Origin of the sequence: Sphingomonas desiccabilis (genome assembly GCF_004135605.1) — a bacterium.
Lineage (GTDB): Bacteria > Pseudomonadota > Alphaproteobacteria > Sphingomonadales > Sphingomonadaceae > Sphingomonas > Sphingomonas desiccabilis.
On the sequence record NZ_SDPT01000002.1, the window covers coordinates 902,004 to 1,012,926 of the forward strand.

The 110,923-nt window shown below is 68.2% G+C and carries 115 protein-coding genes and 2 tRNA genes (2 of these 117 only partly in view); 66 read left to right on the forward strand and 51 right to left on the reverse strand.

Features of this window, described 5'->3' with window-relative positions; all coding sequences use genetic code 11:
- Positions 1-852, reverse strand: the 5' portion of a protein-coding gene (locus EO081_RS12425; RefSeq protein ID WP_240697652.1) for a tetratricopeptide repeat protein. It extends 711 nt beyond the left edge of the window; only the first 852 of its 1,563 coding nucleotides appear in the window; the start codon lies at positions 850-852; its stop codon lies beyond the left edge, outside the window.
- 136 nt (positions 853-988) lie between these two features.
- On the opposite strand from EO081_RS12425, the gene nadA reads away from it, so the two are divergent.
- On the forward strand, positions 989-1,999 hold the full coding sequence (nadA, locus tag EO081_RS12430) for a quinolinate synthase NadA (protein WP_129342201.1): 1,011 nt from the start codon (positions 989-991) through the stop codon (positions 1,997-1,999).
- 38 nt (positions 2,000-2,037) lie between these two features.
- Entirely contained in the window at positions 2,038-2,871 is an 834-nt protein-coding gene (locus EO081_RS12435; RefSeq protein WP_129342202.1) for a TIGR00266 family protein, read from the forward strand.
- 121 nt (positions 2,872-2,992) lie between these two features.
- Here the strand turns inward: EO081_RS12435 and EO081_RS12440 are convergent, their stop codons facing one another.
- Positions 2,993-4,300, reverse strand: a complete 1,308-nt coding sequence (locus tag EO081_RS12440) for a surface lipoprotein assembly modifier (RefSeq protein ID WP_129342203.1) — start codon at positions 4,298-4,300, stop codon at positions 2,993-2,995.
- Positions 4,297-5,994: a transferrin-binding protein-like solute binding protein gene (locus tag EO081_RS12445; protein WP_129342204.1), complete on the reverse strand. Its 1,698-nt coding sequence runs from the start codon at positions 5,992-5,994 to the stop codon at positions 4,297-4,299. Before EO081_RS12445 ends, EO081_RS12440 begins: the two co-directional genes overlap by 4 nt.
- Positions 5,995-6,332: 338 nt before the next feature.
- On the opposite strand from EO081_RS12445, the gene EO081_RS12450 reads away from it, so the two are divergent.
- The 4 genes from EO081_RS12450 to EO081_RS12465 all read left to right on the forward strand — a co-directional run bounded on the left by EO081_RS12450 (position 6,333) and on the right by EO081_RS12465 (position 9,345).
- Positions 6,333-8,033, forward strand: a complete 1,701-nt coding sequence (locus EO081_RS12450; RefSeq protein WP_129342205.1) for a DEAD/DEAH box helicase — start codon at positions 6,333-6,335, stop codon at positions 8,031-8,033.
- A 92-nt stretch (positions 8,034-8,125) separates the two neighbouring features.
- Complete coding sequence (locus EO081_RS12455) at positions 8,126-8,455, forward strand: hypothetical protein (protein ID WP_129342206.1); 330 nt, start codon at positions 8,126-8,128, stop codon at positions 8,453-8,455.
- Positions 8,456-8,521: 66 nt separating this feature from the next.
- Positions 8,522-8,956, forward strand: a complete 435-nt coding sequence (locus tag EO081_RS12460; protein ID WP_129342207.1) for a lysozyme inhibitor LprI family protein — start codon at positions 8,522-8,524, stop codon at positions 8,954-8,956.
- Complete coding sequence (locus EO081_RS12465) at positions 8,953-9,345, forward strand: barstar family protein (RefSeq protein ID WP_129342208.1); 393 nt, start codon at positions 8,953-8,955, stop codon at positions 9,343-9,345. The genes EO081_RS12460 and EO081_RS12465 overlap by 4 nt, the downstream gene beginning before the upstream one ends.
- 10 nt (positions 9,346-9,355) lie before the next feature.
- On the opposite strand, the gene EO081_RS12470 is transcribed toward EO081_RS12465, so the two are convergent.
- Together EO081_RS12470 and EO081_RS12475 are read right to left on the reverse strand one after the other, a co-directional pair.
- Positions 9,356-9,754, reverse strand: coding sequence for a GFA family protein (locus EO081_RS12470; protein ID WP_129342209.1), 399 nt, complete (start codon positions 9,752-9,754; stop codon positions 9,356-9,358).
- A 163-nt stretch (positions 9,755-9,917) separates the two neighbouring features.
- Positions 9,918-10,262: a hypothetical protein gene (locus EO081_RS12475; protein ID WP_129342210.1), complete on the reverse strand. Its 345-nt coding sequence runs from the start codon at positions 10,260-10,262 to the stop codon at positions 9,918-9,920.
- 304 nt (positions 10,263-10,566) lie between these two features.
- On the opposite strand from EO081_RS12475, the gene EO081_RS12480 reads away from it, so the two are divergent.
- Positions 10,567-10,881, forward strand: coding sequence for a YdeI/OmpD-associated family protein (locus EO081_RS12480; RefSeq protein WP_129342211.1), 315 nt, complete (start codon positions 10,567-10,569; stop codon positions 10,879-10,881).
- Positions 10,882-11,010: 129 nt separating this feature from the next.
- Here the strand turns inward: EO081_RS12480 and EO081_RS12485 are convergent, their stop codons facing one another.
- Positions 11,011-11,643, reverse strand: a complete 633-nt coding sequence (locus EO081_RS12485; protein WP_129342212.1) for a L,D-transpeptidase family protein — start codon at positions 11,641-11,643, stop codon at positions 11,011-11,013.
- Between the two features lie 290 nt (positions 11,644-11,933).
- Here EO081_RS12485 and EO081_RS12490 point away from each other — a divergent pair, with 290 nt between their 5' ends.
- The 4 genes from EO081_RS12490 (at position 11,934) to EO081_RS12505 (ending at position 15,179) form a co-directional block, all read left to right on the forward strand.
- Complete coding sequence (locus EO081_RS12490; RefSeq protein ID WP_129342213.1) at positions 11,934-12,596, forward strand: murein L,D-transpeptidase catalytic domain family protein; 663 nt, start codon at positions 11,934-11,936, stop codon at positions 12,594-12,596.
- Positions 12,597-13,124: 528 nt separating this feature from the next.
- Positions 13,125-13,970 (forward strand): carboxylating nicotinate-nucleotide diphosphorylase, encoded by an 846-nt coding sequence (gene nadC, locus EO081_RS12495; RefSeq protein ID WP_129342214.1) that lies wholly within the window; start codon positions 13,125-13,127, stop codon positions 13,968-13,970.
- Between the two features lie 61 nt (positions 13,971-14,031).
- Positions 14,032-14,466: a hypothetical protein gene (locus EO081_RS12500; RefSeq protein WP_129342215.1), complete on the forward strand. Its 435-nt coding sequence runs from the start codon at positions 14,032-14,034 to the stop codon at positions 14,464-14,466.
- Positions 14,463-15,179 (forward strand): ribonuclease T2 family protein, encoded by a 717-nt coding sequence (locus tag EO081_RS12505; RefSeq protein WP_129342216.1) that lies wholly within the window; start codon positions 14,463-14,465, stop codon positions 15,177-15,179. Before EO081_RS12500 ends, EO081_RS12505 begins: the two co-directional genes overlap by 4 nt.
- Before the next feature lie 42 nt (positions 15,180-15,221).
- Here the strand turns inward: EO081_RS12505 and EO081_RS12510 are convergent, their stop codons facing one another.
- The 6 genes from EO081_RS12510 to EO081_RS12535 form a co-directional block, all read right to left on the reverse strand.
- Positions 15,222-15,656: a DUF4112 domain-containing protein gene (locus EO081_RS12510; protein WP_129342217.1), complete on the reverse strand. Its 435-nt coding sequence runs from the start codon at positions 15,654-15,656 to the stop codon at positions 15,222-15,224.
- Between the two features lie 5 nt (positions 15,657-15,661).
- Positions 15,662-17,140, reverse strand: coding sequence for an ABC transporter substrate-binding protein (locus EO081_RS12515; RefSeq protein ID WP_129342218.1), 1,479 nt, complete (start codon positions 17,138-17,140; stop codon positions 15,662-15,664).
- A 43-nt stretch (positions 17,141-17,183) separates the two neighbouring features.
- Positions 17,184-17,269, reverse strand: a tRNA-Leu gene (locus EO081_RS12520).
- 71 nt (positions 17,270-17,340) lie between these two features.
- Positions 17,341-17,619, reverse strand: a complete 279-nt coding sequence (gene ihfB, locus EO081_RS12525) for an integration host factor subunit beta (protein ID WP_129342219.1) — start codon at positions 17,617-17,619, stop codon at positions 17,341-17,343.
- A gap of 144 nt (positions 17,620-17,763) precedes the next feature.
- Entirely contained in the window at positions 17,764-19,473 is a 1,710-nt protein-coding gene (gene rpsA / locus EO081_RS12530; RefSeq protein WP_129342220.1) for a 30S ribosomal protein S1, read from the reverse strand.
- A gap of 250 nt (positions 19,474-19,723) precedes the next feature.
- Positions 19,724-20,347 (reverse strand): (d)CMP kinase, encoded by a 624-nt coding sequence (locus tag EO081_RS12535; RefSeq protein ID WP_129342221.1) that lies wholly within the window; start codon positions 20,345-20,347, stop codon positions 19,724-19,726.
- A 208-nt stretch (positions 20,348-20,555) separates the two neighbouring features.
- Here EO081_RS12535 and EO081_RS12540 point away from each other — a divergent pair, with 208 nt between their 5' ends.
- From EO081_RS12540 to EO081_RS12560, 6 genes are all read left to right on the forward strand, one after another.
- Entirely contained in the window at positions 20,556-20,876 is a 321-nt protein-coding gene (locus EO081_RS12540) for an FYDLN acid domain-containing protein (protein ID WP_129342222.1), read from the forward strand.
- A 152-nt stretch (positions 20,877-21,028) separates the two neighbouring features.
- Positions 21,029-21,104, forward strand: a tRNA-Ala gene (locus EO081_RS12545).
- A gap of 366 nt (positions 21,105-21,470) precedes the next feature.
- On the forward strand, positions 21,471-21,689 hold the full coding sequence (locus tag EO081_RS17075; RefSeq protein WP_240697653.1) for a hypothetical protein: 219 nt from the start codon (positions 21,471-21,473) through the stop codon (positions 21,687-21,689).
- The gene (locus EO081_RS12550) at positions 21,686-22,360 is read left to right on the forward strand and encodes a DUF1932 domain-containing protein (protein WP_240697654.1); all 675 of its coding nucleotides are present in this window, start codon (positions 21,686-21,688) and stop codon (positions 22,358-22,360) included. Before EO081_RS17075 ends, EO081_RS12550 begins: the two co-directional genes overlap by 4 nt.
- Entirely contained in the window at positions 22,357-23,379 is a 1,023-nt protein-coding gene (locus tag EO081_RS12555; RefSeq protein ID WP_129342223.1) for an amidohydrolase family protein, read from the forward strand. Before EO081_RS12550 ends, EO081_RS12555 begins: the two co-directional genes overlap by 4 nt.
- Positions 23,379-24,266, forward strand: a complete 888-nt coding sequence (locus EO081_RS12560) for an amidohydrolase family protein (protein WP_129342224.1) — start codon at positions 23,379-23,381, stop codon at positions 24,264-24,266. Before EO081_RS12555 ends, EO081_RS12560 begins: the two co-directional genes overlap by 1 nt.
- Before the next feature lie 18 nt (positions 24,267-24,284).
- On the opposite strand, the gene EO081_RS12565 is transcribed toward EO081_RS12560, so the two are convergent.
- The 6 genes from EO081_RS12565 to EO081_RS12590 form a co-directional block, all read right to left on the reverse strand.
- The gene (locus EO081_RS12565) at positions 24,285-25,643 is read right to left on the reverse strand and encodes an MmgE/PrpD family protein (protein ID WP_129342225.1); all 1,359 of its coding nucleotides are present in this window, start codon (positions 25,641-25,643) and stop codon (positions 24,285-24,287) included.
- Positions 25,640-27,145 carry a tannase/feruloyl esterase family alpha/beta hydrolase gene (locus tag EO081_RS12570; protein ID WP_240697655.1) on the reverse strand — a complete coding sequence of 502 codons (1,506 nt, stop codon included), beginning with the start codon at positions 27,143-27,145 and terminating at the stop codon, positions 25,640-25,642. The genes EO081_RS12565 and EO081_RS12570 overlap by 4 nt, the downstream gene beginning before the upstream one ends.
- The gene (locus EO081_RS12575; protein ID WP_129342226.1) at positions 27,145-29,823 is read right to left on the reverse strand and encodes a TonB-dependent receptor plug domain-containing protein; all 2,679 of its coding nucleotides are present in this window, start codon (positions 29,821-29,823) and stop codon (positions 27,145-27,147) included. The genes EO081_RS12570 and EO081_RS12575 overlap by 1 nt, the downstream gene beginning before the upstream one ends.
- 73 nt (positions 29,824-29,896) lie before the next feature.
- Complete coding sequence (locus tag EO081_RS12580) at positions 29,897-30,925, reverse strand: hypothetical protein (protein WP_129342227.1); 1,029 nt, start codon at positions 30,923-30,925, stop codon at positions 29,897-29,899.
- The gene (locus tag EO081_RS12585; RefSeq protein ID WP_129342228.1) at positions 30,922-32,043 is read right to left on the reverse strand and encodes a CapA family protein; all 1,122 of its coding nucleotides are present in this window, start codon (positions 32,041-32,043) and stop codon (positions 30,922-30,924) included. The genes EO081_RS12580 and EO081_RS12585 overlap by 4 nt, the downstream gene beginning before the upstream one ends.
- Positions 32,040-33,218 (reverse strand): cytochrome P450, encoded by a 1,179-nt coding sequence (locus tag EO081_RS12590; RefSeq protein ID WP_129342229.1) that lies wholly within the window; start codon positions 33,216-33,218, stop codon positions 32,040-32,042. The genes EO081_RS12585 and EO081_RS12590 overlap by 4 nt, the downstream gene beginning before the upstream one ends.
- A gap of 77 nt (positions 33,219-33,295) precedes the next feature.
- On the opposite strand from EO081_RS12590, the gene EO081_RS12595 reads away from it, so the two are divergent.
- Complete coding sequence (locus EO081_RS12595) at positions 33,296-34,291, forward strand: LacI family DNA-binding transcriptional regulator (RefSeq protein ID WP_129342230.1); 996 nt, start codon at positions 33,296-33,298, stop codon at positions 34,289-34,291.
- A 63-nt stretch (positions 34,292-34,354) separates the two neighbouring features.
- Positions 34,355-35,320: an alpha/beta hydrolase gene (locus tag EO081_RS12600; RefSeq protein ID WP_240697656.1), complete on the forward strand. Its 966-nt coding sequence runs from the start codon at positions 34,355-34,357 to the stop codon at positions 35,318-35,320.
- A gap of 37 nt (positions 35,321-35,357) precedes the next feature.
- On the opposite strand, the gene EO081_RS12605 is transcribed toward EO081_RS12600, so the two are convergent.
- Positions 35,358-36,608, reverse strand: a complete 1,251-nt coding sequence (locus EO081_RS12605) for an alpha/beta hydrolase family protein (RefSeq protein WP_129342231.1) — start codon at positions 36,606-36,608, stop codon at positions 35,358-35,360.
- A 179-nt stretch (positions 36,609-36,787) separates the two neighbouring features.
- Between EO081_RS12605 and EO081_RS12610 the strand changes: the two genes are divergently transcribed.
- The 8 genes from EO081_RS12610 to EO081_RS12645 all read left to right on the forward strand — a co-directional run bounded on the left by EO081_RS12610 (position 36,788) and on the right by EO081_RS12645 (position 45,998).
- Positions 36,788-37,243, forward strand: a complete 456-nt coding sequence (locus EO081_RS12610; protein ID WP_240697657.1) for a MarR family winged helix-turn-helix transcriptional regulator — start codon at positions 36,788-36,790, stop codon at positions 37,241-37,243.
- An 84-nt stretch (positions 37,244-37,327) separates the two neighbouring features.
- Entirely contained in the window at positions 37,328-38,758 is a 1,431-nt protein-coding gene (locus tag EO081_RS12615; protein ID WP_240697658.1) for an aldehyde dehydrogenase, read from the forward strand.
- A gap of 66 nt (positions 38,759-38,824) precedes the next feature.
- On the forward strand, positions 38,825-39,661 hold the full coding sequence (locus EO081_RS12620) for a p-hydroxycinnamoyl CoA hydratase/lyase (protein WP_129342232.1): 837 nt from the start codon (positions 38,825-38,827) through the stop codon (positions 39,659-39,661).
- A 12-nt stretch (positions 39,662-39,673) separates the two neighbouring features.
- Entirely contained in the window at positions 39,674-41,821 is a 2,148-nt protein-coding gene (locus tag EO081_RS12625) for an acetate--CoA ligase family protein (RefSeq protein ID WP_129342233.1), read from the forward strand.
- 41 nt (positions 41,822-41,862) lie between these two features.
- Complete coding sequence (locus EO081_RS12630; RefSeq protein WP_129342234.1) at positions 41,863-43,176, forward strand: MFS transporter; 1,314 nt, start codon at positions 41,863-41,865, stop codon at positions 43,174-43,176.
- 38 nt (positions 43,177-43,214) lie between these two features.
- Positions 43,215-43,661: a MarR family winged helix-turn-helix transcriptional regulator gene (locus EO081_RS12635; protein ID WP_129342235.1), complete on the forward strand. Its 447-nt coding sequence runs from the start codon at positions 43,215-43,217 to the stop codon at positions 43,659-43,661.
- 70 nt (positions 43,662-43,731) lie between these two features.
- On the forward strand, positions 43,732-44,772 hold the full coding sequence (locus EO081_RS12640) for an aromatic ring-hydroxylating dioxygenase subunit alpha (RefSeq protein ID WP_129342236.1): 1,041 nt from the start codon (positions 43,732-43,734) through the stop codon (positions 44,770-44,772).
- Positions 44,769-45,998 carry an NAD(P)/FAD-dependent oxidoreductase gene (locus tag EO081_RS12645; protein WP_129342237.1) on the forward strand — a complete coding sequence of 410 codons (1,230 nt, stop codon included), beginning with the start codon at positions 44,769-44,771 and terminating at the stop codon, positions 45,996-45,998. The genes EO081_RS12640 and EO081_RS12645 overlap by 4 nt, the downstream gene beginning before the upstream one ends.
- 18 nt (positions 45,999-46,016) lie before the next feature.
- Here EO081_RS12645 and EO081_RS12650 read toward each other — a convergent pair whose 3' ends face one another.
- From EO081_RS12650 to EO081_RS12675, 6 genes are all read right to left on the reverse strand, one after another.
- Positions 46,017-47,021 carry an aldo/keto reductase gene (locus EO081_RS12650; RefSeq protein WP_129342238.1) on the reverse strand — a complete coding sequence of 335 codons (1,005 nt, stop codon included), beginning with the start codon at positions 47,019-47,021 and terminating at the stop codon, positions 46,017-46,019.
- A 13-nt stretch (positions 47,022-47,034) separates the two neighbouring features.
- Positions 47,035-48,204: a 4-hydroxybenzoate 3-monooxygenase gene (gene pobA / locus EO081_RS12655; protein WP_129342239.1), complete on the reverse strand. Its 1,170-nt coding sequence runs from the start codon at positions 48,202-48,204 to the stop codon at positions 47,035-47,037.
- Positions 48,201-49,148, reverse strand: coding sequence for a Gfo/Idh/MocA family oxidoreductase (locus tag EO081_RS12660; protein WP_129342240.1), 948 nt, complete (start codon positions 49,146-49,148; stop codon positions 48,201-48,203). Before EO081_RS12660 ends, pobA begins: the two co-directional genes overlap by 4 nt.
- 3 nt (positions 49,149-49,151) lie before the next feature.
- Entirely contained in the window at positions 49,152-49,997 is an 846-nt protein-coding gene (locus EO081_RS12665; protein WP_129342241.1) for a class III extradiol dioxygenase subunit beta, read from the reverse strand.
- Positions 49,998-49,999: 2 nt separating this feature from the next.
- Complete coding sequence (gene ligA / locus EO081_RS12670; RefSeq protein ID WP_129342242.1) at positions 50,000-50,452, reverse strand: protocatechuate 4,5-dioxygenase subunit alpha; 453 nt, start codon at positions 50,450-50,452, stop codon at positions 50,000-50,002.
- A 155-nt stretch (positions 50,453-50,607) separates the two neighbouring features.
- Positions 50,608-51,828, reverse strand: coding sequence for a LysR family transcriptional regulator (locus EO081_RS12675; RefSeq protein WP_129342243.1), 1,221 nt, complete (start codon positions 51,826-51,828; stop codon positions 50,608-50,610).
- A gap of 103 nt (positions 51,829-51,931) precedes the next feature.
- Here EO081_RS12675 and ligK point away from each other — a divergent pair, with 103 nt between their 5' ends.
- Both ligK and EO081_RS12685 read left to right on the forward strand, forming a co-directional pair.
- Positions 51,932-52,606, forward strand: a complete 675-nt coding sequence (ligK, locus tag EO081_RS12680; RefSeq protein ID WP_129342244.1) for a 4-carboxy-4-hydroxy-2-oxoadipate aldolase/oxaloacetate decarboxylase — start codon at positions 51,932-51,934, stop codon at positions 52,604-52,606.
- Positions 52,599-53,654 carry a 4-oxalomesaconate tautomerase gene (locus EO081_RS12685; RefSeq protein WP_129342245.1) on the forward strand — a complete coding sequence of 352 codons (1,056 nt, stop codon included), beginning with the start codon at positions 52,599-52,601 and terminating at the stop codon, positions 53,652-53,654. The genes ligK and EO081_RS12685 overlap by 8 nt, the downstream gene beginning before the upstream one ends.
- A 21-nt stretch (positions 53,655-53,675) precedes the next feature.
- Here EO081_RS12685 and EO081_RS12690 read toward each other — a convergent pair whose 3' ends face one another.
- Genes EO081_RS12690 through EO081_RS12725 form a run of 8 tightly spaced genes read right to left on the reverse strand, consistent with a single transcriptional unit; the run spans position 53,676 to position 63,699 of the window.
- Complete coding sequence (locus tag EO081_RS12690) at positions 53,676-54,794, reverse strand: CapA family protein (RefSeq protein WP_129342246.1); 1,119 nt, start codon at positions 54,792-54,794, stop codon at positions 53,676-53,678.
- The gene (locus tag EO081_RS12695; RefSeq protein ID WP_129342247.1) at positions 54,791-55,975 is read right to left on the reverse strand and encodes a CaiB/BaiF CoA transferase family protein; all 1,185 of its coding nucleotides are present in this window, start codon (positions 55,973-55,975) and stop codon (positions 54,791-54,793) included. The genes EO081_RS12690 and EO081_RS12695 overlap by 4 nt, the downstream gene beginning before the upstream one ends.
- Complete coding sequence (locus EO081_RS12700) at positions 55,972-57,165, reverse strand: CaiB/BaiF CoA transferase family protein (RefSeq protein WP_129342248.1); 1,194 nt, start codon at positions 57,163-57,165, stop codon at positions 55,972-55,974. Before EO081_RS12700 ends, EO081_RS12695 begins: the two co-directional genes overlap by 4 nt.
- A complete protein-coding gene (locus EO081_RS12705; RefSeq protein WP_206364378.1) occupies positions 57,162-59,549 on the reverse strand; it encodes a 2-hydroxyacyl-CoA dehydratase family protein in 2,388 nt (795 codons plus the stop codon). The genes EO081_RS12700 and EO081_RS12705 overlap by 4 nt, the downstream gene beginning before the upstream one ends.
- A complete protein-coding gene (locus EO081_RS12710) occupies positions 59,549-60,802 on the reverse strand; it encodes a CaiB/BaiF CoA transferase family protein (protein WP_129342249.1) in 1,254 nt (417 codons plus the stop codon). Before EO081_RS12710 ends, EO081_RS12705 begins: the two co-directional genes overlap by 1 nt.
- Positions 60,795-61,868, reverse strand: a complete 1,074-nt coding sequence (gene dctP, locus EO081_RS12715; RefSeq protein WP_129342250.1) for a TRAP transporter substrate-binding protein DctP — start codon at positions 61,866-61,868, stop codon at positions 60,795-60,797. Before dctP ends, EO081_RS12710 begins: the two co-directional genes overlap by 8 nt.
- Positions 61,865-63,169 carry a TRAP transporter large permease gene (locus EO081_RS12720; protein ID WP_129342251.1) on the reverse strand — a complete coding sequence of 435 codons (1,305 nt, stop codon included), beginning with the start codon at positions 63,167-63,169 and terminating at the stop codon, positions 61,865-61,867. Before EO081_RS12720 ends, dctP begins: the two co-directional genes overlap by 4 nt.
- Positions 63,166-63,699, reverse strand: coding sequence for a TRAP transporter small permease (locus EO081_RS12725; protein ID WP_129342252.1), 534 nt, complete (start codon positions 63,697-63,699; stop codon positions 63,166-63,168). Before EO081_RS12725 ends, EO081_RS12720 begins: the two co-directional genes overlap by 4 nt.
- Positions 63,700-63,833: 134 nt before the next feature.
- Between EO081_RS12725 and EO081_RS12730 the strand changes: the two genes are divergently transcribed.
- On the forward strand, positions 63,834-64,316 hold the full coding sequence (locus EO081_RS12730; protein WP_129342253.1) for a MarR family winged helix-turn-helix transcriptional regulator: 483 nt from the start codon (positions 63,834-63,836) through the stop codon (positions 64,314-64,316).
- Positions 64,317-64,368: 52 nt separating this feature from the next.
- Here EO081_RS12730 and EO081_RS12735 read toward each other — a convergent pair whose 3' ends face one another.
- Together EO081_RS12735 and EO081_RS12740 are read right to left on the reverse strand one after the other, a co-directional pair.
- Positions 64,369-67,125, reverse strand: a complete 2,757-nt coding sequence (locus EO081_RS12735) for a TonB-dependent receptor domain-containing protein (RefSeq protein ID WP_129342254.1) — start codon at positions 67,123-67,125, stop codon at positions 64,369-64,371.
- Positions 67,126-67,152: 27 nt separating this feature from the next.
- Positions 67,153-68,871, reverse strand: coding sequence for a CocE/NonD family hydrolase (locus EO081_RS12740; protein WP_165284616.1), 1,719 nt, complete (start codon positions 68,869-68,871; stop codon positions 67,153-67,155).
- 344 nt (positions 68,872-69,215) lie between these two features.
- On the opposite strand from EO081_RS12740, the gene EO081_RS12745 reads away from it, so the two are divergent.
- Positions 69,216-69,854 (forward strand): SGNH/GDSL hydrolase family protein, encoded by a 639-nt coding sequence (locus tag EO081_RS12745; RefSeq protein WP_206364379.1) that lies wholly within the window; start codon positions 69,216-69,218, stop codon positions 69,852-69,854.
- A gap of 106 nt (positions 69,855-69,960) precedes the next feature.
- Complete coding sequence (locus tag EO081_RS12750) at positions 69,961-70,374, forward strand: DUF4267 domain-containing protein (protein ID WP_165284617.1); 414 nt, start codon at positions 69,961-69,963, stop codon at positions 70,372-70,374.
- Positions 70,375-70,427: 53 nt separating this feature from the next.
- Here EO081_RS12750 and EO081_RS12755 read toward each other — a convergent pair whose 3' ends face one another.
- Positions 70,428-70,622 carry a hypothetical protein gene (locus EO081_RS12755; protein WP_129342257.1) on the reverse strand — a complete coding sequence of 65 codons (195 nt, stop codon included), beginning with the start codon at positions 70,620-70,622 and terminating at the stop codon, positions 70,428-70,430.
- 238 nt (positions 70,623-70,860) lie between these two features.
- Between EO081_RS12755 and EO081_RS12760 the strand changes: the two genes are divergently transcribed.
- The 20 genes from EO081_RS12760 to EO081_RS12850 all read left to right on the forward strand — a co-directional run bounded on the left by EO081_RS12760 (position 70,861) and on the right by EO081_RS12850 (position 88,558).
- Positions 70,861-71,775 (forward strand): SDR family oxidoreductase, encoded by a 915-nt coding sequence (locus tag EO081_RS12760; RefSeq protein WP_183947910.1) that lies wholly within the window; start codon positions 70,861-70,863, stop codon positions 71,773-71,775.
- 61 nt (positions 71,776-71,836) lie between these two features.
- Positions 71,837-72,712 (forward strand): alpha/beta fold hydrolase, encoded by an 876-nt coding sequence (locus tag EO081_RS12765; protein WP_129342259.1) that lies wholly within the window; start codon positions 71,837-71,839, stop codon positions 72,710-72,712.
- A gap of 89 nt (positions 72,713-72,801) precedes the next feature.
- Positions 72,802-73,587 (forward strand): SDR family oxidoreductase, encoded by a 786-nt coding sequence (locus tag EO081_RS12770; RefSeq protein WP_129342260.1) that lies wholly within the window; start codon positions 72,802-72,804, stop codon positions 73,585-73,587.
- A gap of 8 nt (positions 73,588-73,595) precedes the next feature.
- A complete protein-coding gene (locus EO081_RS12775; protein ID WP_206364380.1) occupies positions 73,596-73,925 on the forward strand; it encodes a hypothetical protein in 330 nt (109 codons plus the stop codon).
- Between the two features lie 11 nt (positions 73,926-73,936).
- Positions 73,937-74,713 (forward strand): DUF72 domain-containing protein, encoded by a 777-nt coding sequence (locus EO081_RS12780; RefSeq protein ID WP_129342262.1) that lies wholly within the window; start codon positions 73,937-73,939, stop codon positions 74,711-74,713.
- 70 nt (positions 74,714-74,783) lie between these two features.
- Positions 74,784-75,641 (forward strand): type 1 glutamine amidotransferase, encoded by an 858-nt coding sequence (locus EO081_RS12785; RefSeq protein WP_129342263.1) that lies wholly within the window; start codon positions 74,784-74,786, stop codon positions 75,639-75,641.
- Positions 75,642-75,732: 91 nt separating this feature from the next.
- Positions 75,733-76,398 (forward strand): HAD family hydrolase, encoded by a 666-nt coding sequence (locus EO081_RS12790; RefSeq protein ID WP_165284619.1) that lies wholly within the window; start codon positions 75,733-75,735, stop codon positions 76,396-76,398.
- Positions 76,373-77,281, forward strand: coding sequence for a formate/nitrite transporter family protein (locus tag EO081_RS12795; RefSeq protein ID WP_240697659.1), 909 nt, complete (start codon positions 76,373-76,375; stop codon positions 77,279-77,281). Before EO081_RS12790 ends, EO081_RS12795 begins: the two co-directional genes overlap by 26 nt.
- A 50-nt stretch (positions 77,282-77,331) precedes the next feature.
- The gene (locus tag EO081_RS16880; protein ID WP_165284620.1) at positions 77,332-77,565 is read left to right on the forward strand and encodes a hypothetical protein; all 234 of its coding nucleotides are present in this window, start codon (positions 77,332-77,334) and stop codon (positions 77,563-77,565) included.
- Positions 77,562-78,023 carry a DUF2243 domain-containing protein gene (locus EO081_RS12800; protein ID WP_129342265.1) on the forward strand — a complete coding sequence of 154 codons (462 nt, stop codon included), beginning with the start codon at positions 77,562-77,564 and terminating at the stop codon, positions 78,021-78,023. Before EO081_RS16880 ends, EO081_RS12800 begins: the two co-directional genes overlap by 4 nt.
- Positions 78,024-78,243: 220 nt before the next feature.
- Positions 78,244-78,492, forward strand: a complete 249-nt coding sequence (locus tag EO081_RS12805) for a glutaredoxin domain-containing protein (protein ID WP_129342266.1) — start codon at positions 78,244-78,246, stop codon at positions 78,490-78,492.
- A 37-nt stretch (positions 78,493-78,529) separates the two neighbouring features.
- Positions 78,530-79,549 carry a patatin-like phospholipase family protein gene (locus EO081_RS12810; protein WP_165284622.1) on the forward strand — a complete coding sequence of 340 codons (1,020 nt, stop codon included), beginning with the start codon at positions 78,530-78,532 and terminating at the stop codon, positions 79,547-79,549.
- Between the two features lie 112 nt (positions 79,550-79,661).
- Positions 79,662-81,884 (forward strand): hypothetical protein, encoded by a 2,223-nt coding sequence (locus EO081_RS12815; protein ID WP_129342268.1) that lies wholly within the window; start codon positions 79,662-79,664, stop codon positions 81,882-81,884.
- A gap of 2 nt (positions 81,885-81,886) precedes the next feature.
- Entirely contained in the window at positions 81,887-82,627 is a 741-nt protein-coding gene (locus tag EO081_RS12820) for an SDR family oxidoreductase (RefSeq protein WP_129342269.1), read from the forward strand.
- A 39-nt stretch (positions 82,628-82,666) separates the two neighbouring features.
- Positions 82,667-83,719 carry a zinc-dependent alcohol dehydrogenase gene (locus tag EO081_RS12825; protein ID WP_129342270.1) on the forward strand — a complete coding sequence of 351 codons (1,053 nt, stop codon included), beginning with the start codon at positions 82,667-82,669 and terminating at the stop codon, positions 83,717-83,719.
- Positions 83,716-84,459, forward strand: coding sequence for an SDR family oxidoreductase (locus EO081_RS12830; RefSeq protein WP_129342271.1), 744 nt, complete (start codon positions 83,716-83,718; stop codon positions 84,457-84,459). The genes EO081_RS12825 and EO081_RS12830 overlap by 4 nt, the downstream gene beginning before the upstream one ends.
- Before the next feature lie 75 nt (positions 84,460-84,534).
- Entirely contained in the window at positions 84,535-85,326 is a 792-nt protein-coding gene (locus EO081_RS12835; protein WP_129342272.1) for a hypothetical protein, read from the forward strand.
- Positions 85,327-85,447: 121 nt separating this feature from the next.
- Positions 85,448-86,221 carry a MipA/OmpV family protein gene (locus EO081_RS12840; protein ID WP_165284623.1) on the forward strand — a complete coding sequence of 258 codons (774 nt, stop codon included), beginning with the start codon at positions 85,448-85,450 and terminating at the stop codon, positions 86,219-86,221.
- Between the two features lie 252 nt (positions 86,222-86,473).
- Positions 86,474-87,535 (forward strand): DUF47 family protein, encoded by a 1,062-nt coding sequence (locus EO081_RS12845; protein WP_240697660.1) that lies wholly within the window; start codon positions 86,474-86,476, stop codon positions 87,533-87,535.
- Positions 87,536-87,544: 9 nt separating this feature from the next.
- Positions 87,545-88,558 carry an inorganic phosphate transporter gene (locus EO081_RS12850; protein ID WP_129342275.1) on the forward strand — a complete coding sequence of 338 codons (1,014 nt, stop codon included), beginning with the start codon at positions 87,545-87,547 and terminating at the stop codon, positions 88,556-88,558.
- Positions 88,559-88,571: 13 nt separating this feature from the next.
- Here the strand turns inward: EO081_RS12850 and EO081_RS17080 are convergent, their stop codons facing one another.
- Positions 88,572-88,829, reverse strand: a complete 258-nt coding sequence (locus tag EO081_RS17080) for a hypothetical protein (RefSeq protein WP_240697661.1) — start codon at positions 88,827-88,829, stop codon at positions 88,572-88,574.
- A gap of 315 nt (positions 88,830-89,144) precedes the next feature.
- Complete coding sequence (locus tag EO081_RS17085) at positions 89,145-89,375, reverse strand: hypothetical protein (protein WP_221215040.1); 231 nt, start codon at positions 89,373-89,375, stop codon at positions 89,145-89,147.
- A gap of 129 nt (positions 89,376-89,504) precedes the next feature.
- On the opposite strand from EO081_RS17085, the gene EO081_RS12860 reads away from it, so the two are divergent.
- Complete coding sequence (locus tag EO081_RS12860; protein WP_129342277.1) at positions 89,505-89,906, forward strand: MerC domain-containing protein; 402 nt, start codon at positions 89,505-89,507, stop codon at positions 89,904-89,906.
- Position 89,907: 1 nt separating this feature from the next.
- Here the strand turns inward: EO081_RS12860 and EO081_RS12865 are convergent, their stop codons facing one another.
- The 6 genes from EO081_RS12865 to EO081_RS12890 all read right to left on the reverse strand — a co-directional run bounded on the left by EO081_RS12865 (position 89,908) and on the right by EO081_RS12890 (position 95,183).
- On the reverse strand, positions 89,908-90,804 hold the full coding sequence (locus tag EO081_RS12865) for a bestrophin family protein (protein ID WP_129342278.1): 897 nt from the start codon (positions 90,802-90,804) through the stop codon (positions 89,908-89,910).
- 65 nt (positions 90,805-90,869) lie between these two features.
- Positions 90,870-91,856 carry a Gfo/Idh/MocA family protein gene (locus tag EO081_RS12870; protein WP_129342279.1) on the reverse strand — a complete coding sequence of 329 codons (987 nt, stop codon included), beginning with the start codon at positions 91,854-91,856 and terminating at the stop codon, positions 90,870-90,872.
- Positions 91,853-92,830 carry an MDR/zinc-dependent alcohol dehydrogenase-like family protein gene (locus EO081_RS12875; protein WP_240697662.1) on the reverse strand — a complete coding sequence of 326 codons (978 nt, stop codon included), beginning with the start codon at positions 92,828-92,830 and terminating at the stop codon, positions 91,853-91,855. The genes EO081_RS12870 and EO081_RS12875 overlap by 4 nt, the downstream gene beginning before the upstream one ends.
- A 24-nt stretch (positions 92,831-92,854) precedes the next feature.
- A complete protein-coding gene (locus EO081_RS12880; RefSeq protein ID WP_129342280.1) occupies positions 92,855-93,796 on the reverse strand; it encodes a glycosyl hydrolase in 942 nt (313 codons plus the stop codon).
- Positions 93,793-94,599, reverse strand: coding sequence for a TIGR04290 family methyltransferase (locus tag EO081_RS12885; RefSeq protein WP_129342281.1), 807 nt, complete (start codon positions 94,597-94,599; stop codon positions 93,793-93,795). The genes EO081_RS12880 and EO081_RS12885 overlap by 4 nt, the downstream gene beginning before the upstream one ends.
- Positions 94,596-95,183, reverse strand: coding sequence for a histidine phosphatase family protein (locus tag EO081_RS12890; protein ID WP_240697663.1), 588 nt, complete (start codon positions 95,181-95,183; stop codon positions 94,596-94,598). Before EO081_RS12890 ends, EO081_RS12885 begins: the two co-directional genes overlap by 4 nt.
- Before the next feature lie 228 nt (positions 95,184-95,411).
- Between EO081_RS12890 and EO081_RS12895 the strand changes: the two genes are divergently transcribed.
- The 8 genes from EO081_RS12895 (at position 95,412) to EO081_RS16885 (ending at position 103,349) form a co-directional block, all read left to right on the forward strand.
- Positions 95,412-96,524 (forward strand): NAD-dependent epimerase/dehydratase family protein, encoded by a 1,113-nt coding sequence (locus EO081_RS12895; protein WP_129342283.1) that lies wholly within the window; start codon positions 95,412-95,414, stop codon positions 96,522-96,524.
- A complete protein-coding gene (locus EO081_RS12900) occupies positions 96,521-97,621 on the forward strand; it encodes an SDR family NAD(P)-dependent oxidoreductase (RefSeq protein WP_129342284.1) in 1,101 nt (366 codons plus the stop codon). The genes EO081_RS12895 and EO081_RS12900 overlap by 4 nt, the downstream gene beginning before the upstream one ends.
- Entirely contained in the window at positions 97,621-98,724 is a 1,104-nt protein-coding gene (locus EO081_RS12905; RefSeq protein WP_129342285.1) for a glycosyltransferase family 4 protein, read from the forward strand. The genes EO081_RS12900 and EO081_RS12905 overlap by 1 nt, the downstream gene beginning before the upstream one ends.
- On the forward strand, positions 98,721-99,833 hold the full coding sequence (locus EO081_RS12910) for a CgeB family protein (RefSeq protein ID WP_129342286.1): 1,113 nt from the start codon (positions 98,721-98,723) through the stop codon (positions 99,831-99,833). Before EO081_RS12905 ends, EO081_RS12910 begins: the two co-directional genes overlap by 4 nt.
- Entirely contained in the window at positions 99,830-100,918 is a 1,089-nt protein-coding gene (locus EO081_RS12915) for a CgeB family protein (protein ID WP_129342287.1), read from the forward strand. Before EO081_RS12910 ends, EO081_RS12915 begins: the two co-directional genes overlap by 4 nt.
- Positions 100,915-102,000, forward strand: coding sequence for a CgeB family protein (locus EO081_RS12920; RefSeq protein WP_129342288.1), 1,086 nt, complete (start codon positions 100,915-100,917; stop codon positions 101,998-102,000). Before EO081_RS12915 ends, EO081_RS12920 begins: the two co-directional genes overlap by 4 nt.
- Positions 102,000-103,052 carry a UDP-glucuronic acid decarboxylase family protein gene (locus EO081_RS12925; protein ID WP_165284625.1) on the forward strand — a complete coding sequence of 351 codons (1,053 nt, stop codon included), beginning with the start codon at positions 102,000-102,002 and terminating at the stop codon, positions 103,050-103,052. The genes EO081_RS12920 and EO081_RS12925 overlap by 1 nt, the downstream gene beginning before the upstream one ends.
- Positions 103,053-103,172: 120 nt before the next feature.
- Entirely contained in the window at positions 103,173-103,349 is a 177-nt protein-coding gene (locus EO081_RS16885; RefSeq protein WP_165284626.1) for a hypothetical protein, read from the forward strand.
- Between the two features lie 26 nt (positions 103,350-103,375).
- Here EO081_RS16885 and EO081_RS12930 read toward each other — a convergent pair whose 3' ends face one another.
- Positions 103,376-104,665 (reverse strand): MFS transporter, encoded by a 1,290-nt coding sequence (locus EO081_RS12930; RefSeq protein ID WP_129342289.1) that lies wholly within the window; start codon positions 104,663-104,665, stop codon positions 103,376-103,378.
- 131 nt (positions 104,666-104,796) lie between these two features.
- On the opposite strand from EO081_RS12930, the gene pgsA reads away from it, so the two are divergent.
- The 3 genes from pgsA to EO081_RS12945 are packed head-to-tail and all read left to right on the forward strand — an operon-like array spanning position 104,797 to position 106,054.
- Positions 104,797-105,363, forward strand: a complete 567-nt coding sequence (pgsA, locus tag EO081_RS12935; protein WP_129342290.1) for a CDP-diacylglycerol--glycerol-3-phosphate 3-phosphatidyltransferase — start codon at positions 104,797-104,799, stop codon at positions 105,361-105,363.
- Positions 105,363-105,620 carry a molybdopterin converting factor subunit 1 gene (gene moaD, locus EO081_RS12940; protein WP_129342291.1) on the forward strand — a complete coding sequence of 86 codons (258 nt, stop codon included), beginning with the start codon at positions 105,363-105,365 and terminating at the stop codon, positions 105,618-105,620. The genes pgsA and moaD overlap by 1 nt, the downstream gene beginning before the upstream one ends.
- The gene (locus EO081_RS12945; protein ID WP_129342292.1) at positions 105,617-106,054 is read left to right on the forward strand and encodes a molybdenum cofactor biosynthesis protein MoaE; all 438 of its coding nucleotides are present in this window, start codon (positions 105,617-105,619) and stop codon (positions 106,052-106,054) included. The genes moaD and EO081_RS12945 overlap by 4 nt, the downstream gene beginning before the upstream one ends.
- Before the next feature lie 36 nt (positions 106,055-106,090).
- Here EO081_RS12945 and EO081_RS12950 read toward each other — a convergent pair whose 3' ends face one another.
- Both EO081_RS12950 and EO081_RS12955 read right to left on the reverse strand, forming a co-directional pair.
- A complete protein-coding gene (locus EO081_RS12950; protein ID WP_129342293.1) occupies positions 106,091-106,744 on the reverse strand; it encodes a fasciclin domain-containing protein in 654 nt (217 codons plus the stop codon).
- Between the two features lie 109 nt (positions 106,745-106,853).
- Positions 106,854-107,756 (reverse strand): hydrogen peroxide-inducible genes activator, encoded by a 903-nt coding sequence (locus EO081_RS12955; RefSeq protein ID WP_129342294.1) that lies wholly within the window; start codon positions 107,754-107,756, stop codon positions 106,854-106,856.
- Between the two features lie 154 nt (positions 107,757-107,910).
- Between EO081_RS12955 and epsC the strand changes: the two genes are divergently transcribed.
- Together epsC and EO081_RS12965 are read left to right on the forward strand one after the other, a co-directional pair.
- Complete coding sequence (gene epsC / locus EO081_RS12960; protein WP_129342295.1) at positions 107,911-108,591, forward strand: serine O-acetyltransferase EpsC; 681 nt, start codon at positions 107,911-107,913, stop codon at positions 108,589-108,591.
- A complete protein-coding gene (locus EO081_RS12965) occupies positions 108,591-108,935 on the forward strand; it encodes a DUF2794 domain-containing protein (RefSeq protein ID WP_129342296.1) in 345 nt (114 codons plus the stop codon). Before epsC ends, EO081_RS12965 begins: the two co-directional genes overlap by 1 nt.
- A 107-nt stretch (positions 108,936-109,042) precedes the next feature.
- Here the strand turns inward: EO081_RS12965 and EO081_RS12970 are convergent, their stop codons facing one another.
- The 4 genes from EO081_RS12970 to pstB form a co-directional block, all read right to left on the reverse strand.
- Positions 109,043-109,396 carry a hypothetical protein gene (locus tag EO081_RS12970; RefSeq protein WP_129342297.1) on the reverse strand — a complete coding sequence of 118 codons (354 nt, stop codon included), beginning with the start codon at positions 109,394-109,396 and terminating at the stop codon, positions 109,043-109,045.
- Positions 109,397-109,467: 71 nt separating this feature from the next.
- A complete protein-coding gene (phoB, locus tag EO081_RS12975) occupies positions 109,468-110,160 on the reverse strand; it encodes a phosphate regulon transcriptional regulator PhoB (RefSeq protein WP_129342298.1) in 693 nt (230 codons plus the stop codon).
- An 11-nt stretch (positions 110,161-110,171) separates the two neighbouring features.
- Entirely contained in the window at positions 110,172-110,870 is a 699-nt protein-coding gene (gene phoU, locus EO081_RS12980) for a phosphate signaling complex protein PhoU (protein WP_129342299.1), read from the reverse strand.
- A 10-nt stretch (positions 110,871-110,880) separates the two neighbouring features.
- Positions 110,881-110,923 carry the final stretch of a phosphate ABC transporter ATP-binding protein PstB gene (pstB, locus tag EO081_RS12985; protein WP_221215062.1) on the reverse strand. It continues 704 nt past the right edge of the window, so the window shows 43 of its 747 coding nt (coding positions 705-747); its start codon lies beyond the right edge, outside the window — the gene reads right to left on this strand; the stop codon is at positions 110,881-110,883.

Genomic DNA, 110,923 nt, shown 5'->3' on the forward strand with positions numbered 1-110,923 from the left:
CAGCTTGTCCAGCCCGAACCGCAGCGCGGGGAAGGTCCGCCCCTTCAGCCGCGCGTTCAGCTCCTTGTCCAGCTGCTTCAGATCGCCGAATGCCTCGCGCGCAGCCTCGACGCTCGGCTTCCCCTGGTTCACCGCCGTCAGGTATTTGGAGAACTGCGCTTGCCGTTCGGGCGGCGCCGCGACGGTGAGATAGTGGGTGAGCAGCCAGCCGCGCGCGTACAGCCCTTCCATCTGATCCCGGCGGATCGTGCTCATGTTCACGGACAGAAGCGCCGAGGCGGGAAGCGGATCGCCGTACAGCAGCGAATAGGCGCGGTGCTGCGCGGGCTTGCCGATCCAAGCCGTCTCCTTGTCGAACGACACCGTCGACAGGAACTCCGCATAGCCCTCGGAGAACCAGGCCGGATAGGCGGCGGCGAAATTGCCGAGCAGCAGGTGATGGGCATATTCATGGAACAGCACGATCCGCGCCTGCTCGCGATCCGATCCGTCGCCACCCAGCCCGCGCTGGGGGGTGAAGGCGACCGAGCCGCTCGCCCGCCCGTCGTAGAAGCCGGCGACGTTGGCGCTGTTCGAACCGTACAGGCGCCGCACCGCACTGTCGTTCGGCACGACATAGAGCGTCACCTTGTTCGACTCGTCCTCCGGGCGTGCCGCCACGTTCTGGAAATAGCGGAAGACGCTGTCGAACAGCTCCAGCTCCTCGGCCCGCTCCTTCGCCGAGTTCGCGTTCCCCTCGGCAAAGACGATGAAGTGCTTCGACGTCGCCTGGTACCACTCGGCCCTGGCCGGGACCGCCGTCGTCAGCGCCAGCCCCAGGATCATCGACGCAAGCCGTATCGACCGACGCATCTCGTCCTCTCCCCCTTGTCCCTCACGCGCAGCCTATCGGGCGCGGTCGCGCGTGTCAGCCATCTTGCCGCACCGGACGCGAATGGCCATGTGGGCGCTTTGTGGCCCGTTCCATGGGCACGCGGGGGAAGTTGGAATGGACGCACGCAACGGCATCGGCGGCACTCTGGCCGGCGTCGACCTGCTGGGAGAGATCGACCGGCTGCGCAAGGAGCGCAACGCCGTCATCCTCGCGCATTATTACCAGAAGCCGGAGATCCAGGATCTCGCCGATTTCGTCGGCGACAGCCTCGACCTGTCGCGCAAGGCCGCGGCCACCGATGCCGAGGTCATCGCCTTTTGCGGCGTGCGCTTCATGGCCGAGACCGCCAAGATCCTCAGCCCCGAGAAGATCGTCGTGCTCCCCGACATGGCCGCCGGCTGCAGCCTGGAGGACAGCTGCCCGCCCGAGCAGTTCGCCGCCTTCCGCGCGCAGCACCCGGATCACATCGCGCTGACCTACATCAACTGCTCGACGGAGGTGAAGGCGCTCAGCGACATCATCGTCACCTCGTCCTCGGCGGAAAAGATTCTCAGCCAGATCCCGCCCAGCCAGAAGATCCTCTTCGGCCCGGATCGAAACCTGGGCGGCTATCTCGCGCGCAAGACCGGCCGCGACCTGCTGCTGTGGCCGGGCGTGTGCATCGTGCACGAGGCGTTCTCGGAAACCGAACTGCTGAAGCTCAAGGCCGAGCATCCCGGCGCGCCCGTCGCGGCGCACCCGGAATGCCCCGCCGTCATCCTCGACCACGCCGATTACGTCGGCTCCACCCGCGGCATCCTCGAATATGCGCAGACGGTGCCCGGCGACACGCTGATCGTCGCGACCGAGCCGCACATCATCCACCAGATGGAAAAGGCGATGCCGGAGAAGCGCTTCATCGGCGCGCCCGGGGCCGACGGCAACTGCAACTGCAACATCTGCCCCTACATGGCGCTCAACACGATCGAGAAGCTCTACCTGGCGCTGCGCGACCTGGAGCCGCGCATCGAGATCGAGGAGAGCCTGCGCCTCAAGGCCAAGGTCTCGCTCGATCGCATGCTGGGCATGGCCAGCGGCACCGTCGGCATGGGCGACCTCGGCCCGGTGCGCGTCACCGGAGACTGACGGTCCACGCCCGAACCCCCCCCCGAGAGGACGTTCCCATGCAGCATCCGAGCCCCTGGCAGCACCACCGGCGCGCCGGCATCGCCGACGACATCGATTTCGAGATCAAGGGGCAGGAGCTCCAGTTCCTGGAGATCGAGCTCGATCCCGGCGAGAGCGCGGTGGCGGAGGCCGGGGCGCTGGTGTGGAAGGATGCGGCCGTGTCGATGGCCACGGTGTTCGGCGACGGCAGCGGCCAGGATGCGGGCTTCATGGGCAAGCTGCTCGGCGCGGGCCGCCGGCTGGTGACGGGCGAGAGCCTGTTCACCACCGTCTTCACCCACCAGGGCCGTGGCAAGGCGCGGGTCGCCTTTGCCTCGCCCACGCCCGGCGCGATCCTGCCGCTGCGGCTGGGGGACCTTGGCGGGCGGCTGATCTGCCAGAAGGACAGCTTCCTCGCCGCGGCAAAGGGCGTGTCGATCGGCATCCACTTCCAGAAGCGTGTGCTCACCGGCCTGTTCGGCGGCGAGGGCTTCATCATGCAGAAGCTGGAAGGCGACGGCTGGGTCTTCGTCCAGATGGGCGGCACCGTGGTCGAACGCACGCTGGCGCCGGGCGAGGAACTCCACGTCGACACCGGCTGCTTGGCGGCGATGACCGACACGGTGGACTTCGACCTGGTCACGGCGGGCGGCGTGAAGAGCGTGCTGTTCGGCGGCGAGGGCCTGTTCTTCGCCCGGTTGCGCGGCCCCGGCAAGGTCTGGATCCAGTCGCTGCCCTTCTCGCGCCTGGCCGGCCGGATGCTGGCGGCCGCCGGCAGCCGCGGCGGCCAGAACCGCGGCGAAGGCTCGATCCTGGGCGGCCTCGGCGACTTCGTCGGCGGCAACAACTAGGGGCGGGGGCGCAGAGCCAGCGCCCGCACGCGCAGCGGTGTCGTGGAACCACCCCCTGGCCCGGGGGTGGCGCGGCGAGCTGCAGGCCGGACGAGCGAGCCGACGACGACGGTTGAGTTCCTCAGAACGCGCGGGTCAGGCCGACCTCACTGCTCGCACGTGTGTACTCGTACAGCTGCAGGCTGGAGTCATTACGCTCGTAGCTCACTCGCACATACGGGGAGAAGGCGCCGATCTTCACGTGCCGGAAGGTCGCTCCCCCGCGCACCGTCAGCAACCATTCCCGTCGCCGATCGCCGAACAGGAAAAGCGCGGCGTCGCCCTCGGTGCGACGCACGCCGCCTGCGACGAACAAGGTTGTGCGCCCAAATTCACGCCACCCGAGTGCCGAAACCCCGCCGGCCGTGGTGGCATATCCCTCGTCGCGCGCAGTCTGCCGCGTGAAGGAGACGCTGATGCTGCCGCCCGCCTTTGCAGAGAGCGCCCGCTCGACGGAAACGTTCAGATCGCCGATGAAGCCGTCCTGCAGGTCGTTGGTTCGATAGGTCGCCTTGCTTGCGCTGCCACTGACGATCAGCTGCGAACGACGTCCAAGCACATGCAGCCAGTCGAGCGACAGCGTGTCGGTGTGAGCGTAAAGCGCATTGCCGTACCAGCGCCAGGTCCGGCCGACCGACGGGCTGAGGCGATCCTCCCGGCGCTGCCATTGGAGGCCGATCAACGCAGTGCCGGAAACGTCGTCGAAACGCGAAGCACGGTACAGGTTCGCGAGAGCCGATACGCGGGGTGTGAGCGCAAGACCTTCCGACAGCTCGACACGTGCGTACCCCTGGCCGGCAACATGCAGACCCAGTCCCGACTGGGCTCGCGCATCCTCCGACAGCGTCAGCGGTGCGATGATGGTATCCAGCGTGCGCACCTGAGTCGCGCGATTGACATTGGAATCCGGGGCCAGCGCCACTTCCAGCGAGCCGCCGAACTGCTTGCGGGAACGCAGGATCTGATCGAACTGGCCGACCGACGCGGCGACCGACTCCGGCAAGCCGGTTGCCTGTGCCTGCCGCAGTTCCCGGCGAGCGGCGCGCTCGTCGCCAAGCGCCGCAAGCATGCGCGCAAGCTCCAGCCGCGCGCGTGCCGCGGTGGGTTGCTCGTCGAGCAAGCTTCGGAAGGCAAGCGCTGCCTCGCGATACCGGCGCAGGTCTGCCAGCATCATGCCTTTGCGGAACCGCGCTTCCGCACGCACGTCGCTGTTCGGATCTCGCGTCAGGGCATCGTAGAAGGCAGCCGCGTCGTCGATCCGGCCTGCCGCGCGTGCGCGACCGGCAAGCTCGAACATCTGGATCGGCGACACGTCTTCCAGTCGCGTCGATGCGGTTCCCTCCTGCGCCGCCGCTGGCGCGAGAAGCGCCAGCGCCAGGCTGGCGATCATTGTCGCTTGGCTACCGTCGCGCCTGTGATGGCGGCATAGCCGGCTGCGCTATTCTCCGGGCTCTGCAGCGAGAAGGGTGCGGCAATCTCTTCGCCATCAGGACCATAGAATTGCGGGCGGATCTGGCCGACGACCTGACCGTCTCGTGTGATGTCGGCGGCTGCCGAGTAGCCGAGCGTTCCCGCGAAGTCGAAGCTTCCGAAATCCACCTTGCCGGCGCCCGCTGGAGTCCCCGCCATTGCCAGCGCACCCGAGTAGCTCTGCTTCCCGAAGTCCACGTTGAAACGCGACGAACCCTTCACGTCGAAGCGCCCCGTGGCCGTGGTTGCGGTGCCGTACAGAACACCGGCATAACGGCCCGTTCCCGTCTTCCCCGACAGGAGCTTCGCGGGAGTCGTGAGCCCGTATGCGAAATAGTCATCGACAGGCTGCGTGCCCGTGCCGAACCTCACGTTCGTCGACCAATGACCGAAACTCGCGTAGGTCAGCGCCAGCTCACTGTTTCCCGCTCCAGGCTTGTAGAGTTGAAGCGTTGCTTCCTGGCTGTCGTAGGAATTGCTGAAGGTCTTGCGATAGATGGTGAAGTTCGGGTCGTTGCTGACCACCTTGTCGGCGACAGTGAACTGGCCTCCGTACAGATCCGACGACGGCGGCACATAGGTGAAGGTCTCGGCATTCTGCCAGTTGAGCTGGCCGACCATATTGTAGGTGAACTGCGTATAGAAGAGTTGAGACTGGGTCATGTTGGTCAGCGTCAGGTTTGCCGGCGTGGCACTGGCGTCACGTTGTCCCGTGAACGATCCGGCCACGGTGTAGCCATCCGCGCCATTGGCGTTGAAGCTGGCACCCAGTTCCTGTGCCGTCGGTCCGTAGAAGCGGCCGTCCAGCGTGCCGCCGACGCTGCCATATTGTCCCTCGTACAGGGCGTTGCCGGAAAACTGGTTGCCGGAGGTCAGGTGACCGGCTGCGATCAGGTCGATGCCGCCGCCCACGATCCCGCTGCCGCTGACGAGACTGGTTTCGGTGTTGCTGGTCTCTGCCGAAAAGACGCCTGCTCCGAAATCGACGCTGAACATTCCCTGCCCCTGAAAGGCAAGCGGCTCCTGCCCGGGTTTGGAAACAAGGCCGAACGTGTCGATGCGAAACGCGGCAGTGCCGCTGCGTGGCATCGCTGCGGCCCCGGTGGGCAGGCCATAGGTGAAGCTGGTGTACTGGGTGTCCTGGCGCGCATCGGTCACCACGTTGCGCTGCCAGAAGCCCAATCCGACATATTGCGTGGCCTCGTTGCCGGTGAACGGTACCTTCACCAGCGTGAGATAGTCTCGGTTTGTTCCATCGGTCTTCTGATACAGCGTCTCAGTTCCGGAAGCGGAAGATCCAGCCGAGATGTCCGCCGGCGTGAACGTCTGGCTGCGACCGTCCACCGAGACGGTATAGCCTTGGCTCCCGGCATCGTAGCGGATCGTCAGCGTGCTGCCGCTGCTGCTTGCTGAGATCGCGGTTTTTGTCGTGAGATCCAGGGTGGTCGACGCCGTCGAGGCATCGTTCACGAACGATTGACTGTACTTCAGGTCTGCCAGGGAAGTGTTGATCGGCTTTTGGGGCGGTTCCGGCGATGTATTGCCCGGGCTTTGCGGACCGCCGCTGCTCCCCCCGCATCCCGCCAGCGGAATCATCGCGGTAAACGCGATCAACGTTGCAAAGCTCCGCATAGTCCCCCCGTTGCCCGGCGCCCCCGCGCCGGCTGTAATGGTCTTACGGACTAACGTGCAGGTCCTCGCAGTCAACGTGCAAATAAAAGGACTTCGACAATTTGCGGTCTTTGAGGCTGCGCCGGATTTATCTTCGCCGTGGGGCGGTTCGCGCGCGGGCAGGGCACTAGGCAAATCGCCGATCGAGTATTTGCCTGCCAGGAAGCGTCGCGCAGGCGCCACCGCGCGGGCCCATGCCTTTGCACGGGCCGCTCCCGCACCGGGACGGGCAGGAACCGTAAGCCCTTGTGCCGCAGCACGGAAAGGGCCATTTGCGCCCCATGCCCTTTGGTAAAGTTCCCGAACCGCTCGCCGCGGCGCTTGTTGCGCGTGGCTATGAAGCGCCCACGGCCGTCCAGGCCGCCGTCGTCCAGCCCGAAGCCGAAGGGCGCGACCTCATCGTCTCCGCCCAGACCGGCTCCGGCAAGACCGTCGCCTTTGGCCTCGCCATGGCCCCGCAGCTGCTGGGGGAGGAGGGCGCGATCGGCCCCGCCGGCGCCCCGCTCGCCATCGCCATCGCCCCCACCCGCGAGCTCGCCCTGCAGGTCGCGCGCGAGCTCGGCTGGCTCTATGGCCAGACCGGTGCGCGCATCGCCACCTGCGTCGGCGGCATGGACCCCTCGCGTGAGCGCCGCAATCTCAGCCACGGCGCCCATATCGTCGTCGGCACGCCGGGCCGCCTGCGCGACCATCTCGAACGCGGCGCGCTCGACCTGTCGGCGATCCGCGTCGCGGTGCTCGACGAGGCCGACGAGATGCTCGACATGGGCTTCCGCGAGGACCTCGAGCAGATCCTCGACGCGACTGCCGACGGCCGCCGCACGCTGCTGTTCTCCGCGACCATGCCGCGCCCGATCGTGGCGCTTGCCAAGCGCTACCAGCGCGACGCGCTGCGCATCGAGACGCTGTCGGCCGATCGCGGCCATGGCGACATCGCCTATCAGTGCGTGACGGTGGCCCCGCCCGACATCGAGAATGCGGTCGTCAACCTGCTGCGCTTCCACGAGCCGGACACCGCCTTCCTGTTCTGCGCCACGCGCGAAGCGGTGCGCCATCTCCACGCGAGTCTCGTCGAGCGCGGCTTCGATGCCGTGGCGCTCTCGGGCGAGCACAGCCAGAACGAGCGCAACCACGCGCTCCAGGCGCTGCGCGATCGCCGCGCCCGCGTCTGCGTCGCGACCGACGTCGCCGCCCGCGGCATCGATCTGCCCTCGCTCAGCCTCGTCATCCACGTCGAGCTGCCGCGCGATGCCGAGGCGCTTCAGCACCGTTCGGGCCGCACCGGTCGCGCGGGCAAGAAGGGCATCGCCGCGCTGGTGGTGCCGTACCAGCGCCGCCGTCGCGTCGAGATGATGCTGCGCGGAGCCAAGATCAACGCCGAGTGGGTCGAGGTGCCGACGCCAGAGGCGATCCGCGAGGCCGATCGCGAGCGCCTGCTCACCAAGCTCTCGGAAGAGGTGGAGCTGGACGAGGAGGATCGCGCACTCGGCGCCCGGCTGCTGGAGGGCCGCGAGCCCGCCGACATCGCCGCGCTGCTGGTCCGCGCCTATCGCGCCAAGCTGCCCGCGCCCGAGGAACTGGTCGGCGGCGGCGCCGCCGAGCGCCGCCCGCGCGAAGACGGTCCGCGCGCCGGGTTCGAGGACAGCGTCTGGTTCCGCATGAACATCGGCCGCCGCCAGAACGCCGATCCGCGCTGGCTCCTGCCGCTGCTCTGCCGCCGCGGCCACATCACCAAGGGGGAAGTCGGCGCGATCCGCATCGCCGTGGACGAGACCGCGTTCCAGATCCCGCGCGCCGTCGCCAGCCGCTTCGTGGCCGCGATCAAGCGCACCGCGGGGGAGGGCGATGACGACTTCCGCGTGCTGCCGATGGACGGTCCGCCGCCCCCGGGCAGCACCGGCGGTCCGCGCCCCCCGCGCGGTGGCCCCAACCAGCCGCGCCACCACGCCCGCCCGTTCCGCCCACGCGGCCCGCGCGGCTGAACCGAAAAGGGGGCCCCGGCCCCCTTTTTTTGTGGCCGCCGCGCCTCGACGGGCGTGTTGCGGGAGTGCCGGAGAGGCGGCATCGTCCGCCCATGCAGCCGGCACTCCCTTCCACGATCATCGCAGCCCTCGCGCTCGCCCTGGCCGGATACGCGACGGGCAGGGCGGCGCCCGCGCCGTTCGACGTCGTCGTTCGAGGGCCAGCCGCCGGCTGCACCATCGAAGTGGGCGGGCGCACGGTCACCCCTCAGGAACTGCTCGGCACCGCCGGTCCCGAAGCGAAGCCCGGACGCAGCGCCCGCATCCTGCTGAACACGAACGACGTCCCGTATCGCTGCATCGGCGGCGCGATCTACAGCTTGCAATCCGCCGGCTTCGAGGAGGTGATCGTCCTCGATCCGCAACGCCGCCCGCTGATGTAGCGCAACGCTGATCCCGTCTTCTGGTCGGCACGGTATCGCTGCAACCGGCAATTCCAAGGACTCCCTATGCCCCTGTTCGCGCTCGCCCTGTTCCTCCAGTCGGCGGAGCCCGTATCCTGCCCCGGCGTCGACACGCCGTCGGTCGACGCCTGCGCCTCCGCTGACCTCGCCGCGGCCGATGCCGAATTGAACCGCTATTACCAGGCGGCGATGCGCCGGCTGCGGAGCGAAGGGGAGGAGCAGACCGCCAAGGAACTGGTCGAGGCCCAGCGCGCCTGGATCCGGTATCGCGACGCCGAGTGCGGCAGCGTGTACCAGAACTGGAGCGGCGGCACGATCCGCACCCTGATGGGCATCACCTGCCGCACCCGCCTCACGAAGCTGCGCACGCATGTGATCTGGAGCCACTGGCTCACCTACATGGACAGCACCCCGCCGATCCTCCCGCGCCCGGACCTGACGTCGGTGCTCCCGGACAAGGCGCGAGAGGCACGCCCGTGACGAAGACCCTTACGCTCGAAGGCGCCCGCATCCGCGACATCGCCTCCTTTTACGCAGAGGTGAACCGCGTCTTCATGGCCGGGGAGAACTGGACGCTGGGCGAAAGCCTCGACGCGTTCGAGGACATGCTGCACGGCGGCTATGGCGCGATCGCGGGCCGCGAACCCGTGCGGCTCGTCTGGAAGGACCTGGAGGCGAGCCGATCGGCGCTCGGCGCAGAGGCCACCGCCGCACAGCTGCGCGCAAAGCTCCAGCGGCCCGACCTTTTCGACGTGGCCCGGATCGGCCGGCAGCTCGACGCCGTCGAACGCGGCGAGGGGCCGACCTACTTCGACACCATCCTCCACATCCTCGCGGGCCATCCCAACATCGAACTGGTCGCCGCCTAGCCGCACCGCGCTAGGCGAAGTGCTCCATCCCGTCCGCGCACACGGTGACCCAGGCGTGCTTGCGGTCTTCCCACACCGAATAATGCGGGGCCGGAAAGCCGGGATCGCCAAAGGCGCCCACCGCAACGGCCGTCAGCCCCGGCATGCCCTCGCTCGCATAGACCAACGTCGCACCACAGGTGGGGCAGAAGCGAAATTTCGCCCCCGCGCCGCTGTCGCCCTGCTGGCTCCAGGTCCGGAACTCCCCGGAGAGTGCCACCTGCGCGTCCGGCCACCGCGCCTGCACGGCAAAGGCGCTGCCGCTGCGCTTCTGGCACTCCAGGCAATGGCATACCGACACCCGCACCGGCTCGCCCGTGCAGGTCGCCCGCAATTGTCCGCACCGGCAGCTTGCCACTCGAACCCGCATCCCGGCCTCCCGGGAACAGGGGCGTCTCTGCGCTTCCACAGGATCGGCCGCCGTTCTCGCCGGGCAGGCTACGCCGCTCGCGCTTCGCCTGCCAGCGTCACGATCGGCAGCCAAATGCGCGAAGCGCGCGTCGTTGCGCGAATGCAATCCAATTGGCCCGCACTCAGGCGTTCTTCATCGCGCGCGGATCCCGGCAGAGGATCGTCGTCCCCTTCATTTCCACTTCGGCGCGCTCACCGGGCAAGGCCTCGATTTCGGCCTTCCCCTTCCCGGTGGATACGGTGAGGATCATCGGGCCTTCGATCCGACAGAGAAAGTTCTTCTTCTGCTGTTCGCAGGCCTTCTGCAGGCGCGCATAGTCCTCCACCGTGGCGCTCTCCCCAGCCGGCTGCATGCCGAAGGAGATCAGGGTACTGCCGCCGAACAGCACCGTCTTCAGCCCCGCCAGCGTGTTGACGCGCCATTCGCCCGTGGTCTGCCCCTGCCGCCCCTTCTCGATGGGGACCATGCCGAGTTGCGGCGCAAGCCGCTCACAAAAGCTGGCCTCCTGTGCCGCAGCAGGCACCCCGGAGAGGATGAAGACGGCCGCAGCGATGTGGTGAAGCTTCAAAGTCCTTGCCCCCCGGAAGGATGGATGGAGAAGCAAGCGCTAGGCAGGGAGCGTGACACTTCTGTGTAAGCACCGCCCGTCGCCTTCGGGGCAGTCCTGCGCCAGGCAGCCGGAGCATCAGGGTTCCGATTGCGCCCGCGGCAAAAAACTGCCGATATCTGCCTGGCCGGCACCATACCGGCCCCGGACGTCTGGAGATCCCATGGCTGACTCGTTTCCGCACGGCACGGTCCACGACGTGCCCGAGGATCTTCAGGCCGCCGTGCAAGCAAGCGCCGACCTGTCGTCGCGCTGGCAGGAACTGACGCCCCTTGGCCGCAACGAGTTCATCTGCTGGGTCATCGACGCAAAGCAGGCAGCGACGCGCCAACGCCGCCTTCAGCGGATGTGCGAAGAGGTGCTGGCCGGCAAGAGACGGCCTTGTTGCTGGGCAGGGTGCACCCACCGGACCGACAAGGCGCCAGGGCGGTGGCAGCAGGCGGTCCTGATCGATGGACGCCGCAAACGGGGCGGCTGACCGGGCCATGCGCAAACCCGCTGCGCTGGCGAGAGCCGCCCGGCCGCGACCCGACGCCTTCCGCGCGCAGACCCGGCCGCTCCTTCAACGGCAGGGGTCAAGCGCCGGATGCGTCCGCCAGCGCCCGGCTCAGGGAGCCGTCGCGGTACGGATGCCGCGGCCCGGCACCACGTCCTGCGATGCCGTCAGCGTGCCAGCCATGGAGGATTCGAAGTTCTCGGCCGGCAGCGGCGGCGCGGAAAGCGGGTCGTAGGGATCGTTGTTGATCGACACCAGCGCACCCATCTCGGTCGCGGCGAACAGCTTCTTGGCAAAGGCCGCCGGCAGCCGGACGCAGCCGTGCGAGGCCGGACGGCCCGGGATGGCGCCCGCGTGCAGCGCGATGCCGTCCCAGGTCAGGCGCTGCATGAACGGCATGGGTGCGTCGTTATACAGGTTGGATTTGTGCATCACCTTCTTCTGAAGGATCTCGAACTCGCCCGTGGGCGTTTCATGACCGGGCTTGCCGGTAGAGACCGTCGACACGCCGATCAGCGTGCTCCCGCGGAAGACATAGGCCCGCTGCAACGGAATGCTCACGCTTACCGTCACCGGTTCCGAAGTATCGCCACCGTCCTTCCAAACAAACTGGCCCGGCTTCAGCGCCTGGCTGGACGCAATGTCAAATTGCGCGATCGCTTCCTGCGCAAGAGCGGGTGCAGCCGGCAGGCAAAGCGCGAGCGCCCCGGCCGCCAGCCAGGCGCGACAATTGCGGATGTTCATTACGCACCTCAACGTCATCATCACGCGGATGGGGAAGAAGTGCGGCCCATCCGCTTCACATCTTCATAAACGTAGGTAAGCCCTTTTTGTGCCATTGACAGGCCAGAAAGAATCTGCCGCGCCGCCCCCGGAACCTTCCTGACGGCACGGGCCGCGCGGTCCTGCGATGAGCCGCGGCAGGGTTGCGGCAGAACGTGTCGCCGACCAGGAACTGTTTGGATTTCTTGGCTAAAAGGGTGCCGGGCAGCGCGAAGCGGTGTCCAGAGCGGGCTTCAGGGTAGGACATCTACGTGCAAAACATCGTCGAAACGGCGCCCTCGCGTCGCGCATTCCTCACCTCGGGTCTCACCGTTGCGGGCGCCGTGGTCGCGTCCGGCGCCTTCGCCTCGCCGGTCCGAGCGGCCGTGCCGGCGGCCCCGGTCGCGCCGCTCACCTCGCCCCGGGCGGTGCGTCCGGCGCTGTTCCGCCGCGCGGTCGCCGCGCTCCAGGCGCATGGCAGCCGCGTCGTCAACCGCGATCGCATCGCCATCGCCGATTTCGCCGCCTCCTCGTCGGTGCCGCGCTTCCATCTCGTCGACCTGGTGAGCGGCCAGACCACGACGCTGCTGGTCGCCCATGGCAGCGGTTCGGATCCCGCGCACAGCGGCTATCTGCAGCGCTTCTCCAACCTCAACGGCTCCAATGCCTCGTGCGAGGGCGCCTTCCTCGCCTCCGACTATTATGTCGGCAAGCATGGCAAGTCGCAGCGGCTGGTCGGGCTCGATCCCACCAACGACAATGCGCTCGACCGCGCGATCGTGATCCACGGCGCCTGGTATTCCAACGCCTCGATGCTGCGCACCCATGGCAAGCTCGGCCGCAGCCAGGGCTGCTTCGCCGTCGGCGAAAGCGAGCTGGCGCAGGTGTTCGGCCACCTCGGCAACGGCCGCATGCTCTACGCCGCCAAGGTCTGACGGCACGCCCGGGCCCAGCGCCCGGGCTGTCCTACACGCGCAAGAGTCGGCAAAGTCCCTCCCGCACCAGGGGGGACTGCCATGGCCAATCAACCGAACCCCGTCTTGGCCCGCTTGGCCGCCACCGCAGCGCCACACGGACGAGGGCTACCCGCCCAAGTATCCACCGTGTTCCCGCTCAGGCGGGAACCTACGGCCAGCAGCGCAACGGCGGGTATCGGCCGGAACCCTGGGCTCCTGCCTTGGCAGGAGCACCGGCTGCATCGCAGCGGCCGTTGCGACCCGGCCCAACACGCCGCGGCCAAGACCGGAACCCGTTGCCGCACGTACCACCCGGACGCACCGCGCTTCCGCTCCGCAACCGCCGTTCTTGGCCTAACCTTAGCCTAACCTTCCGCAGTGCAGCAGGCGGTGCGGCAGCCCCCGCCCACCAGCGTGGCCGCCGTTCTTGCACGAACTTTCCGCCTTGCGGCGGCTCTCCCGGGCACGCTACCGCGCGCCCTTCCTCACGTCCGGCGGAGAACGCGCATGCACTGGTCGCTCGAAGGTTTCGATCTGGATCGCTTCGTCCGCGAGACGCTGGCCGAGGATCTAGGCGAGGGGGGTGACATCACCTCCGCCGCCGTGATCCCCGCCGACGCACGCTTTGCCGGCGTTATGGACAGCCGCGACGCGATCACCGTCGCCGGCCTCCCGATCGCGCACGCCTTCTTCCGCGCGCTCGACCCGCAGGTGGAGATGGAGGCGCTGGTGCAGGACGGCGATCGCGTGGCCGCCGGCTCGCACCTGCTGCGCCTGCGCGGCAACGCCCGCGCGCTGCTGACCGCAGAGCGCTCGGCGCTCAACACCGTCCAGCATCTCTCCGGCATCGCCACGCTCACCGCCACCTATGTCGACGCGATCCGGGGGACCGGCGCCACGCTGCTCGATACGCGCAAGACGCTGCCGGGCCTGCGTCGGGTGGAGAAATACGCCACCCGCATGGGCGGCGCGAGCAACCACCGCATGGGGCTGTGGGATTCGGCGATGATCAAGGACAACCATGTCGCGGTGGCGGGTGGCGTCGAGGCCGCGGCGCGCCGCGCGGCCGAGGCCGGCATCGCCTCGATCATCGTGGAGGTCGACCGGCTCGACCAGATCGCCCCCGCGCTCGCCGGCGGCGCCACCCACCTGCTCCTCGACAACATGGACCCGCCGACGCTGCGCGCGGCGGTGGCGGAGGTCGGCGGCCGCGTGCCCACCGAGGCCTCGGGCGGCGTCCGGCTCGACACCATCGCCGCGATCGCTGCGACCGGCGTCACCTATGTCTCGGTCGGCCGGCTCACCCAGTCGGCGCCCGCCGCCGACATCGGGCTCGACTTCACCGCCCTCTAAATCGCTTGCTCCAAGGGGCGGGTCGGCTAGGCTCGGCACGGTTTACAGGGGGAGAAACACCATGCGTCCCAAGTCCATTCAGCGGTTCGACATCTTCTATCTGGGTGCGCTGGCGCTCGGCCTCATCAGCACGGCCATCGGCTGGAACGCCACCATGGAGCGCATGCAGGCGGACGCCACGACAGCCGCCATCGCCACGCCCGTCATGTTGGGCAGCGTGATCATCGGCTTCGGCATCTCGCTGCTGCTGTGGTTCTTCACCTCGCGCATGCGCAGCACCGTCGCCAAGTGGATCGTGGTGATCTTCTTCGTGATCGGCGTGCTCTCGCTGGTGTTCACCGTCCTGAACGGCGCCTATCCGGGCGGCGTCAGCGGCATCCTCAGCCTCGTCTCGACCGCGCTTCAGGCCGCCGCCGTCGTCATGCTGTTCAAGCCGGACGCAGTCGCCTGGTTCAAGGGGCAGCCGACCGGCCCTGCGGAAACGCCGTTCGAATGATCCGTCTCTGGCACAAGGCGGCGATGCTCCTCGCCGCCGCGCTTCCCGGCACCGCCCTGGCACAAAGCACCCAGTGCAGCGTGCCGGCGGCCCTGCCGCGGCCGCACGCCGACCTGCCCACGCCCAGGCAGCCGCGCCGGGTGATCCCGATCGGCAGCTATACGCTCGCGCTCACCTGGTCGCCGCAATATTGCCGCGGCAAGGGGGCGAGGGACGACCGCTTCCAGTGCGGCCAGGGCAACCGCTTCGGCTTCACCCTGCACGGCCTCTGGCCGGACGGGGAGGGCAAGACGTGGCCGCAATATTGCAAGCCGGTGGCGCTGCTGCCCCAGGCGGTGGTGCGCAAGCATCTGTGCGCGACGCCGTCGGTGCAGCTGCTCCAGCATGAATATGCCAAGCATGGCAGCTGCATGGGGGTGACGCCGGCCGCCTATTTCGCGCGCTCAAACGCGCTCTACGGGCGGCTTCGCTTCCCGGACATGGACGCGCTGTCGCGCCGGCCCAGCCTCACCGCGGGCCAGCTCGCGCAGGCGATCGCCCGCGCGAACCCCGGCATCACCGCCAACATGATGCGGATCACCGCGACGCGGGACGGCTGGCTGGACGAGGTCTGGCTGTGTCTCGACAAGCGGCTGCGCTACCGCGCCTGCCCGGCGCACCAGGGCGGCCTCACCGCCAACGCCCCGCTCCGGATCTGGCGCGGGCACCGCTAGGGAGGGAGGGGCCGGTCGCCACGGCGGCGGCCGGCTCGCCCGTCAGACGTTGTCGACGACCGCCGTGCCGGGGTGGTGCTTGTCCAGGTGCCGCTTGATGATCCGGAGGTTGCGGGTGTTGGACCGGAAGAACAGGTCCGGCACCGCGCCCACCACCGGGATCAGGCCCAGCGCCCAGTCGACGCCCACGTTGCCGGCCATGCGCGCCATCTGGACCTTGGACATGCCCAGGTTTCGGGCTTCCCAGACCATGTAGCTGCCCATCGCCGCGCCGATGAAGCTGCCGCCCACCGGCAGCAGGTTGAAGAACAGGTCCAGGCCGACCGGCACGTTGATGCCGGGGATCACGAAGCTGCGCTCCAGCAGCCGCTCCAGCGCCACCAGCCGCTTGCGGACGGCAGCGGCGTCACGACCCAAGGGCACGACTTCGGCCAGGCGATCGAACGCTTCGGGCGGGATGCGGGAGGTGCGGCTCATGGCTGTTAGCTGGGGTCGCCGCGCAGGTGATTCAACGGGTGCCACGCGCGCGGGTTGGGCGTCCAGGCGCGCAGCCGCGGCGACACCAGCGACCAGCGCAGCGGCAGGGCGAGCGGCACGAAGCTCGCGTCCGCCGCCAGCGCCGCATCGCCGTCCGCCAGCAGCCGCCCGCGCGTCTCCGCATCGGGCGCATCGGCGGCGGCATCGATGATCGACCGGATCATCGGGTCGCAGGCGACACACGCATTGTCGAGGTACCAGCGCCCCGAATCGAGCGGTGCGACCTTGTCGACCAGGCGCAAGTCGGCGTCGGCGGCATCGATCGCGACCCGCTCCACGGGCAGGCCGATGGCGCGCAGCGACCGGGCGATGCCGCCCCACAGCAGGTTCCCGCCGGAACCCTCCGGCAGCGCGATTCGCAGCGGCGCCATGTCCGGATGGTCCGCCACCCAGATCGCGACCCGTGCCCGCGCTTGCGAGACGGTGTCCTCCGTCGGCGTGGCCGGCCACGGAAAAGCGGCTGGGGCCGCGGCGGAGTCGAGCTGCGCCGGGAGCAGCGCGGCCACAGGCGCCCACTCCTCGCGCACCCCAGCCGCGATGGCGCTGCGGTCGAGCGCGCCCGCCAGCGCGGCCCGGTTGGCGGTCTCGGCCAGGAAGCCGTGCCGCCGTGCCACGGCCAGTCCGAACAGCCCCACCGCCGGATCGACCCGGATGCTCGCCGGCGCGACCTGCGCGATCGCGAGCAATGGCCAGTCGACGACCCCGCCGCCCAGCACCAGGTCGATGTCCCCGCGGGTGAAGCGCAGCACTGCCCGCGCGGCGCTGTCCCCGCGCAGTTCGACGATCTCGGCGGGGCTGGGCGGCGTGTCCGCGTCCTCGTCGTCCAGTCCGCGGATCGGCCGTAGCTGTTGCGCGCCCCGCACCGGCTGGCCAAGCTCGAAGGGCCCGGTGCCTCGCAGCTTGCGCCCCTGAAAGATGGCGAGCTCCGGCTGCGCCAGCAGCTTCAGGAACTCCGGCTGGGGCCGGCGCAGGCGGATCTCGACGACCTCGGGCGTCATCTCGATGATCTCGTCGACGAGTCGCAGCGCGCCGGCCAACGGTTTGTGGTGCGCCGGGCGGACGGCGCGCTTGAGCGTCGCCACGACCTCGCTCGCGGTCACCCGGTTGCCGTCCGGCCACCGCGCGTCGCCCAGGCGAAAGATATAGCTCTGGCCCTCGTCGATCACGATCCACCGCTCGGCAAGCGCGGGCTCAACCTGCCCGGCGGCATCGAAGCGGACGAGGCCCTGCGCCGTCGCTCCCATCAGCACGCGCTCGGCGGGGGAGAGCTCGATCCGCGATGGATCTGCCACCCGAGCCGTCCCGCCCACGACGCTGACGGCCACCGCCGAATCGTCGGGTCGTCGGTCGCAACCGCCGAGCACCAGCGCAGCCGCGGCGATTAGTAGGGGGAAGCGGGCGTGGGAGAAGGGAAGGGACGCCATGATCCCTTCCTGCCATCGACGGGCGCGGAGCGCCACATGGTGGTGGTGCGGACGGCGGGACTCGAACCCGCACTCCTGTTCGGAAGCCGATTTTAAGTCGGCTGCGTCTACCGGTTTCGCCACGTCCGCATGGCGGCACGGGAACCGCACGGCTGCTCCCGCGTCAAGCGCGGCGTTGCGCCAGCCCTCGCCATGGAACGTCAGACGTTCAGGCGCGCGCGCATTTCCTTGCCGGGTTTGAAATAGGGGACGCGCTTGGCATCCACTTCGACGGTCTCGCCGGTGCGCGGGTTGCGACCGGTGCGTGCATCGCGTGCACGGGTGGAAAAAGCACCGAAGCCGCGGAGCTCGACGCGCCCGTCTTCCTTCAACTGCTCGACGATGCTGTCGAAGAAGACCGTGACGATCCGTTCCACGTCGCGCGCGGGCAGGCCGGGATTATCGGCGACCAGGCGCTGTACGAGTTCAGATCGGATCATGTCGGCCTCATCCAACCCGCCGGGTATCGGCGGAAGCGGTCGTTACGCAGGGGAACCGAACAGCTAGTTCGACAGGAGCCGAACTGCAATACAAGTTAACGCATTTGCCGCGGCGGGAAGCAACTCCCCGCCGCGGCGCAATGCTTAGCGGCCTTCGCCGCGGGCCTTCAGGGCTTCGCCCAGGATGTCGCCCAGCGACGCCCCCGAGTCGGACGAGCCATACTGTGCAACTGCCTGCTTCTCTTCGGCGATCTGCATCGCCTTGACCGAGAAGGTCGGCTTCTTCGAACGGTCGAAACCCGACACCATCGCGTCGAACTTCTGGCCGACCTGGAAGCGCTCCGGACGCTGCTCGTCGCGGTCGCGGCCGAGGTCCGTGCGCTTGATGAAGCCGGTGGCGCCATCTTCGCCGGCCTGCACTTCGAGGCCCGCGTCGCGGACTTCAAGCACGGTGACGGTGATGATCGCACCCTTGTTGAGACGGTCGCCCGAGGTGGTCACGCCCACCGCCGGAGCACCGCGCTCGAGCTGCTTCATGCCGAGCGAGATACGCTCCTTGTCCGGCTCCACGGCGAGCACGACGGCCTGAACCATCTCGCCCTTGCGGTGCAGGTTGAGCGCGTCCTCGCCCGAAATGCCCCATGCGATGTCCGACATGTGGACCATGCCGTCGACGTCGCCGTCCAGGCCCACGAACAGGCCGAACTCGGTCGCGTTCTTGACTTCGCCCTCGACGGTCGAACCGACCGGGTGGGTCTCGGCGAAACGCTCCCACGGGTTCGCCTGGGCCTGCTTGAGGCCGAGCGAGATGCGGCGCTTTTCCTGATCGACCTCGAGGACGATGACCTCGACCTCCTGGCTGGTCGACACGATCTTGCCCGGGTGGACGTTCTTCTTGGTCCAGCTCATCTCGGACACGTGGACGAGGCCCTCGATGCCCGGCTCCAGCTCGACGAACGCACCATATTCGGTGATGTTGGTCACGCGGCCCGCCAGCTTGGCGCCGACCGGATACTTGACCGAAGCGCCATCCCACGGATCGCTCTCAAGCTGCTTCATGCCGAGCGAGATGCGCTGCGTGTCGCGGTTGATGCGGATGATCTGCACGCGCACCGTGTCGCCGATGTTGAGCATCTCCGACGGGTGGCCGACGCGCTTGTAGCTGAGATCCGTGACGTGCAGCAGGCCGTCGATGCCGCCCAGGTCCACGAACGCACCGTAATCGGTGATGTTCTTGACGACGCCGTCGATCACCTGACCTTCGTGCAGCGACTGGATCAGGCCCGAACGCTGCTCGGCGCGGGTCTCTTCCAGCACCGCGCGGCGCGAGACGACGATGTTGCCGCGCTTGCGGTCCATCTTCAGGATCTGGAACGGCTGCGGGATGTCCATCAGCGGGGTCACGTCGCGGACCGGACGGATATCGACCTGGGAGCCCGGCAGGAACGCCACGGCGCCCGACAGGTCGACGGTGAAGCCACCCTTCACGCGGCCGAAGATCACGCCTTCGACGCGGGCCGACTTGGCGAACTCGGTTTCCAGCTTGTCCCAGGCGGCTTCGCGGCGGGCGCGGTCGCGGCTGAGCATCGCTTCGCCGTTCGCGTTCTCGACGCGGTCGACATAGACTTCGACTTCGTCGCCGACCTTCAGGTCCGCCTTCTGGCCCGGCGCTGCGAACTCGCGCAGCGGCACGCGGCCTTCCGACTTCAGGCCCACGTCGATGACGGCGAGGTCGTTCTCGATGCCGGTGACGGTCCCGATGACCACGCGGCCTTCGAAGCTGTCGGCCTGACCCAGCGTCTGGTCAAGCATCGCCGCGAAATCGTCGCGGCTCGGGTTTGCCAAAGAGGCCATTAGAGTTCCTGGTTCCTGTACGTTTTTCCGGCCGGCCGGTTGGTTCCGGCGGTCTTTGACCGGTGTCGCCGCGGCGGCCGGATGCCGGTCGCGGCATTCGTCGGACAGCTGCTGCAAGGGCCTTCACGCTGCATGTGAAAAAGGGCGCGTGAGGAATCACCTCCGCGCCGGCCCCGCGAGCAACCGCTCGTCGAACCCCGTACGCATAGCGCAGATGCAAGCAATTCGCAAGCTTGGGAGGTGCCGCCGATCAGGCGGTGACGCGTGCGTCCACCAGTTCGACCGCGCGCTGCACGGCGGCCTCGATCGACAGGAAGCTGGTGTCGAGCGGGGCTGCGTCCGCGGCCATCATCATCGGCGCATTGGCACGCCCGGCATCCCGCTCGTCACGCGCGCGGATGTCGGCCAGAACCTTGTCGTAGGTGACGGGCGAGCCCTGCTTCTGGAGTTCCAGGTGGCGGCGGCGTGCCCGGATCGCGGGGGTGGCCTTCACGAACAGCTTGGCGTCGGCGTCGGGCGCGATCACCGTCCCGATGTCCCGGCCGTCCAGGACCGCCCCGCCCGGCTGGGCCGCAAAGCGCCGCTGGCGTTGGAGCAGCGCGGCGCGCACCAGCGCATGGGCGGAGACCACCGATGCGATCTGGCCGACCTCGTCGCTCCGCAGCCACGGATCCTCCAGCAGCCGGTCCTCAAAGCCACAGGCGGCGATCGCATCGGCCTCCCGCTCGGGCGTGAGCTTGTCGCGAAGCACGGTCGCGGCGACGGCGCGATAGAGCAGCCCGGTGTCGAGATGGGGGAGGTTGTAATGGCGGGAAAGCGCCCGGGCGATGGTGCCCTTACCCGATGCGGCGGGTCCGTCGACTGCGATGATCATGGCCGACCCCTTGCCGCAACCGGAGCGGTCGTCAAGCGGCGGGGCGCGGCGGACCGCAGATCTGCCTCGCCTCGAAGCATCAGCCGCCGCGCGAGGCCTTGGGGGTGGCGGTTTTTGACAGCGCCCTTGCGCTATGGCAAGGCGCGCGCCACTTCTCGGGCACCAGTCCCGATACCCAAAATCCCACACCGAAAGGCAAGAGCGGCACATGGTGAAGCCGGAATGGGGCACGAAGCGGACGTGCCCGAAATGCGCGACGCGCTTCTATGACCTTGGCAAGGAAGATCCCGTCACCTGCATCGAATGCGGCGTGACCTGGAATCCGGAGCCGATCCTGAAGTCCAAGCAGCCGCTTCCCTTCGAAGCTGCCAAGCCCGTCGGCGAGAAGGAGGCGGACAAGGATTCCGATCTCGGCGACGAGGATCTGGACATCGACGGTGAGGATGAGCCCTCGGCCGACGACGACGTCGATCTCGGCGGCGACGACGATCTGGGCGTCAACACCCAGGACGAAGACGAGGAAAACTGATCCTCGCGCCGGACGCTGAGCCGGCGATTTGAAAAAAGGTTGGGCAAGCGCCGAAAAGGCGCTTGCCAAGCCCAAAAGGCCCGATTAGAGGGCGCCTTCCCCGGACACGGGGATCCCGGAGCGGCTCCGACAAGGAGCGGCAAAAACGGCGTGGGGCCGTAGCTCAGCTGGGAGAGCGTCGCAATGGCATTGCGAAGGTCAGGGGTTCGATCCCCCTCGGCTCCACCATTCTAAGTAGCTGTCACTGGCGTTTCATGCAGGCCTTCGGCCGCTCCTCGGTGGCATCTTCCTCACGCATTGGTATCGCGCGGATATCGCACCGTTCCTTGCAGATGGAGCCGGTCGCGTGCGCTGACCCGGCCTCCCGCTGGCTGCTTCGCAGCGCAGCCACGCCTTGTTTTCTCATCGCAGACACGGGCGGGACGCTGCGCCGGAGCATCGGCCTGACGCACCGCGACGACCGGCAGCCCTCGCAGCCCCAAACCGCGTCCGCGGACATGTTCTGCATCGCCGGCGGAATGGACTTCAGGAAAAGCAATGGAGCGCGGGCCGTTCCGATATGCCTGATGCCGGCCGCCGCATTAGCTCTTGGGCATGGACCGGACCATCCCTTTGGCGTTCATCGGCTTTGGTGAGGCGGCGCAGGCCTTCTGCGAAGGCTGGGGCGAGCACCCGCCCGCTGCGATTCGCGTGTTCGACATCAAGACCCAGGCGGCGGACACCATGGCCGCCAAGCGCGCGGACTATGCGCGTTTCCGGGTGGCTGGCTGCGGCAGCGTGGCCGAGGCACTTGCCTCTGCCCGGGCGGTGTGAGCCTGGTCACCGCGGACCAGGCGCTGGAAGCGGCCGAATGCGCCGCTGCGACGATCGCGTCGGGCAGCGTCTATTTCGATGGCAACAGCGTGGCCCCGGACACAAAGCGCGCTGCCGCCAGGCGCATCGAGGCGGCGGGCGCACATTATGTCGACGTGGCGGTAATGGCGCCGGTGCGCCCGGCGCTCCTATCGGTGCCGCTGCTGCTCGCCGGCCGCCATGCCGATGCGGGCCAGGCCCTGCTCGCGCAACTGGGCTTTTCCGCACGCGTAGTCCCCGGCGACGTCGGGGCCGCGAGCGCGATCAAGATGCTGCGCTCGATCGTCATCAAGGGGCTGGAGGCGCTGACCGCCGAATGCCTGCTGTCCGCACGCGCCGCCGGGGTCGAGGAGGAGGTGCTCGCCTCCCTCGACGCGAGCTTCCCCCGCTGGGACTGGCGGACGCGGGCCGACTACAACCTCGACCGCATGCTCGTCCACGGGCTGCGCCGCGCCGCCGAGATGCGCGAATCCGCTGCAACGGCCGCCGGGCTTGGGCAGTCGGGTGCCATGGCGGCCGCGACCGCCGACTGGCAGCAGCGACTGGGCAGCCTCTGCCTCTCTCCGCTTCCCGAGGGGCTGGCCGCCAAGGCCGATGCCGTCCTCGCCGCCACAGGAAAGCACGACCAATGATCATCGACTGCCACGGCCATTATACCACCGCACCCGCCAAGCACACCGAGTGGCGCGAGCAGCAGAAGGGCGCGTTCAAGACCGGCGGAGACATCGATCCCGCCTATCCGCAGATCAGCGACGACGAGATCCGCGAGACGATCGAGGCCAACCAGCTGCGCCTGCTGCGCGAGCGCGGAGCCGACATGACGATCTTTTCGCCGCGCGCCTCCGCCATGGCGCCGCACGTCGGCGATGCCGCCACCAACCGTATCTGGGCCGAGCGCTCGAACGACCTCATCAAGCGGGTGGTCGACCTCTACCCCGAGACGTTCGTCGGCGTGTGCCAGCTGCCGCAGACGCCGGAGCTGTCGATCGACCAGTCTATCGCCGAGCTGGAGCGGTGCGTGACCGAGCTAGGCTTCGTCGGCTGCAACCTCAATCCCGATCCCTCGGGTGGCAAGTTCAGCGCGCCGCCGCTCACCGACCGCGCCTGGTACCCGTTCTTCGAGAAGATGGTCGAGCTCGACGTGCCGGCGATGATCCACGTGTCGGGCAGCTGCAACCCGGCGATGCACGCGACCGGCGCCTATTACATCGCCGCCGACACCATCGCCTTCATGCAGTTCATCGAGGGCGACCTGTTCCGGGATTTCCCCGACCTGCGCTTCATCATCCCGCACGGCGGCGGCGCGGTGCCCTATCACTGGGGGCGCTATCGCGGGCTTTCGGACATGCTCAAGCGCCCGCCGCTTGCCGAGCATGTCATGAAGAACGTCTTCTTCGACACCTGCGTCTATCACCAGCCGGGAATCGACCTGCTGTTCGAGGTGATCGACGTGGACAACATCCTGTTCGGGTCGGAGATGGTGGGGGCGGTGCGAGGCATCGACCCCCAGACGGGCCGGTATTTCGACGACACCAAGCGCTACATCGACGCGCTGGCGATTCCCGACGCGGACAAGCGCAAGGTGTTCGAGGGCAACGCCCGCCGGGTCTATCCGCGGCTGGACGCGCAGCTGAAGGCACGGGGGCTCTGATGGCGGACTTCCAGATGGATCCGAACTGGCTGTGCTGGGACCCGGCGCCGAGTGCGCCTCGCTTCACCCCGCCGCCGGGCGCCGTGGACGCGCATTGCCATGTGTTCGGCCCCGGTGATGTTTTTCCCTATGCGCCCGAGCGCAAATACACGCCGTGCGACGCCAGCAAGGAGCAGCTGTTCGCGCTGCGCGACCACCTGGGCTTCGCGCGCAACGTGATCGTGCAGGCGACCTGCCACGGCGCCGACAATCGCGCGCTGGTCGCTGCGCTCCAGGCAGCGGAGGGACGCGCGCGCGGCGTGGCGACGGTCCGCGACACGGTGACGGACGAAGAGCTAGCGGCGCTCGACGCGGCCGGCGTCCGCGGCGTGCGCTTCAACTTCGTGCGGCGGCTCGTCGATCCCAAGCCCGACGCCTATTACCGCGCGATCATCGACCGGATCGCGCCGCTCGGCTGGCACGTCGTCATCTATTTCGAGGCGGCCGACCTGGAGGAGCGCTGGGATTTCTTCACGTCGCTGCCGACGACCGTCGTCGTCGACCATATGGGCCGCCCGGACGTGACCAAGTCGGTCGACGGGCCGGAGTTCGGCCGCTTCGTCCGGCTGATGGCCGAGCACGAGAATGTCTGGAGCAAGGTGAGCTGCCCCGAGCGGCTGTCAAAGTCCGGTCCGCCGACCTACGATGACGTCGTGCCGTTTGCCCGCATGCTCGTCGAACGCTTCCCCGACCGGGTGCTGTGGGGCACCGACTGGCCGCACCCGAACATGACCAGCCACATGCCCGACGACGGCGCGCTGGTGGACATCATCCCGCGGATCGCGCCGACCGAGGCCCTTCAACAGGCCCTGCTGGTGGACAATCCGGCGCGCCTCTACTGGCGCTGAGGCGCCGGCAGCCCGGCGCTAGTCGCCGAACACCGATGCGATGGTGCCGGCTGCGGCGCTCGACAGCAGCCGGTCTGCCAGCGCGCGGGGATCCGCGACGGGCATGCTTGCCTTGGCGGCGCATGCGACGAACTTCTCCACCAGCGCTTCGCTGGAGAGCGGGTTGCTGGGGTGGCCGAGCGGCTGGAGCCGCTCGCCCTGCCACGGCGCTTGGCCGTGGAGGTGGATGGTCATGGCGCCCGCGGTGGCGCGGTCGCGTCCCCAGTCGGGGCGGCGGCGCGGCACGACGCGCGTGCTCAGCATCAATATGGCGGGGTCGGCGAGGCTTTCCGCGCCGAAGTCGTCGAGCGTGACCTGGCCGGTTTGGAGCGCGAGCGCGACGGTGAAGGGGATGCTGAACTTGGCGGCAATGGCAGTTGCGGGCGTCGCCTTGGCCGCCAGCGGCTCGACGAGCATCTGCTGCACCTCTCCCACGTCCACCTCGATCCGCTCGATGGACGCGAGGTCGGGGATGGCGGTCAGAGCCTCCAGCGCGAGTTCAATGAAGGCGTGGGTGCCGCGGCAGGCAGGCCATGGCTTGAAGCTGAGCGCTTCGCCCCAGAAGCGTTCCCCGAGCGTATCGAACAGATCGTCCGGATCGAAGGCGCCGCCGGCGTAAAGCGCGTAGAAGCCGCCCTTGCCCCCGATGGGATCGGAAAAGCCACGGACGCCGGCCTCGGCGAGCAGGACGCTTTCCACCGCGGCCCGGGCGGCGAATGCCTCCCGCGTCGCGCGCAGCGTGCTGTGTGGGTCGGAACCGATGGCACCCGGGGCGGTCACGGCACACAGGGTTAGCGACAGGGCGGCGCGAACCTGATCGGCGTTCAGCCCGATGACGCGCGCGGCCGTGGCGGTGGCGCCGAGCGCGCCCAGCAGCGGTGGCGGATACCAGCCGGCCTGCTCCATCGGCTGACGCAATGCCAGGCCCAGCCGGCAGGTGAGGTCGCAGCCGATCGCGAGTGCGGCAAGGAGACTGCGCCCATCCAGGCCGCCCCGGGCTTCGGTCAGCGCCAGGGCGGCGGGGATTGCCGAAGCGTGCGGGTGCAGGGCGCCCCGGTCGAACGTGTCGCCGAAGTCGAGCGCGTGCGCCATGGCGCCGTTGGCAGCAGCGGCCAACGCCGGGGTGCTGCGGATGGCGGTGCCCAGAACGGTACAGGGGCCGGGCTCAGCCGCAGCGAGGCGGAGGAACGGCTGCACGTCTTCGCTCGAGCCGCTCGCCGCGAGCATGACGCCGATGCCGTCCAGCAGGGCGCGGGCAGTGGCGGTGATTGCGGTGTCGGGAAGGTCGGTCGCGGCGAAGCTGGCAATATGTTCGGCGAGTTGTGCGGAGACGGTCATGAGGCAGCGCTTGCGTCCGCGACGCATCGGTAACTTGCGGCATCGTTCGGATCGCTCCGGCCGTCGTACTGAGCAACCTGCGGGAAGGGGCACAGCAAGCGGCGGAACCGTTCGGTCCCTTCGACCTGCTTGGTGGCTACCAGACTGACCGGCGGGATGCCTCGCTCAACCCAGTGGATTACCGCCCACAGGATGTCGCGCGAGGGGTCGCCCGGCCAACTGGGCTGTCCCGACCCGCCAAAGCCATCGGCACCGGGGCCTCCCTGGCAATGATACATGCCCGGCACCATGAACAGCCGGACTGCACTGGACAGCCCCTTGGCACCGTGCACCTTCGCCAGCGATTGATAGTAGGTGGTGGTGGGTCCGGCATTGGTCGAAGGGTCCGCCCAGCCCTGGTAGAGGATTGCCTTTCCGCCGGCCTTCACGAAGGGCGTGATGCGGGTGCTGTCTGCACGCAGTTGCGGCATGATGCGATTGATCGCCGCCAGGTCCGCGGTGCGGCGAAAGCTGTCCTCGTCCCAATCCGGATCGTCATAGACGGCATCGGCCCACATGGCGCGCAGCAAGGGGGAGGGCGGTCCGGGCCGAGTGCGCACGCCGGGCAGCAAGCCGCCATCCAGGGCACGCCCGCTCTCATCGCGGAGCGGGGCGATGATCTGGTCCAGCATCGCGCGCTTGGGCGCCGTGAGGCACGCTCCGGCGGTGCCGGGCTTGCACTCGAGTACCCGGGTGTCGAACCGGCAGGCGCGTGGATCCGCAACGATCCCGTCACCGACGTCATCGATGGCATCGCACTGGTGCGTCACCGCGTTCTCGTAGAGCGACCAGTCGGCATCGGTCAGCGCGGCCGCGGGGTTGCGCTTCTGCTGGAGCGCGAACCACATCATGCGGACCGACTGGAGCGGCATGTAGGGCCCCGGCGCGCCTGCGACGATCCCGTCGAAGTCGCGTGGATACTCCTGCAACTCCTTGAGGCCTTGGCGCCCGCCGCCCGAGCAGCCCAGGAAATAGCTGCGGTCGGCGGACCTGCCATAGAAGCGCCGGACCAGGCGCTTGACCGCCACGGTGGTGAGATGGGTGGCGCGATGTGCGTAATCCTCGCGCGCCTTCGCATCCGCCATCCAGCGCGATTGCGTCTTCTTGTGACCGCTGTCGGTGGAGAAGGTGGCGAAGCCTTCTTCCAGTCGACGGGCCATGTCAGAATGGTTGAATTGCCCGGCATCGCCACCCACCCCGCCTGCAAGCAGACGTCCATTCCACTGGACCGGAACCGGCATCCACAGATCGAAGCCGATGTTGCCTTCGATCCTGCCCTGCACCCGGCACAGCGGCCTCGAAACGGGGCGTGGCCGGTAGCTGCTGTCGCTTTCCGCCGTCCAGCGCGGTGCCGGCACGATGGGGGTGGCCGTATCCACCACCACCGTGCCTTCGCGTCCGACGAGTGCCGCGCAACCATTGGCGGGGGCCGCGAGTGCAAACAGGGCGGCGAGCAGGCTCATCAGAACTTGACCCCGGCGGTCACGGAGATCACGCGCGGGATCGGGTTGGCCGACTGCGGGTCATAGCCGCGGGTGGTGTCGACAAACGGCGGTTCCTCGTTGAGCAGGTTGCGGGCATCGACCGACAGCGTGAGCCGCGGCGTCACCTCATAGCCGAGGTACAGGTCGACCGTGTCGTAGTTGCTGACCCGCTGGCTCGGCGCGATGGTGGTATTGAGATAGCCCGCGAGATGGTTGAGCGTCGCCCGAGCCCGCAACCCTCCATATGCAATCCCGGCGTCCGCCTGCATCCGGAAGCTCTGGGTGAAGCCGAAGGTGTCGAGGACCTGGGCATAGTCGGCACGCGGCACGGCCTTAAAGTCATAGGTCAGGTACTTGGTGCCCTGGACGCCCGCGTCGAGATCTACGCCGGACCAGTTCCAGCGATAGGTCAGGCCGAAGTCGAGCCCGCGCAGCTTGGTGCTGCCAAGGTTCTGGCGACGGCCATCGACGATGAAGGTGACGGCATCCGCGTTGATCGCTTGGTTGATCGGTAGCCCCGATGCGAGCAGCGCGGCGATCTGGGCCTGGGTCGGGTTCTGGGTGACGAAGTCGGCGTAGAGCGGATTGGTCAGGATGCCGGGCGTGCCACGCAGTGCCTGGATCTGGTCGGAATAGTCGATGCGGAAATAGGTCAGGTTGGCGACCAGTCCCGGGATTTCAGGAGGTGCCGCCTCCACGCCAAAGGACCAGGTGGTAGCGGTCTCCGGGCGGAGGTCCGGGTTGCCCCCGGCGATGCCGATGCCGATCGCGTTGCCGTTGAGACCCGGCAGGGTGTCGAAATACAGTCCGGCGCCGCCACCGACGGTGGATACTTCGGTAAAGGTCGGTGCGCGGAACGACGTGCCGTAGGTGCCCTTCAGCGAGAGGCCCTGGAACGGCTGGTAGGTCAGGCCGATCTTCGGATTGGTGGTGCTGCCGAAGTCGCTGTAATTCTCGTGCCGCAGGGCGAGGCTGAGCGACAGCCGCTCGATCCCGGGCCGGGCGTTGGCATTGCCGACCAGCGGCACGAACAGCTCGCCGAACACGGCGTCCACGTTGCGCGTCCCGTCGTCCGCGAGGTCGACCGGCGTCGCCGCTTGGCCGGTGGTGAGATTCGTGAAGGTGTACTCGATCCGGTGCTCATACCCGACCGCAAGCCGTACCTCGCCACCGGCAAGCGCGAACAGCGAGCCGTCGACCTGGGCATTGAACACGTCCAGTTTGGTACGCCCGGCAATGATGAAGAGATTGTCCGTCACCCGGGCGAGGGTGTCTGGATTGTTGGGGCCGCCGAACAGGTTGAGTGCGGTTGCGGGGTTGGTGTCCGCAAGCGCCGCGTTCAGGGCGCCGGTGTTGATGCCGGTGCGGCGGTCGGCGACCTCCTCCGCTTCGCCATGCTGGTAGTAGGCGGTCGCCCGGAAGTTGCCGAAGAGCTTTGCCTCGACGCCGGCGACGGCGTTCCAGGTTTCCGCCCAATAGGGCCATTTGACCGTGCCGATCTCGGGAAAGAAGGAATAGCCGACCTGCACGGACGTGGCGCCGGCTACGGGCGATACGAAGAACGGGTTCGTGTCGCGCACCGTCGCGGTGGTGGAGAGGACGGCCGGGATCACGCCCTCGCGCCGGGACCAGAAGCCGTCGGCGAAGACGCGCACGCCCTCGGCCAGTTCCTGGCTGGCGGCCGCGACCACGCTGTAGCGATCCTGTTCCGGGATGACGGCCTCGGCGCCGCTGTAGAAGCAGCGGTTCGCGGTCCCGGGCGTGAGCGAGCCGACGTTCGCCGCCGTGACCCCGCCGTCCGGGATGGCATAGGTGCTGCCCCCTGCGGTGATGGTGCCGGGGTTGCAGGTGGTGACGCGCAGATCCCGCCCGCCGCGATCGCGGTTGTCGTCGTGGTAGAAGTCGAGGCGATCGCCAAACAGCGCCGAGTTGCGGGTCCATTCGCCGGAAATCATCGCCCAACCGTTGTCCCAGCGCTTGCCGGCCAGGATGGCGAACTGCTTCTCGTCGTAGGATTTGTCGGTGAAGCCGTAGCGGGCCCGCGCTTCGAGCCCGTCGAAGTCCTTGCGCAGGATGAAGTTCACCACGCCTGCCACCGCGTCGGAACCGTAGATCGCCGAAGCGCCGTCGGCGACCACCTCTACCCGGCTCAGCGCGATTGACGGGATCACGGAGGGATCGGTGAACTGCCCCTGCGTGCCCTGCGGCGGGAAGCGGCGACCGTCATAGAGGAGCAGCGTCGCGTTGGTGCTCAGGCCGCGCAGGTTGATGCCGGCCCCGCGCGTGGCGTTCGCAGCGCCGTTCTGGCTGCTGCCGCCGGCGCGGTTGGCGCCCAGCGACACCACCTGCGGCACGCGCCGCAACAGGTCGTTGACGGAGGTCACCGGCTCCTGCGCGATGCGCTCCTGATCGATCGCGATGACGTTCGATCCGACCGGCGCCACCCCGCGGATGCGGCTTCCGGTGACGACGACTTCACCGCCCGCGTCTGCCGGTGCGGGTACGTTCAACGGGGGCGCATCGGCCGGCAAGGCGCCGTCGTCGCGGGCGGTCGCCTCCGGGACGGGCTGCGCAGTCTGGGCAAAGGCAGGTGCAAAACAGCCGGCGGCAAGCGCAATGGTTGCAGCGCCGCAGGTCCAGCGAGCGGTCTTCAGCATCTCTCTCTCCTTTTGCGCCCGCCAGCATCTACGCGCCGGTCGAACGGTGATGTCGTGGATCGGTCAGGTCAGGTCAGGTCGCCTCCGCCTGGGCCGCGTTCACGCGGCGACTGAGGCGCGGCGCGACCGACAGCAGCACGATGGCGGCGATCAGGATGGCGGCGCCGGTCGTCTCGGCAGCCGTGGGGCGCCGCAGGCCCCAGCCGAATGCGAGCAGATAGGCGGCAAGGATGCCGGCGAGCAGGCTCGCCGCGCGCTCCAGGGGAACGCAATAGCTGTTCTCGCGCGCGTCCAGCAGGATGATGGCGGCAAAGACCGAGACGATCGTCAGGGTGGCCGCGATCCCGACGATCGGCAGCAACGCCGGGCTGCTCCAGATGCCGACGAAGCCCCATTCGAGTTCGCCCGCCTGGGTGCCGAGCCCCGAGGCGCCGAGCAGGGCCAGGGCGGCAACCGACATCGGCAGCGCGATCATCTTCTCCTCGACGAAATACTTGCGGATCGAGGCCGGGTCGCCGGACTTCGACACCTGCGTCATCACGGCGAGGCGGATGAAGTAGCCGAGCGTGTAGAGAACCACGGTCGCGATCGCGAGCGGCGGCAGCCCCAGCTCCCCGCGCGCCTGCAGCGTGATGGCCAGCGCCACCAGGACCATGACCAACGCCACCCAGCTCCACCAGCGCACGCGGCGGCCGAACAGGATGTCGACCAGGGGCGCGATGATGAGGATGTCGCCGCGCATCAGCAGCTGGATGAAGGGGATGCTCACCCCCTGGAAGGTGAAGGACAGCGGCACCGTGAACAGCACCAGGGCGGTGCCGATGCCGGACAAGAAGGTGTAGCGGGTCGGGATCGGGACGCGCCGGCCGGCGATCCGGACCGCCTTGGCGTCCCGGTGCCAGCCGGACCACCAGATGAAGAGATAGGTGAGCAGCAGGTTGAGGATCAGTGACGCCGGCAGCGTCTCGAGACCGGTCAGCGGGCGGCCGAGTGTCGGGTCCGGCGCGCTCGTCAGCAGCTTGGTGATCAGGATGTTGGGGATGTACGCGAGGAAATAGAGCCCCACGATTCCTTCGAGCGGAAGGCTCTTCCAGCGCATCATTGGGCCTCCACCAGTTCGACCATCTCGGGAGTGACGCGGTAGCCGGCGTTCAGGCCCGCTTCGCGCGTGACCGCACGCATGTAGTCGACGACCTCATCGTGGCGCGGGTCGTCAGGGGTCACGATGCGCGGCACGGCGTCCCTATCGATGTAGAGCGGGAGAAAGCCCGACCGGGTGATCCGGCCGTCGGCAATCTCCAGTCGCGCCACCAACGACAGGCGCGACGCCTTGGGAAAATTGTAGAGGCTGTCGAAATCGGGCTCCCACTCCTCTGCAAGCACCCGGATCTCGTTGAAGCTCTTGGATGCCGCATGGGCCGGGTCCATGCGCAGGTCGGTCGCGAAGTTGCACAGCGAGTGGAAGACGGGCGCGCCGTCGATCATCTCGCATCCCTTCAGGATGTGCGCGTGCCCGCCCAGGATCGCGTCGGCACCCGCCGCAATGGCCGCACGGGCGACGTCCCGCTGATAGTCGGCGATGGCGGCACGGACGAAATGGATGCCCCAGTGGTGGGAGACGACGACGACGTCGGCTTCCGCCTTCGCGCTGCGGATGTCGGCCTCCATCGCGGCCAGATCCTCGCGGTGCGGATAGGTGTGGGTGCGCGGCGGCGTGCCCGGCTGGTCGTGCTCGATCTGCTCATAGACCGTAAAGGCGCGCATCGGGGCACAGCCGGGCCGCCGTTCGTCAGCCCAGTAGCTCATCGGCAGGATGCTGGAATAGGCGAGGATCGCCACCCGGGTGTCGTCGGGCAGGGTGAAGCGGGCCGGCTTGCGCGCCTCATGGATGTTGGCGCCGGCACCGGCGACCTGGATGCCGGCGGCTTCGAGATGCCGCTTGGTCTCGAAGAACGCGTCATTGCCCCAGTCGAGCACATGGTTGCCCGCCATCGAGATGCAGTCGAACCCGGCGCGCGCCAGCGCGGCTGCGCCGTCCGGCCGCGCCAGCACGGCGTGACGCGCCTGGGGCGCGCGGACGCCTTTTTCGGCAAAGCTGGTTTCGAGCTGCCCGAAGACGATGTCCGCGGCGCGCAGCGTGTCGGCGGCGGCGACGAAGCTCTCGTCGTAATCCTCGCGATCCATCGCGAGATCGCCGGTTGCGAGCAGAACCTGGGTCATCCGGCACCTCCGAAGCGGACCGGGACGTTCAGCGCGCCGATTTCGGGAAAGCGAGTCGGCAGCGGTTCGCCGGCGAGCTCGAAGCCTGGCGCCGCGGCCAGCAGTTCCTCGATCGCGACGCGCAACTCCAGTCGGGCAAGCCCCGCACCGACGCAGTTGTGCGGGCCGCGCCCGAAGGCGAGCGAGTCCTTCATGTTCGGGCGGTCGAGCCGGAAGCTGTCCGGTTCCGGGAACACGTCGGCGTCGCGGTTCGCAGAGGCATAGACCAGGGCGATGGGCTCGTCGGCCGGGATGGTGCGGCCGCGGATGGTCACGTCGGTGACGGCGGTGCGGGCAAAACCGCGATACGGCGCATAGAGCCGCAGGAATTCCTCCGTTGCGGCGGGGATCAACGCCGGATTCGCCCGAAGCTGCTGCTGGAGCGCCGGATCGCGCGCGAGGTGAACGGCGATCGAGCCGATCAGGACGCTGGGCGCGATGATGCCGACCACCAGCACCTGGCGGATGGTGCCGACGATCATCTCTTCGGGCAGCGGCGCACCGTCGACGCGCACGGCGAGCAGCGCGCTGGTCGCGTCCTCCTCCACCGGCAGGGGGGATGCGCGGCGCTCCGCCACGATCGCGCGCGCCATGTCGTACAGAAGCAGGCTCGACGTCTTGGTAGTGTCCATGTCGTTGGACTGGACCGCGACATTATAGTCACGGCCGACCCGCGTAAGTTCTGCCACGGCTTCGGGCGAGAGGTTCATCCAGGTCGCAAAGGTCGCGATCGGCATGTGCGCGGAAAAGTCGCCGACGATGTCGCCGCCTCCCTTGGCCACCATGTCCGTGAGCAGATCCCGGCAGATGCGGCGGACGTCCGGCTCTAGCCGGTTGATACGGCGCTCCGTGAACAAGGGGGCAAGCGCCCGGCGATAGGGGGTGTGCTCGGGCGGGTCGAGATGAAGCGGTGGCCGGCGCCCGGTAAAGGCGACCTTGGGGATGACGTTCTGCTTGGACGTGACAAAGGTCTGCCAGTCTGCGGCGGCGGCGGCGACATCCTCGTGCTTCATCAATGCCCAGAAGCCGCCCCATGCTTCACTGTGCGCGACGGGACATTGCTGGCGCAGCCGGGCATAGTCGGCGTGCGCGCTGTCGAATTGCTCGGGTTGGAGCGGATCAAAGTCATGCGACATAGCAATCACGTATCGCGGAATGAAAGCGCTTGCAAGCCGCTTGCGGGATGGCCGCCGAGAGTAGAAAGGCAAGTGCGATGACGGTTCAGCGATCGCCGAGACTGGAGGACGTCGCCGGGGCTGCGGGCGTATCGCCCGCGACCGTGTCGCGCTTCCTCAACAATCCCTCCATCGTGGCTCCGGCCACGGGAGAGCGCATCCGCGCGGCGATCGAGGCGACGGGCTATGTGCCCAATCTGACCGCAGGCGCCCTGGCCGGAGGGCGCTCGCGGCTGATCGCTGCGCTGGTGCCGGATATCGCGCAGTCGATCTTCAACGACACGATGGAGGCGATGATCGACGTGCTCGCCTCCGACGGCAACAGCGTCATGCTGGCGCTGACAGGCTCGGACAATCACCGCCTGCTCACCGAAATCCACACCGCGCTTGCCCGGCGGGTCGACGCGATCATCCTGACCGGCATCGTCGGGGACCCGGAGACGCGCGACCGGTTGCGAGCGCAGGGGGTGACGGTGATCGAGACCTGGGGGCTCCCGGACGACCCCATCGACGTCGCGGTCGGCTTCTCGCATCGCTCGGCCGGGCAGGAGCTAGCGCGATTCCTGCGCGGGCGCGGGTATCGCCGACCACACCTGGTGGTGCCGTGTTCGGTACGGTCGGAGCGTCGTGCGGAGGGCTTCGCGGCTCAGTGGGTTTCCGACGGCGGGGCTCCGCCGAGCCGTCTGGAGGTCAATGTCCCGAGCCATTTCGGGCAGGGGCGATTGAGCTTCCGGGCGCTGGCCGACCTGCCCGAGCAGCCGGACGTGGTCGTCTGCGGGTCGGACTGGATCGCGCAAGGGTTGATCGTAGAGGCGCAGGCGGCAGGCGTGCGCGTGCCCGACAGGCTGGCCGTCACCGGGTTCGGCAACCTGCGCATGGCAGGCGACATGCGCCCGACGATCACTTCAGTGGACGTCGACGGGGGCCGGATTGCGCGGGAAGTGCTGCGAGTCCTCCAGGCGCGGGCGGCCGGGGAGCCGGTCGAGCGGCGCATAGACGTCGGCACGCGCATCATCGCCCGCGAGAGCGCATGAAAGGGCTTGCATCGTCGAAGAACGCATGATTTGCTTTGCCGGATAACAAACCGGGAGGGGATGATGCGCAAATCCTATGCGGCGATCGCGCTGGCGTTTGCAGGGACGGCGGCGCTTGCGCAACAAGGAACGCCGGTATCGGCGCCGGCTGACCAGGCCGCCGCTGCCCGCCAGCGCGATGCGGTGCCGGATAGTTCAGGCACCGGTCCGTTTGCGGCCATGAAGCGGGTCGATCGGACATTGCCCGAGCATGTGATCTACCAGCCTCGCGATCTGGATGCCCTTGGCAAGAAGAAGCTGGGGGTTGTCGTCTGGGGCAATGGCGGCTGTTCGGCAGATGGCGCCAGTGCTCGGCAACATCTGCTGGAGCTCGCGTCCTACGGCTATGTGGTGGTGGCGCCCGGACGCATTCTTTCAGGACCAGGTGCGAAAGCCAGAACCGGGTCGGCGCGGCGGCCCGACGCAGCCGGTACCTTGCCGCCGGTCGCCACGACGGCAGCGGAGGTGACGCGTGGGCTCGACTGGGCACTGGCCGAAAATACCCGTTCCGGAAGTCCGCTGAATGGCCGGATCGACCCGGCCAAGGTTGCCGTCGCCGGACACAGCTGCGGCGGATTGCAGGCGTTGCAGGTGGCGGAGGACCTCCGCATCCGCGCGGTGATCGTGCACAACAGCGGCGTGTTTGCCGATGGCACCAACCCGATCCCGGGCATCACCGTGAACAAGGCGCTGCTCGGCCGGCTGCACACGCCGGTCCTCTACGTGCTGGGCGGGGAAAGCGACATCGCCTGGCCGAACGGCACCGACGACTTCAAGCGGATCGATCATGTCCCGGCGGCCCTGGTCTGGGCGGACGTGGGCCATGGCGGCACGTTCGGGGAGCCGAATGGCGGCCGGGTCGGCCGGATCAGCGCGGACTGGCTGGAGTGGCAGCTTTCCGGGGACGGGAAGGCCGGCAAGACCTTCGCCGGCAACGATTGCGGCCTGTGCGCGGACCCGCAATGGAAGATCGAGCGCAAGCGGATCTGATGACCCGGAAGGGGGGAGATCCCCCCCTTTTCTGGCGCTACTGGCACTGTCCCCCGGCGACGCAGGGTCGCAGCATCCGTTCCGCTCGATGGGCTACGAAGCCCGCCGGCGCCGCTGGCCATTTCCCCCGTTCGAGCCGTTGCTCCACCTGCTGGATCGCGGCGAGCAGTTGCGGTCCGGTGAAGCCGCAATGACCGGCCTCCGCCAGCCACAGGCTCTGCGCCCGAGTCCCGGCGGCTTCCACGTAGCCTCGCTGGAGGGCAGGGGCGGTCATCCCGTCCCCGATCTTCTGCATCGCGACCAGCGGCACCTGCGGCCGTGTGTTGGGGGTATAGTGCGCGCGCATATAGGCCACCGCGCCGGGATCGGCGGCGATCCGCTCTCCCGCGTTCAGCCGCTTCAGATCCGCCTGCAGATCGATCCCCGCCTCCCGATAGAGGCGTGCGACCAGCGCGGCTCGACCCGAGCGCCGTAGCTGCGCGCGATAGTCGATGCCGGTGTTCCACGAAAAAACGCCGCCCGCGCGCCGTTCCTGATCGGAGCGGGGCAGGAAGGTGCCGCGGACGAACGCCTTTGCCATCTGCGCGGCCTGGCCTGCCGCATCGTCGGGGGCGGGTCGGGGGGTGGCAGGGTCCGTCCAGCCCGGCAGGCCGGCAAGCACGCTTGCCAGGGCTACCCGCGCGCGCCCTTCCGGTGTTGCAAGCGCCTGCTGCACCGCTTCCTCCGCGCGTCCGCCGTTGGCGCGATCATCGGTGACACGGACCAGCTCGAGCCCGGCGTCGGGTGCCACCAGCGTTCGAAAGGCATAGGCGCCGTCGAGCGCCATGTTCATCATGCCGAGCGCACCGCCGATCGAGGCACAGGCCGCGACCGCGCCGTCGATCCGGGCCGCATGTTGTTCGGCGAGCTGGGTCGTGATCAGGCCACCCATTGATTCTCCCCAGGCGATGATGCGGCGGGGTATGCCGTGCTGCGCGGTGAACCGTTCGATCGCCGCGAGTTGGGCGGGCACGGCTTCGGCCAGGGACCAGCCGCCGGCGCCATAATCGCTGGCGACGAGTGCATAGCCGGCGTCGAGCAGTGCCTGGCGGATCGGGGCGGGAGCGGCCTCTACAGCGGGACGGGGTGAATAGCCGCGGGAATAGAGCAGCAGCGTCCCATTCCATTGCGCAGGCAGCGCCTCTGCGAACTGCGGCGCCTGCGGGGCGGGCGCCGGTTCGACTGGGCCGGAGACGGCGGGCGCCGCGAGGCAGGTTGCTGCGACGAGGCTGCAAATCAAACGGCGCATGACCCCTCCCTGAAAGCGCTTGCATCCATCTTGGCCAACCAATGGATGCTTGGCAACTCTCTCAGGCTGCGTGCGCATGCAGAAGTCGCCACGTTTGGAATGCCCGATGTGGTCGGGGGGAACGCGACGATTGATCGCGGGATACGAGCCCCCTATCAGCAAGGTTTGGAGGTACGCAGTTGATCGAACAAGAGCAGGAAAACAGCGTCTCGCTCGGCGTCCTCGACTCCTTGGTCGGATACCACATGCGTCGTCTGTCGACGCTGTTCGCGACGGACTTCGCGAGTGCGGTCGGAGACCTCGGGCTTCGCCAGGTGCTGTTCGGAATCCTGTCGATCGTGGGCGGCAACCCCGGCATCAACCAGGGCGAGGTCGGCAAGGCGCTCGGCATCCAGCGGGCGAACATGGTGAGCCTGGTCAACGAACTGGTCGACCGGGAGCTGCTCGATCGGCGGGTTGCGGCCGAGGACCGGCGCGCCTTCGAGCTGCGCCTGACCGCCGCCGGCGAACGCTGTGTCGACGAGGCGATCGGCCGCATCCGCCAGCACGAGGACAAGCTGCTTTCCGACCTTTCGCCTCCGGAGCGGGCGAAGCTGATTCAGCTCCTGTCGCGGATTGGCGCCAGCGGCGGCTGATCGCGCGCAATTCATAGCGCGATAGCGCTTGCACCTCTCGCCCATATCGATATGCTCCATAACAAATAAGAACAAGGAGCGGAGATGGCTGAGGCAGATCCCATGGCGGCGAACGGCGCTGCTACGTTCACGCGCAACAACCCGGTGACTGGAGAAGTCGCGACCACGTCTCCGGCGCAGACGCCCGAGCAGGCGAGTGCCGCGTGCGACGCGGCGGAGGCGGCGTTCCCGGCCTGGAGCGTGTTGGGTCCCAATGCGCGGCGCGCGGCGCTCAACAAGGCGGCGGTGGCACTGGAAGCGCGCGCCGACGCGTTCGTCGATGCGATGATGTCGGAAATCGGGGCGACGGAGGGCTGGGCCCGTTTCAACCTGATGCTGGCGGCCGGGATGATCCGCGAGGCCGCGGCGTTGACGACGCAGATCGCGGGAGAGGTCATCCCCTCCGACAAGCCGGGGTGCATCGCCATGGCGCTGCGGGAGCCGGCCGGTGTGGTGGTGGGCATCGCCCCTTGGAATGCGCCGATCATCCTGGGCGTGCGGGCGATCGCGACGCCGCTCGCCTGCGGCAACACGGTGGTGCTCAAGGCATCCGAGCAATGCCCGCGCACGCACCAGCTGATCGTCGAGAGCTTTGCGGAGGCGTTGCCGGAAGGCGTCGTGCAGATCGTCACCAACGCGCCGGCCGATGCGGCCGACGTGGTAGGCGCGCTGATCGACCATCCGGCCGTGCGCCGCGTGAACTTCACCGGATCGACCCATGTCGGGCGCATCATCGCCAAGCGCTGCGCCGAGCATCTGAAGCCGGTGCTGCTGGAACTGGGCGGCAAGGCGCCGTTGCTGGTGCTGGAGGATGCCGACCTCGACGAGGCGGTCAAGGCCGCGGCGTTCGGCGCGTTCATGAACCAAGGCCAGATCTGCATGTCGACCGAGCGGATCATCGTGGTGGAGGCCGTCGCCGATGCCTTTGCAGAGAAGTTCGCGGCGAAAGTCGGCACGATGCCGGTGGGCGATCCCCGCGCGGGCAAGACGCCGCTGGGTGCGGTGGTGGACGCCAAGACCGTCGATTGCGTCCGCGGCCTGATCGAGGATGCGCTGGCGAACGGTGCCCGGCAGCTGATCGGCGGGGATGCGGACGGCGTGTTGATGCCGGCGCATGTGATCGACCATGTCACCCCCGACATGCGGCTGTTCCGCGACGAGAGCTTTGGCCCGGTCGTCGGCATCGTCCGCGCACGGGACGAGGCGCACGCGATCGAACTCGCCAACGACACCGAATACGGCCTGTCGGCGGCGGTGTTCACCCGCGACACCGCGCGCGGCCTGCGCGTCGCGCGGGAGATCAAGTCGGGCATCTGCCACGTGAACGGGCCGACCGTGCATGACGAGCCGCAGATGCCGTTCGGAGGCGTCAAAGGCTCCGGCTACGGCCGGTTCGGCGGCAAGGCCGGGATCGACGCGTTCACCGAGCTTCGCTGGATCACCATCGAGACGCAGCCGGGCCGCTTCCCGATCTGACGCGAACCCAGTTTCAAACCATCATCCCCGTTGCGGATCGCCCGCAGCGGACCGGAGAGTTACGCCATGAGCATCGAACGTACCGAAGAGGAAACCGTCGCCTACACCGTCGAGGACGGCATCGCCTGGGTGAGCTTCAATCGCCCGGAAAAGCGCAATGCCATGAGCCCCAGGCTCAATCGCCAGATGGGCCGCGTTCTCGATGAACTGGAATTCCGGGACGACGTGGGCGTGCTGGTGCTGACCGGCGAGGGTGTCGCCTGGTCTGCCGGCATGGACCTGAAGGAGTATTTTCGCGACACCGAGGCAGAGGGCCTCAAGGGCACGCGCAAGGCGCAGCGCGAAAGCTATGGCTGGTGGCGGCGGCTGCGCTGGTACCAGAAGCCGACGATCGCGATGGTCAACGGCTGGTGCTTCGGCGGCGGCTATGGCCCGTTGTTCGCGTGCGACCTCGCCTTTGCGGCGGACGAAGCGCAGTTCGGCCTGTCGGAGATCAACTGGGGCATCCTTCCGGGTGGCGGCGCCACCAAGGTCGCGGTCGAGCTGCTGCCGTTCCGCAAGGCGATGTACCACGCGATGATGGGCGAGAACGTCGACGGCAAGACCGCCGCGGAGTGGGGACTGGTCAACGAGGCCGTGCCGCTCGCCGATTTGAAGGCGCGGGTGACCGAAGTGGCCAAGGTGCTGCTGGCGAAGAACCCCGTGGCGCTGAAGGCGACCAAGGATGCCGTGCGGCGCGTAGGGGGGATGACCTATGACGAGGCCGAGGATTACCTGATCCGCGCGCAGGAAGCGGCCAACAGCTACGACAGCGAGGGCCGCAAGGAAGGCATCAAGCAGTTCATCGACGACAAGACGTACAAGCCGGGCCTCGGCGCGTACGACAAGTCCAAGCAGCGCTGAGGAGAGGGCGCCATGCCGGTCGAGACGCTCGAAGCGCCTGTTCAATCCAGCGCGGAGCGGTCGATCGACCGGCTGCTGCGCCCGCGATCCGTCGCCATTGTCGGTGCCTCCGAAAAGCCCGGGGCGCTCGGCGCCTCGGTGCTCGCCAACCTGGAACGCAACGGCTTTGCCGGGGAAATCCACCTCATCAATCCCAAGCGTCCCGAGATCGCCGGACGCGCATGCCTGCCCGGCATCGAGGCGTTGCCGTGGGGCGTCGACGCGGCGGTCCTCGCCATCCCGCGCGCAGGCGTGGTAGATGCGGTCCGCCAGCTTGCAGCGCGCGGCGTCGGTTCGGCGGTGATCTTTTCGGCGGGCTTTGCCGAAGGGGGTGAGGCCGGGCTTGCCGAACAGCGCAACATCGCCCGGATTGCCGCCGAGGCCGGCATGTTGATCGAAGGCCCCAACTGCCTGGGGATGGTCAACCACTATGACGGTGTGCCCCTGACCTTTGTCGAGACCGCGGTGACCCCGCCGGTCGGCGAAGCAGCGGGTATCGGCATCGTGTCGCAATCGGGTGCGATGGCGGCGGTGCTCGGCACCACCATCGCTTCGCGCGGGCTGGGGCTCACCTTCTCCGTTTCCACCGGTAACGAGGCGGGAAGCGGCGTCGAGGATTACGTCGAATATCTGGCAGGCGACGCCGGCACCCGCGTGATCGCGATGATCGTCGAGCAGTTTCGCCAGCCGCGGCGGTTCCTGGCAGCGGCTCGCGCCGCCGCGGCTGCCGGCAAGACGATCGTGCTGCTGCACCCCGGCAAGTCGAGCGCTGCGCGGGAAAGTGCGGCCACGCATACCGGGGCGATGGCCGGAGATTATGCCGTCATGCGGCTGCTGGTCGCCCAGGCGGGCGTCGTCGTTGCCGAGACGCTCGAGGAACTCAGCGACATTGCCGAGATCGTCGTGCGCAGCCCGGCGCTGCCCTCCGGCGGCACGGCGGTGCTGGGCGAGTCCGGCGCCTTCAAGGCGCTGATGCTCGACCTCGCCGAGGAACTGGCGCTGCCGCTCCCTGCGTTGACGGACGCCTGTTCGCCGGTGTTGCGGGCGGCGCTGCCGGAGTTCGTCGGCGTCAGCAATCCCCTCGACCTGACGGCGCAGGGGCTGGTCGATCCGGACCTCTATGCGCGCACGCTGACGGCGCTGTTCGGCGACGACCGCATCGGCACCATCATCATCGGGATCATCCAGACCGACCCCGTCACCATCGGCATCAAGGTGCCGCCGATCCTGCGCGCGATGCAGGAACGCACGGGCGACAAGCCCGTGATCTTCGCCGGCCTGGACGAGGGCGCACCGATACCCGCCGAGCATGTCGAGGCGCTGCGGTCGCTGGGCATTCCCTATTTCCCGGCAAGCGAGCGCGCACTTCGCGCCGTCACCCGCCTGATCCGGGCGCAGGCGGCGTCGCCACAGGAAGCCACGCCATCGGGGGCGGCCGCGCTGCGCCTTCCGGAGGCCGGAGGCGTCATCCCCGAACACGCGGCGAAGTCGCTGCTGGCGCCGTTGGGCTTCGCCTTTCCACCTTCGCATCTCGCCACGAGCCCGGCCGAGGCGCGGTCGCTGGCCGAGAGGCTCGGCTTCCCCGTGGTCCTGAAGGCCCAGTCGAGCGCGCTCAGCCACAAGTCGGACGCGGGCGGCGTGCTGCTCAATCTCGGCGACGCCGCCGCGGTCGAAGCGGGATGGCACCGGATGGTGGCGGAGGTCGCCGGTCACCTGCCGGACGTCGCGCTCGACGGCATCCTGGTCGAGAAGATGGGCGAGCGCGGGGCGGAACTGATCGTCGGCGCGCGCAGCGACCCCGACTGGGGACCCGTGATCCTGGTCGGCTTCGGCGGGGTCCAGGCGGAGATCCTGAAGGACGTTCGCCTGATCGCGCCCGGCATGTCGCGGAGCGCGATCCTGGCGGAGATCGGGCAGTTGAAGGCGGCGGCACTGCTGCACGGCTGGCGCGGCTCGCCGGCGCTCGACCTGGATGCGCTCGCCGCCTTGGTCGAGCGGCTGGGGGCTGTCATGCTCGCCAATCCGCGCATCCGCGAAATCGATCTCAACCCGGTGATCCTGTACCCTCGCGAACAGGGCGCGGTGGCGCTGGATGCGCTGATGCTGGTCGATCCGAACTAGAGGGCGAGGGCGGTCAGGCCGGCGGCGGGGGAGGAGACGACATGCAGCAAGATCCGCGGGTGATCCTGGATCGGGAGCCGATGCGCCGGCTGCAGGTGCTCGCGGTGGGCCTGTGCGTGCTGCTCAACGCGCTCGATGGCTTCGACGTGCTGGCGATCAGCTTCGCCTCGCCGGGGATTGCCGCCGAATGGGGCATCGACCGGGCGGCGCTGGGCCTTGTCCTGTCGATGGAGCTGATCGGCATGGCGGTGGGCTCGGTGCTGATCGGCAACCTTGCCGACCGGATCGGGCGCCGGCCGACGATCCTGGGCTGCCTGGTGGTGATGGCGGTGGGCATGGCGGCGGCGCCGCTTTCGGGCAGCGTGTTCGCGCTTTCGATGATCCGGCTGTTCACGGGCCTGGGCATCGGCGGCATGCTCGCGTGCACCAACGCGATGGTCGCCGAGTTCGCGAACCTGCGCAATCGCGCGCTGGCGGTGGCGGTGATGGCGGCGGGTTATCCGGTCGGCGCGATCGTCGGCGGATCGATCGCGTCCGCGCTGCTCGCCAGCGGAGGGTGGCGCGACGTCTTCACCTTCGGGGCGTGCGTGACGGCCTTGTTCCTGCCGCTGACCTGGTGGCTGCTGCCCGAATCGATCGGCTTCCTGGTCCAGAAGCGTCCACCCAACGCCCTGGCGCGGGTCAACCAGACGCTGAGCAAGATGGGACATGCGACGGTGGACGCGCTGCCCGCACCGGTCACGGGCACCGCCGCTTCCCTGCGCGCGCTGTTCTCGCCGGGACTGGTGGGCACGACCGTGCTGCTGACGGCAGCCTATTTCGCGCACATCATGACCTTCTACTTCATCCTGAAGTGGGTGCCCAAGATCGTCGTCGACATGGGCTACGCGCCCTCGACCGCCGGCGGGGTGCTGGTGTGGGCGAATGTCGGCGGGCTGGCCGGTGCGCTGGCCCTCAGCCTGCTCACGCGACGGGTGCCGCTGCGGTTGCTCATTCTAGTCGCGCTGATCGGATCGGCGGCGATGGTCGCGTGGTTCGGCCAGGGGCAGGACAGCCTGCGCGGACTTGCGCTGGTGGCGGCATGCGCCGGCTTCTTCACCAACGCCGGCGTGGTCGGCCTCTATGCTCTGATCGCGCAGGCGTTCCCGACGGCCGTGCGAGGCAGCGGCACCGGCTTTGTCATCGGGATCGGGCGCGGCGGAGCGGCGCTCGGCCCGATCGTCGCCGGCGCGCTGTTCGCGGCCGGCGCGAGCCTGCCGATGGTCGCGATCTGCATGGCGCTGGGTTCCGGGATCGCGGCAGTCGCCCTGCTGGCGCTGACTCGCCGCCGGCAGGTGGGCGGCGCCACCGCCTGACGCTTGCCCAGCGCCGGGGGAGGCGTCATGCCGGGTGCATGACGCAGCTCGACCTCGACCGGTACGTCCCGTTCTTCCTCTCCTCGATCGGCAACAAGCTCTCTCGCGGAGCCTCGCGGGTGTATCTCGCGCGCTTTGGCGTGGGCGTGAACGAGTGGCGGCTGCTCGCCAACCTGAAGGTCCAGGGCAGGGCGACCGCGGGCGCCATCTGCCAGGCGAGCGGGATCGACAAGGCGGCCGCGAGCCGGGCGGTGGGGCGGCTCGACGCGCTCGGCTGCATCGACACCATCGAGACCCGCGACGGGCGCGCCCGCCTGCTGGCGCTGACACCCGCGGGCGAGGCGCTGCACGACCGGATCATCGATGCCGCGCTGGAACGCGAACGCGTGCTGCTGACCGGCTTCGACGAGGCCGAGCGGTCGCAGCTCATCGGGTTGCTGCGTCGGCTCTACGCCAATGTCGGGGTGCTCGACGGGGATAGTTGACATGTCAACTAAACTGGCGTGATCTGTTTGCAGGCTTCCGGTCGAGGAGCCGTGTCGCACGGAGAGTCGCATGTTCCTGAAGAACCGCTGGTATGTCGCCGCCTGGGACCATGAGGTCGATCGCCAACCGATGGGGCGCACCATCTGTGGCGAACCCATCGTCCTGTACCGCAAGTTCGATCGGTCGATCGCGGCGCTGCAGGATGCCTGCCCGCACCGGCTGCTGCCGCTGTCGATGGGGATCAAGGAAGGCGACAATCTGCGCTGTCGCTACCACGGCATGTTGTTCTCGCCCGACGGCGCGGTGCTCGAAATGCCGATCAAGACGGAGCGCCCGAACCAGGGCGCCTGCGCGCGCAGCTATCCCGTGGTCGAGCGGCACCGGCTGATCTGGGTGTGGATCGGCGAGGCCGCGCAGGCGGATCCGGCGCTGATCCCCGATTTCTGGCCCTGCTCGCATCCCGATTGGACCTTTGATGGCGGCTACTACCCCATCAAGTGCGACTATCGGCTGGTGATCGACAATCTCATGGACCTGACGCACGAGACCTACACCCACCAGGGATCGATCGGACAACCCGAGCTGATGGAAGCGCCCATCCATACGGAGGTGCGTGGCGAGGAAGTGTTCGTCACGCGCTGGATGCCGGGGGTTAATGCGCCGCCGTTCTGGCGGGACGCGCTGAAGAAGGAAGGGCCGGTCGATCGCTGGCAGATCTGCCAGTATATCGCGCCATCCTCGATCCTGATCGACGTGGGCGTGGCACCCATCGGCGCCGGGGCCACGATCGCGAACCACGACCAGGGCGTGCGGGGCATGGTCATCGACGCGCTGACGCCGGAGACGGAAACCTCGACCCATTATTTCTGGGGCATGGCGCGCAACTTCGACATTCGCGACCAGGGCTTTACCGAGCGCTTCAAGGCGCAGCAGGGGCGGGTGTTCGCAGAGGACGTTGAGGTGCTGGAGGCGCAGCAGCGGTCGATCGAGGCCAATCCGACGATGAAACTGCGCGCCTTTTCGATCGATTCCGGGGGCGTGCGGTCGCGCCTGCTGCTCGAGCGCCTGATCAAGGCACAGGCGGCTCCGAGCCTGGAAGCCGCTGAGTGACGCACTTCGGGGTGGTCGTCGTCGGTGCCGGCCACGGCGGCGCACAGGCGTGCATCGCGCTCCGCCAGGCGGGATATGACGGCAGCATCGCCCTGATCGGCGACGAGCCGGACCTGCCCTATGAGCGGCCGCCCCTCTCGAAGGAGTATCTGCAGCGGGACAAGCCGTTCGAGCGCCTGCTGATCCGGCCGGCTTCCTTCTGGTTGAACCGGTCGATCACGCTGATGCCTGGCGTGCGTGTGGTGGCGGTGGACGCGGCCGCGCAGCGCGTGCGGACGGCCGAGGGGACCGAGATCGGCTACGACTGGCTCATCTGGGCCGCAGGTGGCGCGCCGCGGCGCCTGGGCTGTGCGGGCACGGAGCTGGCGGGGGTACATTCGATCCGGACCCGCGCCGACGTCGACCGGCTGGAAGCGGAGCTTGCCACCACCGAGCAGGTTGCCGTGGTCGGCGGCGGCTATATCGGGCTGGAAGCGGCGGCGGTCCTGACCAGGCTCGGCAAGCGGGCCACGGTGCTGGAGGCGCAGGAGCGGGTGCTTTCCCGGGTAGCCGGCGAGGCCCTGTCGCGCTTCTTCGAAGCCGAACATCGCGCGCAGGGCGTCGACGTGCGGCTGGGTGCGACCGTCACCTGCATCGAGGGGGCGGCGGGCCGGGTGACCGGCGTCCGGCTGGGCGACGGAACGCTGCTGCCCGCGCAAATGGTGATCGTCGGCGTCGGGATCGAGCCGGCGGTCGCGCCTTTGGTCGCGGCGGGGGCGGCCGCCGGCAACGGCGTCCGCGTCGACGGACAATGCCGCACCAGCCTGCCGCGGGTGTTCGCGATCGGCGACTGCGCGCTCCATGCCAACGCCTATGCGGACGGTGCCGAGATCCGGCTTGAATCGGTGCAGAACGCCAACGACCAGGCGATCGTGGCAGCCAAGGTCATCGCAGGGGTCGACGCGACCTATGATGCGGCGCCGTGGTTCTGGTCGGCCCAATACGACCTGAAGCTGCAGACGGTGGGCCTGTCGACGGGACATGACGACGCGGTGGTTCGCGGGGATCCGGACACCCGCAGCTTTTCCGTGATCTATCTGCGGCGCGGGTGCGTCATCGCGCTCGACTGCGTCAACGCGATGAAGGACTTCGTGCAGGGGCGTGCGCTGGTGGTGGCGGGGGCGAGGGTGGAGTCGGCGCTGCTCGCAGACGCTGACCGCCCGCTGAAGATGCTGGTGCCGGCCTGATCCCCCGCCTGGCGGACGTTACGCTTCCTCTGGCAGCCGCTCGGTGTCTACCTGGGCCTGGGCGGCGGGAGGATAGCGGTTGCCCTGAACCGCGCCCGGCGCGAACAGCGCGTCGACCGCCGCGAGGGTTTCGGGCGCGGCCGGACGCGATGCGGCGGCGAGGTTCTCGTCCAGATGCGCGATGCTGCGCGTGCCGGGTATCGCGATCACGTGTGGGCCCCGCGCCAGCACCCAGGCGAGCGAGAGCTGCGCCGGGGTGAAGCCGGCCTCGGCCGCGATCGCGGCAAAGCGATCCGCAAGCGCGAGGTTCGCCTCGAATGCCGGGCTCTGGAAGCGGGGCATGGATGCGCGAATGTCGCCGGTGACGAAGTCGGGCGATCGGACCGCGCCTGCGAGCATTCCGCGGGCAACGGGCGAGAAGGCGACGAACGCGGTTCCAAGTTCCCGGCAGGCGTCGAGCACCGCGATTTCGGCATTGCGCACCCAGGGCGAGAGTTCGGTCTGCATGGCGGCGATCGGGTGCACCGCCTGCGCACGCCGCAACGTGGCTGCGGACATCTCCGAAAGCCCCAGCGCGCCGATCTTGCCGGCTTCGCGCGCACGGGCGAGCGCGCCCACCGACTCCTCGATCGGCACGTTAGGGTCGAGGCGGTGGAGATAATAGAGGTCGATGTGGTCGGTGTTCAGCCGCACCAGCGCCTCGTCCAGCGTGCGCGCGATGGACTCCGGCCGGCCGTCCAGCACCCGCTCGCCGTCGCGCAGGTCGAGCACGCATTTGCTGGCAAGGCGAAACTCGCTCCGGCGATGGCCCACCGCCTCGGCGATCAGGCGCTCGTTGGCCCCGCCGCCGTAGAGCGCTGCGGTGTCGAGCATGGTGAGACCCGCGTCCAGCGCGTGGTTGAGGAGTTGGATCGCATCTGCCTCGGGCGGCGCCACGTCATAGGCGTGGCTGAGGTTCATGCAGCCAAGGCTGACCGCCGAGACCGTAAACGGGCCGAGAGGACGGTGAAGAAGATCGGTCATGCGGCTCCCAAGGTCACAGCGGCAGGCCGACATAGTTCTCCGCGATTGCGGTCTGGGCGGCCCGCGATCCTGCAATATAGTCCAGTTCCGCCATTTGCATGCGCCGGTCGAACCCGGACTGATCCGGGAAGCGGTGCATCAGCGAGGTCAGCTGCCACGAAAACCGCTCTGCCTTCCAAATGCGGGCGAGGGCGCGCTGCGAATAGCCCTCGATCAGCGTGCCCTCGTTGTGCCGGAAGAAGGCGGAAAGCGCCTGGGAGAGATAGGCGACGTCCGAGGCGGCGAGGTTGAGGCCCTTTGCCCCGGTTGGGGGCACGATGTGGGCGCTGTCGCCTGCAAGGAACAAGGAGCCGTGGCGCATCGGCTCGAAGACATAGGATCGCAACGGCGCGATCGACTTTTCCAGCGCAGGCCCGCGCGTGATCCGGCTTCCGGCCTCTGGCCCAAGGCGGACGGCGAGCTCGTCCCAGAGCCGGTCGTCGGACCAATCCTCCAGGCGCTCGTCGAGCGGCACCTGGATGTAGTAGCGGCTGCGGGTCGGCGAACGCATCGACGCCAGCGCGAAACCGCGATCGTGATTGGCGTAGATGAGTTCGTGGTCGCACGGCGGCACGTCCGCCAGGATGCCGAGCCAGCCGAAGGGATAGACCTTTTCGTACACCTTCGCGACGCTGGCGGGGATCGCCTTGCGCGAGGGACCGTGGAAGCCGTCGCACCCCACGATGAAGCGGGCCTCGAGCCGAGAGGGCGCGCCATCCTGCTCGAAGGTGAGATAGGGCGCGTCAGTGTCGATGTCGTGCAACGCGACGTCACCCGCCTCGTACACGATCTCCAGGCCGCGTTCCGGCGCCGCCGCCATCAGGTCGCGCGTGACCTCGGTCTGGCCGTACACGGTGACGGCACCGCCGGTCAGCCCGGCGATGTCGATGCGGATCAGGCGCTCCCCATCGGCGAGGGCGAAGCCTTCGTGGCACAGGCCCTCCGCATCAAGCCGCGCGTCGATCCCCAGACGCCGAAGCAGATCGGTGGTCGTGCGTTCGAGCACCCCGGCGCGAATGCGGCCGAGCACATAGTCGGGGGATGCCCGCTCCACGATCGTCACCACAACGCCCTCTGCGCGCAGCAGGTGGCCCAGCAGCAACCCCGCTGGGCCCGCCCCGACGATCGCCACCTCAGTCTTCATCGCGCCGCTTCCAGCTGGCGCTCCAGGTCGCCGAGCACGCGATAGCAGTCGAGCACCTGGCCCACCGAGCTGTTGGGTTCGCGCCCTTCGCGGATGGCGGCGATGAACTCGCGATCCTGCAGCTCGATGCCGTTGTTCGACACCGCCACTCCGGACAGGTCCACCGGCTCCTCGCGACCGGTCACCAGGTCGTCGTACCGTGCGATCCAGGTCCCGTTGTCGCAGATGTAGCGGAAGAAGGTGCCCAGCGGCCCATCATTGTTGAAGCTGAGCGACAGGGTGCAGATCGCATCCCTCTCGCTCTTCAGCTGGATCGACATGTCCATGGCGATGCCAAGGTCGGGGTGGGTGGGGCCCTCGATGGCATTCGCCTGCACGATCCGGCCGGCTTGATAGGCGAACAGGTCCACCGTGTGCGCGGCGTGGTGCCACAGCAGGTGGTCGGTCCAGGAACGCGGTTCGCCCTTCGCGTTCATGTTCTTCCGGCGGAAGAAATAGGTCTGCACGTCCATCTGCTGCACGGCGAGTTCACCGGCGGCGATCTTGGCATGCAGATATTGGTGGCTGGGATTGAAGCGCCGGGTGTGGCCGACCATGCAGGTGAGGCCGGTCTCCCTGGCCTTGGCATCCACCGCCAGGGAATCCGCCCAGCTGTCCGCGAGCGGAATTTCCACCTGCACATGCTTGCCCGCGTTCATGCAGGCGATCGCCTGTTGTGCGTGCATTTGGGTCGGCGTGCACAGGATGACGGCGTCGATGTCGTCGCGGGCCAGGGTCTCGTCCAGGTCCGTCGTGGCGTGGGGCGCCCCATATTTGTCGGCAACGGCCTGTGCCTGTTCGAGTCTGCGGCTGACGATGGAGGCGATTTCCACGCCTTCGATGTTCTTGAGGCCGTCGAGATGCTTTTCGCCGAACGCACCCGCGCCGGCCACTGCGATCCGCATCGCTTACTCCTGATTGGGGCGAAGAACGATGTGCCCGACCGCCGTGTTGCTGGCGGGCACGTGATAGAAACGGTGCAACTGCTCGGCGGAATGGCCCAGGGCACCCCGCATGATGAGCCACATGACCAGCTCGATGCCCTCGGACCCCGCCTCGCGCAGATACTCGATGTGCGGCATGTGGCGCAGTTCGTCGGTCGTGCCGGACAGGCGATCGAGGAAGCGGTTGTCCCACTCCTTGTTGATGAGGCCAGCGCGGGGGCCCTGGAGCTGGTGGCTCATGCCGCCCGTGCCCCAGATCTGCACGTTCAGGTCCTCGTCGAAGCTCTCGACCGCGCGGGCGATCGCCTCGCCGAACGCCCAGCAGCGGTTGCCGGTCGGGGGCGGGTAGGTGACCACGTTCACCGCGATCGGCACCACCTTTACCGGCCAGCGTTCGACCTGCCCGAACATCAGCGAGAGCGGCACCGTCAGCCCGTGGTCGACGTCCATCTCGTTGATGACGGTGATGTCGAATTCGTCGAGCACGCAGGACTGCGCGATGTGCCAGGCGAGGTCGGCGTGTCCCTCCACGACCGGAACCGGGCGCGGTCCCCAGCCTTCGTCCGCCGGGTTGAACCGGTCGGCACATCCGATCGCAAAGGTCGGGATGACCCGCATGTCGAATGCCGAGGCATGGTCGTTATAGACCAGGATGACGACGTCGGGCTTCTCGGCCTCCTCGAACTGCCGCGTCCAGTCATAGCCGGCGAATACCGGCGCCCAATAGGGTTCCTGCGTCTTGCCGTTGTCGAGCGCAGCGCCGACCGCGGGAATGTGGCTGGTGGCGATGCCGGCGGTGATGCGCGCCATGCTCAGAGGTCCTTTGCGGGAGGGCCGGACAGGTCCGGACGATCGGGCTGGCCGGCCGCCTGGTCCTTCAGCGAGCGGAGGCCCTCGGGCGAGCGGCCCCCGGCGATCATCATCGCCTGATAGTCTTCGGGGCTCATGCCCGTCATCGTGCCGACCGCCTGGAGGAAGCTGAGCCCGTCGGCCGAGAAGACCTTTGCGAGGAAATAGATGTTGCCGCCGAGGTCGAGGCAGCGGTTGTAGTCGCGGTCGAGGATCGCCTGCTTCTGCTCCTCGGTCATCGGCCATTCGTCGAGATACCCGCGTTCGTCGCGCTTCCAGCGTTCGCGGTTCTCCGCCTTCATCAGGCTCATCGCGAACTGGTTCATGTGATAGCCTTGGCGGGCGCGTTTCGCGGTGTAGACGCGGGTGCCGGGGATGTCGTCGAACTCGGCGAGATAGTCGTGGATGCTCGTCATGCGGACGCTTCCTTGCAACGACGGGGCAGGGCAGCATGCGGCGCACGCGCTCCTGCGCAGCCGATGCCGGTGTTCTCGCAGGTGCCTGCCTTCCTCTCCATGCCGCAAGGCTGCCGCGGATCGGTCCGCAAAGACCAATCAATACAATGCGGCGGCTATTGCGTTTCCTGAAGTGCGCTGACGGCACTGCATGCCCGGAGCGTCGCGAGGAAGCTCTCCTGCGCGTCGGTCGGACGCCATCCGGCCCGGGTGGTGAGCCCGATCGTGCGGTGTGCCGGAGCGGGCGCCGGGGCGATTTCGCACAACAGGCCGCTTCGCAATTCCAGCCAGAGCTGGTCCGGGGACAGCAGCGTGAGGTGATGCCCCTCCAGCATCAACCCGCGCAGCATCATCACCGACCCGCACTCGATCCGCACCGCCGGCAGCGGCACGCCGGCGCTGGTGAAGATCTCCTCCCAGCGGCTGCGCAGCGGCGTGCCTTCGCGAGGGGCGAGCCACGGCTGTTGCGCCAGCCCGGCGACGTCGGGCTGCGTTCCCGCGAGGGGATGGCCGGCGCGGCCGAAGATCGCCAGGCGGTCGTCGAACAGCGCCTCCTGCACGACGTCGGGCCCCGGCGATGGCTCCCGGATCGCGCCAACCAGCACGTCGAACTCGCCATCGCGCAGGGGCTCGATCAACTCGGCGTGGGACCCTTCCGCAACGTCGAAGCGCATGTCGGGTGCTTCCGCGTGGTGGCGCGCGATCGCCGTCGGCAGCAGCCAGGCGCGGGCCAGGGGCATGGCGCCGATCGCGATGCGCCCGCGCCGCTCTCCGCCAAGCGCCGCGATCTCGTCGAGCGCGGAACCGAGCTCCCCCAGCGCCAGCCGTCCGGCACGCGCCAGCCGTGCTCCCGCGCTGGTGAGGACGATCCCCCGGCCGCGCCGTTCGACGAGAGCGAGGCCGCACAGGCGCTCCGTGTCGCGGATGGCGCCGTGGATCGCGGGCTGGCTGACCCCGCAGGCGCGCGCAGCGCCGGCAAAGCTGCCCTCGCGCGCCGTTGCGACCAGCGCGCGGATCTGCGTCATCGTCAGCAGCAGGTCCGCGCGCTGGAAGCCGCGCGCCCCTTGCCGGCGCCGCAGCACGCGCATGCCTTCCTGAAGGAACGCCGCTGCGGCCTCCACACGGGCTCCGATGATCCGTCCCGCCTCGGTCACAAGCATGCCGTCGTGGCGGCGTTCGAACAGGCTCGTCCCCAATGCGGCTTCGAGCTTTGCGAGGCCCTGGGTCAGCGCAGGCTGGGAAAGCGCGACCTCGGCTGCCGCGGCGCTGACGCTGCCATGTCGGATCACCGCGAGCGTCGCGCGCAGGTGTCGGAGGTTCAACTGATCGGCAGTCACGCCCGATCTATAACATCAGCTTATCGCGCGGCGACAACTCCGAATTGGCATATCGGCCGACATCCGGCTCATGCTCCGGGCAAAGGCGGCGATGGAGAACGGCATGGCAGGCATAGTGGTGCGCGAGTTCGCCCGGGCGGATGTGTCGGTGATCGACGGCCTAGCGCATGCCGGCGTCGCGACCGTGCACGAGGCGCAAGGACGCACCGGACTGCTCGCGCCGTATATGCGGCCGATCTACCCGGGCGCGCGCATTGCCGGGAGCGCGGTCACCATCTCGGCACCGCCGGGAGACAATTGGATGGTGCACGTCGCGATCGAGCAGATCCGCGAGGGCGATATCCTCGTCCTTGCACCGACGAGCCCCTCCAGCGACGGCTATTTCGGCGACCTGCTCGCAACCTCCGCGATCGCGCGGGGCTGCCGGGGCCTCGTGATCGACGCGGGCGTGCGCGATGTGCGGGACCTTACCCAGATGAATTTCCCGGTCTGGTCCAAGGCCGTACACGCCCAGGGCACGGTAAAGGCGACGCTGGGGTCGGTGAACGTGCCGGTCGTCGCGGCCAACGCGCTGGTGCACCCGGGCGACGTCATCGTCGCGGACGACGACGGCGTCTGCGTCGTGCCCAGGGCAGAGGCTGCCGCAGTGCTGGAGAAGGCGCGGGTCCGCGAGGCGGCCGAAGAGGTCAAGCGCGCGCGGCTGGCAGCAGGGGAACTGGGCCTCGACATCTACGACATGCGCGGAAAGCTGGAGGCGATGGGGCTGCGCTATGTCTGACGCCGTTCGATGCATGTGGATGCGGGGCGGCACCTCGAAAGGCGGCTTTTTCCTGCGCGAGGAACTGCCCCCGTCGGTCGCAGAACGCGATGCCTTTCTGCTGCGGATCATGGGATCGCCGGACGCCCGCCAGATCGATGGCATGGGCGGGGCGGACCCGCTCACCAGCAAGGTCGCGGTGGTCTCCAGATCGGCGCGCGCGAACGTGGACGTCGACTATCTCTTCCTACAGGTGTTCGTCGATCAGGCGATCGTCACGGACGCGCAGAACTGCGGCAACATGCTGGCCGGGGTCGGACCGTTCGCGATCGAGCGCGGCCTTGTGGCGGCGCAGGACGGCGAGACGCGCCTGACGATCTTCATGGAAAACACGGGACAGGTTGCCGTCGCCACCGTCGCGACGCCGGGCGGGCAGGTCACCTATGCCGGGCCGGCGCGGATCGACGGTGTTCCCGGGACCGCGGCGGCGGTCCCGCTGGAGTTTCGCGACACGGCAGGCTCGTCATGCGGAGCATTGCTCCCGTCCGGCAACGCGGTCGACGTGATCGACGGGGTGCCCGTGACCTTGATCGACAACGGCATGCCCTGCGTGGTGATGAAGGCCGAGGATGTCGGCATCACCGGCTATGAGGATCGCGACACGCTCGATGCGGATGCGGCGCTCAAGGCGCGCATCGAGGCGATCCGCCTGCAGGTGGGGGCGCGGATGAACCTGGGCGATGTGCGGGAAAAGTCGGTCCCCAAGATGATGCTGGTCGCACCTCCGCGGAACGGCGGCACGGTCACGGTTCGCAGCTTCATCCCGCACCGGGCGCATGCGACCATCGGCGTGCTCGGGGCCGTCAGCGTCGCCACCGCATGCCTGATCCCGGGCTCACCCGCGGCCGAGGTCGCGGAGGTTCCGGCAGGCGCGCGCAAGACGCTGTCGGTCGAGCATCCGACCGGCGAGATGAGCGTGGTCATCGAGACCGATGCGGCGGGCGAGGTCGTCTCTGCCGCGCTGCTGCGCACCGCGCGCAAGCTGATGGACGGCATGGTCTTCGCCTGAATTCGGGAGCTGGCAAGCGCGTCAGGCGCTCTCCGGGCGGAGCCATCTCCAGCCGGCGTCGAGGGTCTGGCGCAACGGGGCAAGCCCGACCCGTACGCCGATGCGATCGATATAATTGGCGATTTCTGCGGCGCGCCCCCCGGTAGCGGGCTCGGGTCGGCCGGGCGGGGCGCTCCACATCGGCAGGAAGCCGGTGCGGATGCTGCCATCGGGGTCGAGGCGCAGCCGGCCGATCATCCCGTTCACCGCCTCCGGATGGAACGGCGCGAGCGGATAGGCGGGATCGGGCTCGAACCCGAACATCCGCTTGCGCCGCTCCGCCCACTCGGCGCGGCCGGGATGGTCCTGTGCGGGGCTGAGCGCGTGGGTGACGACGACACCGTTGCCGAGGCCGTGGAAGATGGGCCGTCCGCGGTGAAACTCGATGCCGCGCGGGATATGGGCGTGATGGCCGAGGACCGCGTCGGCACCCGCATCGACGGCCGCAAAGGCGAGGGGGCGTTCGTAGGGAGCGAGCGCCGCGGGGCGGTGGGTAATGCCCTTGTGCAGCGCCACCAGAACAAGATCGGCACGGCGACGGAGGTCGGCGATCGCGTCCTGCATGGCGGCGACCGAGGCCGGGTCTGCCTCCACGAGGTTCGCCTGGGGTCGCGAGGGGCCGTCATCGTCGGCGCGCACATGGACATAGGCGCACCCCGGGCGATCGGCCGTTGCCCAGGCAATCTCCGGGCCTACGCAATTGAAGCTCAGCAGGCCGATCGTGCGGCCGCCGCGTTCGACGAACGCTGGCCTGGTGGCCTCGGACAGGTTCAGGCCCGCGCCGGCGTGGGCGATACCCAGCCGATCCAGTTCGGCGTTCGTGTCGGCGATGCCTTCTCCACCGCAGTCGGCGATGTGATTGCCCGCCATCGAGAGCATCTCGATATCGGCGCGGGCGATGGCGGACAGGTGCGCGGGGTCGGCGCCCGGTGCGGGCACATCGCCGGCCAGTTCCTCGCCCCGGGTCGTGTGCGGCACCTCGAGGTGGCCGACTGCCAGGTCGGCGGCGCGGGTGACGGGGGCGACACCGCCGAGCCAGTGATCGGGATCGGGGACGTCGAGGATGATGTCGCCGAGGAACACGAGATCCAGCGGCTTCATCCGACCACGCCCGATCGCCTGAGGGCGAGGATCGCCGCTTCATCCAGGCCGAGCTCGGCCAGGATAGCATCGGTGTCGCTGCCGAGCGTGGGGACGGTGGAGGTCGGCCGCGTCTCGGTCGCGAAACCCGGTCCGACCACGTCGAGCGGCCGGTCCCAGCCGGGCAGTGCCACCGGATGCAGCGTGCCGCGTTCGAGGACATGCGGATGCTGCGCGATCTCGCCCACTTCCCGCAGCATGGCGACGGGCACGCGCGCTTCGGCGAGGCGCGCCTCCAGATCGGCTGCGCGCCAGGTGGAGAGGGTTTCGGTGAGCCAGGCGCGAACCGCAGGATAGTGCGCCACGCGGGCGTCATGGCTGCGGAAGCGCGGGTCGTCGATCAGTTCCGGGTGACCCAGCACGTGCAGCAGTGCCTCCACCTGCTGCTGGTTGTTCGCACCCAAGGCGATCCACCCTTGCGCGGTCGGATAGAATTCCGATGTTGCGACCAGCCGAAACCCGCGGTTGCCGGTCCCCCCCGGTGTCCGGCCGGTGTAGGAATGGACGGAGACGGTGGTGTTCACCAGCTTGAGCGCGGCGTCGAGCATGGCCACGTCGACGTGCTCGCCGAGGCCGCTGGCATCGCGCCGGCGCAGGGCGGCGAGGAAGCCGATCGTGGCGAGATACCCCGTGAAGCTGTCGATGATCGGCATGCCGATCTTTTGCGGTCCGTCGGGTCCGGTGTTCATCAGCGCGATGCCGGACATCGCCTGGGCGATATGGTCGTAGGCGCCCCGATCGGCGAGCGGCCCCGTCTGGCCAAAGCCGGTGATCGAGACGAGGATGAGCCGCGGATTGCGGGCGTGCAGCGCATCGAAGTCGAGGCCGAGCCGAGCGAGCACGCCCGGGCGGAAGTTCTCGACCAGCAGGTCCGCCCGTTCGAGCAGCCGCCACAGAAGTTCGATGCCCGCCGGCGTCTTCAAATCGAGCGCAATCGAGCGCTTGCCCGCGTTGATCGAGGCGAACGGGATGCTGAGCATCGCCTCGCCGCCATGTTCGGTATAGTGGCGAAAGCCGTCGCCGGTGCCGGGCGGCTCGACCTTGATCACGGTCGCGCCGAGTTCGACCAGCATGTTCGTACAGGTCGGCCCCGCGATCGCGTGGCTGAGATCGACCACGGTCAGGCCGTCGAGCGCGTTCATGGCAGCGCCTCCCGCTCGCCGGAAAAGACGCCGGCGCGGGAAAGCGCAGCACGCGCAGCGGCATCGAAGCCGAGCTCTTCCAGGATCGCGTCGCGCTCGGCGCCGGGCGCGCCGGCGGGGCGATGGTCTGCGGCTTCCACGCCGGACAGGTGAAAGGGGGTGCCGATCTGCTCCACCACCTGATCGCCGACCGGCAGGCGAAGATGCATGCCGCGCGCCTCGGCATGGGGATGGCGCAGCGCTTCGGAAGGGGTCAGCACCGGCATGACCTGCGTATCGGCATCGCCGAGGACGCGAAGCCATTCGGCGCGCGGCCTGGTCTGGAACAGGGCGGCGAGATCCGCCTCGATCGCGGGATGCGCCGCGGTATCGAACTGGCGAGCGGCATATTCGGGCCGGCCGACGGCAGCGCAGAACCGTTCCCAATAGCGCGGTTCCATGTCGGTGGTGCAGAGCCATTCGCCATCGCCGCATTGCCAGACCCCGCCCTTGGGATGCCAGGCCCCGTCGGGGGGCGGAATATCCTCAGGCGACGCTGCGCGACCCAGCCCGACGGCGAGGAGCGGCATTGCCGCGTCCGACATGGCGACGTCGACCTGGCTGCCGCGACCGGTCCGCTCGCGCGCCTGCAGGGCCACGAGCACCGCGATGGCGGTGTGCGCCCCCGCCATAACGTCGGCGACCTGAACCCCCGGCAGGCTGGGTGTCGGCAGACCGTTCAGGCGCGACAAGGCGCCGGCGAGCGCCAGCGCCGCCGGATCGTGCCCCGCACGACCGGCGAGCGGCCCCGTGTGGCCGGTGAAGGAGACTGACGCATAGATCAGGCGCGGATTGATCGCTGCGAGCGCGTCATAGCCCAGACCCATGCGGGCCATCGTGCCGGGCCGGTAATCCTCCACCAGGATGTCGGCCGAGGCGACCAGCGCGGCGAGCACGGGCGTCGCCTTCGGGTGACCCGGGTCGAGAACGATCGAGCGGCGGTTGCGCCAATAGGAAGGGCGCGCGCGGCGCAGCCTTTCCGCTTCCGGGTCGTCGGCGTGCCCGAACATCCGGGCGTGCTTGGCTAGTTCGCGGGGGTTCTCGACGCGGATCACGTCGGCGCCCATGTCCCCTGCGATCCAGCCGGTATAGGCGCCCGGCAGGTAGCGGGTGAAATCGAGGATGCGGAGGCCGGAGAGGGGTGCGGTCATGCCCCGGCACTCCCCCGGCGCGCAGTCGCTTGGGCTGTGGCGGGACCCTCGATGAAGGCGGTGATCCGCTGTTCCAGCGCGCCGGTGGTTTCGGGATCCATGGCGAAATTGTCGACGCCCAGTTCCAGGACCGGCACGCCTGCCGCCGCCAGCGCCCGCAGCACGAACGGATCCGCGTCCGCCAGGGCGACCGCACCGTCAACCTGATGGGTTTGTGCTTCATGGACGTGCCAGGGCCCGGCCCAGCTCGGCATCCGCAGTTCGTCGCCCATCGTGAGGAAGCGGGCGGCCAACGCGCGGAGCGGATCACGGCCGCGATCAAAGTGCCGAATGTACCCGTCGGCTGCCAGCGCAAGGTACATGGACCAGACGAACACCGCGCCATGGCTCTCTTCCCAGCGCTGGTAGAAGGCCGTTTCGCTCCACAGGCCGCGGCCCACCCACATCAGGCGCACCCGCTCGTCGGCGACAACCCCGGCGCCGGTCCGGACACGCTCGGCGACTTCGTCGTGAAAGGCGCGGGCGGCATCGCGCGCCCAGCGAGTGCCGCGATGCCATTGCGGGACCATGGTGGCAGGCATGGAGTCGACGATGCTGATCGGCGCCGGCACCGTCCGCGCGATCAGGTCGCGGGTCCGGCGATAATATTCCTCCTGCTCGTTGACGAGGTTCATCACCTCGACGAGCCTCTCCGTGGAGAAGCTCCGCCCGGTGGCGGCTTCGAGATCGGCGATCACCGTCTGCAACTCGGCCACCAGCAGGTCGAGCCGCTCCGGTTCCAGCGCGTCCTCCCATCGGTCCGGCAGATCCTCCCACCACTGCGTCGCGATCGACAGCCGGGGATCGACGGTGCGCTCGTAGAGGAAGGGGCGCGCGCCGCTCTCCTGTGCCCAATTGTCGAAGATCGCGGGGGTGGCGTCGCTGGAGGAGACGGCATGCACGAAATCCGGCCGTGGCAGCCCGCCCCAGGGAGCCTCCGCCGGATCGTGGTCGAACAGCGCGGCGATGCCCTGCGCGCTATAGGCCTCCACGTCGGTCGGATGGTCGTGCTCTGCCAGCAGCGCGCGATAGCGACCGGTCTGCTGCTTGGCCGCGACGATCGAGGCCCACCATTGATTGACCACGAACGGCACGTCGAGCGCGCGCAGGATTTCCTGCGGCGCATTGGCATTCACGCACGCAAAGGGCGCGCCGTCGGCCACCTGTGCCCGAAGCGACTGGAACCACTCGCGCTGATAGCTGCCGAAGCTCGCTAGCGAGGTGAGCGACTTGCGGCTGCGCGGTGCGGACGGGCGCGGCGCGGCGGGGCGAGGCTTGGGCGCACCGGGCTTGGCCGCGGCAATGCCGATCCGGCGTCGCTCCAGCCGCGGTCCGCCCGCTAGCGATCGCGTGAGCGCGGCGACATGCCAGGGCGCGGCCTCGTCCCCGTCGAGGGTGAGGTGAAGGACAAGGTCTGCCGAAGTTTGGCGCGCGTCGCTACCCGTCGTCACCGCATCGGCGGCGGGCCACCGGGCGGAGAGCGGTGCCTGATACAGCGGCGCCGCCGCCTCCTCTCGCGTGACCGGCGGCGGGACCAGGCGACGCTCGCCCCAGTCATGATCGTCGCCGACCAGATCGAACCCCTCGGCTTCGAGAGCCAGGTACGCTCCGTCGTCTTCGTGGGCCGTTCCGGTGACAAAGGCGCGACGCCCTGGTCCGGACGCTCTGGGGGCGGGATCGTGCACGATTGCGCGCAGGTGTGTCGCCAGCTCGTCGGGCGGCAGGATCGCCGTGCACCCGATCAGGTGTAGGACGTCGGTGCCGGTAAGAGGGGGCGCTTCGCTCCGCCTCAGCTCGCAGGCGGACCTGAGGAGGTCGAGCGTGCCCCGTTCGTCGCGTGCGGCGGAGGCAAGGCGCGCGTCCGTGACGGGCGACCCGCCGAGCGAGACCAGCCACGCGTCGAGCTGGGCAAGCCGGGCCGCATTGTAGCGCGCTGAGGCGGCGCGGTCCTGATGCACGAGATCGAGCAGGTGGAGGTACCGGGGCGCGGGTTCGCCGAGGCGCAGGCGTTCGCGCAGCGCGGCAAAGATCTGTGCCTGCTCGGCATCGGCGCGCGTGATCAGGATCGGCACCTCGGCGAGCGCGGGATCGAGCAGCCGCTCCATCAGCCGGTGCGCCCGCCGCCGACCCGCCGCCGGGCCCATGACAGCATCCGCGCGCGGCGTGTCGCCCGCGGCCGGTGCCAGGCGGACGGGTGCGAATCCCGCCGCGCGCAGCCAGGTGAAGGGGGCGTCGCTGCCGATGGTGCGGATCACGCGCATTCCCGTGGCGCGCAGCCGGTCCGCCACCGCCTCCGGATCGGCAAAGGCCGCGGCAATCGAGTCGCGTGCAGCGCTCCCCGCCATCAGATGACCCCCGCCGCGCGCAGTTCGGCGATGCGCGCGTCATCATAGCCGAGGAGCTCGCGGTAGATCTGATGATTATGCTCGCCGACCGAGATCGGCAGCGTCGGGTCGAAGCCGGTCTCCGCATCGGAAAACCGGATCGGGATGCCCGAGGTGCGAAGCTCGGATCGGTGCGGGTAGCTGGGGTGCGCGATCGGCATGGTTTCCGCTCGCGCCATGACCCGCGGATCGCTGAGCGCTTCCTCCGGGTGGCGGACCGGCGCGGCGGGAACGCCCTGCGCCTCCAGCAGGCGCACGACATCTGCGGTCGGCAAGTTGCGGGACCAGGCCGTGATGTGCGCTTCCAGCACCGGTGCATTGGCCACTCGGGCATCCCGGCTGGCGAAGCGGGGATCGTCGCTCAGTTCCGGTGCGCCCATTGCCTGGAACAGGCCGCGGGCAAGCTTTTCATGCACGGCAACGATTGCGACATAGCCGTCCGCGCATTCGAACACGCCGAAGGGGGAAAGCCGCTGCACGGTAAGCCCGGTGCGCGCCGGCATGCCCGCCGCGGCAAGCGCCGACCAGTTCTCGATCGCCACGAACGAGGTGAGCGCGCCCAGCATGGATACATCCACATGCTGGCCGTGCCCGGTGCGGTGACGCTGCTCGAGCGCGGACAGGATGCCGATCACGCCAAAAACGGGGGCGAGCATGTCCGCCACCGGGATGCCCATGCGGACGGGCGGGGCGTCCGGATCGCCGCTGGTGTACATGGCGCCGGAAAGGGCCTGGATAATGACGTCCATCGCCTTGCCACCCTCCGCATCGTCCGCGCCGAAGCCGGAGAGCGAGCAATAGATGATGCGGGGATTGGCTTCGCGCGCAGCCTGGTAGCCGACACCAAGGCGGTCGGCGGTGCCCGCCGTGAAATTTTCAACCACAATGTCGGCGTCGCGGCACAGGTCCTGGAAGATCGCTCGCGCGCCGGGCGCCTTGAAGTTCAGCGACACCCCCATCTTCCCCCGGGCGCGGGAGAGGTGGGAGATCGACACGTCGTCGCTATGACCGCGCTCGACGGTGACGCCGTCCCGCCCGACATAGGGGCTGTTCTCGCGCGCGAGGTCGCCGCCGCGCGGATCCTCCACCTTGATGACCTGCGCGCCGAGCCCGGCGAGGAGCAGCGTGGCGTATGGCCCCGCAAGTGCGCGGGTGAGGTCGATGACGCGCAGCCCTTCCAGGGGGCGTCGGGTCGCGGGGGTGGGGTCATGCATGCGTGGCTGGGTCCGTGGCGTTGGAAGCGCAGGCCGACGGGTGTTCGGCCGCGCGGGCGGCGATCAGCCGCTGCGCTTCGGTGAAGATGGGCGTGCCGTCGCTTCCGAAGCGCGTGAGTGCGGCGGCGATGCGGGCTGCGTTCCCGTTGTAGAGCGCGTCGAACCGCTGCTGGTCCGCAGGGCCGATGGGCAGGAACGCGACCCCGTGGGCCTTTCCAAAGGCGATGCCGGCGGTTTCCGCGGCGTTCATCTCGTCGATCAGGGCGGTTTCCCATACGTCCTGGCTCTGGTGTAGCAAGCGCTGGAACTCGGGCGTGAGCGCGTTCCAGCTCCGCTCCGACATGGCTCTGGCTGGGTAGGATCCGCGGCTGACGCGAAGCGCCGTGAAATGCTGCGCGACTTCGGCGAAATGCAGGCTCTTGAGCGTGTCGGCTGGCGCCACGACCCCGTCGATCACGCCCTTGGCGAGCGCCGAATAGACGTCGGCCATTGGCATATCGACCGGATCGGCGCCCAGGGCGCGCAGCACCTCAAGGTTCTCCGCCGGGGCGCGCAGCCGGAGGCCCTTGAGGTCGGCAAGGGTGCGGACCGGCCGGGTGCGCGTGAGGATGCCCGGGAAGTTCCCCGGCTGCACCGCCAGGACCCGAAGGCCGCGCACCTCGTTGTTGAGCGCCGGGAAACGGGCGGCGAGGCAGCGGTAGACCCCGATCTGCTCGCCCATCGACCGCACCCCGCCGTAGAAACCGGCCTGCGCCCGTTGGGTATGGGCGCCGCCGCGGGTGTAGATCGGGGTGATCAGGCCGATGTCGGCAACGCCATGGCGGATCTCCTCCATGCTCTGATCGCTCGAAAGAAGCGCGCCGGCCCAATAGGGCTTGATGCGCAGCCGACCGCCCGATGCCTGTTCGATGTGCTGCATCCAGCGCTGGTCGGCACGGCTGAAGGGGTGGCCGGGAGGATAGGGACTGGCATAGGTCAGCACCTGCGTTCCCGGCGGCAGCGGAGCAGCCCCACACCCGGCGAGCAGCGCTGCCGGCAACAGCGCGGCGAGGATGCGGCGGATCATGCGATCACTCCCGGCAGCCAAAGGGACAAGGCAGGCACGGCGATCAGCAGCGCCAGATGGAGGAAATCGGCCAGCAGGAACGGCACGATGCCCCGGAAGATCGTGCCGAGCGGGATGTCCCCGGCGATCCCCTGGATCACATAGACATTGAGGCCGAGCGGCGGATGGACGAAGCCGATCTCCATCGTGCGCACCAGGAAGATGCCGAACCAGATCGGGCTGAGCCCGAGGTCTAACGTGATCGGCAGGAAGATGGGCGTCGTGAGCAGCATCAGCGCCAGGCCGTCCAGGAATGAGCCGAGCAGCAGCAGCACCAGCGCCATCGCGATGATCGCCACGGTGGGACCGGAATCGAGGCCGGCGACCAGGTTGGAGAGCAGCGCGGCGATGCCGGTGACACTGATGAACGTCGCAAACAGCAGCGCACCGATGATCACGATGTAGATCATCCCGGTGGTGCGCAGCGTCGTCTGCAGCGCGTCCGATACCGCCCGCCAGTTGAGCCGCCCGCGCCGCCAGCACAGCAGCAGTGCTGCGACCGATCCGACCGAGGCCGCCTCCGTAGGGGTGAACCAGCCGACGAACAGGCCGCCGATCACGAAGATGATCAGCAGGCCGACGTCGGCGATCGAGCGTAGCGCGGGCCAGCGCTCGCGCCAGGGGGCCCGCGTGGTCGGGGGGCCGAGCAGCGGGTTGAGCCGGCACAAGATGGCGATGGCGACGAGGTAGAACAGCGCCTGGGTGAGGCCGGGGATTACGGCGGCGGCGAACAGCTTGCCGATGGACTGCTCGGCGATGATGCCGAACACGATGAGGGCGCCGGAGGGCGGGATGAGCGACCCGAGCGTCCCCCCCGCGGCCAGCGCTCCGGTCGCGAAGGACGGCGCGTAATTGGCCTTGCGCATCTCCGGGAGGGCGACCGAGGTGATGGTCGCGACCGTGGCGAGGCTCGAACCGCTGATCGCTCCGAAACCGGCGCAGCCGCCGATGGAGGCCATGGCGAGGCCGCCGCGCCGATGCCCGACGAACCGCGCTGCCGCGTCGAAGAAGTCGCGGCTGGCGCCCGCGGCGAAGCAGAGATGCGCCATCAGCACGAACAACGGCAACACGCCCAGTTCGTAGCGGGAGATGGTGTCGAAGGTGATGACCCCGGCCTTGATCAGCGCTGCCTCCGGCGAGAGCAGCAGGGTGAGGCCCACGCCGCCGACGAGCGCGAGGCCGATGCCGATCGGGATGCCCACCGCCAGGAGGATCAACAGGAGGAGGATGCCGGCAAAGCCGATCAACTCGGGCGTGATCATGCTGCCGTCCTTGAAAGGGCGCGTCGAACGAACAAGGCCGCGGTGACCAGCGACCCGACGATCCATGCGAGGCGAAGCCAGCGCAGGGGCAAGTGGAGGATTTCCGTGAGCTCGAACGCGTTCCAGAGGTCGGCGAGCAGCCAGGTCGATCCGGTCGCGAGCCACAGGAAGACCAGGGCGCTCACCCAGTCTGCGCCGCGCAGCAGGCGGGTGGCGGTGGCGGGCTTCAGCCGGTCGAGCAGGATGTGGACTCGCGCATGCCCCTCGACGATCGTGGTCAGCACGATCGCGCTCGTCGCGACCAGGACGATGCAGGCCTGCACGATCTCGATGGAGCCGAAAAGTCGGATGCCGGCGTGCCGCCCGGCAACCGCCAGGGCGTCGGTCGACATGGCGAGGAGCAGCGCGACCGATCCGATCGCTAGCATCAGCCGGGCGAGCGGCGGCGCGGCGCGATGATCGGGCGAGGGCCCCACATCTGCATCGATACGGGTTTCGGCAGGAGCCGGGGAGGCGGGGGGCAGGGTCACGCGCGCATCCTGCCACAGCCCATCGTGGCACGCGGCATCGCGGAAGAGCCCCGGAGCGCCCGTGCGGGCGGCCGGCAATTCACGAAGCGCCTATGGAATTCCCTTGGACAGGGTGTTCGGCTAGGCGAGGGGGCATGGAAGAAAGACGGATCGCAACTCCGGGCACGCCTCCCGACGCCGAGCTCGAACTGGGCCGGCTGGGCGAGTTCGTCGGCTTCCGGCTGCGCCGCATCCAGAACCAGCTCTCGCGGGAATTCGCGCAGGTCACCGGCCGCTACCAGCTTCGCCAGGGACTGTTCTCTGCCCTTGCCATCATTTCCGCCAATCCCGGTCTGTCGCAGGTCATGCTCGCCCGCGAAGTTGGGCTGGATAAATCCATGGCGGTGATGATGGTCGACGACCTGGAACGCCGCGGATGGGCCGAGCGCCGGCGCTCTACCGTCGATCGCCGGAGGCATGCGCTGTACACGACGGAAGCAGGCGAGGCGTGGCTTGCCGAAATGTTCGCCGCCCTGGAGGTGGTCGAACATGACGTGCTCGACGCGCTTGGCAAGGATGACCTCCGGGTGCTGAACGCCATCCTCGACCGGGTGTACACGGCGTGCTTTCGCGGCTGAACGCCGACGGTCGAGACTGCGCTGCGGCGCACATTCGCTATCCCGCATTTTGTCAGAACCGCTTCCGGACGGTGACGGCGATCTGCCGCCCGATCGGGTTCGCCGCAGTCGCGTCATAGCCGCCGCTGCCGTTCACCGTCGGGGCGAAGTCCAGGAACGGCGGGTCCTGATCGAGCAGGTTGAGCGCATCGAAAGAGACGCTGAAGCCGCCGTCGAAGAACCGGGTCGCGTCGGGATCGCCGACGTCGAAGGTGACGCCCAGATCCACGGTGGTGAAGCTGCCCACCTTCTGCACCGCGCCATTGGGCAGGGTGTTGTTGTCGTAGCCGCCGACATGGTTGACCAGGAGGCGCGTGTTCACGCCTTCGTAGTTCCAGGTGAGGCTGGCCCGTCCCTTGAAGGTGAGCGGGTTGAACAGCGTGTTGCGGCGATCGACAAGCGTACCGGCCGGCGTGATCGCTGAACGATAGCGGGTGAGGTAGGTGGCGTTGGCATTGAGCGTGAAGGTGCCGGCCTCCGCCGTCTCCAGCGAATAGCTGGCGAGCACATCGATGCCGCTCGTCTTGGATCGCCCGAGGTTCTGGGTGCGGCCATCGATGAACAGGGTTGGATTGTCGGGCAGCACGCCGCGCGCCACCGCAATGCCTTGAGCCAGCAAGTCCTGGATCCGCGCGGCGGCGGCGGGTCCGCGCAGGATGACGCCGGTGCCGGCGAACTGGTCCTCGCGGCTGAGGATTGCGAGATCGGCAAGGTAGGTATCGACCTGGCCGGTGTAGCTGACGTCCCAATAGGTCAGGCTGATCCGCGCATTGGGAAAGGGATCCCAGTCGACGCCTGCCGACCAGGTCGTGGCTTCCTCCGGCCGCAGGTCGAGATTGCCGCCCGACAGCGCCACGCCCTGAACGATCGTGCCGCCGAGCGAAGGATCGGCATAGGGCTGGACGAACAGGTTCGAGCTGTTGCCGTAGATCTGGGAGAAGAGAGGCGCCCGGAACGACGTGCCATAGCTGCCGCGGATCACCAGACCGCTCGCCGGCGACCAGTTGACGCCGAACTTGGGGTTCGTGGTGTGGCCGACGTCGCTGTACTTGTCGTAGCGGACTGCCGCGCTCAGCTCGAGCCGGCGGAGGAACGACACCGCGTTGTCGGGGCCGAACAGCGGCACGAGAACCTCGGCATAGCCGGAGTCGACCTGGCGGTCGAAGTCGCGGAACGTCGCGACGGTGCTGGGGGCGCCGCGCCGCAGACCCAGCGAGACTTCAAGCTCCTGGCGCTCGTACCCGGCTGCCAGCTTCACGCCGCCTCCCGGCAGTGTGAACAGCGTGCCGTTGATGCTCGCCTCAACCCCGGTGAAGCGGTTAAGGGTCGGCGCATCGAAGACCTGATCGCTGATCGCGGCGAGGACCGCCGCAGACGTGCGGCCGAGCCCATAGGGATCGAAGGCGGTGGCCGGGTTGCTGCTGGCGAGGGCCGCGTTGAGCGCGGGCGTGTTGATGCCGTTCGGCGTGTTGGCGGTGTCGTTGGACCGGCCGTAGATCAGCTGGCCCTGCACCTGCCAGCCGCCGAAACTGGCCCGCAGGCCGCCGGCACCCTGCCAGCTGCGGGTGAAGCCGGTAGTCTCGTTGTTGGGCAGGTCGTCGAGGCGGATCTGGACCGTCTCCGGGCCGGTGGTGCCCGGCGGGCGCACGAAAAAGGCGTTGGTCGTCGGGATGGTGACCGTCGCACCGGTATACCCGTTCAGGCGGCGGAAGCTGCGCTTGGAGAAATAGCCGTCGCCGAAGGCGTCGAGCCAGTCGGTGATGTGCGCCGTGAAGGTTCCGTTCACGCTGTCGTACTTGGTCTCGGGGAACAGGTCCTGGCCCCGGAACCCCTCGCACAGATTGGCGGTACCGCGCACCAGTTGCCCGGCGGTGGCCGGAGTTACGCCCCCGGCGGGGATCGCGTAATTGGCGCCGTCGACCGTTAGGGTGCCGGGATTGCACTGGGTGGAGCGGAAGTCGCGGCCGCCGAATCGCCGCTGGTCGCTCGTGAAGAAGCTGCGGTCGTCGCCGGACAGGTTGCTGCGGAAGACATGCTCATAGGCGACCATGACCTGGCCCCAGTCGCCGGTGCGTCCCCCTGCGATGCCGAACTGGCTCTCGTGGAAATTGTCGGCAAAGCCCATGCGGGCGATGGTCTCGACGCCGTTCAGGCTGCGCCGCGGGATCAGGTTCACTACGCCGGCGATCGCGTCGGAGCCGTAGACGGCCGAAGCGCCGTCCGCGACGACCTCGACCCGCTCCAGACCGAGCGAGGGAATGATGGAAGGATCGACCGAGCGGCTGTTGTTCACCACGCGGTGCCCATCGAGGATGGTGAGGGTCGCGTAGGGGCCGATCCCGCGAATGTTGATCGAGTTGCCGAAGGTGATGTTGCTGTTGCCGCCGGACTGGCCTCGCGAATTCTCGGACGTGCCGAGATCGAAAACCTGGGGGATTTCCTTGATCAGGCGATCGGTGGTCACGGCGCCGGAGGCTTCGATGGCCTTGCGGTCCACCGCGATCACGGTGGACCCCACGGGAGCGGCGCCGCGGATGCGGCTACCGGTCACGACGATGTCGCCGCCCTGCACATCGCCGCTGCCGATGGTGACAGGGCCGGCCGTGGCGGCGTCAGTCTGGACGGAAGCGGGCGCATCGGCCGCGCCCTGTTGTGAACTGCCGGCGCTCGGATCGGCCGCCTGGGCGGCGGCGGAACCCGCCCAGCCGAGTGCAGCCAAGGTTACGCCCGTGGCGAACAGAATGCGATGCCGGCGAAGCTTGCTGTGCATGGTTCTGGTCCTTGAAGTCGCTGGAATTCAGCGGAAGCGGACGGGGGTGGCGAACGGTATGTCGATGTGCGACGGCGATCCGGCGAACACGGTGACCGTCTCGGCAAGAGAGCCACGGATCTCGGCCAAGTTGCGCTGGCGGGGGTCGGCGCCTGTCAGGGTGACGCGGAGCCGGTGGCCGGCGGCGACCGTGTAGGCGCGCGGCGAAAGCGCGAAGGACAAGGTGGCGGGCTGCCCCGGAACCGCCGGGGCGACGTCCGCCTTCAGGCCGGAATGATAGGGGAGCCCAAGGCGCTCATAGGGAGCCGTGGCGGTCTTGCGGTGGCTGAACGCCAGGCGGCCGAAGGCGAGCATCGATACCTTGCCGGCCGGATCGACATCCTCGAGATAGCCGAACAGGTTGGCGTCCCGGCCGTCGATCGCGGCGCGGACGGTCAGGACCGGATAGCCCTCGATCGCTGCGTCGCTCGCCAAGGGGCGGCTGGTGAAGGTCAGACCCTTGCCATCCAGGGGGCTCGGCCAGAACTGGAAATAGTCCTTGGTGGCGACGCTGTAATCGACCTTGAACGGCAACGGCTTGGGCTTGGACGGATTAGCTCCGATGCTACCGGCATCGACTGCGGCAGGCGCGTCGTTGGGGGCCGCAGAGAGGTAGAGCGTGGTGCGCTTCAGCTTCGCGCCGGGAAGCGTGTCCCGCTGCACCAGCGTTCCGCCATCCCCCTGTTCGCGCCACCAGCTGTAGCGGGGCTCGCGCTCGATCCCGTTGTCGATCCCCTTCAGATAGTGGTCGAAGAAGCGGCGTTGCTCGCCAACGATGTCGAACACCTTGGGCGGCTCGCAATGGCTGCCGGGGCCGATGATCATCTTGGCCCGTAGATTGGCCGCGGCCTGGATGATCTGCTCGGTCGGCTCGTCGCTCCAATTGCTCCACAGATACCAGGCGAGCTGGGGACTGCGGAGGGCGGGAAGGTGGGTGTAGGGACCGACCTCCTCCCAGAAACGGGTTCCGGTAAGCGGCGACATGTCGTCGCGGTGGGGCATGCCCGCCCACAGCTGCGCCATCGGCGTGTTGCGGGAATGCTCCGCCACCGCGGCCTTCAGCAGGCTGCCGTCGCGATCGGCGTCGACGGGCACCGTTGCGAGATCGACCTCGGGCGGCTCGTCGGGACGGGTGTTGAACTGCGCGGTGATGCCGCCGTTGCGGACGAACGCGTATTTGTCGAGATCGGTCGCCGCGGCGAAGACCGCCTTCAGTGCCGGCGGGAGGGTGCCGGCAACCAGCATCGCGCTGCCGCCGAGATAGGAGCATCCGGTCATGCCCACCTTGCCGGTGCTGTACGGCTGGGCGGCGAGCCACTGGATGACGTCGTACCCGTCCCGTGCCTCGGTGCGATCGAGGAATCCGCGGCGAGCGCCGAAGGACGCCCCCTTGCCGCGCACGTCCGCAGTCGCGACCACGTATCCAGCATGGACGAGCTTGCGCAGGCCGAAGGTGGTGGAGTCGATCAGATCGACGATCTCCCCGTCCTTGCGATAGCGGGCCCGGTAGGGTGTGAAGGCGAACACCACCGGGTATCGGCCCTCGCGGACCCGGCCATCCTTGGCGGGCCTGTACACGTTCACCGACAAGCGGGTGCCGTCACGAACCGGCAGATAGAAGGAGGAGCGGACGACGGCAGGATCGTCGGCCACCGTGACGGTGACATCGTTCTGCGCCACGGCGACTGAGCCGGCCAGGGTGCTCACGGCGAGAACCGCGCCGCTCAGGCAAGCGCATGTGAAGCGACGAGTCGCCACGAGCCTCTCCTTTCCAATCGAGTGCTTCTCCGAGCACCTGCAATAGGTGTAAGGTAATTCAGTACGCTCTTTCAACTGTTATGTGAAAAAACATCTGGATCGGGCTCGCAGGGCGCGTTGCACGATGGCGATGCGCCGGCACCCATGGGGGGGGGCACGGGAAGTTTCGCGTCCTCGGAGCTGCAAGATTCCCATGCGGTCCATCAGCTGCTCGGCGCGAGCGGAACTCCGGCACCCCTGCGCTCATTCAGTCACGGAGCGGGAGAGGGCCACGGCCACGGCTGGGACGGACGGTGACAGAGACGATGAACCACGTGGCGCTGCTGGGCGACTCGATCCTCGACAATCGCGCCTATGTCGCGCCAGAGCCGGATGTCGCCGAGCAGCTGCGCGCTCGGCTCGGCAGGGACTGGCGCGTGAGCCTGGTAGCCGTGGACGGGCACGTCACGGGGGATGTCGAGCGGCGGCAGATCGACCGGATCCCGCCCGATGCCACGCATCTGATCGTCTCCGCAGGCGGCAACGATGCGCTCGGTCATGCGTCGGTGCTGAGCGCACGCGCTGAAACCGTGGCGGACGCGGTCGACCTGCTGGCGGATGCGCAGGCGAGTTTTGCCGCGTCCTACACCCGCATGATCGATGCCGTGGCGAGGCGGGGCCTGCCGACGGCGGTGTGTACCATCTATGACGCGAACCATCCTGAGCCGCAGCACCGGCTGGTGGTGGCATCGCTGGCGCTGTTCAACGACGTGATCACCCGGGCGGCGTTCTCGCGCGGGCTGCCGGTGATTGATCTCCGCCTGATCTGCACCGATCCGGCCGACTATGCGAACCCGATCGAGCCCTCCGCACTCGGCGGTGAGAAGATCGCCGGCGCGATCGCAGATCTCGTCCGGCAGGAGCCGAGCGGGCGTTCCTCGGTGTGGTGCTGAGCGGGCCGTCGCTTTGATGGGCCGCCGCAAGGCTGCGGACGCGGGTGCGAGATCGCATGCGGCAACCTTCCCAGGTGCCGCCCCTCTGCCGGCATGGCGTGACACCGTGCGGGTGGCGGCGGTCGTCCTCTCCGGCGTCTTCGTGCTGCTGGGCGGCTTGTTCGTGCTCGCGCCCGAAGCGGGAGCCGCCTTGTACGGGTTCGGGGAGCGGAGCGAGGCCGGGCTCTTCTACGTGCGGGCGGTGGGCGTGCGCGACGTGGCGCTTGCAATCTACCTCTTTGGTCTCGCCATCGCCGGGTTTCGGCAGGCACTGCGAGTGGTGGCCCTCGGAACGCTGGTCATTCCGATTGGAGACATGCTGCTTCTCGCGGCTTCCGGCGCCGGTGGTCCCGTGCAGTACCTGCTGCACGCGGCGAGCCTGATGTGCTTTGCTGCCTTGGCAGGGGTGAGTGCGCGCGGTTCGGGCCGGACGACTGCCCACATCTCGGAGCCGGGGGACAGCCGCGGCGGCGCCGACTAGCCTGCCGACCGGCAGAGCGAGACCTTACGGATCGTCGATCCGGGCGGGCCGGATCAATCGTCCCTGCGGGCGGCCGTTCCCGGCACGCCGAGCTTCGCCGCGACGCGCTGCACGTCTTCGTCGGAAGGGGCAGGCGGAAGTGCCTCGCCGGGGGCAAGGGCTTCGTCGGGGATGCCGGGGCCCGTCCCCGCGATGCTTTCGTCCCGCGCGCGTTCGTTCGGGCCGTTGCTGATCTTGCGCTCGTTCATGGAGATTCTCCGTGTGGATCCGGTCAACGCGCGGGTGCCGCGGATTGCGCCACCGGTGCCGCACGTTTCCTGCGAGAACCCCGCCCGGTACTCGTCCGTCCCTGCCGCAACCTTTGGTGCCGCCGCCCGTTCGGCTCTCGCGCAATCAGGAGAACAGGCAGTGGGTACGGGCGAACCTTCACGCCGAGCGGTGCTCGGCGGAGCGGCTTTGGGCCTGGCGGCGACTGCCGCCCCGGGAATGGCCCAGACCGCAGGCGCGGGTGCAAGCCCGGCTCCGCTGCGCGATCCGCGGAGCAAATATACCGCTGGGCCCTTTCCCGAACAGCGCCAGCCCTGGCCTGGCCTGCAGAGCAAGATGAGCCCGCGTCCCGATTGCGGGGAAAGCAGCTACAAGGGCTCGGGCAAGCTCCTGGGCCGAAAGGCGCTGATCACCGGCGGCGATAGCGGCATCGGGCGTGCGGCAGCCATCGCCTATGCTCGGGAAGGCGCCGATGTGGCGATCAACTACCACCCGGACGAGGAGCCGGATGCCCGCGAGGTCGTCTCCCTGATCCGCGACGCGGGGCGAAAGGCGGTGGCCATCCCGATGGACATCCGCGGCCTCGACAATTGCAGGCGCATCATCGCACGCGCAGTGGAAGGGCTGGGCGGCCTCGACATCCTCGTCAACAACGCTGCCTATCAGCAAAGCAAGTCCGACATCTCGGAGATCAGCGATGAGCAGATGGTCCGGACGTTCGAGACCAATATCTTCGCGACGTTCCGCCTCAGCAAGAGCGCCATCCCGCACCTGAAGCCCGGCGCCGTGATCATCAACACGGGCTCGGTGAACAGCTATGACCCGGGCGAGGAACTGCTCGACTATGCCTCGACCAAGGGTGCGATCCTGATTTTCACGAAGGGGCTGGCCAAGCAGCTCGCCAAGAAGGGGATCCGCGTCAACATGGTCGCTCCGGGCCCATTCTGGACGCCGCTGCAAGTCGCCGGCGGACAACTGCCCGGAAAGCTCGGTGAGTTCGGCAAGGACACGCCGCTGGGACGCGCGGGGCAACCGGCGGAACTGGCGGCGCATTACGTGCTTCTCGCCTCCGACGATGCGAGCTTCACCACTGGTGGGGTGGTCGGCGCGAATGGCGGTGAGGGGAGCCCCTGACGCCGTGGCGGGCCGGCCCCCAAGCGCGGGAACTCCTCTGGCTCCCGCCGCTTGAGCCGGCATGACCGAGGACCAACTGATCGCCGCGGGTTGGACGAGCCGCGAGGTGCGGGCGAACGGCATCGACCTGCATGTCGTGGAGGCCGGACCGCGAGACGGGCAGCCGCTTCTGCTGCTGCACGGGTTCCCGGAATTCTGGTGGGCGTGGCGCAAGCAGATCCAGCCGCTGGCCGACGCGGGCTTTCGGGTGATCGTCCCCGATCTGCGCGGCTATAATCTCAGCGAGGCGCCGGAGGGCCTCGCCTCCTACGACCTCGACGTGCTCGCAGCCGATGTGGTCGCCCTAGCCGAGGCTCTGGACGTGCGCCGTTTCGACCTCGTCGGCCATGACTGGGGTGGCGTGATCGCCTGGTGGGTCGCGGCTCGCCACGCCGGCCACGCCGAGAAGCTGGTGATCCTCGACGCCCCGCATCCGGACGTGTGGGGAGGGCAGGCGCTCAAGCACCCGAGCCAGGCGCTGCGGAGCAGCTATGCCATGTTCTTCCAGCTTCCCTGGCTGCCCGAGGCGGTGTTCGGGAGCTTCGACTTCGCGGCCCTTCGCACGATGGTGGAGGGATCGGCCGCTCCCGGCGCGTTCGAGCCGCGGGCGCTCGACCGCTACGTGCAGGCATGGCAGCGCCCCGGGCGGTTCACCGCCATGCTGAACTATTACCGCGCGCTGCGGCACCGCAGGTCCGGCGGATCGGCTCGGATCAAGGTGCCCACACGGATCCTGTGGGGCGGCAAGGACAGCTTCCTGGAGCCGCATGTCGCACGTGCGAGCCTGACGCAGTGCGAGCAGGGCGACCTGGAGATCCTGGAGGATGCGACCCACTGGCTGCATCTCGAGCAGCCCGAGCGGGTGACAGCGCGGATTCTCGATCACCTCCAATCTTGAACCCACCGTGATGACCGGCTGCCGGAGCGGGATAGAAGCGCCCCCGGGATCGTTCGGACGTCAGAAGCTTGGACAGAGGGGCTGACGGCATGCGCTTTTCCGGACAGGTGGCATTGGTGACCGGCGCGGGCTCCGGCATCGGCAAGGCCGTTGCACTGCGGCTTGCGGGAGAAGGCTGCGCAGTCGGGGTGCTGACCCACACTGCCGAGGATGCCGAACGGGTCTCCCGGCAGATTGCGGATGCAGGCGGTCGCGCCCTGCCGCTCGTCGCGGATGTCTCCCGCGAGGACCAGGTGAAGGCCGCGGTTGCCGATCTCGTGCGCGCCTATGGGCGGCTCGATCATGTGTTTGCGAACGCCGGCATCAACGGCGTCTGGGCTCCGATCGACGAACTCGGGCCCGACGAGTGGGACCGCACCATCAACACCAATCTGCGGGGCACCTACCTCACGCTCCACTATGCCGTCCCGCACCTGAAGCGTGCAGGCGCCGGCGCCATCGTGATCACGGCGTCGGTGAACGGCACCCGCATCTTCTCGAACGCCGGGGCGACCGCCTACAGCTGCACCAAGGCGGCGCAGGTCGCGATGACGCAAATGCTCGCGCTGGAGCTCGCCAAGTTCCGGATCCGCGTGAACGCGATCTGCCCCGGGAAGATCGGGACGAACATCGAGGACAGCACGACGCACCGCGACGCGGCGGTGGCGGGCGAGCCGGTCGAATATCCGGAAGGAAAGATCCCTCTGACGGATGGGGAACCAGGCACCTCCGACGAGGTGGCGGACCTCGTGCTTTTCCTGCTTTCGGATCAGGCGCGCCACATCAGCGGCACACCGGTCTGGATCGACGGCGCGGAATCGTTGCTGGTCGGATGAGGGAGCCGGTGGACGATTTGCAGCCCCGCTGGCTCATCGAGCTTTTCCTGCCGACCACTTCTAATGGAGGCACCCGCTTCGCACGCGAGATGTTCGACCGGGTACGCGATGAGCTGTTGGAGGGGTTCGGTGGCGTCACCCTGTTCAGCCGAAGTCCGGCCGAGGGGCTTTGGGCGGCGGGGCGCGGCGAGGGCACCGCACGCGATCGGGTGATCACCGCAGAGGTCATGGCCGACAGTGTGGATCGCGACTGGTGGGCCCGGTACCGGCGGGATCTGGAAGCCCGCTTTTCCCAGGAAGAGATACTGATCCGCTGCTATCGCATATGGACGCTCTAGAAGCGGGTGCCATGGGGACGCGGTTCCGCATCGGTACTGCCGGCTGGTCAATCCCGCGCGAGGTCGCCGACGCGGTGCCGGGCGAGGGAACGCATCTCCAGCGCTACGCCCGCCACTTACTGGCAGCCGAGATCAACAGCAGTTTCCACCGCCCGCATCGGCCCGCAACCTACGCGCGCTGGGCGGCTGGCGTCCCGCCGCACTTCCGCTTCTCGGTCAAGCTGCCGAAGACCATCACCCACCAGCACAAGCTGGTCGGATCCGGGGATCTGCTCGATCGCTTCGCGGACGAGGTGGCGGGCCTCGGAAGCAGTCGGGGGCCGACGCTCGTGCAACTGCCGCCCAGCCTTGCCTTCGAACCGGCAGCCGCGGCCGCGTTCTTCACGGAACTGGCCGGGCGGCTGGGGCCTGCCATCGTCTGCGAACCCCGGCATCCCAGCTGGTTCGAGGAAGCGGCCGAGCAGCTGCTCCGCGATCATGGGGTCGCGCGCGTGGCCGCCGACCCTGCGGTTCATCCCCGCGCGGCCGAGCCGGGCGGATGGGCCGGGCTGGCCTATTTCCGGCTGCACGGATCGCCGGTCATCTATCGATCTTCCTACGTCGGTGCCGCGATCGCGCGCCTTCACGACGCGATGACCCCGGCGGCTATCAACGCCGCCGAGTGCTGGGCGATCTTCGACAACACGGCGTCCGGCGCGGCTCTGCCCAACGCATTGCAGCTCATCGAGTCGTTCCGCACCGACAAGGATCGATCGACGGCATGGGGTGCAACCATTTGGGATCGTTGACGTTTCACATCCTCCAACTTGGCGGGGCAACCCTGCCCGCCATTTCCCGCCTCATTGTCCGCGAGCGTCCATGCGTATCCTTGTCGCCGAGAGTGAGCCGCCCGCTGCCCGCGAGAAGCGGCGGGACAGTGTCGGCCGCAGTTCCGGCGAAACCTTCCTCAAGCGCTTGGGCACCCTGGCGCCCGACGCTAGCTGCGACCGGGTGAAGCCCGCCGACCGTGCAAGCAGCGTGCCCGGCTCCGTCGGCCTGCAAGGCTATGATGCGGTGTTCCTCACCGGTTCCCCGCTGCATCTGTACGAGGACACGCCGGAGACACGGCGCGAGCTCGACTTCATGCGAGCGGTTTTCCAGTCCGGCACGCCTGCCTTCGGCTCCTGCGCGGGGCTTCAGGTCGCGGTGGTTGCGGCGGGCGGCAGCGTGCGGGCGATGAAGGAGCGTCGGGAGGCGGGCTTCGCACGCAGGATCGCGCGCCGAACGGCGGGGGAGGGGCACCTCCTTCTCGACGGGCGCCCGCCGGTCTTCGATGCGCCGGCGATCCACACCGACGAAGTCGACGTGCTTCCGGAAGGTGCCCGGTTGCTGGCGTCGAACTCGGTGACGCGCGTCCAGGCAGCCGAGATCCGCCACGGGAACGGCATCTTCTGGGGCGTGCAATATCATCCCGAAATCTCGTTGCGCGAAGTCGCCGCTGCCCTTCGCCGCCAGTCGAAGGACCTGATCGAACACGGCCTCGCCCTCGACGAACGGGACGTGGAAGGCCATGCCGCGCTGGTGGACGGGCTGCACCGGGAGCCGGAACGGCGCGACCTCGCGTGGCGGCTGGGGCTGAATGAGCAGGTGACCGACGAGCGTGCGCGCATGACGGAGCTGCGCAACTTCCTCACTCATCTGGTGCTGCCGACCCGCTCCGCCCGGGGCCGCGCCTGAGCGCGGCCGACGTCCGCCGGTCCTTCCGGCGCATTCGTGCGTTGAGCCTCGGCTTTGCCGCCATCACCTTTCCGGAAGGGAACCGTCCGACGTGAAATATCGAGCCGTATTCTTCGACGTCGACGGGACGCTGGTCGACAGCAACGACATGCACGTGCTCGCCTGGGAGGAAGCATTCCGGAGCATCGAAGCCGATTTCGACCGCGCGACCATCCACGGCCAGATCGGCAAGGGCAAGGACATGCTGGTGCCGACGCTCATCCCCGATGCGGACGCGGAGCTGATCGAGCAGCTTGGGGAGGCGCATGGCGCGGTCTTCAAGCCCGACCTGCTGGAACAGGTGCGGCCGTTTCCCGGCGCGCATGACCTGCTCGCCCGGGTCCATGCGGCGGGCCAGGCGGTGGTGCTTGCCTCGTCCGCATCGGCCGAGGAGGTCGATCACTATCTCGATCTCCTCGATGCACGCGGCCTGGTCCACGCCAGCACGAGCTCCGGGGACGTCGAACATACCAAGCCGGCGCCCGACATCTACGCGGCTGCACTGAAGAAGGTGGCGCCACTGTCCGCAGAGGAGGTGTTGGTGGTCGGCGACAGCCCCTATGACGTGGAGGCTGCCAGCAAATGCGGCATCGCGACCATCGCGTTGCTGTCGGGCAAGTTCCCCGAGAAGACGCTCCGCGAAGCAGGCGCAATCGCGATCTATGACGATGTCGCGGCGCTGCTTGCGGAGTATGACCGCTCCCCGTTGGGGCGCTGAGCAGATGTCCGGCTCCCGCAACGACGACCTGCGAGGCGAGGCGAGCCCAGAGGCCGAGCCCGTGGATGGTCTTTCGGACGACGAGGTCGACTCCGTCGACGAGCGCCGCTCGGGCTCGCCCAAGGTCGTCCACGAAGTCATCCGCCTCCAAGGGGACGAGGAGCTCGGAAGGCCGCTGGCCTCGCTGCTCTTCTCGGGCTTTGCCGCGGGGGTCGCGATCAGCGCGTCCATCCTGGCCGAGGCGTTTCTGCACGAGCGGCTGCCCGAGGCGCCTTGGGCAGAGCTGGTGTCATCGCTCGGCTATTCGGTTGGGTTCGTGATCGTGATCATGGGCAACCTTCAACTGTTCACGGAGAATACGGTGACGGCGGTCCTTCCGCTTGCCACCCATCCCACGCGGCGGAACCTCGGCCGGCTGCTTCGGCTCTGGGCGGCCGTATTCGCCGCCAACATGGCCGGCACGTTGTTCGTGGCCTTGCTTGTCTCTCGCCAGATCATCGTCGGGCCCGAGCAACTCTCCGCCACGCTCGAGGTCTCGCGTTCGGTGCTCCGGCACGATGCGATGGCGACGCTCATGCTCGGCATGCCTGCCGGCTTCCTGGTCGCGTCGATCGCGTGGATCCTGCCCAACGCCCGGGGCAGCGAGTTCTGGGTGATCGTCCTGATCACCTATGTGATCGCGCTGGGCGGCTTCACCCATGTGGTCGCGGGATCGGGAGAGGCCTGGCTGCTGTGGCTGCACGGAGAGGTGGGTCTTTCCGACGCCGTCGGCCGCCTCATCCTGCCGTCGCTGTTGGGCAACATCATCGGCGGCACGGGCCTCTTCGCGGTGCTCGCGCACGGGCAGGTGCACGGGGAGCTCGACCCGGGCGAAGACGAATAGCGGCAGTTCCTCCGGCCGGAACCCTAGCGCCGGCCAGGCGTCTGCATGGGATGGCAAGGTTCAGGCACCTGACCGGGATCGCCGTCCTGGCGCCCGCGGCGCTCCTTCCGATGCCGGCGCTCGCATGCACCCTGTGTCATTCGCCGCAGGCGGCCTCGGTGCGCGAACGCCTGCTGGCGGCCGACCTCTGGTGGAATGCATGCGCGGTCGCATTGCCGCTGATGCTCCTGCTCTCGGTGGTCGCTCTGGTCGTCCGGGAGCCCGGGAAAAGGTCTCAGCCATGATCGCCAGCCGTCGCCCGCTTCTGTCCGCCGGCCTTGCGCTCGGCATCGGCATGGGCGGCTTCGTGGATGGGATAGTGTTCCACCAGATCCTGCAGTTTCACAACATGCTGTCCGCCCGGATCCCGAACACCGACTATGTGGGCGCCAAGGTGAACATGGTGTGGGACGGCTTCTTCCACGCGGGCGTCTGGACGATCACGGCCATAGGTATCGCGCTTCTCTGGCGCGCGGGCCGTCGGGAGGGTGCCGACCTCTCCGGAGGCCTCCTCGCCGGGAGCCTGCTGATCGGCTGGGGCCTGTTCAACCTGGTCGAAGGGGTGATCGACCACCACCTCCTGCAACTCCACCACGTCTACGAACCAAGCGGGCTCTCCGCCTGGGATGGCCTGTTCCTGCTGTGGGGAGCAGGGATGGTCGCGGGCGGCTGGTGGCTGTGCCGGCACGGCCGAGAGCATTGAATGCCCGCCACGCGTCCAGGCCGGCCGCAACGCTTCCGACCTCGCTGCGTTCTGGACCGGACGAGCGCGCTTTCAGGCACTCCCGCTCTGGCGCGTCCAGGAATCTCCGCGATGCCGGCGATGAACGATCGTGGCCCGTCCAGCCCCCGCTGAAGAGCCGTTTCCAACACCACAGGCGCCGGAAACGATGTTCCGGCCGATGACGCAAGGAGCCCGCCCAATGAGTACGCAACGCAAGGCAACGCTGTATCGCATGGTGCTGCCGGAACACACCTGCCCCTTCGGCGTGCGCGCCAAGGCCATGCTGGAAGCCGCCGGCTACGAGGTCGAGGACCATCTGCTCCGGTCCCGCGAGGAAGTGGACCGGTACCAGGAGGAGCAGGGGGTCTCCACCACCCCACAGGTGTTCATCGACGGGGAGCGGATCGGCGGCAGCGACGACCTGGAGCGCTTCCTTGCCAGCAGCTGATCTCCAAACGGCGGTGCCGGATCCGAAGATCGTCCTGGTGCTCGGCGGCGGCAATGCGCTCGGCGCCTATCATGCCGGCCTGTACGAAGCGTTGCACGAAGGCGGCGTCGTGCCCGCATGGATCGTCGGCACCTCGATCGGTGCGGTGACGGGGGCGATCATCGCCGGCAATCGCCCGGAGTATCGATTGGACCGCCTCCGCAAGTTCTGGCGTCCGGCGGACGAGCGGGGTTGGCCCATGCCTGGGGACGTAATGCCGGAGGGTTGGCGCCGGACTGGGGCCGTGATCGAGACGTTGATGGCAGGTCGCGCCGGGATGTTCGGTCCACTCGGCTCCTATCCTGCGTGGTGGCACCGTGATCAGAGTGCGAGCTCGCCCGCCGTCTATGACACGCAGGCGCTGAGCACCACGCTTCAAGACCTCGTCGACTTCGACCTGCTCAATCACGGCTCCATGCGTTTCACCGCCGTCGCGGTCGACGTGGAGACGGGCGAGGAGGTTCTGCTGGATAGCGCGCGGCAGCGGCTGACGGCCGATCATGTCCGCGCGAGCGCAGCCCTGCTCACCGCCTATCCGGCGGTGGAAGTCGAGGGACGCCTCCTGGGAGACGGCGGACTGTCGATGAACCTGCCGATCGATCCGGTGATGCTCGATCCGGAGTCCACGCCAGTCCTGTGCATCGCCTCGGACCTTCTTCCGCTTTCCTCCCGCCGCCCCCAGACCATCGGAGAGGTTGCCGGGCGGATGCAGGATCTCGCGTTCGCGGCACAGTCCCGCCGGACGCTTACGCGCTGGCGCGCCTTCTTCGAAAGCGGCTGTCCGGGGCGGGAGACGTGCCGCTCAGTAGCGCTGGTGACCACGGCCTATCGTGATCAGGAGCAAGAGGTCGCCGGCAAGGCGATGGACTTCTCTCCGCAGTCGGTGCTGCAGCGGTGGAACAGCGGACGTCGGGATGGCGGTGCACTCGTGCATCAATTGCGATCTGGAGAAATCGCCGTCGAGCATGATGGTATGACCATTCATGATGCTGCCGGGGATGGCAGGATCTCTGCTTGAGCTAATCTACGTTAAAAGGTTCCATCTATTTGTCGCATGTTCCCTTTTCTGTGGGAACAACCCGATTGCTGGCGAGATTGAGGACAGCGCATAGCAGATCAGGGAGGTGTTGATGGCAACAACGGCGATCTCGAAGGAGATGCTGCCAGTGAGCCCCTACCTCCTGGCGCTGCGAGAGGATCTCCGTCGCCCCAGAAAGCCGCTTGCCCGATTCCGCTCGGGGGAGCTCGAGGTGGAGGTGATCGCCGCTCAGGACGGTGTCTTTGCGATCGTACGGCGTCCCAGCAAAGGGGCGCTCGCACTGCGGGCCGCCTTTATCGCGGCGCCGTTCGAATGTGAGGTGCTGGATGCCCGGCCCGGCGAATCGGCTCGCCTTCGGGTGACCAGCGGCATGGGGGAACACCGCATTGTCTTCTCGATCGGGTCGGAGGCGCTGGAGATCCTGCGCATCACCGTTTGTCTGACCCCTGAAACGTCGATCCTCATCCCTTTTGCGCCGCGGGACCTCTATCCCCTCGGGCGCGAGGATGATCCGGTTGCCGCAAGCGGCACGGTCGAAGCGGCCCAGCGGCACTTGAACGGGGGGCTGATCTACTTTCGCATCGAGGAGCCGGACTTCGGCAACGTTCTGTACTTCCAGAACCTGACCGCGCTGAACGACTACTACCTCGACACGGGCACCAAGCCGGATGGGGTAGTGGGCGGGGAATGGCCAGAACTCGGCTATCTCCTGCCGACGCCCGAGCGCGACCAGGATCCGGCGTCCGCGGCGCTGGAGCCGGGCAAGACCGTCACGATCTCCGACGCGATCGTGGTGTTCCGCTACATGGCGCCGCCGGACGAACGGGAGTCCGCGCGCCAGTTCATCCAGATGCTGGGCGCCGCTTACAAGGCCCTGGAGCTTCCGCGGGTCGAATATCGCGACTGGGCGGATCGAGCGGAACGTGCTGCCCGTGACCTGGCCGAAGCGCCGGAGGCGACCGTCCGCCACTATGGGCACCGCTACGTCCATCCGTATACCGCAGCGGAGTATCCCGACATCATGGTGCAGATGTCGGTGATCACCGCCCTGCATGACTGGGGCAAGTGGCGGGGCGAACCGCATCCCCTGGAAGCCGAGCTGAAGGCCGGGCTGCACAAGTTCTACGATCCCAAGCTTGCCACGCTGCGGCGCTATCTTCCCAACGTCGGCAAGGACAAGGACGCCGATGCGGTCGACAGCTGGTACCTGTACCACCCGCTGCTCAACCTCGGCATCCTGGCGCTGGACGGCGACGCGGATGCGCGGGAGCTGTTCCTGTCCTCGCTCGAGTACGGCATTCGGGCCGGGCACCACTTCGAATACCGCTGGCCGATCCAGTACAACGTCACCGACTTCTCCATCATCGAGAAGACCGCGCCTGCCGATGGGCGGGGGCAGACGGACGTGGGCGGCATCTACGCCTGGGTCATGCTGCAGGCGTTCGAATTGACGGACGACAAGCGCTATCTGGACGAGGCGCGCGCCGCGATCGAAGCGGCGATCGGGCTGCGATTCAACATCAACTACCAGGCCAATCTGACTGCCTGGGGCGCTGCCGCCTGCATGCGCCTGTGGCGGATCACCAATCGCGAAGTCTATCTCCAGCAGAGCTACGTCTACCTGGCGAGCTTCTTCCACAATTGCGTGTTGTGGGACAGCCGGATTGGCCATGCCGAGCATTACGAGACCTTCCTTGGTGTCACCTGCCTTCAGGATGCGCCGTACATGGCGATGTACGAGTGCTTCGACACCTTCGTCGCGTTCGAGCGGTTCCTGAACGACAGCGGCCCGGAACTCGAACCCGAAGCGCGCATGCTGATCAGCGAATACTGCAAATATGTCCTGTCACGTGCCTGGTACTATTACCCGGACGCACTGCCGCCGGAGGCAGTGTCGGACACGCAGCGGGAGCCCAACGGGCACATCGACCCGAAGCTCTCCTTTCCTGTCGAAGACCTGTATCCCGACGGGCAGCAGGCCGGGCAGGTGGGCCAGGAGGTCTATGGCGCGGGCGCTGCGTTCATCTTCGCATCGCGGGCCTTCCACGACATTGAGGACGCCCCCTTCCGGATTTACTGCGACTATCTGGTGCGGGGGATCGAGCGGACCGGTGAGCGCGCCGTGACGATCATGCTCGATGGGGTGGAGACCTGCACCGCCAATCTTCGGCTCGTGCGGCTCAAGCGGCGCAAGCTCCCCAAGAGCAGCATCACCACCGCGGGCGGTGATGCGATCCGCCCCCACAGCAGCTCGGAAGACCGCACCGACTACAACGTGCCGGCCAACGGCCGCATCGTCCTCAGCTGGGAATAATCATGGCGATCGAACACACTTCGCTTGCGGGCAAGCGCATCCTTTTGACGGGCGGTACCACCGGCATCGGTCGCGCGACCCTCGCACTTCTTGCCGGGCAAGGCGCTCGCATCCTGACCTTCGGGCGAAACCAGCACGCGCTCGATCAGGCGCTGGAAAGCGCCGGCGGCGGTGGCGACCTGTTCGGCATCACGGCGGACGCGGCGACCAAGGAGGGGATCGAGGCCGTCTTCCAGGCTGTCGACGAAAAGCTCGGCGGCGTCGACATGCTGGTCGCCTGCGCGGCACTGGGCGCCGATCCGCTGGACGAGATGGCGGACGAAGACTGGCGCTACGTGGTCCAGACCAACCTGGTTGGGTATCTCGCGTCGGCCAAGGCGGCGATGACGCGCATGGAGGCACAGGGCGGCGGGCACCTGCTCTTCGTCGGGTCGATCAGCACCGAGATCAAGGCGGAGGGCGAGAGCGTCTATTCCGCGACCAAGGCCGGGGTCCAGGCGTTTGCCGAAACCCTTCGCAAGGAAGTCGCGGACAAGAACATCAAGGTCAGCGTGATCCAGCCAGGCTCGGTCGACACCGACATGCAGGAGTGCAGCCCGGAAGAGAAGCAGGAAGCGGTGGCCAAGCAGGAGATGCTCCAGGCCGAGGAGATTGCCGAGGCGATCCTGTTCGTCCTCAGCCGCTCCTCGGCCTGCGACGTCGTCAATCTGCGGATCGAGCCCCGCGTGCAGAAGACGAGCTGAAGTTCCCGCCCCATCGCATAACAAGGAGCCGGCCGCTCGATGAAGGCTGCACTCAAGACTGCCGAAGGCACGTTCGTCGTCACCGAGGTCGAGCGGCCGATCCTGCCCGCATCCGACTTCGTGCTGGCCCGCGTGCGTGTGGCGGGGATCTGCGGGACCGACCTGCGCCACTGGAAAAAGCACGAGCCGGAGCTGGAATGCCACATCATGGGGCATGAACTGGCCGGCGAAGTGGTGGAAGTGGGCGAGGGCGTCACCAACGTGAAGCCCGGCGACCGCGTCGTGATCGAAACGGTCATGGGCGATGGCGTCTGCGACTATTGCCGCATCCAGCGCTACAATATCTGCGAGCACCTCTACGACGTGCGGACCCAATATGTGTCGCGTGCCTATGGCGAATATGTCGCCGGCCCGGCCGAGAAGTTCTACAAGCTTCCCGACCATGTGAGCTTCGAGGAAGCGTCGCTGATCGACACGTTTTCGGTGTGCCTGCACGCGCAGCATTTGTCTGGGCTCGGCATCAACGACACGGTGGCGGTGATCGGGGCGGGGCCGATCGGCCTTGGGCAGATGATGTTGGCAAAGGCGAGCGGCGCCGACGTGATCATCTGCGATGTGGTGGAAAGCGCGCTGGAACTCGCACGGGAGCTGGGTGCCGATGCGGTGGTGAACAGCGCCACCGAGGATGCCGTCGAGCGGGTGAAGGCCTTCACCGGCGGACGCGGCGCGGACATCGTCTTCGAATGCGCGGGCGGCGAGTCGATGCCGCAGACGCTCCCCCAGGCCACCAGGATGGTGCGCCGTGCCGGCAAGGTCGTGATCGTCGGCGGCTTCGATGCGGGCGAGACGGCGATCCCGCTCGAATGGCAGCGCATCCAGATGTCCGAGATCCAGCTGATCCCCAGCGCCAGCTTTGCCATGCACCAGATCTACCGCGAACAAGGGATGGTGCTGGACCTGATCGCGAAGGGGCGCATCGACGTGAAGAAACTGATCACCCATCGCTTCCCGCTCGACCGCATCAATGAGGCCTTCGACACGGCCGATCGCAAGCAGGAAACCGGCGCCGTCTTCGTGGCGATCACGCTTTGATCGACGGGTCGATCCTTGCGGGCAGGCGGGTCCTGATCACGGGAGGCGCCGGTGGTGTCGGCCGGGCGGTCGCGGCCCGCATGGTCGGGGCAGGGGCGCACATCCTGATCACCGATCGTCCGGAGGCAGACCTTGCCGGCGTGGCGGCGGAGCTCGGCCGCGGCGCACCGCTTCACGATTTCGCGGCCGATCTCTCCACCAGTGCGGGCATCGCTGCGCTCTTCACGGCGGTGGACGAGAAGCTTGGCGGCCTGGACATGGTCATCGCCTGTGCCGGGGTCGGGTCGGGACCGCTCATGGAAATGGACGATGCGGGCTGGCGCTACGTGCTCGAAAGCAATCTGGCGAGTTACGTCGGCTGCACCCGCGCCGCCATCGAGCGGATTCGCGCGGCCGGGATCGACCACGGCATGATCGTGCTCGTCGGATCGATCAGCGTTCACATCAAGGCGGTGGGCGAAAGCGTCTACAATGCCGCCAAGGGCGGCGTCGCCTCCTTTGCCGAGACGCTGCGCAAGGAACTGATGCCGGAGCGCATCCGCCTGACGTTGATCGAACCCGGTGCGATCGGATCCGCCATGCAGCCCTATTCGGCCGAGGAGCGGAGCCGCTTCATCGAGGAATTCCAGATGCTGCCGCCGGCCGAGGTCGCCGATGCCATCCTCTATGCGGCGACCCGGCCCCGCGGCGTCGATGTCGTGACGCTCCGTATCGAGCCCTTGCACCAGAAGATCTACTAGGACCTACCCTCCGGGCGCTGCGGCGGCGGGCGCGAGGCCGCCGCAACCGGCAGCATCGCTGCGCGTTCTGCCGCCATGTCCAGCTTCGCCCCTTCGCACCCGTCGCCCGCCGATACCGCGCCCCGCGCCGCCGTCATTCTGATGGCGGTTCTGCAGATCCTGACGCCGGTGCTTCCGTCGCTGGGGATCGGTGAGCCGATCGGTTCCCAGTCCGACGAGGTCCGGACGCTGATCACGCCGGCAGGCTGGGCCTTCTCGATCTGGGGCCCGCTCTACCTCGGATCGATGCTGTTCGCGATCTACCAGTTGCTCCCTGGACAGCGGAACGACGCGCTGGTGGCGCAGCTCCGTTGGCCGGCGGCGGGGGCGTTTCTGGGTAACGCCCTCTGGGCTGCCTACACGCAGCTTGCCGGGCTGACGGTGATCTCGGTGGGCATCATCGTGTTCACGCTGCTGTGCCTCCTCACGGCCTATCGGCGGATCTCCGACTGGAAATCGCGCTTCACGACCGGTCAGCGCTGGTTTGCGGTGTTGCCGCTGAGCGCGCTCTCTGCCTGGCTGACGGCGGCGACCATCGTGAACATCGCCGCAGCGCTGCGCTTTCATGGCGTGGAAGTCGAAGGGGGTGCGGTGGTGACGGCGCTCGTCGTGCTGGTGGGCGGCATCATCGCCGCAGCGGCGCTGTTCCGCGGATCGGGCAACCCGCCCTATGCGCTCGTATTCCTCTGGGCACTTTCCGCCATCTATGCCTCCGGCGGGCAGCAGGCGGGCATCATTGCGGCTTCCACTGCCGTGGCGGCGCTGCTGGTCGTCGCCGGCGCTCTGCTGGGCATGCGCCGTGCTGGCGCTTCCCGCTGGTTCGGGTAAGTACTTCTAAGAAGAACTTTCCCGTAAACCGAAGGCCGGCAGAAGCCTCATACAGGTAAGCTTCGTCAAATACTCCTGAGGAGGTGCCGTCTGCATGAGGTCAAGCAAAGCACGCAGGAATATGGGGGGGGCACTGTCGCTGGCTTTGCTCGCGACCGGCACTGCTGCCTATGGGCAGGAGGAGCGCGAGGAACGCGCTCCGCGGAGAACCCGGATCGCGCTTGGCCCGCAACTTGTGCCGAGCTTCCCGGGATCCGACTCGGTCAGCGTGCGCCCGCTGATCGACGTCGCCCGCGCCCGTGGCGACGACCCGTTCCCGTTCGAGGCACCCGACGAAAGCTCCGGGCCGATCGTGGCGCGCAGCAATGGCTGGCAGTTCGGCGTGGCGTTCGGCGTGGAAGGCAAGCGTTCGCGCAACGATACCGACGGCGTGTTGCCGAAGGTGGGCTTCACCGTCGAGCTTGGCGGCTTCGTGCAATATGAGGTCGCGCCGGCCTTCCGGCTCCGCACCGAGTTCCGGCAGGGATTAGGGGGGCACAAGGGGCTGATCGGCACCGTCAGCGCCGACTATGTCGCGCGCGACGGCGACCAATGGCTGTTCTCCATCGGGCCGCGGGCCACCTTCGCGAACGGCCGCTACAACCGCGCTTACTTCGGCATCAGCGACGAGACGGCGGCCACGAGCGGGCTTTCCCCGTACCGGGCCGATGGCGGGTTGCAGGCGGTGGGTGCGGCGACCGGCTTCCTCTACCAGCTGACGCCGCGCTGGGGGATCTACAGCTACGCGAAGTACGACCGTCTGGTGGGGGACCCCGGCCGCTCCCCCGTCGTGCGCAACTTCGGCTCCCGGAACCAGCTGTCGGGTGGCGTCGCCTTGAGCTACACCTTCCGATGAGTTGGAGCGGCTGAGAGCCGCGGCATTGCCGCCCGCCGGCATCAGGTCAAATCAGCGTCCGCACCTTCCATTAAGGCTTTTGCGGGAGGTTGCCGGACATGGATCGGCCAGGATCAAAACGGAGGCCCACCGGATTGGCTTGCGCCAAGCCATGCGCAGATTGTAACGGGCCCCGCCCGCCACGGAGTTCCCTTCATTCGCCAGATTGCCGCCTTACCGTATCGTACCGAAGGTCCCGCCATCGATGCGTCCGTGCGCGTCCTGCTGGTGACGTCGCGCGAGACCAAGCGCTGGGTGATCCCGAAGGGGAATCTGGACAAGGGAGTCGCGCCGCATGCCGGCGCCGCACTGGAGGCAGAGGAGGAGGCGGGCGTTCTGGGCCTCGTCTGCCCGACCTCCCTGGGCTCCTATCGCTATCGCAAGCGGCGGCGCAACGGCGCCTCGCTGATGCTCGACGTCGAGGTGTTTCCGCTGGCGGTCAGCCAGGAACTCGACAGCTGGAAGGAACAGTCGCAGCGCGAGCGTCGCTGGTTCAGCTTGTCCGAGGCTGCGGCCGCGGTCGAGGAGCCGGACCTGCGCGAACTGATCCGTTCCTTCGGCCCTTCGGAAATGAAAGCAGCAATACGGCGCACCGATCTGCTCAGCACGGTGGCCGAAAAGTCTAAGGTGAATCGCATGTTCGGATGGTTTCAACGGCTGCTTCCGAAGACCGGCAATTTCTTCGAGATGTTCGAGGCGCATGCCGTGACGGTGACGGCCGGCGCGGATGCCCTCGCGCGGCTGCTGCAGGACGGTAATCGCGACCACATCCAAGAGGTGATCGAGCGCGAGCACGACGCCGACGACATCATCCGCGAGGTGCTGCGCACCGTCCGCGAGACCTTCCTGACGCCGTTCGACCGCGGCGCGATCATCAGCCTGATCGGCTCGATGGACGATGCGATCGACGAGATGCAGGCCGCCGTCCAGGCGATCGACCTCTACGAGGTGACGCAGTTCGAGCAGGAGATGAAGGACATGGCGGCGATCATCGTCGACGCGTCGCGCATCACTGCCGAGGCGATGCCGCTGCTCCGCGACCTCGCAAGCAACGGCGGGCGTCTCCACGAGCTGACCGAACGCCTGGTCCGGATGGAAAGCCATGCCGACGAGATCCACGCGGCCGGCCTGAAGCGGGCGTTCAAGGAATTGGGGCCGCAGGACGCGCTGCGCTTCTCGGTCCAGCGCGAAATCTACAAGCACCTGGAGCGCATCGTCGACGCGTTTGAGGACGTGGCGAACGAGATCGACGGCATCGTCGTCGATCACGCCTGACGCACCCCCATGCACGAACTCGCCCTGCCGCTGCTGATCGGGTTGATCCTGGTCGCGCTCGCGTTCGACTTCCTGAACGGCCTGCATGACGCGGCGAACTCGATCGCGACCGTGGTGGCCACCCGGCTGCTGCGCCCCGTCCACGCCGTCGCCTTCGCGGCGGTGTTCAACTTCGCCGCCTATTTTCTGACGATCGCCTTTCCGGCGCTGCACAAGGTCGCCGACACGATCGGCCAGGGGCTGATCGACAAGGACCTGATCACCCCCGCGGTGGTCTTCGGGGCGCTCGTCGGCGCGATGTTCTGGAACGTCGTCACCTGGCTGAAGGGGCTGCCGTCCTCGTCCAGCCATGCCCTGGTCGGCGGCATGATCGGCTCCGGCGTCGCCCATGCCGGCCTGACCGGCATCCAGTGGGGCGGGCTCAACAAGACGCTGATCGCGATCGTGCTGTCGCCCACCATCGGCATGATCCTGGCGATGGTCGTGATGCTGGTCACCAGCTGGCTCTTTTCCCGTGCGAGCTCCCGCGCCGCAGAAAAGTCGTTCCGGGCGCTGCACCTCGTCTCCTCGGGCGCTTATTCGCTCAGCCACGGCCTGAACGATGCCCAGAAGACGATGGGGATCATCACCGTGCTGCTCTATTCGACCGGCTATCTGCAGGGCGAATTCGAGGTTCCGCACTGGGTGGCGATCAGCTGCTATGTGGCGATCGCGCTCGGCACGCTGACCGGCGGGTGGAAGATCATCGAGACGATGGGCTCGCGCATTACCAAGCTGTCCCAGCACCAGGGGTTCAGCGCGTCGCTCTCGGGTTCCATCGTGCTGTTCTCTGCGTCGCTGCTCGGCATTCCCGTCTCGACCACCCACACCATCACCGGTTCGGTGATCGGCGCCGGCACCGCGCGGCGCGCCTCGGCGGTGCGCTGGGGTGTGGCGAGCAGCGTGGTCGTCGCCTGGATCATCACCATTCCGGCATCGGCCGCGGTCGGCGCGCTCTTCTACCTCCTGACGCGGCTGTTCTGAACGGCAGCCGCGCCTAGCGCGGCAGGCTCGCGTCGAGTGCCTGCGCGACGGCACGCATGCCGTCGCGGTTCGGGTGGTACGGGACCGGGCCCTTGCCCCCCGCCGCATAGCCACTCGCCCACGGCTCGGCGTCCCAGACGTCGTGCCCGCGCGACAGCGCCGAGGCGCGGATCAGGCCGGCGCCCGCCCGGCGCGCGGCTGCGGCGGTCGCCTCCTCGACCCGCCGCCCGAAGCATGTCCGCCTGCGCCGGAGAGACCGGCGTTCCGGCACAGGGCCGACCTTTGGCCAGCAGCCTGAGATAATCGACGAACACCAGCCGGGCGCCGGGCGCGCGTCGATGCACTTCCGCGGCGATCCGGTCGAAGCTCTGCGCGAGCCGTTCCCAGGCCTGTTCGCTCGGCGGCTGAATCGCACGCCCGGCCGCGGCGTTCATCAGGTTGCCGACATAGTTCACGTCGTTGCCGCCGATCGTGACCGTCGCCAGCGCCGTGTCGGGAGTGAGCGCGTCCAGCTGCGCTGCCAGCTCGTTCCACGGGCCGAGGATGTGCGCCGTGGTGGCGCCCAAGCAGGTGACGTCGACCAGCGTCAGTCCGCGGATGCGGGCGACTGATGCGCGTAGATGTTCGTCGATCGCCCGCAGCAGGCAGCAGGCGTGGCGACAGGCTCGGCGATGCCGGGGCCGGCCGCAAAGGAACTGCCCATCGCGATATAGCGGGCGTTCGCGCCGAGCGCGGGCGGGGCAGGCGCATGCACGCACCCGACGAGTGCGACGAGCGGCAATGCGCATCCGAGCCCGCGGTTGATCGAACGACGCATGATCCTCTCGTTCTCGGATCGAGAGGGTAGCGGCCTCGCGGACGGCCGCGCAACCTTCCCCAATGGGTGCTCTTGACGTCCATGATACAAAGTATCATCTCGCGCGCTCGGTAGCGTTGAGGTGCAAACATGAATCGTGAGACGACCGCGCGGCGGCAGCAATGGCTGGACGGCGCAGCGATGGGAGCGTCGCTGCTCTGCCTGGCGCACTGCCTGCTGCTGCCTGTGCTCATCGTCGCGGTGCCCATGCTCGCTGCATTCCTGACGCTGCCGGAAAGCTTCCACGCGCTTGCCTTCGCCTTTGCCGTCCCGACGAGCGCGGTCGCGCTGGGGCTGGGCTTTCGCCGCCACCGCCACCCGCTACCGCTGGTGATCGCCGCGCTCGGACTGCCGCTGCTGGGTGCCGGGGCTTTCTTGCCCACCGGGCCCGTGGTGGAGGTGACGCTGAGCGTCGCTGGTGCGCTGCTGTTGGCGTTGGGGCACGGCTGGAACTGGCATGCCAGCAGCCGCCCGGCGGCCATGACCGCTTGAGCTAGAGCAGCACCGCGTCCTTCGGGAGGAGAGGCGGCGGCAGATCGGTCCGTCCCACGGCTGCCAGCAGTTCCCGCTCCACCGTGCGGACGAGGGCGTCGAGCGGCAGGTCGTTCGTCTCTTCCCCGAACGGGTCCTCCATTTCGTCCCCCAAGGCGTCGAGCCCGAAGAAGGTATAGCAGACCACCAGCACGACTAGCGGCGTCCACCAGCCTAGCGATTGCGCCAGTGCGAAGGGCAGCAGCAGGCAAAAGGTATAGGCCGTGCGGTGAAGAAGCAGCGAATAGGCGTAAGGCAGGGGCGTCGCCTTGATGCGTTCGCATCCAGCCTGTACCTGGGCGAGGCCGGTCAGGGGCTGTTCCAGCACCGAGTAGCGGATGTCGCTGATATGGCCGTCCTCCACCAGCCGGCTGCATGCGCGGCCGACCGCCCGCAAGGCTGCATCGGTCGGGTTTGGCTGGTCTGGCTCGTCAGCCAAGTCGAACCAGGGGGCGATCACGGCCGCTTCGGGCTTGCCGCGCAGGCGCGCTGCCAAGCCGTGACTGAACCCGACGAGCCCCATCAGCAGCGGCGTTCGGGTTTCCGGCGCAAGGTGCGCGGTCTGGCGGGCGAAGGTGCGAGCGTCGATGATCAGCTGGCCCCACAGCTTGCGGCCTTCCCACCACCGATCGTAGCAGGCGCTGTTCCGGAAGCTCATGAAGATCGACAGCGCCAGGCCGATCAGCGTGAACGGGATCGCGCCGAGCTGGGCGAGCACGGCCGGGGTGCGCCCGGCCAGCAGCACGGCGGCGATGGCGATCAGCAGCATCGCCGCCAGGCGGGAAGCGATGCTGCGGATGATCGACCCACGGACGCGGAACAGGATGTCCCGGAGGGTGGGGCGAGGGAGGACGATCATCGGCAAGCCTCAAGGGACGGGCTCCCCGGTTCCGCCATGCGCCTGAGTCGGTGCAAGCCCCTTCGTCAGCGGCCGTAGATACGGTCGAGCACCTCGGCACTGCGCACCAGTTCCTCGGCATCCTCGGCGAAGTGCCGGGAATGGGCCAGCCGCTCGGCCCAGTCTGCCGCGGCACGACCGCCCCAGGCGTCGGGTGGATCGGCCAGCAGACTGCGCGCCGTGCCGTCGAATCGCTCGGCGCGGAAATCGTAGAAGGAGCCGTCCAGGTTGCGGAGCGCGGCGGCGCCCCCGGTTCCGTAGAAGCTCGCCTCGATCACCGCATCCTGGCCTGCGGGCAGGCGCCAGGAGCAGGCGAGCCGAACCACGGTACCCTCGGCGAGGAGCAGCGTAGCGACGGCATAGTCCTCGACCTGGCTTTGCGGGTCGGCAAGCGGCTGTCCGCCGCTCGACAGGTGCGAGGTAACTTCCACGACCTCGGGGAAGCCGAGCGTCCAGAGCGCCAGGTCGACCAGATGCACGCCCAGATCCATCACGCAGCCGCCGCCCGACAGCGCGGGATCGTAGAACCACGGCTTGTCCGGGCCGTAAGCGTTGTGAAAGGTCAGGTCGATCGCATGGACATGACCGAGCGACCCGTCCCGTACGAGCGGCGCGATCGCCTGCATGGCCGCGGTGAAGCGATAGGAGAAGTCCACCGACAGCAGCCGGTCGGCACGGCGCGCGGCATCGACCACCGCCCGCGCCTCGGCGGCGCTGCGGCCGAGCGGCTTCTGGCAGAAAACCGCGCAGCCGGCCTCCAGCGCATGGATGGACTGCGCCGCGTGCAACGCGCTCGGCGTGGCGATCACCACCCCGTCGAGCCCGAGCGCCAGCATCGCGTCGAGCGAGTCGACCACCGCTGCGTCGGGCGCGAGCTTGCGCGCTTCCGCCACCATCTCGGGCGAGGGATCGCTGATCGCCGCCGCCTCGACCGTGCCGGTGGCGAGCATCGCCTCCATGCGGTGGCGGCCGATCCAGCCGACGCCCAAGAAGCCGAGCTTCGGGCCGGTCATGCCGGCTCTCCGAACGTCACCAGCGCCTTCACGAAGCCGTCGGGCTTGTCGCGCGTCGCGAACAGCGCCTCGTCCAGCCGGTCGAGCGCATAGCGGTGGGTGTAGAGCGGTGTCGGGTCAAGTCGTCCGGACGCCACCGCCTCGACCGCCTCGCGCAGGCCGCGCAGGTTCACCGCCGGATCGCGCTCGTGCGCGCTGGCGATGTCGATGCCCTTCCAGTTCCACATCTGCATGTTGACCTGGCGGGGGCCGTCCTGGTGATAGCCCGCGATCACCAGCCGGCCGCCCTCGCGCACGAGTTCGCCCGCCAGGTCGAGCGGCCATTGCTTGCCGACGCACTCGATCACCCGCTCGCAGCCGGTGCCGTCGGTGAGCCGCTTCACATCCTCCAGGATGCGCCAGTGGTCGTCCATCACGATCGTCTCGGCCGCGCCATAGTGACGGGCGAGATCGAGCGAGGACTGGCGGCGCGAGATCGCGATCACCCGCGCTCCCGCCTCAGTCGCCAGCCGCGTCAGCACCGCACCCAGGAAGCCGATGCCGACGATCGCCACCGTCTGCCCCGCCTGCACGTCCGTCCGGCGGAAGATGTTGAACGCGCATCCCAGTGGCTCACCCGGGAAAGGCTGGCCCGCGAGCGCCGCGGGCAGCTTCACGAGCGCGTCCACACTGGCGACGTCAAATTCGGCGTAGGACTTGCCCGACAGCATGGCCACGCGGTCGCCGATCGCGACTTCGGTCACGTCCGGGCCGAGCGCATCGACCGCGCCCCAGCCCTCGTGGCCCATGCCGCCGGGTTCGCCCGGGAACTGCGACCAGGGCTGGCCCTCGAACGGCTCGACGTTGGAGGCGCAGACGCCGCAGCCCTCCAGCTTCACCCGCACCTGGCCGCGGCCGGGTTCGGGAAGGGGCACCTGCTGCAACTCCATCGTCGCGGGCGCGGCGAGTACCGCCGCGCGCATCGTTTCGGTCATCGTCATTCCTGGCTCGATGTTGGATCAGGCGCGCACTTCGAGCGCGGGCGCAGGCTCGGCCGCCGCCTTGCTGCCGCCCGCAGGGGCATAGCGGTCGATCATCCACGCGCAGAAGTCGGCGAACTGCTGCGGCTCGTACGGCGGGCTGGTGTGGTGCTTGCCCGGTCCCAGATGCTCGGGCGTGAAGCAGAAGGTGACCGTCACGTCGAAGTCGGCGAGTGCCTCCATCTGCCGGTCGAACCAGTCGAGCGCATTGGGACGGAAGCTGTCGGCCCAGCTGAGCCCAGTGCGCAGCTTCTTGGTGCCCAGCCGCTTCATCCAGGCGACCGCCTCGTCCAGGCGCGGATCCTCATAGTGGAACCACTGCATCAGCCCCATCTCGGACGCGACCTTCGCATAGTCGTCGAGCGCGGGCTTGGGGGTGCCGTCCTCGCGGATCAGGCCCATGTAGAAATGGCGATAGTAGCTCGACCCTTCCGCCTCGCGGTGGCGGGTGGTGGCGCCCCAGCTCTGCGGCAGGTCGTAGAGCGAATACCAGAAGATGCGCGGCACGCGGCCGATCAGCAACTCGGCGGTCTTGTTGATGCCGAACACCTGGACCTCCTCGGCACCGAACGAGCCGACGCCGACCTCGGTCACCCAGATCGGCTTGTCCGTCACCGCCTCGATCTCGGCGATCTTCTCGGGCCAGGCGTGGATCGGCCACAGGTTCCAGTCGAGCGGGAAGCCGTGCACGGCGACCGCATCGACCGCGTCGAGCACGCCGCGCGCTTCCATCCGCTGCACCCAGGCCGGGTCGATCGGGGACATGCCGCCGAGCACGCGCGTGACTGCCGGATTGATCGCGTGGATCGCGTTGCCCGCCCGAACCATCGTGTCGGCGAAGATCGCCCACTCGGGATCGAGCTCGGGATCCCAGTGCGACTTGTTGTTCGGCTCGTTCCAGAGCATCGCGGCTTCGATCACTTGGCTTCCCCCTGTGCCGGCCCGCGGGCCGGATAGACTGCCGCAGGGCCGTATTCCGCATAGGGAACCGGCACCACGCGACACAGATAGACGTCCCGCTCCGGCCGGGCCTCGACCCGGAAGCCGGACGCGCGCAGCATCGCTTCGGACGCGGCATGGTTGGGCGCCCACCAGTTGGTCCAGTCGTGCGCATATTCGCGCTCGATGAAGTGCATCTTGGGATAGCCCGGATCGTCGAAATAGGCGGGCGCGTCATAGGTGCCCGGCACATAGAAGGGGTGATCCTCCGGCACCTCGCACACCTCGTCCGATCCACGCTGCAGCGTCTGGAACAGCATCATGTCGCGGGCGACATGCTCGCGGATCAGGTCCAGCGCGAGCAGCGGATGGCGCAGGTGGTAGAGCACGCCCATGAAGATCACGAGGTCGAACTTCTCGCCCAGTGCTGCCACGTCGTAGACCGACAGCTTCGCGAACTCGACGCCGGTGAAGCCCAGCGCTTCGGTCGCGAGCCGCGCCTGCGCCAGGTAGCGCTCGTCGCTGTCGATGCCGAGCACGCGGCTGGCACCGCGCCGCTTCATTTCCACCGAGTAGAAACCGGCGTTGCAGCCGATGTCGAGCACGGTCTTGCCGGTCATGTCCGCTGGCAGGGCAGGGCCGAAGCGCTCAAACTTGAAGCGGGGATAGTCGCCGAGGAAATGCTCGGGCGCGGTCTGGATCCCGTCACCCAGGTCGATGTTGTGGAACCACGGCGCGAGCCGCGCCACCTCCTCACGGAGCCGATCGGTCGGCATCTTGGTCATTGCGGCACCTCGTTGAGCGTGACGATCCGGCCTTGGCCTTGCGCCAGTGCCAGCGTGGTAAGTGAGCCCGGTGCGCAGTCGAACGCGAGCAGCCGGTCGAGGCCGAGCCCCAGATACTGGGCGGCCACGCCGCGGATGATGTCGCAGTGACTCACGCAGAGGATCATGCCTCCGTCCGCTTCGAGCGAGGCGATGTGCGTCGCCGCACGCGCGGTGGCCGCCGCCATGGTCTCCCCACCTGGGGTGGAGGCGGTCCCGCGCTCCGCGTTCCAGCGGTCCCAGCACGCATCGCCATCAAGGCTGTCGAAGCTGCGCCCCGTCCAGGCGCCGAAATCGATCTCGTCCAGCGCGTCCACCAGCATCACCTCCAGGCCGTGGCGGGCGGCGACAATCTCCGCAGTCTCCCGCGTGCGGCGGCGGGGGCTCGCGTGGATCGCGCGGAGCGGGGCGGAGGCGAGGCGGTCCGCCAGACGCTCCGCTTCTGCGCGGCCCGCGGCGTTGAGCGCGATCTCCGACCGGCCGCTCAGAACCGCGCCGACCTCATCATGGCTTCCGTGACGCGCAAGAAGGACGGTCGCGCTCAATGCGCGCCCGTAAGAGGCAGGATCAACATAGATGCTGCAATCGCATCGCGTCCCCCTTTGGTTCCCGGCTGCGGAAAAAATGTTTCCGGCCCGGAATGATTTTCGGGAACAAAGATGAAGAAGAAGCGCTTCTTCTTCCGGGTCGCAAGCCATTGAACAGGCTTGGGACGCTCAAGTCAACGCAGGCACGGCTGGGGGATGCAGCCGATGTCTAGGGCGGGAGGAAGAATGGAACGAGTTCTCATCACCGGGGGGGCGGGATTCATTGGACGCTTCGTCGCCGACGAACTGCTGGCACGCGGCAATGAAGTGCGGGTGCTCGATAGCCTGATCGAGCAGGTCCATGGCGCGACCGACGGCTCGCAGATGCTCAACAAGGAAGCCGAGCTGATCCGCGCGGACGTGCGCGACAAGGATGCGGTGCTCAAGGCGCTCGACGGCGTCGACAGCGTCATTCACCTGGCGGCCGAGGTCGGCGTCGGCCAGTCGATGTACGAGGTCGAGCGCTATACCTCGACCAATGACGTCGGCACGGCCGTGCTGTTCGAGGCGCTGATCGACAAGCCGGTCCGCCGCGTCGTCACCGCTTCCTCGATGAGCATCTATGGCGAAGGCCTCTACCGCGACGCCGATGGCGAGTTGGTCGAGAATGCCGAGCGCAAGACGCTGAAGGACGGGCAGAAGAATTGGGAGCCGGCCGACGCGCAGGGCCGTCCGCTCAGCCCCGTCGCGACCCCGGAGTGGAAGCGCCCGAACCTCGCGTCGATCTACGCGCTCAACAAATATGTGCAGGAGCGCACGACCCACATCATGGCCGAGCCCTATGGCATCGAGGGCGTGTGCCTGCGGCTGTTCAACGTCTATGGCCCCGGCCAGGCGCTGTCGAACCCCTACACCGGCGTGCTCGCGATCTTCGCCTCGCGCTTCCTCAACGGCCAGTCGCCGCTGATCTTCGAGGACGGCGAGCAACGCCGCGACTTCGTCCATGTCAGCGACGTGGCGCGTGCCTTTGCCGACGCGCTGGTGCTGCCGCAGGCGGTGGGCGGCACGTTCAACATCGGCTCGGGCCACGATCGCTCCGTCAAGGAAGTGGCCGAGGAACTCGCCAAAGCGATGGGCAAGAACGACCTGACCGCGGAAGTGGTCGGCAAGGCGCGCATCGGCGACATCCGCCACTGCTTCTGCGACACCAGCATGGCCGCCGAAAAGCTCGACTTCCGCGCAACGCAGGACTTCCAGCAGGGCCTCGCCCAACTGGCGGAATGGGTCGCCCAGCAGACCGCGCAGGACCGGGTCGAGCAGATGCGCTCCGAACTGGAAAAGCGGGGCCTGGTGGCATGACCGGGCAGGAGAACGCCGCGGCGGACCCGCGGCCGATCCTGGTCACCGGCGGCGCGGGCTTCATCGGATCCAACCTCGCCGACCGGCTGGCCGGCGAGGGGCACCGCGTGCTCGTCTATGATGCCCTGTCGCGGGCCGGCGTCGATACCAACCTTGCCTGGCTGCAACAGCGCCACGGCGACCGCATCGACTTCCTGCACGCCGATATCCGTGACGAGGCGCGGCTGGCGGATGCCGCCGCCGGTGCCAAGGCGGTGTTCCACCTGGCGGCGCAGGTGGCGGTGACCACCAGCATGGTCGATCCGCGCGACGATTTCGCGATCAACATCGCCGGCACGCTCCACCTGCTCGACGCGATCCGTACGCGGTCGCCCGAGACGCCGGTGATCTTTGCGTCCACCAACAAGGTGTACGGCGACTTGATCGACCTCGACTTCGTGCTCGAGGACGACGCCTATCGTCCGGTCGATGCGGAGGTGTGCGCGCACGGCATCGGCGAGGCGCGGCCACTCGACTTCCACACGCCCTATGGCTGTTCCAAGGGTGCGGCCGATCAATATGTGCTCGACTATGCCCGCAGCTTCGGCCTCAAGACCGCGGTGCTGCGGATGAGCTGCATTTATGGCCAGCGCCAGATGGGGACCGAGGACCAGGGCTGGGTCGCCCATTTCCTGATCCGCGCGCTCGAGGGCAAGCCGATCACGCTCTACGGCGACGGTCACCAGGTGCGCGACATCCTCGACGTGTCGGACGCGGTCGACGCCTATGTCGCCGCGTGGCGCAACATCGACACGGTCGCAGGCCAGGCGTTCAACCTGGGCGGCGGCCCGGACAATGCGATCAGCCTGCGCCAGCTGCTCGCCTATATCGGCGAAGTGCTCGGCCGCGACGTGGACCTGAGCTTCTCCGACTGGCGCGCGGGGGACCAGCGCTATTTCGTCGCCGACACGCGCAAGGCGCAGGAGGCGCTGGGCTTGGGTAAGCGCGTCGATTGGCACGACGGCGTCGCCCGGCTGGCCCGCTGGCTGGCGGAGGCGCGCGGGATCAACGCGCCGATCGGTGGTCCAGGGGCGGATACGTCCGCAGGGGCCGCTTGATGGGATCGCGGGTCCTGATCACCGCCGATGCGGTGGGCGGTGTCTGGCAATATGCGACCGATCTCGCCTGTGCGCTCGCCCCGCTCGGCTTCCAGCCGACGGTGGCGGTGCTCGGGCCGGAGCCGAACGTCGCCCAGCGCGCGCCGGTCGAGGCCGCGGGCATCCCGATCCTGGAGACCGGTCTCCCGCTCGACTGGCTATGCGACGGCCCCGTGCCGGTGCGCGAGGCCGGCGAGGCGCTGGCAACGCTGGTGCGCGAGCAGGGCTTCGACCTCGTCCATTGCAACATGCCGACGCTGGCGGCGAGCGGCGCGTTCGGCGTGCCGCTGGTCGCTGTGGCGCACGGCTGCCTTGCGACCTGGTGGGATGCGGCCAACGGCACCAAGCTGCCGCCCGACTATCGCTGGCAGCGGACGCTCACCGAACAGGGTTTCCGCGCGGCCGATCGCGTGGTGGCGCCGACCGCCGCCTTTGCGGCGGTGATCCAGCGCACCTATGGCCTCACCGACCTGCCGCTTGCCGTGCACAACGGTCGCCGGCCGCTTGTCGAAGGCGAGGGCGCGCCCGCCGATTGCGTGTTCACCGCCGGCCGGCTGTGGGACCAGGTCAAGCAGACGCGTCTGCTCGACCGCGTGGCCGCCCGGCTCCCGGTGCCGTTCCACGCGGCCGGCGCGTTGGTCGGCCCGCATGGCGAGCAGGTGCCCGCCGACCATCTCCAGCCGCTCGGGCTGTTGAGCGAGGCGGAGCTGGCCGAGTGGCTGGTCCAGCGCCCGATCTTCGTCTCTGCCGCTCGGTTCGAACCGTTTGGGCTGGCGGTGCTGGAGGCGGCGGCTGCCGGCTGTCCGCTGGTGCTCGCCGACCTGCCGACCTTCCGCGAGCTGTGGGACGGCGCGGCCGTCTTCGTGGCGCCACAGGACGAGGACGGCTTCGTCGCCGCGATCGAGGCGATCCGCGCCGACCCCGCCCGCCGCGGTGCGCTGGGCGAGGCCGCGCAGGCGCGCGCGGCCCGTTACACGCCGGCGGCAGTCGCACGCGACATGGCCGCAGTTTACCGCGACCTGCTCGAACCCGCCGCAACCCTCACGCGGAGTGCCGCGGCATGAAGATCGCCTATTTCACCCATTCGCTGCTGTCCTGCTGGAACCACGGCAACGCGCATTTCCTGCGCGGCGTGCTGCGCGAGCTGATCGCGCGCGGCCATGATGTCCGGACGCTGGAGCCGGAGGGCAACTGGAGCCTGGCGAACCTGCTCGCCGATGGCGGTGACGCGGGGCTGGAGCCCTATCGCGCCGCCTATCCGGAGCTGTCGTCGCAAAGCTTTGCGCCTGGTACCGATCCGGCCGAGCTGGTCGGCGATGCCGAGCTGGTGATCGTCCACGAGTGGAACGACCCCGCGCTCGTCGCCGCGATCGGTGACCTGCGCAAGCGGGGCGGGCGCTTCACGCTCTTGTTCCACGACACCCATCACCGCGCCGTCAGCGATCCCGACGCGATCCGCGCCTTCGACCTGTCGGGCTACGACGGCGTGCTCGCGTTCGGTGAGACGCTGTCTGAGGTCTATCGCCGCTGGGGCTGGGAAGGGCGCGTCTGGACCTGGCACGAAGCCGCCGACACCCGCCACTTCCACCCGCCCGTCCGCGAAGGCGCGCGCGAGGGGCTGGTGTGGATCGGCAACTGGGGCGACGGCGAGCGGACGCAGGAGCTGGAGGACTTCCTCTTCCGCCCGGCCAATGCCGCGGGCCTGCCGCTCGACATCTACGGCGTGCGCTACCCGGACGAGGCCAAGGCGATGCTTGCCTCGCACGGCGCGCGCTATCGCGGCTGGGCACCTAATGCCAAGGCGCCGGAAATCTTCGCCCGCCACCTCGCCACCGTGCACGTGCCGCGTCGTTACTACGCGACGATCCTGCCCGGCATCCCCACCATCCGCGTGTTCGAGGCGCTCGCCTGCGGGCTGCCTTTGGTGTCGGCGCCGTGGGAGGATGCCGAGGGGCTGTTCCGCCCCGGCACCGACTATCTCGTCGCCCGCGACGGCGCCGAGATGACCCGCCACCTGACGGCGTTGCGCGACGATCCCGACCTGCGCGCGAGCCTCGCCGCCGCCGGGCTGGAGACGATCCGCGCCCGCCACACCTGCGCCCACCGCGTCGACGAGTTGCTCGCCGTCGTCGCGGCCCTCGGCGCCCCGCAAGTTGAGAGGAACGTGGCGTGAAGATCGCCTTTTACGGATCCAGCCTGGTGTCGTCCTATTGGAACGGCGCGGCCACCTATTACCGCGGCATCCTGCGCGATTTGGCGCAGCGCGGCTACCAGATCAGCTTCTACGAGCCCGACGCGTTCGACCGGCAGAAGCATCGCGACATCGATGCACCCGACTGGGCGCGTTCGGTGGTCTATCCGGCGACCGAAGAGGCGATGCGCGGCGTCCTTGCCGAAGCGGCCGAGGCGGACATCATCGTCAAGGCGAACGGCGTCGGCGTGTTCGATCGCGAGCTGCTGGAGGGCATCGTCGAGCATGCCGCGCCGCACGCGCTCAAGATCTTCTGGGACGTCGACGCGGCTGCCACGCTCGACGAGATGCGCGCCGACGCGGACCATCCGGTGCGCCGCGCGCTGCCGGATCTCGACGCAGTGTTCACCTATGGCGGCGGCCCGCCGGTCGTGAACGCGTACAAGGGCTTCGGCGCGGCCGACTGCGTGCCGGTCTACAATGCGCTCGATCCCACGACCCATTTCCCGGTCGAGCCCGACCCGCGCTTCGCCTGCGACCTTGCCTTCCTCGGCAATCGCCTTCCGGACCGCGAGGCCCGCGTGGAGGAATTCTTCCTCAAGGCCGCGGAGCGCTTGCCTGAGCAGCAGTTCCTGATCGGTGGCAACGGCTGGGAGACGAAGGCGATGCCCGGCAACGTCCGCCACCGCGGCCACGTCTACACGGCCGAGCACAACGCCTTCAACTGCACGCCCCGTGCCGTCCTGAACGTGGCCCGCGACAGCATGGCCAACGTCGGCTTCTCGCCGGCGACCCGCGTGTTCGAGGCCGCGGGCGCTGCCGCCTGCCTCATCACCGACGCCTGGGAAGGCATCGAGCAGTTCCTGGTGCCCGACGAGGAGGTGCTGGTCGCGCGCGACGGCCAGGACGTGGCGGACCATCTCGCCGCGCTCACGCCCGAACGCGCGCAGGCGATCGGCCAGGCGGCGCTCAGGCGCGTGCTTGCCGAACACACCTACACGCTGCGCGGCGCACAGGTGGACCAGCTGTTCCAGGCCCATGCCGAGCGGCAGCGGGAAGTCGCATGAAGCTCGTCGTCCTCGGCCTATCGCTGTCGTCTTCCTGGGGCAACGGCCACGCCACCACCTTCCGCGCGCTGCTGAAGGCCTATGCCGCGCGCGGGCATGAGATCCTGTTCCTGGAACGCGACGTGCCCTGGTATGCGGCGCATCGCGACCATGTCGATCCCGACTATTGCCGGCTGGAGTTCTACGCCGACCTGGACGGGCTCGACACCTGGCGCGAGGAGATCGCGGGCGCCGATGCGGTGATCGTCGGCTCCTATGTGCCGGAGGGCGTGGCGGTCGCGCGCTATGTCCAGCAGGTCGCGGAGGGCGTCACCGCCTTCTACGACATCGACACGCCGGTGACGCTCGCCAAGCTGGAGCGCGGCGATTTCGAATATCTCTCGCCGGAGGTTATCCCCGGCTACGACCTCTACCTGTCGTTCACCGGCGGGCCGACGCTGGAGCGGCTCGAGCGCACCTATGGCTCGCCGGCGGCGCGTGCCTTCTACTGCTCGGTCGACCCCGCGCTCTACGCGCCGACCGGCACGGAGAAGCGTTGGGACCTGTCTTATCTCGGCACCTACAGCGACGATCGCCAGCCGACGCTTGAGCGCTTGCTGCTCGAGCCGGCGCGCGCGCTGCCGCACCGCCGGTTCGTGGTGGCGGGGCCGCAATATCCCGACACCATCGACTGGCCGGCGAACGTCGAGCGCATCGACCATCTGCCGCCGTCCGAGCACGCCGACTTCTACTCGGCGTCGCGCTTCACTCTCAACGTGACGCGTGCGGACATGATCGCGGCAGGCTGGTCGCCCTCGGTGCGCCTGTTCGAGGCGGGCGCCTGCGGAACCCCGATCGTGTCGGATCGCTGGGAGGGGATCGAAGACCTGTTCGCGCCCGGCCGCGAGATCCTGCTGGCGGACAATGGCGCCGCCGTGATCGCCGCGATCGAAGGGGCGGATGCCGCGGCAATGGGGGAGGCGGCACGCGCCCGCGTGCTGGACGCCCACACCGCTGCGCACCGCGCCGCAGAATTGGAACTGCACCTCACCGAAGCGGCAGCACGACAGATGCCGCAGTCTGCTTTGGCAGGAGCCGCCTGATGAACGACATAAGGGACAAGAAGGAGCGGAACATGGCGCAGAACGAAGCTGGAGTGGCGCTGGTCGCGGGCGGAGCGGGCTTTATCGGCTCGCACCTCTGCCGGGCGCTGGTGGATCAGGGCTATGAGGTGCTGTGCCTCGACAACCTCCAGACGGCGCGTCCGTCTAACCTGCGGCTGCTGGAGGCGCTGCCCAACTTCACCTTCGTGGAGGCGGACATCGTCAACCCGCTGCCCCAGGCGGTGCTGGAGCGGGCCGACCGCATCACGCGCATCTACAATCTCGCCTGCGCCGCCTCGCCGCCGCAGTACCAGGCCGATCCCGAGCACACGATGCTCACCAACGTGGTCGGTACCAACCACCTGCTGCGCTTGGCTGAGAAGACCGGCGCGCGCTTCCTGCTCACCTCCACCAGCGAGGTCTACGGCGACCCGGAAGTGCATCCGCAGGCGGAAGGCTATCGCGGCTGGGTGAGCTGCACCGGCCCGCGCGCCTGCTATGACGAGGGCAAGCGCGCTGCCGAGGCGCTGACCTTCGACTATGCCCGCATGAACCGCGCGGAAGTGCGCGTGGCGCGCATCTTCAACACCTATGGCCCGCAGATGCACCCGGACGACGGCCGCGTCGTCTCCAACCTGATCTGCCAGGCGCTGTCCGGCCGCGACATCACCGTGTACGGCGACGGCAGCCAGACGCGCAGCTTCTGCTACGTCTCCGACATGGTCGATGCGCTGATGCGGCTGATGGAAAGCGACATCAACCCGATGGAGCCGGTCAACCTTGGCAACCCGACCGAGTTCACCGTGAACGAGCTGCTGGAAAAGGTGCTGGTCGCGACCGGCGTCGAGGGTCGCGTGACATACAACCCGCTGCCGCAGGATGATCCGCGCCGACGTCGTCCCGACATCAGCCGCGCGAAGGCCGTGCTCGGCTGGGAGCCGACCGTGCCGCTGGAGGACGGGCTCGCCCGCACCAGCGCCTGGTTCGCGGAAGAATTGGGGGTCGAGCTGGCCCAGCCGGAGATGCAGGAGCCGCTGCGCGCCCGCGCCTGATCGAACTCCTAGAAACGTCGTGCCCCGCTCCCGCAGTAGCCGGGGCGGGGCGTTTCATATCGGGACCTGGTACGTCGGCGACGAACGTGCAAATCGTAAACGAAGCGTTAACCTGTTCCTATGGAACAACGACACGCGCACTCGCCTGTGGCCGTTTCCGGCCCGCCCCATCCTTTTCGCCGTGCCCTGGCGGATGCTCGCAAGGCATCGAAGGACGCCAGCAGCGAAGAGGATCTGAAGCTCTTCGTCCTGAGCTTCACCGCCTTCTTCGTCTGCTTCTACACCTTCCTGCTATAGCCGCGCTCGCGGCCTGACGCGGCGGTTCAGTCGCATGCGCAGTGCAGCTTCCAGGCGAGCCAGGCGGAAAGCACGCACATGCCGGCGACCACCAGCAGCATGTCCTCCGGCGTCACCCCGGCCGCGCTGACGGCGCTCACCACGATCGCGCCGATCGTCATCGCGCCGGCGTTGACGATGTTGTTGGCCGCCACCGTCCGCGCCGTCTGGTCCTTGGTCACCGTGGTGGTCAGGAAGGCGTACAGCGGCACCACGAACATGCCGCCCGTTACTGCGACGGCAAGCATCGTCAGCAGCAACCCGACCGCGCGCGGCAGCGTCACGAAGTCGTAGAAGCCATAGAGCGTTCCAGCGGGCGCCTGCACCCAGCCGCGCGCTTCCAGCGACAGCGCGATCACGGCGACCCCCATCGCGATCACCGAGCCCGGCGCATATTTCGCAGAGACCTTGCCGCGCAGCAGTGCGTTGATGACCACCGAACCGATCGCCACCCCGACCGAGAAGATCGCGATGGTGAGGCTGGCGACTCGCTCGTTTGCGGTGAGCACGTTCTTCACCAGCGGCGGGAAGATCACGATCATCACCGACGCGATGGTCCAGAAGAAGCTGATGGCGAGGATCGCGAGGAACAGCCGCCGGATGTGCATCGTCGCCGCGACGAGCTTCCACGAGGAGGTGATCGGGTTGTAGTTCAGCTTCAGTTCGGCACCCAGCCGGGGCGCCGCCGGTACCATTCGGCCCGTGATCCAGCCGATCACCGCGACCCCGATCACCAGGATCGCCGAAGCCTCGACCGAGATCCATCCTGCGATCACCGTACCTAGCAGGATCGACAGATAGGTGCCGGCTTCCACCAGCCCGGTGCCGCCCAGCACCTCGTCCTCCTTCAGATGCTGCGGCAGGATCGCGTATTTGATCGGCCCGAAGAAGGTCGAGTGCGTGCCCAGCAGCAGCACGGCGCCCAGCATCATCGCGAGGCCGAGATTGATCCAACCCGCTTGCGCCACGAACACGCCGGCCGCGCCGAACAGCATGATGCCGATCTCGGCCGTCTTCACGATCCGGATGATCCGAGCCTTGTCGCTTGTGTCCGCCAGCTGGCCGGAGAGCGCCGAGAGCACGAAGAAGGGGATGATCCCGATCGCTGTCGCCAGCGCATTGAAATTCTGCTCCGCCTGCGCGTCCGAGAAGATCTGATAGGTCGCGAACAGCACGATCGCCTGCTTGAACAGGTTGTCGTTGAAGGCACCCAGAAACTGCGTGACGAACAGGGGAAGGAAGCGGCGCTTCCTGAGCAGCCCGAGCGCATTCAGCATCGTGTCGTCAGTACCTTGTGTCGTTGTATCGCGCAGGCTTGATGCCCAGAGCCTTAGCCCAGTGGGGCAAGCCGCTTCAATGCGCGATTAGCGCTTCTCCCCGCTCGCGCGCCGGTGCTAGACCCCGGCGGGTGCTGACGCTTCCCAATATCCTCACGCTCTCGCGGATCTTCGCGGTGCCCCTTCTGGTCGCTTTCCTCTGGTGGCCGCAATGGCATGCCGGCTACGCGATCGCCTTTGCCCTGTACTGCCTGATGGGCGTGACCGACTATTTCGACGGGTATCTCGCCCGCTCGAACGGCACGGTGTCGAAGCTCGGGGTCTTCCTGGATCCGATCGCCGACAAGATCATGGTCGCCGCCGTGATCCTGATGCTGGTGGGAACGCGGCACGACACGGCCCTGATCACCGGCATTCACCTGATCGCCGCGCTCGTCATCCTGTTGCGCGAGATCGCGGTGTCGGGCCTGCGCGAGTTCCTTGCCGGGCTGCAGGTGTCGCTGCCGGTCTCCAAGCTCGCCAAGTGGAAGACCACGCTGCAACTCGTCGCGTTCGGCGCGCTGATCCTGGCGGGGGCGGTGCCCGACATGCCGTGGGTCCGGGGCGTCGGGCTCGCCTGCCTCTGGGGGGCTGCCGTCCTCACGCTGGTGACCGGCTGGGATTACCTGCGGGTCGGCCTCAAGCACATGGACAGCTGATGACGCTCGCCATGCTCTATTTCGCATGGGTGCGCGAGACGATCGGGACGGGCGCGGAAACCGTCGATCCTCCCGTCGACGTGGCTACGGTCGCGCAGCTCATCGACTGGCTTTCGGACCGCAGCCCCGCGCACGCCGAGGCCTTGGCCGATCGCGGGCGGCTGCGAGCTGCGGTCGACCAGCGCTTCGTGCCGCTCGACGCCACAATCGACGGAGCCCGCGAGGTCGCGATCTTCCCTCCGGTGACCGGCGGATGATCCGGGCGGTGGTCCAGTCGGAGCCGATCGACCTCGCCGCCACGCTTGCGGCGGTGGAAGGCAGCGGTTCGGGCGCGGTGGCGAGCTTCTCCGGCTTCGTGCGCGAGGACGACGGCGTACGGGAACTAGCGCTGGAGCATTATCCGGGCATGACCGAGGCCGTGCTGCACGGCCTCGCCGAGGAGGCGGTCGCGCGCTGGCAGCTGCACGCTGTCGCCGTGGTCCATCGCGTCGGGCCGATGGCTCCCGGCGAGCGGATCGTGCTGGTGGCGACGGCAGCGCCCCATCGCCACGCCGCGCTGGAGGCCTGTGCGTTCCTGATCGACCGGCTCAAGACGGATGCGCCGTTCTGGAAGCGCGAGCGTCGTGAAGAGGGTGCGCGCTGGGTCGCAGCCCGCGATCGCGATGCGGGTGCTGCGGAGCGCTGGCGCTAGAAAGGGGGGAGGAGGGCGAACCCTCCTCCGAAAAGATCAGCCGAGTTTCGGAACGAGTACGCCGTTCACGACGTGGAAGACACCGTTCGACTGGTTGACGTCATAGGTCGTCACATAGGCCTTGGTGCCATTCGCATCCGTCAGCGTGATCGCACCGTTCTCCAGGCCTGCGGTCAGCGGCTGGCCTGCGACCGTGGTCAGCGTCAACGTGCCGCCGGCGCTCTCGATCTGCTTCTTGAGGGTCACGGCATCGAGCTTCCCCGACACCACATGGTAGTTGAGGATCTTGGCGAGGGTCGCCTTGTTTTCCGGCTTCAGCAACGTGTCCATCGTGCCGGGCGCAAGCCGGCCGAACGCATCATTGTCGGGCGCGAACACGGTGAAGGGGCCCGGGCCGGCAAGTGCCGTATCGACGCCCGCGGTCTTGAGGGCATTGACCAGCGTCGCCAGGTTCGGCGCTGCGGCCAGGTTCTCGACGATCGGCTTGGCGGCCGCCATCTGCGCGCCACCGACGGCCGGGTTCGGCTTGGCGGCTGCGGTATCGGCGGGGGCGGCGGTGGTGCCGGGCGCGGCCGGCGTGGTCTGCGGAGCCGTCTGGGGTGCGGGCGTCGCGGTCGTGGTCTGCGCCAGCGCCGGTGCCGCGGTCGCGGCAACGACGGCCAGAGCGGATACGATCGGAAGACGGAACATCAGTTTCTCCTCAACAGGGGTGGATTGCGCGTCTGCGACGCAACGCCTGGGGAGGGCGATCGGATCTCCCCGAGGCCCATGTTGTCCACCCCGTCGGGATGAGCCGTGGTCAGCGCGCGGTGGAGAGCACGCCCGCGAGCAGTCGGAAGTCGCGCTCGCGCGGGGAGGCGCGCCGCCACACCAGCGCGATCTCGCGCGATGCCTTGGGTGCATCGATCTTGCGGGCGACGACCTGCGTATGATCGAGGATGCCGGCCTCCACCGCCATCTCGGGCAGCATCGTGTGGCCCAGGCCGTTGTCGACCATCTGGACGATGGTGTGGAGCGAGGTGCCCAGCATCGTCGCCCTTCCGCGCAGTTCTGGATGCGGGCAGGCGCGCAGCGCATGGTCCTTCAGGCAGTGGCCGTCCTCCAGCAGCAGCAGGCGGGCGGCATCGATGTCGTCGGCCACCATCGGCCCGGCTCCCGGATGTGCGTCGCCCTGCGGCACCGCCAGATAGAGCGGGTCGTCGAACAGCGGCGCCACCTCCACGTCGCCACAGGCAAAGGGAAGGGCGAGCAGCACGCAGTCGGATCGTCCGTGATGCAGCGCCTCGCACGCCGCCTGGCTCGGCTCCTCGCGCAGGAACAGCTTGAGGTCGGGATAATCCTCACGCAGCCGCGGCAGGATGCGGGGCAGCAGGAACGGCGCGATGGTAGGAATCACGCTCATCCGCATCTCGCCCGACAGCGGCCGCCCTGCCGCCCGCGCCATGTCGGCGAGTTCCTCCGCCTCACGGATCACCGTGCGCGCCTTGTCGACGATCGCTTCGCCCAGCGGCGTGAACCGCACGACCCGCCGCGTCCGCTCGACCAGCGTGACGCCGATCAGCGTCTCCAGTTCGCGGATGCCGGCCGACAGCGTCGACTGGGTGACGAACGAGGCCTCCGCCGCGCGCCCGAAATGGCCGGCATCCCGGAGTGCGACGAGATATTGGAGCTGCTTCAGGGTGGGCAGATAGGTGGTGCTCATGGCAGCGTCTTATCGGCGGCATCGATCAAGTTCCAGTGATTGAGCGAGTGGAACGTTGATGCTGCGAAAGGCCGCGCCGTGCGTTCCATACCGCGGTTGCTGGAAATTCCCCAGCAGGCGTCCTAAATGGCCTCGAAACGGGGAAGGGACTAGCATGGTCGGCCGGCTCGGCGCGTATCTGGATTCGATCAAGGCCCGGGACCCGGCGCCGCGTTCGCGCGCCGAGATCCTGCTGTACCCTGGCGTCTGGGCGCTCGGCTTCCACCGCATCGCCCATCGCCTGTTCCAGTCGCGGCTGTTCTTCCTTGCGCGCGCGGTGAACCACCTCGCGCGGTTCCTGACGGTGATCGACATCCACCCAGGCGCGAAAATCGGGCGCAACTTCTTCATCGACCACGGCTTCACCGTCATCGGCGAAACGGCGGAGATCGGCGACAACGTCACCATCTACCAGAATGTGACGCTCGGCGGGACCAGCCCCGATAATGGCATTGCCGGCAAGCGGCACCCGACGATCGGCGATGGCGCGATCATCGGGTCGGGCGCGCAGGTGCTGGGGCCGATCCAGGTCGGTGCACGCGCGCGCGTCGGCGCCAATGCCGTCGTCACGCGCGATGTGCCGGAAGGCGCGGTGATGGTCGGCATCCCGGCGCGGCCGACGCTGGTCGACTCCACCGCCTATCAGCGCGACTTCGTGCCCTATGGCACGCCCTGTCGGGAGATGCAGGATCCGCAGGCGCAGAAGATCGAGACGCTGCGCTGCGAGCTGGAAGCGCTCCGCCGCCGGCTGGACGTGGCGGTGGCCGAAGCCGAAGAGCATCGCAACCGCGCCTGATGGGAGTCGTCACCCCCTTTCCAGCAGGCGCGGGACGTCCGAGCCAGACGGGGTTCGAACGTGCCGAACTGGCACGTATCCTCGACCTCTACGGCCGAATGGTCGCAGCCGGGCACTGGCGCGACTATGCGATCGATCTTGGGCGCGATGCGGCCGTGTTCTCCGCCTTCCGGCGATCTGCCGAGCGGCCGGAGTTCCGCATCGAGAAGCGCCCGGCCCTGCGCAACCGTCAGGGCATGTGGGCGCTCGTCAACGAGGTCGGCGCCGTCCTCAAGCGGGGGCATGAGCTTGGGCCGGTGCTCGCGCCCGTCGAGCGCCGTCTGATGAAGCTGGTCGAGGACTGAACCGTCCTCGGCGGACGCTCGCTGGCGGACCGCTTCCTTCCCCGATGCACGAACGCGCGCCTTCCGCTGGGAGGACGCGCGCTGTGGGCGCTTGCGGCGCGTAGGGCTTACTTGCCGCCGGGATTGCGGCAGCTGTCCTTCACGGTGCGCGAGCAGACCGGATAATCCTGCTGCGCGGCCGGCGGCGGGTTGGTCGCGGGCGGTGCAAAGGTGATCGGGCCGGTCGTCGACGGCGCCATGGTCGACGAGGGCGCGCCCGTCGTCGTGTCGGTGCCGGTGGTCGTCGTCGTATCGGGTCCCATCGTGGTCGTCGTGTCGGTACCGGTCGTGGTGGTGGAGTCCGGCGTCATCGTGCTGGTGACGTCCCCGGTGGTGCCGGTCTGTCCGGTGGTGCCCGGCGTGGTCTGGGCAACAGCGGCGCCGCTGAGGGTGAGTGCGGCGGCAAGAGCAAGGAGCTTCATGGTATCTTCTCCTGGAATTGGTTCTGGCCGACCCTCAACGCGCGATTTTCGGAATCTTTCCGTAACGATTCTCAGTTCCCCGCATCCAGCGCATAGCCCGCCGACCGGACGGTACGGATGATGTCGGGCATTCCCTCACCATTGATGGCCTTGCGCAGTCGCCGGATGTGCACGTCCACGGTGCGCGTCTCGATCTCCGTATCGCGCCCCCACACGGCATCCAGCAGCCGCTCGCGCGAGAACACCCAGCCGGGATGCTGGAGGAAGTGCTTGAGAAGCCGGAATTCCGTCGGGCCCAGCGGGACGAGCTCGCCCGCGCGGCGGACCTTGTGACCCACCGTGTCCATCTCGATGTCGGCGTAGCTCAGGGTTTCGCCCGCAAGGGCGGGGCGCACCCGGCGGAGCACGGCCTTCACGCGTGCGACCAGCTCGCGCGGGGAAAAGGGCTTGGTCACATAATCGTCGGCGCCCGTCTCCAGTCCGCGCACCCGGTCCTCTTCCTCGCCGCGTGCGGTCAGCATGATGATGGGGACGTTGGCCGTCTCGGGCGCGCGGCGGAGGCGGCGGCACACCTCGATGCCCGGCAGCCCCTCCACCATCCAGTCGAGCAGTACCAGGTCCGGCGTCGCCTCGCGTGCGAGCAGCAGCGCCTCCTCCCCGTCGGGCGTTTGGCGCACGTCGAAGTCCTCGCGGCGGAAATGATAGGCGAGCAGCTCCGCGAGCGCCGCATCATCCTCCACGAGCAACATGCTGGGCTTGGCCATGGCGGGATCCTTCAGAGGTCGGAAGGCTCGGCCGGTTCGCGGTCGGCCAGGTAGCGGCCGGTCGCCGCGAAATAGACCATCTCCGCCACGTTGGTGGCGTGGTCGCCGATGCGCTCCAGGTTCTTGGCGACGAACAGCAGGTGCGCGACCTGTCCGATGGTGCGCGGGTTCTCGACCATGAAGGTCACCAGCGTGCGGAAGATGCTGTCGTAGAAGTCGTCCAGCGCCCGGTCGCGCTCGCACACCGCCACGGCTGCCTCGGCATTGCGCGCGGAAAAGGCGTCCAGCACGTCATGGACCATGTCGCTCGCCATCTGCGCCATGGCGGGCAGCAGCGAGACCGCCTCGATGCGGTCCTCGCCCTGGTGGATCATCGGCACGCGCTTGGCGATGTTCTTGGCATAGTCGCCGATGCGCTCGACCACGGCCGCGATCTTGAGTGCCGCGACGACCTCGCGCAGGTCGTCCGCCATCGGCGCGCGCAGGGCGATCACCCGCACCACCAGTCGCTCGACCTCGGCCTGGATGGCGTCGATCTTCGCGTCGGCCGTGCGGACCTCCTTCGCCAGCGTCGGGTCGTTGCGCTGGAGCGCGAGCATCGCGTCCGAGATGCCCTGCTCGGCAAGGCCCCCCATCTGCGAGATCAGCGCGCGCAGGTGCCCGATCTCCTCGTCGAACGCCTTGACCGTATGTTCGTGGCCCGTGGGCATGCTCGTCTCCTCAGCCGTAGCGGCCGGTGATGTAATCCTTGGTCCGCTCCTGG

Bases quoted from the DNA above. Each gene is read 5' to 3' on its own strand.
- nadA (WP_129342201.1), top strand. From the start codon at position 989: ATGGACGCACGCAACGGCATCGGCGGCACTCTGGCCGGCGTCGACCTG.
- EO081_RS12435 (WP_129342202.1), top strand. From the start codon at position 2,038: ATGCAGCATCCGAGCCCCTGGCAGCACCACCGGCGCGCCGGCATCGCC.
- EO081_RS12440 (WP_129342203.1), bottom strand. From the start codon at position 4,300: ATGATCGCCAGCCTGGCGCTGGCGCTTCTCGCGCCAGCGGCGGCGCAG.
- EO081_RS12450 (WP_129342205.1), top strand. From the start codon at position 6,333: ATGCCCTTTGGTAAAGTTCCCGAACCGCTCGCCGCGGCGCTTGTTGCG.
- EO081_RS12455 (WP_129342206.1), top strand. From the start codon at position 8,126: ATGCAGCCGGCACTCCCTTCCACGATCATCGCAGCCCTCGCGCTCGCC.
- EO081_RS12460 (WP_129342207.1), top strand. From the start codon at position 8,522: ATGCCCCTGTTCGCGCTCGCCCTGTTCCTCCAGTCGGCGGAGCCCGTA.
- EO081_RS12470 (WP_129342209.1), bottom strand. From the start codon at position 9,754: ATGCGGGTTCGAGTGGCAAGCTGCCGGTGCGGACAATTGCGGGCGACC.
- EO081_RS12475 (WP_129342210.1), bottom strand. From the start codon at position 10,262: ATGGTCCCCATCGAGAAGGGGCGGCAGGGGCAGACCACGGGCGAATGG.
- EO081_RS12480 (WP_129342211.1), top strand. From the start codon at position 10,567: ATGGCTGACTCGTTTCCGCACGGCACGGTCCACGACGTGCCCGAGGAT.
- EO081_RS12485 (WP_129342212.1), bottom strand. From the start codon at position 11,643: ATGAACATCCGCAATTGTCGCGCCTGGCTGGCGGCCGGGGCGCTCGCG.
- nadC (WP_129342214.1), top strand. From the start codon at position 13,125: ATGCACTGGTCGCTCGAAGGTTTCGATCTGGATCGCTTCGTCCGCGAG.
- EO081_RS12500 (WP_129342215.1), top strand. From the start codon at position 14,032: ATGCGTCCCAAGTCCATTCAGCGGTTCGACATCTTCTATCTGGGTGCG.
- EO081_RS12505 (WP_129342216.1), top strand. From the start codon at position 14,463: ATGATCCGTCTCTGGCACAAGGCGGCGATGCTCCTCGCCGCCGCGCTT.
- EO081_RS12510 (WP_129342217.1), bottom strand. From the start codon at position 15,656: ATGAGCCGCACCTCCCGCATCCCGCCCGAAGCGTTCGATCGCCTGGCC.
- EO081_RS12515 (WP_129342218.1), bottom strand. From the start codon at position 17,140: ATGGCGTCCCTTCCCTTCTCCCACGCCCGCTTCCCCCTACTAATCGCC.
- ihfB (WP_129342219.1), bottom strand. From the start codon at position 17,619: ATGATCCGATCTGAACTCGTACAGCGCCTGGTCGCCGATAATCCCGGC.
- rpsA (WP_129342220.1), bottom strand. From the start codon at position 19,473: ATGGCCTCTTTGGCAAACCCGAGCCGCGACGATTTCGCGGCGATGCTT.
- EO081_RS12535 (WP_129342221.1), bottom strand. From the start codon at position 20,347: ATGATCATCGCAGTCGACGGACCCGCCGCATCGGGTAAGGGCACCATC.
- EO081_RS12540 (WP_129342222.1), top strand. From the start codon at position 20,556: ATGGTGAAGCCGGAATGGGGCACGAAGCGGACGTGCCCGAAATGCGCG.
- EO081_RS17075 (WP_240697653.1), top strand. From the start codon at position 21,471: ATGGACCGGACCATCCCTTTGGCGTTCATCGGCTTTGGTGAGGCGGCG.
- EO081_RS12555 (WP_129342223.1), top strand. From the start codon at position 22,357: ATGATCATCGACTGCCACGGCCATTATACCACCGCACCCGCCAAGCAC.
- EO081_RS12560 (WP_129342224.1), top strand. From the start codon at position 23,379: ATGGCGGACTTCCAGATGGATCCGAACTGGCTGTGCTGGGACCCGGCG.
- EO081_RS12565 (WP_129342225.1), bottom strand. From the start codon at position 25,643: ATGACCGTCTCCGCACAACTCGCCGAACATATTGCCAGCTTCGCCGCG.
- EO081_RS12570 (WP_240697655.1), bottom strand. From the start codon at position 27,145: ATGAGCCTGCTCGCCGCCCTGTTTGCACTCGCGGCCCCCGCCAATGGT.
- EO081_RS12575 (WP_129342226.1), bottom strand. From the start codon at position 29,823: ATGCTGAAGACCGCTCGCTGGACCTGCGGCGCTGCAACCATTGCGCTT.
- EO081_RS12580 (WP_129342227.1), bottom strand. From the start codon at position 30,925: ATGATGCGCTGGAAGAGCCTTCCGCTCGAAGGAATCGTGGGGCTCTAT.
- EO081_RS12585 (WP_129342228.1), bottom strand. From the start codon at position 32,043: ATGACCCAGGTTCTGCTCGCAACCGGCGATCTCGCGATGGATCGCGAG.
- EO081_RS12590 (WP_129342229.1), bottom strand. From the start codon at position 33,218: ATGTCGCATGACTTTGATCCGCTCCAACCCGAGCAATTCGACAGCGCG.
- EO081_RS12595 (WP_129342230.1), top strand. From the start codon at position 33,296: ATGACGGTTCAGCGATCGCCGAGACTGGAGGACGTCGCCGGGGCTGCG.
- EO081_RS12600 (WP_240697656.1), top strand. From the start codon at position 34,355: ATGCGCAAATCCTATGCGGCGATCGCGCTGGCGTTTGCAGGGACGGCG.
- EO081_RS12605 (WP_129342231.1), bottom strand. From the start codon at position 36,608: ATGCGCCGTTTGATTTGCAGCCTCGTCGCAGCAACCTGCCTCGCGGCG.
- EO081_RS12615 (WP_240697658.1), top strand. From the start codon at position 37,328: ATGGCTGAGGCAGATCCCATGGCGGCGAACGGCGCTGCTACGTTCACG.
- EO081_RS12620 (WP_129342232.1), top strand. From the start codon at position 38,825: ATGAGCATCGAACGTACCGAAGAGGAAACCGTCGCCTACACCGTCGAG.
- EO081_RS12625 (WP_129342233.1), top strand. From the start codon at position 39,674: ATGCCGGTCGAGACGCTCGAAGCGCCTGTTCAATCCAGCGCGGAGCGG.
- EO081_RS12630 (WP_129342234.1), top strand. From the start codon at position 41,863: ATGCAGCAAGATCCGCGGGTGATCCTGGATCGGGAGCCGATGCGCCGG.
- EO081_RS12635 (WP_129342235.1), top strand. From the start codon at position 43,215: ATGACGCAGCTCGACCTCGACCGGTACGTCCCGTTCTTCCTCTCCTCG.
- EO081_RS12640 (WP_129342236.1), top strand. From the start codon at position 43,732: ATGTTCCTGAAGAACCGCTGGTATGTCGCCGCCTGGGACCATGAGGTC.
- EO081_RS12650 (WP_129342238.1), bottom strand. From the start codon at position 47,021: ATGACCGATCTTCTTCACCGTCCTCTCGGCCCGTTTACGGTCTCGGCG.
- pobA (WP_129342239.1), bottom strand. From the start codon at position 48,204: ATGAAGACTGAGGTGGCGATCGTCGGGGCGGGCCCAGCGGGGTTGCTG.
- EO081_RS12660 (WP_129342240.1), bottom strand. From the start codon at position 49,148: ATGCGGATCGCAGTGGCCGGCGCGGGTGCGTTCGGCGAAAAGCATCTC.
- EO081_RS12665 (WP_129342241.1), bottom strand. From the start codon at position 49,997: ATGGCGCGCATCACCGCCGGCATCGCCACCAGCCACATTCCCGCGGTC.
- ligA (WP_129342242.1), bottom strand. From the start codon at position 50,452: ATGACGAGCATCCACGACTATCTCGCCGAGTTCGACGACATCCCCGGC.
- ligK (WP_129342244.1), top strand. From the start codon at position 51,932: ATGGCAGGCATAGTGGTGCGCGAGTTCGCCCGGGCGGATGTGTCGGTG.
- EO081_RS12685 (WP_129342245.1), top strand. From the start codon at position 52,599: ATGTCTGACGCCGTTCGATGCATGTGGATGCGGGGCGGCACCTCGAAA.
- EO081_RS12690 (WP_129342246.1), bottom strand. From the start codon at position 54,794: ATGAAGCCGCTGGATCTCGTGTTCCTCGGCGACATCATCCTCGACGTC.
- EO081_RS12695 (WP_129342247.1), bottom strand. From the start codon at position 55,975: ATGAACGCGCTCGACGGCCTGACCGTGGTCGATCTCAGCCACGCGATC.
- EO081_RS12700 (WP_129342248.1), bottom strand. From the start codon at position 57,165: ATGACCGCACCCCTCTCCGGCCTCCGCATCCTCGATTTCACCCGCTAC.
- EO081_RS12705 (WP_206364378.1), bottom strand. From the start codon at position 59,549: ATGGCGGGGAGCGCTGCACGCGACTCGATTGCCGCGGCCTTTGCCGAT.
- EO081_RS12710 (WP_129342249.1), bottom strand. From the start codon at position 60,802: ATGCATGACCCCACCCCCGCGACCCGACGCCCCCTGGAAGGGCTGCGC.
- dctP (WP_129342250.1), bottom strand. From the start codon at position 61,868: ATGATCCGCCGCATCCTCGCCGCGCTGTTGCCGGCAGCGCTGCTCGCC.
- EO081_RS12720 (WP_129342251.1), bottom strand. From the start codon at position 63,169: ATGATCACGCCCGAGTTGATCGGCTTTGCCGGCATCCTCCTCCTGTTG.
- EO081_RS12730 (WP_129342253.1), top strand. From the start codon at position 63,834: ATGGAAGAAAGACGGATCGCAACTCCGGGCACGCCTCCCGACGCCGAG.
- EO081_RS12735 (WP_129342254.1), bottom strand. From the start codon at position 67,125: ATGCACAGCAAGCTTCGCCGGCATCGCATTCTGTTCGCCACGGGCGTA.
- EO081_RS12755 (WP_129342257.1), bottom strand. From the start codon at position 70,622: ATGAACGAGCGCAAGATCAGCAACGGCCCGAACGAACGCGCGCGGGAC.
- EO081_RS12760 (WP_183947910.1), top strand. From the start codon at position 70,861: ATGGCCCAGACCGCAGGCGCGGGTGCAAGCCCGGCTCCGCTGCGCGAT.
- EO081_RS12765 (WP_129342259.1), top strand. From the start codon at position 71,837: ATGACCGAGGACCAACTGATCGCCGCGGGTTGGACGAGCCGCGAGGTG.
- EO081_RS12770 (WP_129342260.1), top strand. From the start codon at position 72,802: ATGCGCTTTTCCGGACAGGTGGCATTGGTGACCGGCGCGGGCTCCGGC.
- EO081_RS12780 (WP_129342262.1), top strand. From the start codon at position 73,937: ATGGGGACGCGGTTCCGCATCGGTACTGCCGGCTGGTCAATCCCGCGC.
- EO081_RS12785 (WP_129342263.1), top strand. From the start codon at position 74,784: ATGCGTATCCTTGTCGCCGAGAGTGAGCCGCCCGCTGCCCGCGAGAAG.
- EO081_RS12795 (WP_240697659.1), top strand. From the start codon at position 76,373: ATGACCGCTCCCCGTTGGGGCGCTGAGCAGATGTCCGGCTCCCGCAAC.
- EO081_RS16880 (WP_165284620.1), top strand. From the start codon at position 77,332: ATGGCAAGGTTCAGGCACCTGACCGGGATCGCCGTCCTGGCGCCCGCG.
- EO081_RS12800 (WP_129342265.1), top strand. From the start codon at position 77,562: ATGATCGCCAGCCGTCGCCCGCTTCTGTCCGCCGGCCTTGCGCTCGGC.
- EO081_RS12805 (WP_129342266.1), top strand. From the start codon at position 78,244: ATGAGTACGCAACGCAAGGCAACGCTGTATCGCATGGTGCTGCCGGAA.
- EO081_RS12815 (WP_129342268.1), top strand. From the start codon at position 79,662: ATGGCAACAACGGCGATCTCGAAGGAGATGCTGCCAGTGAGCCCCTAC.
- EO081_RS12820 (WP_129342269.1), top strand. From the start codon at position 81,887: ATGGCGATCGAACACACTTCGCTTGCGGGCAAGCGCATCCTTTTGACG.
- EO081_RS12825 (WP_129342270.1), top strand. From the start codon at position 82,667: ATGAAGGCTGCACTCAAGACTGCCGAAGGCACGTTCGTCGTCACCGAG.
- EO081_RS12835 (WP_129342272.1), top strand. From the start codon at position 84,535: ATGTCCAGCTTCGCCCCTTCGCACCCGTCGCCCGCCGATACCGCGCCC.
- EO081_RS12840 (WP_165284623.1), top strand. From the start codon at position 85,448: ATGGGGGGGGCACTGTCGCTGGCTTTGCTCGCGACCGGCACTGCTGCC.
- EO081_RS12850 (WP_129342275.1), top strand. From the start codon at position 87,545: ATGCACGAACTCGCCCTGCCGCTGCTGATCGGGTTGATCCTGGTCGCG.
- EO081_RS17085 (WP_221215040.1), bottom strand. From the start codon at position 89,375: ATGCGTCGTTCGATCAACCGCGGGCTCGGATGCGCATTGCCGCTCGTC.
- EO081_RS12860 (WP_129342277.1), top strand. From the start codon at position 89,505: ATGAATCGTGAGACGACCGCGCGGCGGCAGCAATGGCTGGACGGCGCA.
- EO081_RS12865 (WP_129342278.1), bottom strand. From the start codon at position 90,804: ATGATCGTCCTCCCTCGCCCCACCCTCCGGGACATCCTGTTCCGCGTC.
- EO081_RS12870 (WP_129342279.1), bottom strand. From the start codon at position 91,856: ATGACCGGCCCGAAGCTCGGCTTCTTGGGCGTCGGCTGGATCGGCCGC.
- EO081_RS12875 (WP_240697662.1), bottom strand. From the start codon at position 92,830: ATGACCGAAACGATGCGCGCGGCGGTACTCGCCGCGCCCGCGACGATG.
- EO081_RS12885 (WP_129342281.1), bottom strand. From the start codon at position 94,599: ATGACCAAGATGCCGACCGATCGGCTCCGTGAGGAGGTGGCGCGGCTC.
- EO081_RS12895 (WP_129342283.1), top strand. From the start codon at position 95,412: ATGGAACGAGTTCTCATCACCGGGGGGGCGGGATTCATTGGACGCTTC.
- EO081_RS12900 (WP_129342284.1), top strand. From the start codon at position 96,521: ATGACCGGGCAGGAGAACGCCGCGGCGGACCCGCGGCCGATCCTGGTC.
- EO081_RS12905 (WP_129342285.1), top strand. From the start codon at position 97,621: ATGGGATCGCGGGTCCTGATCACCGCCGATGCGGTGGGCGGTGTCTGG.
- EO081_RS12910 (WP_129342286.1), top strand. From the start codon at position 98,721: ATGAAGATCGCCTATTTCACCCATTCGCTGCTGTCCTGCTGGAACCAC.
- EO081_RS12920 (WP_129342288.1), top strand. From the start codon at position 100,915: ATGAAGCTCGTCGTCCTCGGCCTATCGCTGTCGTCTTCCTGGGGCAAC.
- EO081_RS12925 (WP_165284625.1), top strand. From the start codon at position 102,000: ATGAACGACATAAGGGACAAGAAGGAGCGGAACATGGCGCAGAACGAA.
- EO081_RS16885 (WP_165284626.1), top strand. From the start codon at position 103,173: ATGGAACAACGACACGCGCACTCGCCTGTGGCCGTTTCCGGCCCGCCC.
- EO081_RS12930 (WP_129342289.1), bottom strand. From the start codon at position 104,665: ATGCTGAATGCGCTCGGGCTGCTCAGGAAGCGCCGCTTCCTTCCCCTG.
- moaD (WP_129342291.1), top strand. From the start codon at position 105,363: ATGACGCTCGCCATGCTCTATTTCGCATGGGTGCGCGAGACGATCGGG.
- EO081_RS12945 (WP_129342292.1), top strand. From the start codon at position 105,617: ATGATCCGGGCGGTGGTCCAGTCGGAGCCGATCGACCTCGCCGCCACG.
- EO081_RS12950 (WP_129342293.1), bottom strand. From the start codon at position 106,744: ATGTTCCGTCTTCCGATCGTATCCGCTCTGGCCGTCGTTGCCGCGACC.
- EO081_RS12955 (WP_129342294.1), bottom strand. From the start codon at position 107,756: ATGAGCACCACCTATCTGCCCACCCTGAAGCAGCTCCAATATCTCGTC.
- epsC (WP_129342295.1), top strand. From the start codon at position 107,911: ATGGTCGGCCGGCTCGGCGCGTATCTGGATTCGATCAAGGCCCGGGAC.
- EO081_RS12965 (WP_129342296.1), top strand. From the start codon at position 108,591: ATGGGAGTCGTCACCCCCTTTCCAGCAGGCGCGGGACGTCCGAGCCAG.
- EO081_RS12970 (WP_129342297.1), bottom strand. From the start codon at position 109,396: ATGAAGCTCCTTGCTCTTGCCGCCGCACTCACCCTCAGCGGCGCCGCT.
- phoB (WP_129342298.1), bottom strand. From the start codon at position 110,160: ATGGCCAAGCCCAGCATGTTGCTCGTGGAGGATGATGCGGCGCTCGCG.
- phoU (WP_129342299.1), bottom strand. From the start codon at position 110,870: ATGCCCACGGGCCACGAACATACGGTCAAGGCGTTCGACGAGGAGATC.